At 50.9% G+C, this 115,343-nt stretch carries 82 protein-coding genes, 1 tRNA gene and 1 CRISPR repeat array; of the genes, 33 read left to right on the plus strand and 50 right to left on the minus strand.

Features of this window, described 5'->3' with window-relative positions; translation table 11 throughout:
- Window positions 1–156 precede the first annotated feature (156 nt).
- Window positions 157–1,906: a CRISPR direct-repeat array (repeat unit 36 nt; unit sequence GTTGTGGTTTGATTCAAAGATGGGATGACCGATATT).
- A 104-nt stretch (window positions 1,907–2,010) separates the two neighbouring features.
- From cas2 to cas9, 3 genes are all read right to left on the minus strand, one after another.
- Window positions 2,011–2,316 (minus strand): CRISPR-associated endonuclease Cas2, encoded by a 306-nt coding sequence (gene cas2 / locus NATSA_RS08665; protein ID WP_210511717.1) that lies wholly within the window; start codon window positions 2,314–2,316, stop codon window positions 2,011–2,013.
- 29 nt (window positions 2,317–2,345) lie between these two features.
- Complete coding sequence (gene cas1 / locus NATSA_RS08670; RefSeq protein ID WP_210511719.1) at window positions 2,346–3,233, minus strand: type II CRISPR-associated endonuclease Cas1; 888 nt, start codon at window positions 3,231–3,233, stop codon at window positions 2,346–2,348.
- An 85-nt stretch (window positions 3,234–3,318) separates the two neighbouring features.
- Complete coding sequence (gene cas9, locus NATSA_RS08675; RefSeq protein ID WP_210511721.1) at window positions 3,319–6,696, minus strand: type II CRISPR RNA-guided endonuclease Cas9; 3,378 nt, start codon at window positions 6,694–6,696, stop codon at window positions 3,319–3,321.
- Window positions 6,697–7,315: 619 nt separating this feature from the next.
- On the opposite strand from cas9, the gene NATSA_RS08680 reads away from it, so the two are divergent.
- Window positions 7,316–9,592, plus strand: a complete 2,277-nt coding sequence (locus NATSA_RS08680; protein WP_210511723.1) for a PAS domain-containing sensor histidine kinase — start codon at window positions 7,316–7,318, stop codon at window positions 9,590–9,592.
- Between the two features lie 59 nt (window positions 9,593–9,651).
- On the opposite strand, the gene NATSA_RS08685 is transcribed toward NATSA_RS08680, so the two are convergent.
- The 5 genes from NATSA_RS08685 to acpP form a co-directional block, all read right to left on the minus strand.
- Window positions 9,652–11,628, minus strand: coding sequence for a DUF4954 family protein (locus tag NATSA_RS08685; RefSeq protein WP_210511725.1), 1,977 nt, complete (start codon window positions 11,626–11,628; stop codon window positions 9,652–9,654).
- A gap of 5 nt (window positions 11,629–11,633) precedes the next feature.
- Window positions 11,634–12,443 carry a glucosamine-6-phosphate deaminase gene (gene nagB / locus NATSA_RS08690; protein ID WP_210511727.1) on the minus strand — a complete coding sequence of 270 codons (810 nt, stop codon included), beginning with the start codon at window positions 12,441–12,443 and terminating at the stop codon, window positions 11,634–11,636.
- 144 nt (window positions 12,444–12,587) lie between these two features.
- The gene (locus NATSA_RS08695; protein WP_210511729.1) at window positions 12,588–14,729 is read right to left on the minus strand and encodes an acetate--CoA ligase family protein; all 2,142 of its coding nucleotides are present in this window, start codon (window positions 14,727–14,729) and stop codon (window positions 12,588–12,590) included.
- Window positions 14,722–14,916 (minus strand): hypothetical protein, encoded by a 195-nt coding sequence (locus NATSA_RS08700; protein ID WP_210511731.1) that lies wholly within the window; start codon window positions 14,914–14,916, stop codon window positions 14,722–14,724. Before NATSA_RS08700 ends, NATSA_RS08695 begins: the two co-directional genes overlap by 8 nt.
- A 59-nt stretch (window positions 14,917–14,975) precedes the next feature.
- The gene (gene acpP / locus NATSA_RS08705; protein ID WP_210511733.1) at window positions 14,976–15,218 is read right to left on the minus strand and encodes an acyl carrier protein; all 243 of its coding nucleotides are present in this window, start codon (window positions 15,216–15,218) and stop codon (window positions 14,976–14,978) included.
- Window positions 15,219–15,580: 362 nt separating this feature from the next.
- Here acpP and NATSA_RS08710 point away from each other — a divergent pair, with 362 nt between their 5' ends.
- The 4 genes from NATSA_RS08710 (at window position 15,581) to NATSA_RS08725 (ending at window position 20,892) form a co-directional block, all read left to right on the plus strand.
- Entirely contained in the window at window positions 15,581–17,038 is a 1,458-nt protein-coding gene (locus tag NATSA_RS08710) for a thiolase family protein (protein ID WP_210511735.1), read from the plus strand.
- The gene (locus tag NATSA_RS08715) at window positions 17,035–19,170 is read left to right on the plus strand and encodes a 3-hydroxyacyl-CoA dehydrogenase NAD-binding domain-containing protein (protein WP_210511737.1); all 2,136 of its coding nucleotides are present in this window, start codon (window positions 17,035–17,037) and stop codon (window positions 19,168–19,170) included. The genes NATSA_RS08710 and NATSA_RS08715 overlap by 4 nt, the downstream gene beginning before the upstream one ends.
- Before the next feature lie 99 nt (window positions 19,171–19,269).
- Complete coding sequence (yajC, locus tag NATSA_RS08720) at window positions 19,270–19,578, plus strand: preprotein translocase subunit YajC (protein ID WP_210511739.1); 309 nt, start codon at window positions 19,270–19,272, stop codon at window positions 19,576–19,578.
- 51 nt (window positions 19,579–19,629) lie between these two features.
- A complete protein-coding gene (locus tag NATSA_RS08725; RefSeq protein ID WP_210511740.1) occupies window positions 19,630–20,892 on the plus strand; it encodes a bifunctional 3,4-dihydroxy-2-butanone-4-phosphate synthase/GTP cyclohydrolase II in 1,263 nt (420 codons plus the stop codon).
- A 108-nt stretch (window positions 20,893–21,000) separates the two neighbouring features.
- Here the strand turns inward: NATSA_RS08725 and NATSA_RS08730 are convergent, their stop codons facing one another.
- Genes NATSA_RS08730 through ileS form a run of 4 tightly spaced genes read right to left on the minus strand, consistent with a single transcriptional unit; the run spans window position 21,001 to window position 25,754 of the window.
- The gene (locus NATSA_RS08730) at window positions 21,001–21,450 is read right to left on the minus strand and encodes an iron-sulfur cluster assembly scaffold protein (protein ID WP_210511742.1); all 450 of its coding nucleotides are present in this window, start codon (window positions 21,448–21,450) and stop codon (window positions 21,001–21,003) included.
- A 15-nt stretch (window positions 21,451–21,465) separates the two neighbouring features.
- On the minus strand, window positions 21,466–22,161 hold the full coding sequence (locus NATSA_RS08735) for a signal peptidase II (RefSeq protein ID WP_210511744.1): 696 nt from the start codon (window positions 22,159–22,161) through the stop codon (window positions 21,466–21,468).
- Window positions 22,162–22,166: 5 nt separating this feature from the next.
- Complete coding sequence (locus tag NATSA_RS08740) at window positions 22,167–22,568, minus strand: TraR/DksA family transcriptional regulator (RefSeq protein WP_210511747.1); 402 nt, start codon at window positions 22,566–22,568, stop codon at window positions 22,167–22,169.
- 12 nt (window positions 22,569–22,580) lie between these two features.
- Window positions 22,581–25,754: an isoleucine--tRNA ligase gene (gene ileS, locus NATSA_RS08745; protein WP_210511749.1), complete on the minus strand. Its 3,174-nt coding sequence runs from the start codon at window positions 25,752–25,754 to the stop codon at window positions 22,581–22,583.
- Window positions 25,755–25,964: 210 nt separating this feature from the next.
- Between ileS and NATSA_RS08750 the strand changes: the two genes are divergently transcribed.
- From NATSA_RS08750 to NATSA_RS08795, 10 genes are all read left to right on the plus strand, one after another.
- Window positions 25,965–26,513, plus strand: coding sequence for a tetratricopeptide repeat protein (locus NATSA_RS08750; RefSeq protein ID WP_210511751.1), 549 nt, complete (start codon window positions 25,965–25,967; stop codon window positions 26,511–26,513).
- An 87-nt stretch (window positions 26,514–26,600) separates the two neighbouring features.
- On the plus strand, window positions 26,601–27,125 hold the full coding sequence (locus tag NATSA_RS08755) for a low molecular weight protein-tyrosine-phosphatase (RefSeq protein ID WP_210511753.1): 525 nt from the start codon (window positions 26,601–26,603) through the stop codon (window positions 27,123–27,125).
- A gap of 31 nt (window positions 27,126–27,156) precedes the next feature.
- On the plus strand, window positions 27,157–28,029 hold the full coding sequence (locus tag NATSA_RS08760; protein WP_210511755.1) for a fructosamine kinase family protein: 873 nt from the start codon (window positions 27,157–27,159) through the stop codon (window positions 28,027–28,029).
- Between the two features lie 126 nt (window positions 28,030–28,155).
- Complete coding sequence (locus tag NATSA_RS08765; protein ID WP_210511757.1) at window positions 28,156–29,919, plus strand: tetratricopeptide repeat protein; 1,764 nt, start codon at window positions 28,156–28,158, stop codon at window positions 29,917–29,919.
- Window positions 29,920–29,923: 4 nt separating this feature from the next.
- Window positions 29,924–30,700: a DUF4292 domain-containing protein gene (locus NATSA_RS08770; protein ID WP_210511759.1), complete on the plus strand. Its 777-nt coding sequence runs from the start codon at window positions 29,924–29,926 to the stop codon at window positions 30,698–30,700.
- Window positions 30,697–32,046, plus strand: coding sequence for a murein hydrolase activator EnvC family protein (locus NATSA_RS08775; protein ID WP_210511761.1), 1,350 nt, complete (start codon window positions 30,697–30,699; stop codon window positions 32,044–32,046). Before NATSA_RS08770 ends, NATSA_RS08775 begins: the two co-directional genes overlap by 4 nt.
- A 115-nt stretch (window positions 32,047–32,161) precedes the next feature.
- Window positions 32,162–32,605, plus strand: coding sequence for a hypothetical protein (locus NATSA_RS08780; RefSeq protein ID WP_210511763.1), 444 nt, complete (start codon window positions 32,162–32,164; stop codon window positions 32,603–32,605).
- Between the two features lie 174 nt (window positions 32,606–32,779).
- Window positions 32,780–34,039 carry a DUF819 family protein gene (locus tag NATSA_RS08785; RefSeq protein ID WP_210511765.1) on the plus strand — a complete coding sequence of 420 codons (1,260 nt, stop codon included), beginning with the start codon at window positions 32,780–32,782 and terminating at the stop codon, window positions 34,037–34,039.
- Window positions 34,040–34,359: 320 nt separating this feature from the next.
- Complete coding sequence (locus tag NATSA_RS08790; protein ID WP_210511767.1) at window positions 34,360–37,578, plus strand: SusC/RagA family TonB-linked outer membrane protein; 3,219 nt, start codon at window positions 34,360–34,362, stop codon at window positions 37,576–37,578.
- Between the two features lie 36 nt (window positions 37,579–37,614).
- Entirely contained in the window at window positions 37,615–39,018 is a 1,404-nt protein-coding gene (locus NATSA_RS08795; protein ID WP_210511769.1) for a SusD/RagB family nutrient-binding outer membrane lipoprotein, read from the plus strand.
- Window positions 39,019–39,133: 115 nt separating this feature from the next.
- On the opposite strand, the gene NATSA_RS08800 is transcribed toward NATSA_RS08795, so the two are convergent.
- The 3 genes from NATSA_RS08800 to NATSA_RS08810 form a co-directional block, all read right to left on the minus strand.
- Window positions 39,134–41,860: a M14 family zinc carboxypeptidase gene (locus tag NATSA_RS08800; RefSeq protein WP_210511771.1), complete on the minus strand. Its 2,727-nt coding sequence runs from the start codon at window positions 41,858–41,860 to the stop codon at window positions 39,134–39,136.
- 245 nt (window positions 41,861–42,105) lie between these two features.
- Window positions 42,106–45,888 carry a UvrD-helicase domain-containing protein gene (locus NATSA_RS08805; protein WP_210511773.1) on the minus strand — a complete coding sequence of 1,261 codons (3,783 nt, stop codon included), beginning with the start codon at window positions 45,886–45,888 and terminating at the stop codon, window positions 42,106–42,108.
- A gap of 16 nt (window positions 45,889–45,904) precedes the next feature.
- Window positions 45,905–49,279, minus strand: coding sequence for a PD-(D/E)XK nuclease family protein (locus NATSA_RS08810; protein ID WP_210511775.1), 3,375 nt, complete (start codon window positions 49,277–49,279; stop codon window positions 45,905–45,907).
- 144 nt (window positions 49,280–49,423) lie between these two features.
- Here NATSA_RS08810 and polX point away from each other — a divergent pair, with 144 nt between their 5' ends.
- Entirely contained in the window at window positions 49,424–51,199 is a 1,776-nt protein-coding gene (polX, locus tag NATSA_RS08815) for a DNA polymerase/3'-5' exonuclease PolX (RefSeq protein WP_210511777.1), read from the plus strand.
- A gap of 141 nt (window positions 51,200–51,340) precedes the next feature.
- Here polX and NATSA_RS08820 read toward each other — a convergent pair whose 3' ends face one another.
- Complete coding sequence (locus tag NATSA_RS08820; protein ID WP_210511780.1) at window positions 51,341–52,270, minus strand: DUF1684 domain-containing protein; 930 nt, start codon at window positions 52,268–52,270, stop codon at window positions 51,341–51,343.
- Between the two features lie 389 nt (window positions 52,271–52,659).
- On the opposite strand from NATSA_RS08820, the gene NATSA_RS08825 reads away from it, so the two are divergent.
- The 5 genes from NATSA_RS08825 (at window position 52,660) to NATSA_RS08845 (ending at window position 58,535) form a co-directional block, all read left to right on the plus strand.
- Window positions 52,660–53,064, plus strand: a complete 405-nt coding sequence (locus tag NATSA_RS08825) for a DoxX family protein (protein WP_210511782.1) — start codon at window positions 52,660–52,662, stop codon at window positions 53,062–53,064.
- Between the two features lie 128 nt (window positions 53,065–53,192).
- Complete coding sequence (locus tag NATSA_RS08830; protein ID WP_210511784.1) at window positions 53,193–54,197, plus strand: metal-dependent hydrolase; 1,005 nt, start codon at window positions 53,193–53,195, stop codon at window positions 54,195–54,197.
- Window positions 54,198–54,271: 74 nt separating this feature from the next.
- Window positions 54,272–56,056: an amidohydrolase family protein gene (locus NATSA_RS08835; RefSeq protein ID WP_210511786.1), complete on the plus strand. Its 1,785-nt coding sequence runs from the start codon at window positions 54,272–54,274 to the stop codon at window positions 56,054–56,056.
- Window positions 56,053–56,991, plus strand: coding sequence for a hypothetical protein (locus NATSA_RS08840; RefSeq protein ID WP_210511788.1), 939 nt, complete (start codon window positions 56,053–56,055; stop codon window positions 56,989–56,991). Before NATSA_RS08835 ends, NATSA_RS08840 begins: the two co-directional genes overlap by 4 nt.
- 11 nt (window positions 56,992–57,002) lie before the next feature.
- Window positions 57,003–58,535: a lipase family alpha/beta hydrolase gene (locus NATSA_RS08845; protein ID WP_210511790.1), complete on the plus strand. Its 1,533-nt coding sequence runs from the start codon at window positions 57,003–57,005 to the stop codon at window positions 58,533–58,535.
- Between the two features lie 101 nt (window positions 58,536–58,636).
- On the opposite strand, the gene NATSA_RS08850 is transcribed toward NATSA_RS08845, so the two are convergent.
- The 7 genes from NATSA_RS08850 to NATSA_RS08880 all read right to left on the minus strand — a co-directional run bounded on the left by NATSA_RS08850 (window position 58,637) and on the right by NATSA_RS08880 (window position 67,348).
- A complete protein-coding gene (locus NATSA_RS08850; RefSeq protein WP_210511792.1) occupies window positions 58,637–61,705 on the minus strand; it encodes an efflux RND transporter permease subunit in 3,069 nt (1,022 codons plus the stop codon).
- A gap of 60 nt (window positions 61,706–61,765) precedes the next feature.
- Window positions 61,766–62,836 carry an efflux RND transporter periplasmic adaptor subunit gene (locus NATSA_RS08855; RefSeq protein ID WP_210511794.1) on the minus strand — a complete coding sequence of 357 codons (1,071 nt, stop codon included), beginning with the start codon at window positions 62,834–62,836 and terminating at the stop codon, window positions 61,766–61,768.
- A gap of 42 nt (window positions 62,837–62,878) precedes the next feature.
- A complete protein-coding gene (locus tag NATSA_RS08860) occupies window positions 62,879–64,258 on the minus strand; it encodes a TolC family protein (protein ID WP_210511795.1) in 1,380 nt (459 codons plus the stop codon).
- Between the two features lie 13 nt (window positions 64,259–64,271).
- Window positions 64,272–64,937 (minus strand): TetR/AcrR family transcriptional regulator, encoded by a 666-nt coding sequence (locus tag NATSA_RS08865; protein WP_210511797.1) that lies wholly within the window; start codon window positions 64,935–64,937, stop codon window positions 64,272–64,274.
- A 261-nt stretch (window positions 64,938–65,198) separates the two neighbouring features.
- Window positions 65,199–65,738 (minus strand): DUF4168 domain-containing protein, encoded by a 540-nt coding sequence (locus tag NATSA_RS08870; RefSeq protein WP_210511799.1) that lies wholly within the window; start codon window positions 65,736–65,738, stop codon window positions 65,199–65,201.
- A 181-nt stretch (window positions 65,739–65,919) separates the two neighbouring features.
- Window positions 65,920–66,555: a TetR/AcrR family transcriptional regulator gene (locus NATSA_RS08875; protein WP_210511801.1), complete on the minus strand. Its 636-nt coding sequence runs from the start codon at window positions 66,553–66,555 to the stop codon at window positions 65,920–65,922.
- Between the two features lie 163 nt (window positions 66,556–66,718).
- Entirely contained in the window at window positions 66,719–67,348 is a 630-nt protein-coding gene (locus NATSA_RS08880) for a porin family protein (protein ID WP_210511803.1), read from the minus strand.
- A gap of 460 nt (window positions 67,349–67,808) precedes the next feature.
- On the opposite strand from NATSA_RS08880, the gene NATSA_RS08885 reads away from it, so the two are divergent.
- The 4 genes from NATSA_RS08885 (at window position 67,809) to NATSA_RS08900 (ending at window position 69,051) form a co-directional block, all read left to right on the plus strand.
- Window positions 67,809–68,003 (plus strand): hypothetical protein, encoded by a 195-nt coding sequence (locus tag NATSA_RS08885; RefSeq protein WP_210511805.1) that lies wholly within the window; start codon window positions 67,809–67,811, stop codon window positions 68,001–68,003.
- Between the two features lie 32 nt (window positions 68,004–68,035).
- Window positions 68,036–68,215 carry a bacteriocin gene (locus NATSA_RS08890; RefSeq protein ID WP_210511807.1) on the plus strand — a complete coding sequence of 60 codons (180 nt, stop codon included), beginning with the start codon at window positions 68,036–68,038 and terminating at the stop codon, window positions 68,213–68,215.
- A gap of 117 nt (window positions 68,216–68,332) precedes the next feature.
- Window positions 68,333–68,566, plus strand: coding sequence for a hypothetical protein (locus NATSA_RS08895; RefSeq protein WP_210511808.1), 234 nt, complete (start codon window positions 68,333–68,335; stop codon window positions 68,564–68,566).
- A gap of 197 nt (window positions 68,567–68,763) precedes the next feature.
- The gene (locus tag NATSA_RS08900) at window positions 68,764–69,051 is read left to right on the plus strand and encodes a GYD domain-containing protein (RefSeq protein WP_210511810.1); all 288 of its coding nucleotides are present in this window, start codon (window positions 68,764–68,766) and stop codon (window positions 69,049–69,051) included.
- 227 nt (window positions 69,052–69,278) lie between these two features.
- Here NATSA_RS08900 and NATSA_RS08905 read toward each other — a convergent pair whose 3' ends face one another.
- From NATSA_RS08905 to NATSA_RS08935, 7 genes are all read right to left on the minus strand, one after another.
- Window positions 69,279–70,076: a VOC family protein gene (locus tag NATSA_RS08905; RefSeq protein ID WP_246481764.1), complete on the minus strand. Its 798-nt coding sequence runs from the start codon at window positions 70,074–70,076 to the stop codon at window positions 69,279–69,281.
- A 640-nt stretch (window positions 70,077–70,716) separates the two neighbouring features.
- A complete protein-coding gene (locus tag NATSA_RS08910; protein ID WP_210511814.1) occupies window positions 70,717–71,094 on the minus strand; it encodes a VOC family protein in 378 nt (125 codons plus the stop codon).
- Window positions 71,095–71,615: 521 nt separating this feature from the next.
- Window positions 71,616–73,373 carry a S49 family peptidase gene (locus tag NATSA_RS08915; protein WP_210511816.1) on the minus strand — a complete coding sequence of 586 codons (1,758 nt, stop codon included), beginning with the start codon at window positions 73,371–73,373 and terminating at the stop codon, window positions 71,616–71,618.
- A 564-nt stretch (window positions 73,374–73,937) separates the two neighbouring features.
- Window positions 73,938–74,011 (minus strand) — tRNA-Pro (locus NATSA_RS08920).
- 136 nt (window positions 74,012–74,147) lie between these two features.
- Window positions 74,148–75,317, minus strand: coding sequence for a prephenate dehydratase (pheA, locus tag NATSA_RS08925; protein ID WP_210511818.1), 1,170 nt, complete (start codon window positions 75,315–75,317; stop codon window positions 74,148–74,150).
- 187 nt (window positions 75,318–75,504) lie between these two features.
- The gene (locus NATSA_RS08930; protein WP_210511820.1) at window positions 75,505–79,992 is read right to left on the minus strand and encodes a translocation/assembly module TamB domain-containing protein; all 4,488 of its coding nucleotides are present in this window, start codon (window positions 79,990–79,992) and stop codon (window positions 75,505–75,507) included.
- Between the two features lie 10 nt (window positions 79,993–80,002).
- Window positions 80,003–82,057 carry a BamA/OMP85 family outer membrane protein gene (locus NATSA_RS08935; RefSeq protein WP_210511821.1) on the minus strand — a complete coding sequence of 685 codons (2,055 nt, stop codon included), beginning with the start codon at window positions 82,055–82,057 and terminating at the stop codon, window positions 80,003–80,005.
- A gap of 235 nt (window positions 82,058–82,292) precedes the next feature.
- On the opposite strand from NATSA_RS08935, the gene NATSA_RS08940 reads away from it, so the two are divergent.
- Window positions 82,293–83,657 carry an NAD(P)/FAD-dependent oxidoreductase gene (locus NATSA_RS08940; protein ID WP_210511823.1) on the plus strand — a complete coding sequence of 455 codons (1,365 nt, stop codon included), beginning with the start codon at window positions 82,293–82,295 and terminating at the stop codon, window positions 83,655–83,657.
- 106 nt (window positions 83,658–83,763) lie between these two features.
- Here NATSA_RS08940 and NATSA_RS08945 read toward each other — a convergent pair whose 3' ends face one another.
- From NATSA_RS08945 to gltX, 4 genes are all read right to left on the minus strand, one after another.
- Entirely contained in the window at window positions 83,764–85,188 is a 1,425-nt protein-coding gene (locus tag NATSA_RS08945; protein WP_210511825.1) for a YfcC family protein, read from the minus strand.
- Window positions 85,189–85,257: 69 nt separating this feature from the next.
- Window positions 85,258–87,306: a Na+/H+ antiporter NhaC family protein gene (locus tag NATSA_RS08950; RefSeq protein ID WP_210511827.1), complete on the minus strand. Its 2,049-nt coding sequence runs from the start codon at window positions 87,304–87,306 to the stop codon at window positions 85,258–85,260.
- A gap of 38 nt (window positions 87,307–87,344) precedes the next feature.
- Window positions 87,345–88,496 carry a T9SS type A sorting domain-containing protein gene (locus tag NATSA_RS08955; RefSeq protein WP_210511829.1) on the minus strand — a complete coding sequence of 384 codons (1,152 nt, stop codon included), beginning with the start codon at window positions 88,494–88,496 and terminating at the stop codon, window positions 87,345–87,347.
- A 196-nt stretch (window positions 88,497–88,692) separates the two neighbouring features.
- A complete protein-coding gene (gltX, locus tag NATSA_RS08960; protein ID WP_210511831.1) occupies window positions 88,693–90,420 on the minus strand; it encodes a glutamate--tRNA ligase in 1,728 nt (575 codons plus the stop codon).
- Window positions 90,421–90,823: 403 nt separating this feature from the next.
- Between gltX and NATSA_RS08965 the strand changes: the two genes are divergently transcribed.
- Window positions 90,824–91,576, plus strand: a complete 753-nt coding sequence (locus NATSA_RS08965) for a WbqC family protein (protein WP_210511833.1) — start codon at window positions 90,824–90,826, stop codon at window positions 91,574–91,576.
- A 104-nt stretch (window positions 91,577–91,680) separates the two neighbouring features.
- Here NATSA_RS08965 and NATSA_RS08970 read toward each other — a convergent pair whose 3' ends face one another.
- On the minus strand, window positions 91,681–93,123 hold the full coding sequence (locus tag NATSA_RS08970; RefSeq protein WP_210511835.1) for a sugar MFS transporter: 1,443 nt from the start codon (window positions 93,121–93,123) through the stop codon (window positions 91,681–91,683).
- Window positions 93,124–93,196: 73 nt separating this feature from the next.
- Window positions 93,197–94,153, minus strand: a complete 957-nt coding sequence (locus NATSA_RS08975; protein ID WP_210511837.1) for an ROK family protein — start codon at window positions 94,151–94,153, stop codon at window positions 93,197–93,199.
- A gap of 554 nt (window positions 94,154–94,707) precedes the next feature.
- Between NATSA_RS08975 and NATSA_RS08980 the strand changes: the two genes are divergently transcribed.
- Window positions 94,708–97,626 carry an FAD-binding and (Fe-S)-binding domain-containing protein gene (locus tag NATSA_RS08980; protein ID WP_246481765.1) on the plus strand — a complete coding sequence of 973 codons (2,919 nt, stop codon included), beginning with the start codon at window positions 94,708–94,710 and terminating at the stop codon, window positions 97,624–97,626.
- Between the two features lie 93 nt (window positions 97,627–97,719).
- On the opposite strand, the gene NATSA_RS08985 is transcribed toward NATSA_RS08980, so the two are convergent.
- The 5 genes from NATSA_RS08985 to NATSA_RS09005 all read right to left on the minus strand — a co-directional run bounded on the left by NATSA_RS08985 (window position 97,720) and on the right by NATSA_RS09005 (window position 102,798).
- Window positions 97,720–98,994, minus strand: coding sequence for a PAS domain-containing protein (locus NATSA_RS08985; RefSeq protein ID WP_210511839.1), 1,275 nt, complete (start codon window positions 98,992–98,994; stop codon window positions 97,720–97,722).
- A gap of 262 nt (window positions 98,995–99,256) precedes the next feature.
- On the minus strand, window positions 99,257–100,078 hold the full coding sequence (cdaA, locus tag NATSA_RS08990) for a diadenylate cyclase CdaA (RefSeq protein WP_246481766.1): 822 nt from the start codon (window positions 100,076–100,078) through the stop codon (window positions 99,257–99,259).
- 88 nt (window positions 100,079–100,166) lie between these two features.
- Complete coding sequence (folP, locus tag NATSA_RS08995) at window positions 100,167–101,063, minus strand: dihydropteroate synthase (RefSeq protein ID WP_336244701.1); 897 nt, start codon at window positions 101,061–101,063, stop codon at window positions 100,167–100,169.
- Window positions 101,064–101,101: 38 nt separating this feature from the next.
- Window positions 101,102–101,434 (minus strand): ferredoxin FdxA, encoded by a 333-nt coding sequence (gene fdxA, locus NATSA_RS09000; protein ID WP_210511841.1) that lies wholly within the window; start codon window positions 101,432–101,434, stop codon window positions 101,102–101,104.
- 155 nt (window positions 101,435–101,589) lie between these two features.
- Window positions 101,590–102,798 carry an alkaline phosphatase family protein gene (locus tag NATSA_RS09005; RefSeq protein WP_210511843.1) on the minus strand — a complete coding sequence of 403 codons (1,209 nt, stop codon included), beginning with the start codon at window positions 102,796–102,798 and terminating at the stop codon, window positions 101,590–101,592.
- Window positions 102,799–103,044: 246 nt separating this feature from the next.
- Here NATSA_RS09005 and NATSA_RS09010 point away from each other — a divergent pair, with 246 nt between their 5' ends.
- A complete protein-coding gene (locus tag NATSA_RS09010) occupies window positions 103,045–103,509 on the plus strand; it encodes a BAPKO_0422 family outer member beta-barrel protein (RefSeq protein WP_210511845.1) in 465 nt (154 codons plus the stop codon).
- Window positions 103,510–103,568: 59 nt separating this feature from the next.
- Here NATSA_RS09010 and NATSA_RS09015 read toward each other — a convergent pair whose 3' ends face one another.
- The 9 genes from NATSA_RS09015 to NATSA_RS09055 all read right to left on the minus strand — a co-directional run bounded on the left by NATSA_RS09015 (window position 103,569) and on the right by NATSA_RS09055 (window position 112,441).
- A complete protein-coding gene (locus NATSA_RS09015) occupies window positions 103,569–104,816 on the minus strand; it encodes a response regulator (protein WP_210511847.1) in 1,248 nt (415 codons plus the stop codon).
- Window positions 104,817–104,929: 113 nt separating this feature from the next.
- A complete protein-coding gene (locus tag NATSA_RS09020) occupies window positions 104,930–107,089 on the minus strand; it encodes a DUF349 domain-containing protein (protein WP_210511849.1) in 2,160 nt (719 codons plus the stop codon).
- Window positions 107,090–107,308: 219 nt separating this feature from the next.
- The gene (locus NATSA_RS09025) at window positions 107,309–108,094 is read right to left on the minus strand and encodes an SDR family NAD(P)-dependent oxidoreductase (RefSeq protein WP_210511851.1); all 786 of its coding nucleotides are present in this window, start codon (window positions 108,092–108,094) and stop codon (window positions 107,309–107,311) included.
- 113 nt (window positions 108,095–108,207) lie between these two features.
- The gene (locus NATSA_RS09030) at window positions 108,208–109,047 is read right to left on the minus strand and encodes a mechanosensitive ion channel family protein (RefSeq protein ID WP_210511853.1); all 840 of its coding nucleotides are present in this window, start codon (window positions 109,045–109,047) and stop codon (window positions 108,208–108,210) included.
- Window positions 109,048–109,224: 177 nt separating this feature from the next.
- On the minus strand, window positions 109,225–109,719 hold the full coding sequence (locus tag NATSA_RS09035) for a Dps family protein (RefSeq protein ID WP_210511854.1): 495 nt from the start codon (window positions 109,717–109,719) through the stop codon (window positions 109,225–109,227).
- A gap of 71 nt (window positions 109,720–109,790) precedes the next feature.
- Window positions 109,791–110,507, minus strand: coding sequence for an RluA family pseudouridine synthase (locus NATSA_RS09040; RefSeq protein ID WP_210511855.1), 717 nt, complete (start codon window positions 110,505–110,507; stop codon window positions 109,791–109,793).
- A gap of 33 nt (window positions 110,508–110,540) precedes the next feature.
- Complete coding sequence (locus NATSA_RS09045; RefSeq protein ID WP_210511856.1) at window positions 110,541–111,089, minus strand: tetratricopeptide repeat protein; 549 nt, start codon at window positions 111,087–111,089, stop codon at window positions 110,541–110,543.
- Between the two features lie 35 nt (window positions 111,090–111,124).
- Window positions 111,125–111,481: a hypothetical protein gene (locus NATSA_RS09050; RefSeq protein ID WP_210511858.1), complete on the minus strand. Its 357-nt coding sequence runs from the start codon at window positions 111,479–111,481 to the stop codon at window positions 111,125–111,127.
- A gap of 111 nt (window positions 111,482–111,592) precedes the next feature.
- Entirely contained in the window at window positions 111,593–112,441 is an 849-nt protein-coding gene (locus NATSA_RS09055; protein ID WP_210511860.1) for a zinc-binding metallopeptidase family protein, read from the minus strand.
- A 214-nt stretch (window positions 112,442–112,655) separates the two neighbouring features.
- Between NATSA_RS09055 and NATSA_RS09060 the strand changes: the two genes are divergently transcribed.
- The 4 genes from NATSA_RS09060 (at window position 112,656) to coaD (ending at window position 115,213) form a co-directional block, all read left to right on the plus strand.
- Entirely contained in the window at window positions 112,656–113,120 is a 465-nt protein-coding gene (locus NATSA_RS09060) for a hypothetical protein (RefSeq protein WP_210511862.1), read from the plus strand.
- A gap of 10 nt (window positions 113,121–113,130) precedes the next feature.
- Window positions 113,131–113,988: a hypothetical protein gene (locus NATSA_RS09065; protein ID WP_210511864.1), complete on the plus strand. Its 858-nt coding sequence runs from the start codon at window positions 113,131–113,133 to the stop codon at window positions 113,986–113,988.
- Between the two features lie 88 nt (window positions 113,989–114,076).
- On the plus strand, window positions 114,077–114,634 hold the full coding sequence (rsmD, locus tag NATSA_RS09070; protein ID WP_210511866.1) for a 16S rRNA (guanine(966)-N(2))-methyltransferase RsmD: 558 nt from the start codon (window positions 114,077–114,079) through the stop codon (window positions 114,632–114,634).
- A gap of 87 nt (window positions 114,635–114,721) precedes the next feature.
- Window positions 114,722–115,213, plus strand: coding sequence for a pantetheine-phosphate adenylyltransferase (gene coaD, locus NATSA_RS09075; protein ID WP_210511867.1), 492 nt, complete (start codon window positions 114,722–114,724; stop codon window positions 115,211–115,213).
- The last annotated feature ends 130 nt before the right edge of the window (window positions 115,214–115,343 follow it).

Raw genomic sequence — 115,343 nt, forward strand, 5'->3', positions numbered from 1 at the left:
GCTCGGATTTATAAGCTTGTTTATGCTTTTTTCCAGCCCAATTGTCTGCGAAAAGAAATGAAAGAAGACGTTTGCCGGATTTTTCGGTTCCAAAAATTGAAAATGAGCACTAACTCACGGAATCAGGAGTAATATAAGCACGTATATACCCAATGTGTTGTGGTTTGATTCAAAGATGGGATGACCGATATTGCCCCCGAAATTCAGAAACTTAATCAAGAAGTTGTGGTTTGATTCAAAGATGGGATGACCGATATTCTTTTCAATGGCATTATCAATTATTGCTTCGTTGTGGTTTGATTCAAAGATGGGATGACCGATATTGCTTTGCAGTTGCGCTCCAGTGAACCTACGGTTGTGGTTTGATTCAAAGATGGGATGACCGATATTCTACAATTTAAAACGCTGCAATCAGCGGTAGTTGTGGTTTGATTCAAAGATGGGATGACCGATATTACATGCTGATATCGCCATTCTCAACGCGGAGTTGTGGTTTGATTCAAAGATGGGATGACCGATATTACGGGGGGGGAGGATGAAATTAGGAGCCGAGTTGTGGTTTGATTCAAAGATGGGATGACCGATATTAAAGGACAAACTAAGATTACACTTAATGGCGTTGTGGTTTGATTCAAAGATGGGATGACCGATATTTCACCAAACAAGTGGGGTCGTTACTGTATCGTTGTGGTTTGATTCAAAGATGGGATGACCGATATTGTCAACGGTTAGCCCATCGCCGGACTCCAAGTTGTGGTTTGATTCAAAGATGGGATGACCGATATTAGTACATGTGGTACGTCTTCATTTTCTTCTGTTGTGGTTTGATTCAAAGATGGGATGACCGATATTTTTGTTGTTTTCCTCTCTGATTCGTTTGTGTTGTGGTTTGATTCAAAGATGGGATGACCGATATTCTTTCTGCCTTCTTCTTTAACTCCCTGTCAGTTGTGGTTTGATTCAAAGATGGGATGACCGATATTTTACCCCTGTTCCCGACGGGTCTTCAAGCAGTTGTGGTTTGATTCAAAGATGGGATGACCGATATTTGTGATTTTATATTGGTGGTTGTGCCCGCTGTTGTGGTTTGATTCAAAGATGGGATGACCGATATTATAGTCATGTAGCTCGTCAATGTCCCGCAAGTTGTGGTTTGATTCAAAGATGGGATGACCGATATTAACTTCTGCTTACTCAATCAAAAAGAAGATGTTGTGGTTTGATTCAAAGATGGGATGACCGATATTGCCGCCAGTCAGTCACCCATAGCCAAAGAGTTGTGGTTTGATTCAAAGATGGGATGACCGATATTTTGGAAGGTATGGTATGAAGGCACCCCGGAGTTGTGGTTTGATTCAAAGATGGGATGACCGATATTTTTTATCCATCTTTCTGTAAAGGTTGCCGCGTTGTGGTTTGATTCAAAGATGGGATGACCGATATTTTTTATCCATCTTTCTGTAAAGGTTGCCGCGTTGTGGTTTGATTCAAAGATGGGATGACCGATATTACACTTGCTTCGCTGTTGGCACTACAGGCAGTTGTGGTTTGATTCAAAGATGGGATGACCGATATTAAATTAGACCTTAGCGAACCAGATGTAGCCGTTGTGGTTTGATTCAAAGATGGGATGACCGATATTTTCTTTTTATCGTACAAATCCCAAAATTCAGTTGTGGTTTGATTCAAAGATGGGATGACCGATATTCGAAGGCTTTCCAATAAGTTTCCCTACTTTGTTGTGGTTTGATTCAAAGATGGGATGACCGATATTCCGTTTTTCATCATTCCACAGGACACCATAGTTGTGGTTTGATTCAAAGATGGGATGACCGATATTTTTGTGTGTTGTCTGGCGCTATCTCAGCATGTTGTGGTTTGATTCAAAGATGGGATGACCGATATTAGTTGGTCTTGTAACCTTCTGATAGTCAGTCATATACTTGGATATCGGTTTAGAAAAAAATGCCGGTTTATGTCTGTCATACAGCATATTTCGGCATTTTTTTTCTAAAAAAGCTCAATTTGTGGCGGTGCATTGGCAACGGGTTGGCTCTTTTTTCCCCAGTAATTTCTGATTTTTCCATATTGTTTATCAGTTACTGATAGAATACTTACATGGCCATCAGACGGAATAAAACTCTTAACCCGTTTCATATGAACAGCCAGGCTTTCTTTACTTGCACAATGCCGGCTGTAAACAGAAAACTGCATCATGGTAAACCCGTCATCCAACAGTTTTTTCCGGAATTGTGTTGCACGGCGACGTTCTGTTTTTGTGGTAACCGGTAAATCAAAAAAGACAAATAGCCACATGACTCGATATGCGCTTAATCTTGAATGACTCATACTTCAGGATATTTCAAACCTTTTTGCTCTCCTTTCAGACATCGTACCAATGATGCGGTTGTTTCTGTCAAAGCAATCATCAGCGGACGTTTTTTTCCTTTCATCTTCACGTCCGTTGTCAAAATTTCCAGTAAATCAGTTTTATGCTCGGACTTTAGTTCATCAGACATCATTCCGCCATCGCAATATTCACACACTGCCATATCTACAAATGGTCTGTATGGTTCCATGATATCATCGGCCAAACAAAATGCGTTGTATTTATTCCGGTGGTGAATCCCAAGTGTTGGGTGTAGTCCTGATCCGGCTAACGCACGAGCCACAGCCGCACGAAGAACCGTATACCCGTAGTTCAAGTAGTTGTTCGGTGGTGGTCCATATCGCAACCTGACGAACTCTTGGCCAAATAAAAACGGCCAATAATAGCGTGCCGCTCTTGCCTCTTCATTACTCCCATCGCCACTTTTTACCTTACGTGCCATGTATCGCAGCGGCTCTCCGTCATAACCCAAAAAGTCCAGAACGGATGCCTGATTCCATATTTTCATTTTCACGGTTTGTTGCCATAGTTGCTTTTTTAAAGGCACTCCGGCTTCAATCTGGGCTCTGAAATGTTCCGACTGCACCTGATGTGCGTCAAGGTTTAGCAACATTGAGGAGGGATGGTGTCTTTGATCACAAAAAATCACCGCAGTATTGTTTTTATTCAATAGCTGGATCACTGATTGCGTAAACGTAATCTGTGGATGATCGAATAGTACGAATCCTAAATCTTCAATCGGCCGTTGGCTCACCTCTCCGGTCTTCTTTGTTGTAATCATCAGTTGCTGATGTCGGGTATTCAGGTGGCAAGCCGACTGGAAAAACAGTGTCTTCTTGATCATACCAGGCCTCCTCTCTCATTCTCATGATGAACAGTTGGGTTGGGAAACGGGTAAAGACAAAATTTAATACGTCATTACTTTAAAGCTAATAAACCTTCAAAAGACCTGATGGTGTTATTCTGACTTTAACAGGATTCAGTTCCTGCCATTTTTTTAAACTTTGTATTCGACACTCTTGATCAGGAAAATTCAATGTAGATGCCAAATGATGACGGAATACATAATAACCTTCCGAGACCTTTTGCACACGGTATAAATGCGCCCCAATTACATCGGTATCGAAACGCGAAACATCAGGGCTCTCTTCCGGCAATCCAATTACAAACATGTCGTTGATCTGCAACGTGGTTACAAATTCTTCCCCGTCATCCGGAAGCTTAACTACCGGCTCTCCCTGGGTTTTGCGTTCTACAGCTGTCCAGAAGGTGACCGTGTCTTCTTTTAAGTTTCCTTTATTGTCTCGATAGATCAATACGTGATGATTATTGCGGGGATTGACAAATTGATTGATATCCCGCAGCTGTTCAGCCCCACCCAGATTTTCCCGCAGCCGAACTTTTTTAACCGGAACCGGATCTCCATTTTTATTCGGCAAGTGAATCATCGGAATTTTACGCCCCTCTTCGTCCGCTCTGAAGAAAGTTTCGTTTGGAACATTTTTGCCTTTTTCGAATCCGCCCATCTTCTCAATACGCCTGTGAATTATTCCCCTTACAACCGGATCCACAATTTTCTCAACCTGTTTTTTTGTAGTGATACTTTCTAATGGCTTGCGTACATGATAGGCATGAGCACCTCCATTTGTTTTTCGCTTGCCAAACACCGTCTCCTTGTGCAACTGACCTCGCGCAGCAATGCCGGTATTGAAATAGGTTTTTCCGTTTTTTGTAGTTTTATGGGTACGCCTGGTTAACACCGTATTGGTTTTTCGATGCGAAATTAAAATGCGGTTCACGTGATAGTCCACCTGCTGGCGGAAATCTTCCCATGGCAAAGGGAACTCTTTGAGGTCGTATGAGCGGTGATACCTGTTCCAGCGGCTGAGCTCTTGCAGATAACCGACATTTGTGCAAGCCATAACCAGCGCATCAACAGCATGATGGCGGTGATCTTCTCTCGACTTTTCATCGTCAAGACTGAGTATGCTGTTCAACCCCCACTTACTTCTCAGATTTGATGTCATTTGACCCGGAGCTACTACAATATCCCGGCAAATTTTCGATAAATAGCTTTTCGCCTCCCGGCTGATGTATCGCGTATCATTAAGTTGCCGGCTTTTGAAATCACTGTCGTGTTTTTGCTTGATAAATTGCTTGAACTTCAGATATGCCTTGGGATAATTAGGCTTGTTTTTAAAACAACTCAATGCTTGTGCCTTGATTTGTTCCCATTTTTCTTTACCCTGCTCGTTGTGATAAAACTCGTATGGCGTCCGGTCGCCCTTGGCCCGGTTTTCATCAGCAAAGCAAAGAGTTTTATTCATGAAACTGTCGTTCAGTGATTTACTCCAGGGATGGATGTGCTCTATCTGAACGTCACCTGAAAATAGTTGATTAAACTCAATGGATCGGCCGGTGAACGGACATGTTTTGTTACATTCTTCCCACAGTTTGAATTTTAATATATTACTATGTGAAATGTCCTGGCCGGCATTGATCAACTCCTTTTTGACCCGGTCGTTCTCCCGTTCCAGCCTTTTCTGTTCCCGCCGAATGTCATTTCTTTTCGACTTGGAAATCTTCAGATCCCGGGCCAGCTCAATCTTGATTTGATCGAAAGACCCGAAACGGTCAATGAGTTCGTTTACTACCTTTCGTAATTCAAAAAGCGCAGCTATGACAACAGGGTTTTTTATGCTTTGGATTTCAATATCTGCATCACGGCCTACAGGCAGCTTTTCCAATAATTCCTGAACTCTAATGTTCGTACTGTGGTGGTACAGCTTTTTTAGCTGCTTATCCGTCATCCCGAATTCGTCGGACAGAAATTTTCGCAATGTATTTATATAACCGCCTTTGCTATTCTGAGGCATAATATCCCAGATGTTGTCGGAAATTAGCGTCTTGCTTTCCGGATCGAGACGCTCCCATTCCGCACCAAATGCATTTTTAATACCACCAAGTGTAACGGCCGTGTCGTATGTAAAACCCTGCTTTAAAAAAGGAAGTATATTCAAGATGGCTTTCCTGCTTAAATGCGAATACTGATCATTTCCATTGCCAAGCCGGAATTTGCAAAAGTCTGCCGCCTGCTCTTCCGAAAGTCCCCACTGATCTTCTCCCCGCTTTTTCAATTTTTCTTTGTCATCGTAGAAGTAAAGGTCATGCCATACAGCCTCTTGTTCATCAAGTGTAAAGTCATCCCAGCGATTACCGAAGATTTTTTTTGATGACAGTTTTGATATGGTCAAACTGCCTGCAATTTGGTCGTCATTTTTGTAATTGAACTGAAACTCACTTCCTTCCTTGTTGATCGCTTTTCTAAGCACACTGAATTTGACCTTGGCCTTCTTCTTTAATTGTTCAATTAGTTTTTCACGGTCATCAATATTCAGTTTCTTACCATTGCACTCTACGGTATTTACCCACTGATACATCCTGAAAAGTTCAAACACAATGGAACTTCGAAGGCATTTGGGCTTGCTCGGCTCAAATGTACATTTGCCAACCAGGTGTTTTTGAGAACGGAGAGGTCGCTGATGAAATAAAACACCGTCTTCTTTGTACCCGTCCTGTGTTCGTCCACCAATAGCCGCTTTCAGCTCATCAGTTAGTTCTTTATGATATGTGGCCTGGTTGGTCCAGATAGATTCAAATTCGTCGATATACATTTGACGGGTTGTATACCGATTCCTGATCCTGTCTTCCGGCTCTTTATACGACTCCCCATCTTCCGGATACAATTTATGGAGAAACTGTCCAAGTGTTTGATCTTTAATTTGGTCCCTTGTTTCCAGAATACCTTTCTTCCCCTCTTTCGGCTTTCCTTCATATATCGCACCATCTTCATCACCCGCACTACGACTGTTACTCTGATAACCCCTTCTCTGAATCAGATGATAAAAAATTCGTCCGAGTTCATGAAGTGAGACTTTTTGATCCAGGGCTCTATTTCTCAGTTCATACGGATTTAATGCCAGCCAATCCCGAACCTCATCCCTGGCAAATAAGCGATCGGTATTCCAGGTCTTAATCTCCTCTTTTTCAAAGGGGCACATATTATGTGAAGCCAGGATTTTTAAAAGGTAATTTTTCCGCACTCTGCGTCGAAAAAACTGACGCCTGCTGCTTCGTGCATCTCTCCTGGTGGCGTTTTTTGAAATTTCACCTTCGCCGTCTCCGAGATTTTCCACTCCTTCCGGGAATATTCGCGTCCCCATTCCAAAAATAGTTTCATCTTCATCGTTAACTACTGCCCACCCGATGGAACTTGTTCCCAGATCAAGACCTAATATTCTACTCATTTCTAATCTCCATGATGTATAAAAATGCGTCTCATTGCCGATAATTAAATAGCAATAATTTGTATATAAGAAAAAAAATTATTTAATTGGTAACAAGATTTTAAGAATCCCATCTTTGAATCTTGTCACAATAAGGCTATATGCCGCAGGTTTTTAACCTTTAGCCCCGCCTACCCGGTGGGGCTTTTTTTATGCTGTTTCGTCATTTCTGGTTTCACCTGGATGCTCCGTACTATCAAATAATCCCATTAGTATCTAAAATCGGAAAGGGTTTAGTGATGAATTCTTTGCATATTTGATGTTTTTCTGCAAATATTGGCCTATCAAAAATTCCTTGATGATATAAGCATTACTATCAAAGAGATGCTGTTGATATATAGGAATGAGACGCTCGTGAACAATTCGAATCATGAAGAAATTTAAGTTGTAAATATTTTACCCGCCCTCAGAATTATTTCGAAGCATAATTTTATTTTCGAAAAATACTTTTACTTTAACGTAAAATTCAGTTTCATAGAGAGACAAGGGGATTTCATCATGTATTATTTAACCATCAAACGTCCGGAAGTGCAGCACCTGATTTCCTGACCTCTTTTTGTCACCGCGATATTGACAGCCTATGAAGAGCGGATCGCATACTACTATTCTGCTTGTTGAAACGCAGGAGCAATCAGAGCGCAATTTTCACCGGGAACTTACAGAACATGGCTATGATGTCTTAACATGTGCTTCGGATACCGATGCGGAGCAGGCAGCCGGCGAGCTTCCTGATGATTCGCTTGTCCTTTTTTTGCTGCCATCCCGAATCACTGAGGCAGTGGATGCATTGTTCCGTACCGCTGCTGAGATCGGACAAACCCATGACCTGCCCGTCGTCTTTCTCACCGGCCGCACCGATCCGCAAACCCTGGAAAAAATCCAGGCAGCCAGCCCGTACTGTTTCATTAAACCGGATGAATCCATCCACGAAATTTCCGCCTGCCTTTCACTCACCATGCAGCACCACGGCAGGCACCGGCAGCTGCGCAGCGAACTGGAGCGCAACAAGAAACTGCAACGTGAAATTCAGGAAAGCAGCGAAAAGTATCACCGCCTGTTTCACACCATCACCCAGGGAGTGATCTATCAGAATCCCGACGGCACCATATCATCGGCAAACCCCGCAGCCGGAAAGATTCTGGGACTTTCAGCAGATCAGATGAAAGGCAAAACGTCGATGGATCCGCGCTGGAAAATGATCCGGGAGGATGGCTCAAAAGTCCCCGGTTCCGAACATCCCGCAATGATTGCCCTCCGCACCGGAAAAAAAACAGGTCCGGTCACCCGCGGCGTTTACATCCCCGAACAAAACAGATATACCTGGCTTAAAATAACCGCCATTCCCCTGTTCAAGCCCGGAGCTGACAAACCGTTCCAGGCCTATGCCACCTTCGAGGATATCACCACCCGCAAGCGATCCGACGAAAAACTGCGTAAACGGGAGCAGCGGCTCCGACACTCGCATGACCTGATGCAATACATTATCGAGCATAACCGCAGTGCGGTAGCCGTGCACGACAAGGATCTCAACTATGTTTATGTAAGCCAGCGGTATCTGGACGTCTTCAAGGTAAAGGACCGCGCCATCATTGGAAAACATCACTACGAGGTGTTTCCGGACCTGCCGGAAAAGTGGCGCAAGGTGCATCAAAAGGCCCTTCAGGGCCATACCTCAAGTGCCGAAAATGACCCGTTCTACCGTAGTGACGGCACCGTGGAATGGACCCGCTGGGAATGCCGGCCCTGGTATGAGATGGATGGCTCTATCGGTGGCATCATCATCTACACCGAGGTGATCACCGACCGCAAGAAAGAGGAGGAACGGTTCCGGCAGATCATCGAACTCAACCAGACGGTTATCTGGGAACTTGATACGAACGGACTGTTTACGTTTATCAGCCCGATGGCGGAAAAAATCTGGGGTCATAAGCCGGAGGAGGGTCGCGAGGCGTTCCGTGAGGAGACGCTCACCCGCATTCGCGCCGGAAACACATTCCAGGATCACCTCAATCCCGTCCAGAGGCCTGACGGCAGCATCGCCTGGGTACTCACCAATGCCATGCCCATATATGATGATCGCGGGAACCTGCTGGGTTACAGAGGCTCCGACCAGGATGTCACCGAACTGAAGATGGCTGAGGAGCAGGTCTGCCAGAGCCTGAAGGAGAAGGAGGTCCTGCTTTCGGAAATCCACCACCGCGTGAAGAACAATATGGCCGTGATTTCCAGCCTGCTCACCCTGCAGTCTGAATTTTCCAGTCAGAAGAAGAACCCTGACAAGCTCATTCAGAGCCTGCAAACAAGGGTGGCATCCATGGGGCTCGTTCATGAGCTGGTCTACGAAAGCAGCAATTTTGCCGAGATCGAAGCCGGTGAACTTCTCCGACGGTTGGTGGAGTACCTGGACACTATCTACGAGCCGGACGAGAAAAAAATCACCGTAAAGGTATGGTCCGATGATATCATGCTCACCATGAACGAGTCGGTGCCCATGACGCTGTTCATCAGCGAACTGGTCACCAATGCCTACAAACACGCTTTCCGCGGCTGCAAAGGCGGTAATATTGATGTAGTTTTCGAAAAGTTCAAGGAGGGCCGGCGGCTGGTGATCCGTGATAACGGAAAAGGGGTGCCGGATGTGGACACGCTGAACAATCCGGAGAGTTTTGGATACACCATCATCCACGGACTGATCCAACAACTGCGGGGAGAACTCATGTTTTCAACCCCGCCTGAGGGCGGACTCACAGTGGAGGCCCGGCTGCCGGATAAGAAATCCGGCAGCAATAAAAGAAGCAAAAGAAGCAAAGGAAGCAGCACCGGAAGCAGCAAAAAGAGCAGCGGAACGGCTTCTTGAAACCGCTGTTGTCGATGCGGCCGCAAGCAGCATCCGCAAGAAACGGCCGGAAACAGCGGTCATTTGACCAGTCCGGCTTTTTTCTTCAGTGCATCCGCCTCCTCCAGCACCTCCTCGTTCTCTTTTTTCAGTCCGGTCACAAATTTATTGCCTTCGAAATCGCCGCGAACCGCTGCAAAGTCGCCATCCGCATCGCCCGACAGGCCGTATCCGATCCTGCTCCAGATATCGAACTCCTTTTTGGCATCGTGCACGATCATATTGTTGCATTTGACCGTCTGTTCGGCACCCTCGTCTATGATCTGCGCCAGCAGGGCGGGACTCCAGCTGTCGGCCGGCACCCCATGCCACTCCTCGATGAGTGCGGCACAGTAGGCCCAGATGTATTCATCGGTTTCGGCAGCCAGCCCGGCAACAGCCGCTTCCAGTTCGGCCGTGTCGGCAAAAGCGCCCGAAGCGATGTTCTCCTGCAGTCTGGTGTAAAGCACTTCGGGCAGATACATGCCTGCCGCATCCACCCATCGATCGCACACCTTGTCCCGGTCAAACTGCAGTCCGCGCAGCAGCTTTTTCTGACTGACCGGAAGATCCAGGCTGTTCAGGCGCCGCATCAGCCCCTTGCCCATGAACATCCTGATTGCCATTTCGTAATAGCGCGCGCAGGTCTTGAGCAGCAACCGCTTGATGTAAAGCCCCTTGTAGTGGACCATGTCCTGCTCTTTCGACGCCTTCTCGCGCAGCTCTTTCATGCGGGCGAGTCCGGCTCGCACCTTGCTGATGATGTACGGATGGAAGAGATCGAAATGGACCTGATCGAGTTTGTCATCGCCCATGCGCCTATCGCGGTTCGGCCATTTTTCGGTGTCGCGCCGCGTGCCGACGGTAAACAGGTTCATCGCCGGCGTGAGCATCGAACGCCCGTTCATTTCGGTGATGTAGGAGAATGGAAATTCCGATCCGTCAAACGAATCGGGGTGCTTGCCGATCACCGCGGTGAAGGGCCCGATGTGCATCGGCCAGCCCATATAGCTGAACGATCCGGTTTTCACGCCGCGATCAAGCACGCCCTGGTGCAGCGGGCCGAGCTTGTACATGTGGTTGCTCTGGTTGGTGCCGCTGCCGATGTTGACGAAGGAAGTCACCGCGGCAATCAGCAGGGTTGATTTGTGATGTGTCACGCTGTACGGACCCGCAAACAGGCTCACCGCCTCACCGTGAAACGCCTCGCTGTTGGCGAAGAACACGGAGTTTTCAGCCGAAAACTGCTTGCCGATCTTCACGCCCTGTCCCACAAAGCAGTTTTTCAGAACCGCACCGGTCTCGACCACCGAGCCGGACTGGATGATCACATTTTCAGCGATTACACCGGCTCCCACGGTCACCGGCGCCTCTCTCGAGCTTACCAACGTAACCTCCTCCAAATGCCGGGCATTGCTGATTTTGGCGTATTCACCGACATCGAGATTGCGCAGCACCCCGCAGTCACGGATCTCGGTGCCGGTCCCGATGTGCCCCTGCTCCGAAACCTTGCTGTCCGCATACGCCCCGATCATCTTCTCCAGCTGTTTAACCAGCTTCTCGTTATGCCGGCAGGTCGCCATGATGAAGGCCACCTGTGCAGACAGCCGGTCGTACATCATCACCTCGCGTCCGCCTGCCTCATTCAGCACTTCGATCTCCGTGCCGTTGCCGAACGTGGTCTTGCCCGTGACGGCAATCGTGCCCACATTCCGGATTACCGATCCGGTGGCCACCCGGTAGCCGGACAAAAACTGCACCGAGGCAATAAATATATTATCCTCCAGTACCGTATTGTGCAGCGTGGTGTGATAAATGCCACACTGCACGGTTTCGCCCTCCTCGAGTTTTATCTTTCCGTCAAAAACCCCGAGTTTGTTTCGTCCCGAAAAATAGACGTTGCGTACCCGATCGGGACTAAATCCCTCCACGACCAGCACATGATCCCAGTCTTCGGCCAGACAGCCGTTGCTTTTCAGGATCGCCAGTTCATCGTTGTTCAGGTTTCTGTACGTCATGAGTTTCAGACCTCCGGCAGTTTACTCAGTGCTTCCCGTTCGATGTCTTTGAAATATTTTACCGTACCCACTTTCAGCTCCATGGTAGCCTCTTCGTCACAGAGAACCATTCCGTGAGGATGCAGCTGCAGCATCGATGAGGTCCACATATGGTTTACACCCTCCTCGATCATCATCCGCATGGCGCGCGCCTTTTTGATGCCTTTGACCAGAATAGCCACCTCTCCGGCATCCATCACCGTACCCACGCCGACCGTCAGCGCCGTCTTCGGCACCCTGTCCACATCACCGTCAAAAAAGCGTGCATTGGTTACACGTGTATCGTAGGTCAGAGTTTTCAGTCGTGTCCGTGAGGAAAGCGACGACCCCGGTTCATTGAATGCGATGTGCCCGTCCTCGCCGATGCCGCCGAGAAACAGGTCGATGCCGCCGGCCTCCTTGATTTTCTCCTCGTAGTTCCAGCACTCCTGCTGCAGGTCCGGTGCATTTCCGTCAGGAATATTGATCTGTTCCTGCGGGATGTCGATGTGCCGGAACAGGTTATCCCACATGAAATAGTGATAGCTTTGCGGATGGTCCTCCGGCAGGCCGACGTACTCGTCCATGTTGAACGTGATAACGTTCCGGAACGATACCTTGCCGTCGTTGTAGAGCTTCACCAGCTCTTTGTAGGTGCCGACCGGCGACGAACCGGTGGGCAGTCCGAGCACATAGGGGCGGTCTGACGTCGGGTTCGCCTTTTTGATCTTGTGAACGATGTAATGGGCCATCCACTTGCTCATCTTGTCATAATCGGGGAAAATCAGGTTTCTCATACAAACTCCTTTTTATCGTGTTTTTTTTGATGTGAAATTGAATTGATGTGATTCTGAAATAATGTTGTGATCTGCAATCATTTTATAAATCACTGTGTCCCTTCCGGCCCGGATGTTTCCTCACCGGATGTTTCCGCACCCGCATCACCCGCCGTCCTGCAGTACGATCCTGGCGTCGGCGGCAAAACTGCCCTGTCCCTCATCCAGAACGAGAAGCGGATTGATGTCCAGCTCGCGGATCTGCGGGCACTCTTCGGCCAGCTGCGAAAGCCGCTGGATGGCCTCCCGAACCGAGGCGGTGTCCCTGGGTTTTCTTCCACGCGCGCCTTTCAGCAGCGGCGCCGCCCTGAGTTCCGACATCATCCGGTCCACCGTCTTCGGATCAACCGGTGTAATGCCGAACGCGACATCCTTGAAAATTTCGACAAAAATCCCGCCGTAACCAAACATCACGACCGGTCCGAACGTACGGTCCCGCTTGATTCCCAAAATAGTCTCTTCTCCCTTCGGAATCATCTTGCGGATGAAGAATCCTTCGATGCCGGCTTCCGGCTGCTGCTTTTTGATCTTCTGCAGCATGTTTTCCGCCGCTTCGCGGACTTCTTCGCCCGAAGAGAGATTCAGAACGACACCATCCACATCCGATTTGTGCACAATGTCTTCCGAGATGATCTTCAGTACCACCGGGAAACCGATGCGTCCGGCGGCCTCTGCCGCCTCATCGGGCGTTTTGGCTACTTCGCTTTGATATTGCGGAAGTCCGTAAGCCTCAAGCACCTTTACGGCCTCATGCTCCGGAAGCATTCCGCGACCGCCGGCAGCCGCCTTATCGAGAATGCGGTGCGCCTTTTCGCGGTCGACGTCTTTGAACGCTGCGGGCGGTTCCTGCTTTGCATCCCCGGCCTTCCGGAAATTCCAGGCCGCGGCAAACGCTCCGCTCATCGACTCGGCGAGGATATAGTGCGGAATGTGGTTTCTCTGAAGGATATCGATCCCCTCTGCCACATCCGACTCGCCCATGAAGGAGGTGTAGATCGGCTTGCCGTATTTGTCCGCAACCACGCAGATCTCTTCGGCAATGCTTTCAATTTCGGTCATCGACTGCGGCGTCAGAATGACAAAAACGCCGTCGACGTTTTCATCCTCAAGTACGGCGGAAATGGCCACATTGTAGCGGTCGGCCCGCGCATCACCGATGACATCCACCGGGTTCTTCGTATTGGCCGTAGCCGGCAGCTTTTTCTTCAGCAGCGCGGCCGTTTTTTCGGTGAAGCCCGGCACATCGAGACCGTCGCTCACAGCCGCATCGGTCACCAGTACGCCGGGTCCGCCCGCGTTGGTGACGATGGCCACGCGGTTGCCTTCCGGAAGCGGCTGATAGGCGAACGCGATCGCCTTGTTGAACATCTCTTCGATGTCGTTGCACCGGATGATTCCTGCCTGCCGGAATGCCGCATCGCAGATCCCGTCGCTGCCGGCCAGCGATCCGGTGTGGGACAGCGCGGCCGACGCCCCGAGTTCGGTCCGGCCCGATTTTATGGCCAGCACCGGTTTTCTGGCGGCAATCACCTCGCGCGCCGCATCCATCAGTGCCGGCCCGTCGGTAATATCCTCCAGATAAAGCAGCACCACATCGGTTTTGGGATCATCCTTGAGGTAGTGCAGGAACTCGATCTCACTCATCTGTGCCTTGTTGCCGAGGCTGACGAATTTTGAGAACCCGATGTGCTTGGCGCGGGCATAGTCCAGCACCGCCGTACAGAGCGCTCCGCTTTGAGACAGAAAGGCGATACGTCCTTCATCGGGCATCTGACGGGCGAACGATGCGTTCATCATCACTTCGGGGTCGGTATTGATGATGCCCAGGCAGTTCGGTCCGATGAAGTTGATGTCGTACTTTTCGGCGATGTCGAGCAGCTGCTGCTCGCGCTCGCTGCCTTTGCCTCCGATCTCACGATAGCCGGCGGTAATGATGATCACATTTTTGATGCCTTTTTGTCCGCACTGCTCCAGCGCCATGTGCGCCACGGCGCTCGGGAACACGATCACGGCTACATCGACCGGGTCTTCGATATCGATAAGATACTTCCAGGACCGGACCGAGGCGATGTGCTTCTGGCCCGGGCTGACGGGATAAAGCATCCCCTGGAATTCGGTTTTAAGAAGGTTGCGGAAAATATCGCCGGGAACGGTACCGATCACGTTATTGGCACCGGCCACGGCTATGGACTGGGGATGGAACATGGTTTCCAGCCCTTTTGCTCTGTCGGCGTATGTTTTACTCATACGGACGCTCCGGGTTTTCGGGTTGGACCGGAACAGAGTATTTCAGCAGTGTTCCGGATAATGTGTTTGCAAAGGCGGGTGCATCGCCGGTGACCCGCTGCCGGACAGACTCCGGGTACCGGGATAGTGCTGTGATATTTATCAGGCGGGCGCTGACGGCAATTCCGTGAAATGTGCCACGGCGCATGGCTGTGTTGCGGCAGCAGCCGGCTGACACGCGGAATCGTACCGCATTGTCTGATGAAGCTATTTTTCCAGGTATCCGGAGATGAATTCTACAGCCTCCGATACCGTTTGCACGTCCAGCGCCTTCTCCTCATCCATTTCGATGTCGAACTCCTCTTCAAATGCGGCAACAAGCTCCATGCTCTGCATGGAGTCGGCACCGAGGTCAAAGATGAAATTGGCATCCTCGGTGATCTGATTTTCGGGTATTTCCAGTACTTTCGCGATCACTTTTTTGACTCTCTTCTGCACATCTTTTGTCATGGCCTGTCCCTTTATTGGTGCGAAAAAAAGTACTCTGGTGTGTATCTCTGCCTTGTCCTTGTAATCATGATTGCCGGCAGGTAAATGCGCGATTCTGTCCCGGACTCAGCTGTGAATAACGTTCAGATCATCGGACCAAGTCAATATTTTTCCGTTCCGGTTAGTGAATACTATAACGCAATTTCGGGACAAATGCAAGCTCATGAACCAGAAAAGCGGTTTTTCCACGTGCCCGGCTGATGACATACTCCGGACCAGTCCGCCCGAAATTCTTCTGCAATTTTATCACTCAGGTGATTATTATACAGAAAGCATTGCTGAGATTGCTTCAAATTTTCTTTCACTGCCAAATTCTGCTTTTTATGAGCACCTCCAGAAAACGAAGTAATATCGTCCTGATTGACGGCTGCCGGACACCATTTCAAATACCCGGAACCGGCTATCGCAGCTTCCGCTCCCGCGACCTCGCGCGTTTTGCCATCCGCGGCCTGCTTAACCGCACAAAAATCGCAGGCGATCAGATCGGCCATGTGATTATGGGCACCGCATTTCCGGATACCGAAACCGGAAACCTGGCCCGTGAAGCCGCCCTGGGCGCCGGTCTGCCGGCCTCCGTTCCCGCGCATACCGTCTCGATGTCATGCCTTTCATCCCAGCAGGCGATTGCCGGCGGTATCGGTCAGATCCTTTCCGGCGGGGCGGATGTGGTCATTGCCGGCGGTGCCGATTCGTTTTCATCCGTCAGGAGGCCCGAAGAGCTGCCTCTCCTGCGGGAAGTCAGCACCGGGGAGACGATGGGCAAATGGGCCGACCGGCTTGCGGACCGGCTTGGAGTTTCCCGGGAGGAGCAGGATGCGTACGCGGTCCGGTCCCATCAAAGTGCCGTAAAAGCAAACGAAAGCCGGTTGCTTGACGATGAACTGATTCCGGTTGCGAGCCAGCCCGGATTTGAAGCGGTCACCCGCGACAACGGGTTCCGTGCCGACTTCACTCCGGAAAGCCTGTCTATTCTGAAACCCGCCTTCACCAAAAAACATGGCACGGTTACCACCGGAAACGCATTCTTTCCTGCCGACGGCGCCTCGGCAGTGCTGATCATGACCGAGGAAAAGGCGGCTGAACTGGGCCTGACGCCCCGTGTCCGGATTGCATCCCGGAGCTGGACCGCGGCGCACCCTGCCGACGATATGCTCACCGGTGCCGCACACGCCATCCCAAAGCTGATTGAGCAGTCGGGTATCAATCCGGGTGATATCGATGTGTTCGAGGTGCACGAAGCTTTTGCCGTTCAGATCATTGCCCTGCTGAAGGCGCTTGCCTCATCCCCGGTTCCCCTGCCCCTGCGGTCGCTGAACCCGCTTGGCGGATCGCTTTCACTCGGACACCCGTTCGGTGCAACCGGCGGCCGGCTTCTGACGACCGCTGCGAACCGGCTCACGCGGGGCAATGGACGATATGCGGTTGTTGCCTCTCCCGGCGGCGGCGGTCACGGCCATGCCATGCTGCTTGAGGCCATGGATGCCGGATCCGGGAATAAAAGCGCACGCGGGGCATCATCCCGAAAAACCACCACTCAAAAAGCCGCTTCCCGGAAGAGCTCATCCTCAAAAGCGACCGGCACGCGGACATCTGCCAGCAAGGCGCCATCCGGAAAAACAGGAAAAACGGAAGGCACACAAAGGTCCGCAGGCAAAGCGTCATCCGGAAAAGCCGGGGAATCATCATCCGGAAAATCACAAACGAAAAAAACGGAATCCCAAAAATCAGGACCAAAGCAGTCAGGCACCCCATCATCCGATAATCAGAATACGGCATCATGAAGACGCTCAAACTGACGGTAGAAGATCATATTGCGACACTGACGGTGGATCAGCCCCAAAACCGGGTCAACACCATCACCAGTCAGCTGATAGCCGAATTTGATGAGGTGCTGGACAATCTCGAGCATGATGAACTGATCCGCGCACTCATCATAACCGGCGGAAAACAGGACCGCTTCATTTCCGGCGCCGATATCCGGCTTCTGCTTGGCTTCCGGAAAAAGGGTGACGCGCTTGCCTTCAGCCGGAAAGCCAATTCGCTGCTCACGCGGCTCTCGCAGCTGCCCGTCCCGGTCGTTGCAGCCATCCACGGACCTGCGCTGGGCGGCGGACTGGAAGTGGCGCTTGCATGCGACTACCGGATCGCCACCGATGACCCGACCACGCGTTTTTCACTGCCGGAGGTCAATCTGGGTTTGTGTCCGGCCGCCGGCGGATCCCAGCGGCTGCCCGCCCTGATCGGCACCTCTGAGGCGCTTTCGATGCTTCTGACCGGCCGGACCGTCTATCCCCGCGAGGCACTCGAAACCGGCCTGGTGGATGAGCTTATCCATGTCCCGGGCCTGATGAAGGCCGCCCGGAATACCGCCCGGATGCTGATGGACAGCAAGGATGAGATCCGGCAGAAGGGTGCGGTTTCCAAAGTCCTCGGGACGATGCGCGGCAATCCGGTAGCCCGGCGGATTTTGTTCAACAGAGCGGAAAGTGACATTCAGAAGCAGACTCGCGGTCGTTATCCGGCGCCGAAAGCCATTCTGGAATGTGTCCGTCACGGACTGAAGCACGGGCCGGAGGCCGGCCTTGCGTTTGAATCGGAGACGTTTGATGCGCTGGCGGTTACGCCCGAGAGCCGCCAGCTCGTGCTTGGCTATTTCAAGCGCCAGGCTGTACGGAAAAATCCGTCCAAAGCCCGGCCGCAAAAGGTGGATCACATCGGAGTGCTGGGAGCCGGGCTGATGGGGTCGGGAATCACGGCGGTAAGTGCCGCCAGGGGGTTTGCCGTAACATTGAAAGACCGGGACATTCCATCTGCCGTCCGTGGCAAGCAGGCCGCCTGGAATGAGCTGACCAAACGGGTGCAGGCGCGTGCCATAACGGAGTTTGAGCGGGACCGGCTGCTGGCAGGCATTCACTGCACAGACAGCTACAACGACCTGCGCGGACTTCCGTTCGTCATCGAGGCGGTATTCGAAGAGTTGTCGTTCAAGCGCCGCGTGCTGGCTGAATCGGAAGAGGTGCTGCCCGATGACGCTGTATTCGCATCCAACACATCGGCCATTCCGATCTCGGATATTGCCGCATCCGCCCGCCGCCCGGAGCGCGTCGTAGGCATGCATTATTTCTCTCCGGCCCGGAAAATGCCGCTGATCGAGATCATCCGGGGCCGTCAGACCGACGAGAAAGCCGTAGCCACGACATGCGACATTGCCCTGCGCCAGGGCAAATATGTGATCGTTGTGGATGATCAGCCGGGGTTCTATATCAGCCGGATCGTCCTGCCGATGATCAACGAGGCGATGCATCTCATCGAAGAAGGCGCCGACATACGCATCATTGATACGGCGATGAAAAATTTCGGTTTTCCGGTCGGCCCGGTCAATCTGACCGACGAGGTGGGTATTGATGTGGTTTCCCACGTTATGGAAACCATGGCTCCGGTGTTTAACAAGCGCGGCACTACGCTCAACCAAAGCATTCACAGACTGTACGAGTCGGGATTTGCCGGACGCAAAAACCGGCGCGGCTTCTATGACTATCGTGAAAAAAAGGGGATTCTGAACCGGCAGGATCATAAGCTGATCAATCAGGAAATCTATGCCTACTTCGGCGAATCCGGGCGGCGGGATTTCCAGCTTAAGGAGATCATGGACAGAATTACGCTTGTTATGATCAACGAGGCGGCATATTGTCTGCAGGACAAGGTTATAGCCAGGCCTTCCGACGGTGACATTGGCGCGGTGCTGGGCATGGGTTTCCCTGCTTACCGCGGCGGGCCGTTCCGGTATATGGATCAGGAAGGGATCCGTTCGGTCCGGGACCGTTTGCTGTACCGTCGGGATCTTCATGGCGCACGCTTCCATCCGGCTCCTCTGATTGAAGACCGTTTCAATGCCGGCAAGACCTTTCATTGATCTGTGCACCTGCTTTTGTAGTAGCTGGGTAAAAGCCGTATATTTCAGGCTATTCGCACATTTGTGTAACAATTGAAACAATGCACGTAATTATTGGTTATGGACACATTACTTTTTTTCTTTGCCGCTGATCCCGAAGGTGGCGGCGGCGGCTTCACCAGCCTCATCTTTCTTGCCGCTATTTTTCTGGTATTCTACCTGTTTATCATTCGCCCCCAGTCCAAAAAGCAGAAAGAGATTCAGAAAAAAGTTTCGGAAATGAAAAAGGGCGACAAAGTTGTTACATCAGGAGGCGTCGTTGGAATCGTATCTTCCATCGAAGACGACTCAATCATGATGGAGATCGACAAGGACGTCAAAATCAAGCTGCTCAAGAATGCCATTGTGGATGTGAATCCGCAAAAATAACAGCAGTATTCTCCGGGCAGCATTAACCCGGTTTCCCGTTTAAATATCCGTATGTCCAGCGAAAGCCCATTTGAATTCAACACCATTGAATCGGCCATAGAAGATATCCGCGCCGGTAAAATGGTAATTGTGGTTGACGACGAAGATCGCGAAAACGAAGGCGATTTTGTGATGGCGGCCGAGAAGGTGACGCCGGAATCCATCAATCAGATGGTAACCTACGGGCGCGGTCTGGTATGCGTTCCGCTCACCCGGCAGCGTGCCTATGAGCTGAACCTCGAACCCATGGTGGTCAACAACACCGATTCGATGGAAACCGCATTCACTGTTTCGGTGGATCACCGGCCTGACACCACTACCGGCATTTCGGCTTCCGACCGGGCCAAAACCATTCAGGCACTTGTGAATGCCGACGCCAGTCCGACCGATTTCCGGCGGCCCGGACACATATTTCCGCTTATCAGCCGCGAAGGCGGGGTGCTTCGCCGCGCCGGACATACCGAGGCGGCCATCGACCTCGCGAAACTGGCCGGATGCAAGCCTGCCGGCGTCATCTGTGAAATCATGAACGATGACGGCACAATGGCACGGCTGGATGATCTTATCGAGGTAGCCCGGCGATTCGATATGAAACTGATCACCATCAATGACCTGATCAGTTACCGGATGAAGCACGAAAGCCTGGTCCGGGAGGCGATCAATATTTCAATGCCCACCATTTACGGCGATTTCCGGCTGCATGCGTTTGAAGAAAAGCTGACCGGAGCCGTGCACCTTGCCCTTGCAAAGGGATCATGGGAAGAGGATGACCCCATTCTCGTGCGCGTTCACTCGCTTTGCATGACCGGCGATGTCTTCGGATCAAAACGCTGCGACTGCGGGGAACAGCTGCACACGGCACTGCGGATGGTCGAAGAAGAAGGCGCCGGCGTTGTGCTTTACATGAATCAGGAAGGCCGCGGCATCGGACTGATCAACAAACTGCACGCCTACAAGCTCCAGGAAGAAGGGATGGACACCATCGAGGCGAACGAAGCCCTCGGTTTCAAATCCGATCTGCGCGATTACGGAGTCGGCGCCCAGATGCTGCGCTCACTTGGTGTCAGCAAAATGCGGCTGATGACAAACAATCCCGCAAAACGGGTCGGACTGGTTGGATACGGACTTGAGATAGTGGAGCGGGTTCCCATCGAAACTGAAAGCTTCCCCGAAAACCTGAAATACCTGCGGACAAAGCGCGACAAAATGGGGCACGATCTTCAGAATATTGATCCGCATGACCAGCTGGACATGCTCAAAAGCATTCTTCACTGAGAGTGCGTTCAGCGGTCAGACTTCAAGACTTCAGCTTTTCCTTTTGCGGCAGTCACTCCTGCCTGCCGCAGTCGTTCACCGGAACGTCATTCACCGCTTGTGCTGACGTCAGCTGCCGGACCCGTCTTCCGTACCCGAGGCCAGCAATGTCTCCAGTCCCTTCCAGGCCAGATCGACACATCCGATGCGCATCGGATAGGCCTTGATTTCCCCGAGTGAGGTCAGTTCCGCTTCCAAAGAGTCCGGTGCCTGACGCTCGTCCCCGCCAAGCCAGGCCCTGATTTGTGCTGTTTTGCGGACAGCATCCGGCAGTTGCATCCCCGATAATTCACTGCAGGCAATCGATGCCGATGCGAGGCAGTAGAAACACCCCTCCCCTTCGAATTTCAACTCGTCAACCCTGTCATTTTTCAGTCTGGCAGAAAAGGACAGCCGGTCGCCGCACCTCCGGTTCACCACTTCATGCTGCAGATCAGGTGTGTCGACCGTACCGCGGCACCGCTGGTTGCGGAAATGATCAATAAGCAGGGACGTTTTTTCCGTGTCTTTCCGTGACATTGCAGATGCGGAGTATTAGCGATCCGGTGAGTTCTGCCGCTTTGGAGCTTCTGCTCCCTTTTGTGAGTCCCCGGCTTGTGGGCCGATCTCATCAGGAGAACCTGCCTGCTCATCCCCCCATCGTTCATCCTCTTTTTGCGGATTGCCCGGACTACCGCTTACAGGATTCTCTTTCGGGGAAGCCCCGGTCTGGTATTCGGGGATCAGTTTTTTATAGAAAACAATCAGCGTCACGATGGCGACAGTTATGGCGCTGTCCGCCACATTGAAGATGTAAGGAAAAACGGCAAAATTGCCGATTTCAAGCTTGAAATGTATGAAATCCACCACGTGTCCGTCCAGAACGCCGCCGTAGCCTCCCACGCGGGCCATGAAAATGCGGTCGGCGATATTCCCGAGCGCGCCGCCGATGATCATCCCCATGCAGACCATATAGCCGGTTCCGGCCGGCTTCATGGTTTTCCAGACGTAGACCAGAATCACAATGGTCGCCGCAATGGCGATGAGGCTGATGACCCAGGTATCGGCCCAGTCAATGCCCATTGCCATGCCGGGATTCTTGGTGAAATTGAACGCAAGCCACCCCTCGATCAGTGTGTACTGATGCAATTCGGGGCTGGTGCGGATCCAATACTTGGTAAGCTGATCCAGTATCAGGACAATCAGTGCTGCACCGCCGAATACCGAGAGCTTCTTCCCGACGGGGTTCAAAACAGTTATCGCCTTTTAAGTTTGGCTTCGATGCTGATCTGGGTATGGGGTACCGCTTCGAGGCGCCCTTTCGAAATTTTCTTGCCGGTCACCTTGCAGACACCATAGGTCTTGTTGTTGATGCGCTCGATGGCATCATCAAGATATTTGATGAACTTCCTGGTGCGGTTGTACAGCATGTAGGTCTTCTCTCTCTCCTGGGCATCCGTGCCGGCATCAGCCATATGAAACGAATAAGCCGACTCATCCGACGAATTCTCGGTGCTCTCCTTGAGTGCATCCATCAGAATGTTCAGATCCTGCTCGGCTTCCTTGCGTTTTTTCAAAATGATACCGCGAAAGTACTCCAGTTCCTCATCGCTGTATGGGGATACGCGCTCCCCGCTTTCGTTGGTTTCCTTGCTCATAGCTGCAGAGGATTAATAGTTGGTGTTACGTTGAATAGCAATGGTACAGTTTCTGCCGTCTATTTCCCACTGCTTGGTGAAATCAGATTCACCGGCAGGTCCATAACTGATCTCTTCTGCCAGTGTCTCGCTTTTTACATACTCTTTCATGGAATCAACCGAGGCCTGAACCTCATCATCACCATCCAGATATACTTCTATGCGATCGGTAAGTTCAAAATTGGCCTCCTTCCGCATGTTCTGGACACGGTTTACAATTTCCCTGGCAAGCCCTTCCCGCATGAGTTCTTCATCCAGCTCGGTGTCAAGCGCTACCGTAACTCCTGCTTCCGTCTCGACAGACCAGCCTTCCAGTCCGTGCCGGGTAATCGTGATGTCTTCCTTTTTCAGGGTTATGGGATCGCCATCTTCAAGGTCTACTACCCACTCACCCTTTTCTTCAAATTCCGATATGTCTTTTGTTGTCAGTTTCTGTACGGCTGCCGCCACCGGCTTCATCCGCTTTCCAAGCTTTTTGCCGAGAACCGGGAAGTTGGGCTTGGCACTTTTCTGTACGATGCCGGAATCGTCATTTACATATTCAATCTCCTTAACGTTCACTTCATCTAATATAATACCTTTTACGGAATCAATTGCCAAACGCTCTTCGGTATTATTGGCCGGAACGATCACGCGGCGCAGCGGCTGCCGGACATTGATCCGGATCTGGTTGCGAATCCGCAATACGATCGAAGTGATGGTGCGGGCCATGCTCATCCGGTACTCCAGGTCCCGGTCAATCGCAGTCTCCTCAACCGCCGGATAGAACGTCAGATGGACCGAATCCTCCTCAAACTCCGTGACGGTGTTGAGGTTGCGGTAGAGCCATTCTGTGATGAACGGTGCAACCGGACTGGCGATTTTTGCCAGATTTACCAGGCATTCGTACAGCGTCTGATAGGCGGCCGTCTTGTCCAGGCTCTTGCCTTCCCGCCAGAAACGGCGCCGGCTACGGCGGACATACCAGTTGCTCAGATCGTCAGCGAACCGCTCGATTTCACGCACGGCGCGGGTCGGTTCGTAGTCATCCATGAACGTATCCACCTTCTTGATGGTGGTAAACTGCCGGGAAATGATCCAGCGGTCGATCTCGCTGCGCTCGGAATAGGGAATCGGCACGCCGGAATAGGTCCACTTGTCGATGTTGGCATACATGGCCATGAAGGAGTAGGTGCTGACCAGCGTGTTGAAAAACTTGCGCTGGGTCTCCTGAAGCCCCTCCTCACTGAACTTCAGATTGTCCCACGGCGATGAATTGCTCATCATGTACCAGCGGGTCGTGTCGGCACCGTACTTGCTGATCGTGTCAAACGGGTCGACCGTATTCCCCTTCGACTTGCTCATTTTTTCGCCTTTGGCATCCAGTACAAGTCCGTTGGAAACCACGTTGTGATAAGCCGGCGAATCAAAAAGGATCGTTGCTATGGCGTGCAGGGTGTAAAACCATCCGCGGGTCTGATCCACGCCTTCGGCGATGAAGTCGGCCGGGAAATTCTCCTTGAACTCCGACTTGTTTTCAAAGGGATAGTGACGCTGCGCAAATGGCATCGCACCGGAATCAAACCACACATCCAGCAGGTCCGGAATACGCCGCATGGTACCGCCGTCTTTGGCCTTCCAGGTAATTTCATCGATATACGGGCGGTGAAGATCCAGTTCGGTATCCTCATCAATGCCGCCTTTTTCGCGAAGTTCCCCGATACTTCCGATAACTTCGACCTCTTCGGGGTTGTTTTCGTTTACCCAGATCGGCAGCGGGGTACCCCAGTATCGCTGGCGCGAAATCGCCCAGTCGACATTGTTCTCGAGCCAGACTCCGAAACGCCCGGTTCCGGTCCCCGGAGGTTTCCAGTTGATTTTCTTGTTAAGTTCCACCATCCGGTCGCGGATTTCCGTGGTTTTTATGAACCAGGATTCGACGGGATAGGACATCAGCGGCGTACCCTTGCGCCAGTCGTGCGGATAGTTGTGCACGTAGGTCTCGTGGCGGAACATCCGGCCCCGCTCCTTTATGTCCCGGGCAATGCCCTTGTCGGCATCCTTGAACCACTGGCCTGCAAAATCATCGATAATATCTTCAAAGCGCCCGTCCCGGCTGACCGGATTGAACATGGGAATGCCTTCTTTCTTGCACACTTCATAGTCATCGGCACCGAATGCCGGGGCGATGTGCACAATTCCGGTACCCTCTTCCAGTGTGACATAATCAGCAGGAACAATCCGCCAGGCCTGATTTCTTGAGATCTTCTTCAGCGCGTAACCGAACATCGGCTCGTAGGTGCGTCCCACCAGATCGGCGCCCTTAAGTTCCTCAACCACTTCGTAGCCGTCTCCAAGCACCTTGCCGGCCAGCTCTTTGGCAATATAGTAATATGCCTCCCGGCCGTCATGCTCGACCCGGGCTTTTACATAGTCAAATTCCGGATGAACGGCCAGCACCATGTTGGATATGAGTGTCCATGGCGTGGTTGTCCAGGCCATTACATGGGTGTTCTCCTCGCCGTCGACTGGAAATGTGACGTAGATGGACGGGTCCTGAACCTCTTCGTAGCCGAGACTCACTTCGTGGGAGCTGAGCACGGTTCCGCTGCCGGGGGAATACCACTGGATTTTATAGCCTTTGTAGATCAGGCCCTTGTCAAACATCTTCCTGAGCGCCCACCATACCGATTCGATGTAGTCATTGTCGAATGTGACATAGGGATTGTCCAGATCCACCCAGTAGCCCATGCGGTTGGTCAGGTGGTCCCAGTCGCCCTTGTAGCGGAGGACACTTTCTCGGCATTTGGCATTGTATTCGGCGATGCCGTACTCCTCAACCTGCTCCCGGCCCTGAAGCTTGAGCTCCTTCTCAACTTCAATTTCAACCGGCAGACCGTGGGTGTCCCAGCCGCCTTTGCGGTCGACCTTGCACCCTTTCAATGTCTTGTACCGGCAGAAAAGATCCTTGACCGTCCGGGACAGCACATGATGGATGCCCGGCTTGCCGTTGGCCGTAGGCGGACCCTCATAAAAGGTGAAGGGGATGCCATCCTTGCGGGTGGATACGCTGCGATTGAATACATCATTCGCCTTCCACCACTCCAGAACTTCGAGTTCTGCTTTGGGATATTGTAACTGTTTTACTTCCTTGAATTTCTTACTCATACTGTCGAGAAGGGATTCTCAGCTTCGGGATATTTACAAGAGCGTAAATATACGAAATAAAATTCTAACTGCTGAGTTTTGAAGATTAACCTGTACCACCCGGCATACGCTGCCGCAATTGTTTTTTCGTTATATTTATCCGGATTCTGAAATAATCAGATAAAGATAAGACTCTTTGGAACACACTTGAAACCGGTAAAATCAAATAAGATGCCAAACCGCGGATTAGCCCGATTATTACTTTTCAGCTTGTTTTTTCCGGCACTGACGGCAGTTTCCGGCTGTGAAGGCGAGTACAGCGAAGACCGCATGCAACAGGAAATCGAGCAAAAGCGGTCTGATTTCCAGGAAAAAACGGAAGATAAAAGGGGATCGGATGCATATCTGGATGCGGCCCGTGATATGGTGGATCGTTATCACGAATTTGCAGAGCACCATCCCGACAACCCCGAAAGTGCGGACTATGTCTACCGGGCTGCCATGATACAAACCGAGGCCCTGGGAGATTTTGACGGGGCGCTGGAATCGCTGCAGCAGCTTGTGGACACCTGGCCTGAGCATGAACGCGCTCCGTTTGCACTTTTCCTCATCGGCTACACTGCATCACAGTACATGCATGACTACGACAGGGCCGAAGAGGCTTACGAACAGTTTCTGGACAAATATCCGGATCACGAAATGGCCGAGTCCATTGCCTATGAAAAAGAGCACCTGGGCCGCAGTCCCTTTGAGTATGATTTTTGGGACAACATTGAATAAATTTGTAAACTTCAGAACTCCGGCACCGGAAACATTATTATATATTAAGTAAATTCAAACATTTAACCACAACATCCTTGTCTCTTTATGCAAACGGAAACCACATTGACGTTACGGGAAATAACCAGTGAAAACCCGCTGAAAATCTGCTTTGTCTGCCTCGGCAACATTTGCCGGAGTCCGACAGCAGAAGGGGTTTTTCAGTATCTTGTCAATCGCGAGGGGCTTCAGTCTTATGTCGAAATTGATTCGGCCGGTACCGGGGCCTACCATGTCGGCGAGCCGGCAAACAGCAAAAGCCGCATGATCGCGGAAAAAAACGGCGTCAAGCTCAACTCACGGGCCAGAAAGTTCGAATACTCCGATTTTGAGTATTTTGATCTTGTGATTGCCATGGACAAGGAAAACCTGCGGGACCTGAAGAACCTGGACCGCAAAAAGCAGTTCCATAACAACATTTACCTGATGCGCGATTTTGATCCGTTTCCGGAAGACGGCCAGGTGCCGGACCCTTATTACGGCGGCATCAATGGATTCGAACTGGTATTTGAGGTTGTAATGCGCAGCAGTGAACACCTGCTCGGGCAAATCAAACCATTCATTAAGGACTGAACGCACCACGGACTCTAACGCAGCACAAACTATGAAGATCGCACAGACAGTTGACCATTATTTCAATGAACAATTCGGAAGCGGCGTTTCCGGCGTGGCGGCTGTCGGCGGCGGCTGTATCAACGACACTTACCGGGTCACACTCGGAGACGGATCGGATTTCTTCGTCAAGGAGAATCGCATCAGTCTGCTTGATATGTTTGAAAAGGAGGCCCGCGGCCTCAGGCTGCTGTCTGAAGCTGCCAACGGCATTCAGATACCGGAAGTCCACGGCATTTTGAAAGACGAAGAATCCGGACAAGCCTGGCTCGTTCTCTCATTCATCAGGGAAGCATCCAAAAGCAGCATCTTTGATGACAATTTTGGCCGTGCACTGGCCGGAATGCACCAGAACTCATCCTCACAGTACGGACTCGACCACAATAATTACATTGGACGGCTTCCGCAAATAAATGACTGGCGCGATGACTGGGTTTCCTTTTTCATTGACTGCAGGATTGAACCGCAAGTAAAGATGGCACGTGAAAAAGGACATTTCTCAGGCCAGACCGGCAATTGCCTGGAGCGGCTTTACAAAATGCTGCCTGACATTATGCCAGAAGCGCCGCCATCACTCCTGCATGGCGATCTGTGGGGAGGAAACTATCTGTGCGATGACCAGGACCGTCCCGTGCTGATTGATCCTGCCGTGTATTACGGTCACCCCGAAGCTGAGCTTGCCTTCACAAGGCTTTTCGGAGGATTCGGCCCCGATTTCTACAAGAGCTACGAAGAAGTATCCCCCCTCTCTCCCGGTTTTTCAGAGCGTGTGGATATCTACAATCTGTATCCTCTTCTCGTCCATGTAAATCTGTTCGGCGGTTCCTACGTCTCACAGACCGAAGCAATTATCCGCCGGTTCTGATGCAGAAACAGTTACGGCTATTTCCCGAAAACCCGTACCATACGAGCTGACAAATCGTTACTTTTATCGGGATTGACCTTCAAAGGGATTACCGAGTTACAAAACGTTTATTCAGCTGAAAAGCCGATGTCCATTTTAATACGCTTTCTTCCTTATCATCTGCTCTCCGCATTCCTGATTGCCGTGTTAGTTGCGGGCTGTTCAAGCAGTGAGCCGGCGGCAAACGGTGCAGAAGAGACGCCACGGCCCTCCGCCGCTGGCGTACACAGTGATGTTTTAACGGAAGTGGAAGCAGCAGCAAGAAAAGATTTTATTCGCGGCATTACGGCCAAGGAACTTGAAGATTACGAGAAAGCCGAGGAGCATCTGACCAGGGCGCAATCGATCCTGTACCAGAGTCCGGGTGTGAATCATGCGCTGGCCGGACTTTATTACAAAATGGACGATTATGTCAACGGCCTTTATTACGCCCGGCGCGCGGTCGACCAGGAACCGGAAAACAAATGGTACCGGCTCAAACTGGTAGACGGTTACCGCTCGCAGGGAAACCACGAGGATGTCATACAGCAGCTCGACTCCATCCTGGTTTATCACCCATCCGACCTGGATGTGCTTTACATCAAAGCGCAGGTACAATCCGTAAAAGGGGATTACGAAGGCTCAAACAAAACCTATCAGCGCATTCTCGATCTTACCGGCCCGGACCGTTCCATTTACTATCAGCGCATCAGCAACTTCACCAGGCTGGAAGACACCGGGGGCATCATTGATGAACTCAACAAGGTGCTGGAAACAAACCAGGGCAACATGAATACACTCATGATGCTCAGCCAGCTCTACCTTGAAGAAGACAAGCTGGATGAGGCGCGTGTGACCCTCGAAAAAGCGCTGGACCGCAACCCAAGACATCCGGAAGCCCTTATCAACCTGGCTGACATATACATCAGGCAGGAAAAATGGGACAGGGCCGGCGAGCTTCTTGGCGGACTCATTCGTGATAATGACGTTGACACCTCCGACAAACTGGAAATTGTGCAGTATGTTATCAGCCGGTATGCCAGTGACCCTGAAAACGATGCTTTAAAAGATACAACAGAGGACCTGGTCGCTGCCCTGCTTGAGTCCGAATCTGAAAACGGCATGATTCATGCCATGGCCGCTGAGTTCTTTAACCTGGCTGATGAACCCGGGGAAGCCATACACCACCTCCGGGAAACTACACGTCTGCTGCCCGAGAATGATGCCGCCTGGCGGCAGCTGGTCCAGACATATTATATTGACGGCGATTACCAGGCAGCCATCTCAACCGGAAAGGAAGCTGATGAGTTTGTGCCCGATGATCCGTTCATCCTCTTTTTCGTCGGCGGATCCTACTTTCTGGAAGAAGAAAAAGAGGAGGCCGCAGACTGGCTGAAAAAAGCATCCGGGATGCCGGCCCGGTCCGAATTCCGGTCAATCATCCTGGGTACACTGGGCGATGTTTACGCATCGCTTGAAAACTGGGACCGCGCCGACGAGGCCTATGAGGAAGCCATATCGCTGGACTCTGACAACGATACAGCACTCAACAACTACGCTTACTATTTGTCGGAGCGCGGCAAGCGGCTGCAGCAGGCCAAAGAGATGGCCACCCGGGCACTCGAACTGAATCCCGACAATGCCGCCTTCCTCGACACCATGGGCTGGGTTTACTACAAGCTCGGTGACTATGAAAAAGCTCATGAATACATCAGGGCTTCCATCGATACCGGAGAGGCCAGTGCCGAAGTTCTGGAACATATGGGCGACGTATATGACAAGCTGGGCGAACCAGACCGTGCTCATTACTGGTGGCAAAAAGCGCTGGAGGAAGACGAATCGCGCGACTATCTCCACGAACGACTGCCTTGAATCAATGACAATATCCCGGTCCTCACTGCTGACAATCTGCTTTTCCGGTGCCGCGATACTGCTTCTGGCCATTTCCTGCGCACCCAGGGAAAGCCTTGAGCTTGAGAAAGGGACCTTCGAGCCGTCCGGACTGGAAAAAGAGGCTTTCTACGAAGAGTACACCGGCTTTGTTCAGGCACTCACCTCTTTAAGCGGCCGCGCCAACGTGCAGGTCAGCGAACCTGACGGAACCGAGCGGCTTACCATACGTTTCCGGTCGGACCGAAACGAAAGCCTGATCACCATCCGCAACAACCTGGGTATTGAAGGCGGACGGATATACAGTGACCCGGACTCGGTTATCATATACAACCGGATTGAGGAAGTTGCCCACAAAATGTCTCACACCGATGCCGCCCGTTTCTACCTTGACGGCATTACAGCCATGAATCTCATCCGCATCCTGCACCCCATTCCGGACGTTGATGTAATCAGCAGGATTCTCGAAAATGATGAGTTCTATCTGGTGGAGACCCGCTACGGAGAGCGGCACTATTTCAGGCGCACGGATATGGCCCTGCACCTCACCGAACGTGATACCGAACACCCCGAAGCGTACAAGAGTTTTTATTTTGAAAATCATGCGGAAATTGACGGACATGTTCTGCCCAGAAGACTTCGTATATTGAGTTCTGACGAAAAATCGAATATTTTTCTTGTTATCCGGGCGCTTGAAATAAATCCTGAAGACCTGGTATTCGACCCGGAGATTCCCGGTGACATTGATATTGTCCGGCTATGAACCGATCCGTCCTTTATTCCATTTTGTTTCTGATCATATTTGGTGCCGCTTCAGTTTCTGAACTGTACGGGCAGAATTATCAGAATATCCGGAAAGAGCTTGAGGCGCAGCAGAAAAAAGCCCGGTCGGACATTGAATCCCTGCGGGATCAGATCACCTCTTTTGAGGAGCAGGTGAGCGAGGCGGCGGACGAATACACCCGCAATTACGAGGAATTCCGGAACCTTGAGCGTGAGATCGCCCTGAGAAATGCGGTAATTTCATCGATGGAAGAAGAGCGCGCATCCATCCTGGAGGAGCTTGATGTCACTCAAAATGAGATAGACGATCTGAAGGCCGATCTTGAGACCATCATTGAAAATTACAAGAGTGCGCTCACCCATCTCTACAAGCACGGCAGGCTGCCGGACGAGGTGATGCTGCTCAGTTCTTCCTCTCTGAACCAGATGCTGGTGAGATCCTATTATCTGGACCGCTTCGAAACGTACCGGCAGAACCAGGCCCGGCAGATTGAGGAAATGCAGGCGGAACTGGAAACCCGTGAATCCGAGCTGGAGGATGCCCGGCGCAGGAACCAGCAGAATATTGCGGAAACAAACCGGGAGCGTGAAGTTCTGGAAGACCGCAAAGCCAGCCAGGAACAGAAAGTCGCCCAGCTTCGCCGGGACAGGGAGCGTCTGGAACAGCGTCTGAACGCGACACGCAGCGAGGCGGCAACACTTGAATCCACACTAACCGAACTGATTGATGAAGAGCAGCGTATCCGCGAGGCCGAACAGGAACGGCTTGAGCGTCTGGAGCAGGAGCGGCGCCGACGCCTGGCCTCTGCCGAAAACATCAGGAACCGGCGTGAGCGGGAAGCACAGGTGGCCCGCTTTTCGCGGCCCGTCGAATCCTCGGAACTCCCTTCCGACAGCCGTTTGAGTGATCTGGAGACTTCTTTTGAAAATCTGAAAGGCGATTTGCCGTGGCCGGTCAACTCCGGTGTCATCTCGGCAAAATTCGGCAACCGCATCAATCCGGTTTACGGAACCCGCATTGACAACCCCGGAATTGAGATAGTGACCGAACCCCGCAGTGAGGTGCATGCGGTTCATGAGGGATATGTGTTTGCTGTTCAGCCGATCCCCGGATTCGGCAACTGCGTATTTGTCAAGCATGGCCGCTACATCACCGTATACGGCAACATGAGTGATATTTCGGTCAGCCGAAACAGTTTTGTGGACAAAGGCGAAGTTATCGGACGCTCCGGAGACGAAAATTCGCTGAACGGAAACTCTCTGTTTTTTATGATACGCGAGCAGAACACCAACCTCGATCCCGAAGTCTGGATTTCAAGCCGCTGAGGTTCCGGTCTGAGATATTATCATCCGGTAAATTGCCGGATCATTATAATGCCGGATCATTGCCGCTGCAACCGACCATACAATATTTAAAAAATAACCGGAACCCTAATCTCCTATGACCCATCAGAAACAACAAATTGCCCGTGCATTTGCCTACTCCGGCGCTACGCTCATGATTGGTGTGGTCATCTTCTTCTTTACACAAGGGCTGATCCCTTTTATTGAGCTTCCTGATATCGCCGGGTCTGTATTTCTGCTGGGATTCATACTCATCTTCCTGAACCTCAGTTTTGCCATGGCGCGCCGGTTCTGCAGCAAAACATTCGAAATGGAACGTTTCCCCTATATCATTGCCATTCTGCTGATCCTGCCCACGCTAATCCTTTCAGCTGCAACCGACCGGTTTTCCGGTATCACGGCAATGCTGCTCTTTTATCTGATCATCACCTTGTCAAGTCTGACCGGAGCCTATCTGGGCATCCGGAGCGGACGACGCAAGCGCGACCGGCTGATACAAGAAGCGCTCGAAACCGGACAGTCGGGAAAAACCGGCATCTGAATCAATTATGATTTCACTGCAAATCCTCTATTTTGTATCTTTTTCCGCCAAAGGTCCGCAATAAGCAAGACACCATCCGGCACGGGGCAGAATATTTCCATCCGGAATTAGTCACAAACGGGGTTCCATGCGGCCTGATAAGACAGATGTCCAGCTGAAACCAACATTACCGATATGAGCGAAGCAAGCGAAAGTACTGCACTTTTTACCAATGATGCCATTGTATTTGGTATTCTGGCAAGTATTCTGGCCGTCATTTTTGTCTCCCAGCGAAGCGAACATCCTTTTCTCAAAAAATTCTACACCTACGTCCCCTCGCTGCTGCTGTGCTACTTCATCCCGTCCATATTCAATACCCTCGGAATCATCGACGGACAGGAATCGGACCTGTATTATGTGGCCTCCCGGTACCTGCTTCCCACCAGCCTTGTCCTTCTTACTCTGAGCATCGATTTGAAGGGTGTTGTGCAGCTCGGACCGAAAGCCATTATCATGTTTCTTGCCGGAACGACCGGTATTGTGATCGGCGGACCTCTTGCTATTCTGATCGTATCCAGCTTTGCACCTGAACTGGTCGGCGGCGCCGGTCCCGATGCCGTATGGCGTGGTCTGGCTACCGTTGCCGGAAGCTGGATCGGCGGGGGTGCCAATCAGGCAGGGATGCTGGAAATTTTCGGCGCCAGCCCGGATCTGTTTGCCGCAATGGTCACCGTGGATGTCATCATCGCCAATATCTGGCTTGCTTTTCTGCTGTTCGGAGCCGGCATTGCACCCCGCATTGACCGGATTTTCAAAGGAGATACCAGTGCTATTGAGCATCTGCGCAAAAAAGTTGAAAACTATCGCCTGAGCATTGCCAAAATGCCGGCACTGCCCGATACCATGGCCATTATCGGAATCGGCTTCGGAATGACGGCGATCGCCCATCTGGGTGCCGATAACATCACCCCCTGGATTACCGAAAACTTCCCGAACCTGGACCGCCTGAGTCTGACGTCTCCGTTTTTCTGGCTGATCAGCATCGCAACGGCCCTTGGCCTGACACTCTCCTTTACCCGTGCCCGTAAACTCGAGGGCGTTGGAGCATCCCGGATCGGCAGTCTGCTTCTTTACGTACTGGTCGCAACCATCGGCATGCGCATGGATATCATGGCCATATTCCAGAACCCCGGCTATTTCCTGATCGGATTCATCTGGATGCTGTGCCATGTCATCATTCTTCTGACGGTTGCCAAAATCATCAAAGCACCTTTCTTTTTTGTTGCCGTGGGCAGTCAGGCCAATGTCGGCGGAGCCGCATCCGCCCCGATTGTTGCCTCTGCCTTCCATCCGGCACTGGCTCCGGTCGGAGTGCTGCTGGCCGTGGTCGGCTATGCACTTGGTACGTATGCCGCCTGGTTCTGTGGCATTCTGATGAGCGTAGTGGCGCCCTGATCTTCAGCAAGGCAACGTTTAACAACTTCGTCAGGTTGAAAAAAAGAAACTGTCCGGCCCTCACCGGATAATGTAAAAATCGCATGTTCTGTCCAACTCCGGCAAATTCTGCGTCCCGAAAGACCGTGACTTGCAACTATGTTGCGCAAAATATTCAACTTGTCGCTAATTAATATTTGATATTCATCATAATTATTAAGTTATTTTTTCCTTGATTTGCGAATAAGTAAAGATACTGCCTCTGCGGCTTTATCTTTATTTGTTTACGTAAATCGAATTAATAATAATCCTGTCGAATTCAAACCTAAGAACGGGGTAACATGAAACAAAAATACACAATGTTCTTTATGACCTTGTTCCTGCTGGCTTTTAGCTATCAGGCACAGGGACAAACAATAAGCGGAACCGTTACCGATGCTGAAGACGGTGAAAGACTTTCAGGGGTAAACGTACTTGCCGAAGGTACCACAACCGGAGCGGTAACGGACCTGGATGGTGAATACACCATAGATGTTCCGGATGATGCCACGCATCTGGTTTTCAGTTATCTGGGATACAGCACCCAGAGAGTAGCCATTGACGGACGTACAACCATAGACCTTGAAATGAGTCCGGACCTGGTCGAACTTGACGACCTGGTAGTAACCGCTCTCGGACTCGAGGCCGACCGCCGCTCTCTGGGATACGCTATTCAGTCGGTACAGGCCGAAGATATTGCCGCCACCCGGCAAATCAGCGTCAGCGATGCTCTCAGCAGCCAGTATTCCGGCGTTGAAGTTCGCAGCCAGGCCGGTGTTCCCGGAGCCGCAAGCTCGGTAAACATCCGTGGACGCGCCTCACTGCTGGGCAGCAACGAACCGCTTTATGTGGTTGATGGTATCCCCGTAAGCAATGCATTCAATACCACGGTAACCTTCAGTTCCGTGGATGCTTCAAACCGTGCCGTTGACATCAACCCGGATGATATCCAGTCAATGACTGTACTGAAAGGTCCTGCAGCGGCCGCTCTGTATGGCATTGACGCCGCCAACGGTGCCATCATTATTGAAACGAAGCGTGGACCTGACGGCGACCAGCCAAGTACTCAAATAGACGTTTCAAGCCGGGTTGGTTTCACCCAGGTGAGTCAGCTCTATGAAGTTCAGAGTCAGTACGGGCCGGGTACCGATGGCAATCTTGCCCTCACCTCACCAGCCCACTGGGGTCCGCATGTCAGTGAATTGAGTTACGACGGAGACGAGAGCAGCAACTATCATGTCAGAGGAAACCCGGTACTGGCCGACGATCCCAGTGCAACCGGAGAACCTGTCGAGACCTATGACAACATGGATGCTTTTTTCGATACCGGTATGAGTATCGCAAACCAGGTGAGCATTTCAACCGGAACCCGGGACAGGAATCTGTTTTTCTCGTTTGGAAGAAGCGATGAAGACGGATTTATTCCGAAGACCTATTTCAAGCGAAATTCGGTGCGCTTGAATGGTGATGCCTATCTGACCGAACGCCTGCGCATTTCCGGGCGTGCCAATTACGTCAACTCGCAGGGCCGGCGTGCTGGCAGGGGATCCAATTTCACGAGCATGATGATCCCGCTCACCCGGACCAATCCCGTCATGGATCTCACTTATGGCACCAGCGATCCGGCAAATGATGTATTTGCCTACGAAAATCCCGACGGATCGGCCCGTACTCACCAGGGCCGCAGTGCAACCGAAGCCGGTGGTTTTAATCTGTCCCGCGGACCGGACAGTCCCTTCTGGACAATCAACAACAACGTCTACCGGGACGAGGTCAACCGTTTCATCGGTAATGCCATGGTTTCCTATGATGTCACATCCTGGCTTAATGCTTCCTACCGCCTGGGTATCGACACCTATTCCGACCGAAGACGGCATAATTTTGATCTCGGATCCAGTGGCGGGGACGGCCGTGAAGGCCGTCTGTTTGAGGAGACCTACACGGTTCGCAACCTCAACTCCGACTTCCTGCTGACCTACCAGGAGTCATTTGACAATGACTTTGAGCTTCAGATCATAGCCGGTCACAACTACCGGACAGACAACTCCAACCGGCTTTACTTCTCCGGACGCGGATTTGAGCAGCGCGGCTTGTTCCACATCAGCAATGTAAGCCAGGAACCGGATGTCCAGCACAGTACAAACCCGCGTGAGCTGGTTTCGGTCTTTGGTAACGCGAATATCAACTACCGGGATCTGATCTATCTGGATATTACCGGCCGGAATGACTGGTCTTCCACGCTCGACGGACGCTCGTTCTTCTATCCGGCAGCCAGTCTTGCTTTTGTGTTCTCCGAAGCACTTGGTATAGACGAGGGATTCATGACCTTTGGTCAGCTTCGTCTTTCCTATGCCAACGTGGGTAATGATGCGCCGCTGTTTGCTACGAACTCCTACTTTGTCACCTCGAGTACGGGTATGAGCTACGGTAACAGCTTCTCTTTCCCCTATCAGGGTGTTGTAGGTACAACGGCCAGCCAGAACATCGGCAATCCTGATATCGAGCCGGAATCCAATACGACCTATGAGATTGGCGCCGACTTGCGCTTCTGGGACAACAGGCTCCGGATGGATATCACTTATTACTATTCCCGCAACCGGGATCAGATATTCAACGTGCCCATTCCCGCCTCTTCCGGTTACAACAGCTACCTGCTGAATGCCGGTGAGCTTGAAAACCAGGGGATCGAAGTTCAGCTGAACATCACCCCGGTTACCACACGTGATCTGAGATGGGATGCTACTTTCAACTTCTCCAGAAACCGCAACGAAGTAGTTGAGCTTACCGATGGTGTAGATCAGATTGATCTTGGCGGCGTTGGCGGCAACATCGTACCGCGGCTCCTGCCCGGCGAAGCCTACGGTACCTTCTACGGAATCGGCTGGCAGCGTGATGATGCCGGAAACAAGATCATAAATGATGATCCCGAGAGCAGCCTTTACGGCTTTCCGATGGCAACTTCGGAACAGATCAAACTGGGTGATCCCAATCCTGATTTCACAGTTGGTGTGCGTAATACCGTTTCCTACCGGAATATCCGGCTTACCGCACTCGTTGACTTCCGCTACGGCGGTGATGTCTGGAACGGCACGGAAGCCGTGATGCGTCACAACGGCCAGTCTGCCGTTACTGAGAACCGTGGAGAAACCAAGGTTTTTGAGGGAGTTAAAGCTTCTGACGGCTCTCCGAATGATATTGAAGCCACCATTACCCAGGCGTACTATCAGAACCTGGAGGGGTACTTCAATGTGAATGAGCCTTTTGTAGAGGACGGTTCCTGGATTCGGTTAAGAGATGTCACACTCTCCTACTCGCTCTCTCCAAGCCTTACAGATGCCATTGGCCTGGGTTCAGCTACCCTCTCCCTCTGGGGAAGAAACCTGCTGCTGATCACAGATTACAGCGGTATTGATCCGGACACCAACCTGTACGGTATGGGAGACGGAGCTTCCATGGGTCTTGATTACTACAACAACCCTGGCGGACGCAGTTTTGGCGTTGAAGTCCAGTTCTCATTGTAAGCCGGATAAAACATTTTAACTCATACGATTTTGATTATGATCAAAAAAATCTATCTCACAAGCATGGTAGGACTGCTGATGTTTGCATTAAGTGCATGCGAAATCAGTTCCACCAATGAAAACCCGAATCAGGCGACAGAGACCGGGATAAACAATCTTTTGCCGCATGCCCAGGTAAATCTTGCCTACGGGCTGGGTGGTGACATATCACAGTACAATGCCGTGATGATGCAGCAAATGGCGGGTACCAACCGCGAGCACACCAACATCGCCCGTTATAACTTCAGCAGTGCCAGGTCCGAAACCGCATGGAACTCCAATCTCTACGGAGGATCCATGAATGATCTTCATCTGGTGAAAAACCGGGCGGAAGAAGGCGAGTACTGGCACCATCTTGGGGTGGCCCAGATACTGATGGCCAATGCACTCGGCAACGTGGTCGCGCTCTGGAACGATGCGCCCTATTCCGAGGCTTTCCAGGGTGTGGACAACCGCCGGCCTGTTTATGATGATGCCGAGGAGCTTTATGGTGTTGTTCAGGACCTTCTTTCCGATGGTGTTGAAAACATGCAGCGTGATGTAACGCCGCTGACCGAACTTGGCGGTGCCGATCTGATTTACGGCGGCAATACCGAGCTGTGGATCATGGCTGCTCATGCACTGAGTGCACGGTTCCACAATCACCGAAGCAAGGTCGACCCGGAAGGATCCGCCCAGGACGTGCTCGACGCCATCGCAAACGGCACATTTGCCAGTTCCGATGACAACATGGATATGGCGTTCGGCACTGAAAACCAGCAGGCCAACCCGTGGAGGAACCACAAGCTCAGTACGTTTGAGGATAACACCCGCATGGGTGAGCATTTTGTTGACCTGCTGATATCGATTGATGACCCGAGACTGCCTCACTACGCTGCCGAGAACAGTGACGGTGAGTTCCGGGGTCAGACAGCCGGAGTTTCGGGCGACGAAGACGGGCTGATCTCGGATCTTGGTCCCTATTACAACAGGCCGGAAGCACCCTTCCACTTTATCACCTATACCGAAGTGAAGTTTCTCGAAGCGGAGGCTCACTACCGGCTTGGTGAATATGGTCCGGCTGCGGATGCCATGAATGAAGCCATTATCTCATCACTTGAGCTTGTAACCGGTGAAGCAGATGAAGACTATGTCGCTGAACAGGCATCCGAAACGGCTGCATCGCTTGAGGATGGCGAGGGCCTGGCCCGGCTGATGACTCACAAGCATGTTGCCCTTTTCCTTCAGCCTGAAATTTTTACTGACTGGAGACGTACGGGAATTCCGGAACTTGAAATAGCAGAAAACTCAGTTATCAACGAAATACCAAGACGCTGGCCATACGCACAGGCTGAGTTGAACACGAATCCAAATGCTCCTGAAGGTGTGAGCCTCACCGACCGTGTCTGGTGGGATCAGTAACCACATAACCCCGGGATTTCCCCATAAGACAGTGGTATAAAATCCACTGCCCTCATAAAAGGGAGCTTCGCGCATAAAGCGGAGCTCCTTTTTTTATGTCTGGAAAATCCGGACATCACCGTGCAATCCACGCCTGGAATACCGCATTGGAAAACAGCAACTGTCCGTTTCGCCAGAAACCCCGGAAAAGCGGATTGTCGGCCAGAATCACCAACTGTCCCTGCCCCATGCTGACGGTTCCCGCCATGAGCGAGCCGTTCACAACCGCACCGGTTTGGGATCCGGCCCAGCCGCCAAGCAAAGCATTATCTTCCGGAAGCACACCTACATTCCAGCCGTCCTCAAGCAGTTCCGGCACGGACAGTCCGCGCTTCAGCGTAGCATAGCTCTCACCCAGACCATACGCCAGCGGGTGGCTGTCATCCAGTTCAACCCGGTAGACCACACCGCTGATCTGTCTGCTGAGGGCATCCCTGCGCCGGTCTTCAAACCGCCTTCGAAGCTCCGGCTGAGCATCATCCTGCCCGGAAACTTCCGACCGCCCCTCCGGCTCCGTCTCTCGAACAGTTATCCGGCTGTCTTCCTTTTCTGATAGTATACGTGCAACACCTGAATAAGCTATAAGCCGGCCTCCCTCACGAACCCACGACATAACGCGGTCCCAGTCCGCCTCATCCCATCCCTCATACGAACCGTCCGGTAGGATAAGCAGATTGTAGTCATCCAGAGGAAAGGATGCCAGGCGATGGGAGTCAAAAACAGCCAGCGGATAATCCAGGAGGTAATCAAAATAATGTCGGATTTCGCCCAGCTGACCGGCATTGATATCCCGTCCTGCAGGAACAGCCGCAGTCGGTTTGTTCATAGGATGTATCCTTGGTGAGCCGAGGTCCGCACCGCTGTCGGTCCTGCCGGTATGCAGCTCTGCCACGCGCCGGTTGTGTTTTGCGGCCATATCATCCAGAATTCCCGAAATCCGGTCTTCAATATGACGATTTGACCTGCGGGTAATCACCATCGAGCCGGGCGGATAGACCCGCCCGTCCGCAGTAAACGAACTTTCCGTGACACGCATCCGCACATCCCGCTGAAGCAGGTCCGCGGCAAATGCGGCATCCCGGACATCCCCCCACTCAAACACCCATGCATAAGCCGTATCGCTCTCCAGGGGGATATAGCCTGATGCATGCTCAGATCGTACAGCGTCATCGCTGCTGCCTTCCGGGGTCGTCCCGCCAGCACTCCCGCCGCTGTAATCGCGCGATATGCGAACCCTGTCCTCTACTGCCCACGCTTCCAGGCCATACGCATAGGGCAGCGCCCATGCGGTGATGTCGTACGTATTGGAATCCGCCAGCACTTCTGAGGGATCCGGATCAAACAGAACATGAGCAAGCACCGATTTGGGCTGCTGCATCGGAATGACGATGTCCCCTTCCATCGTCCGCCGCTGCTGCTGTTCGCCGGACAAGTAGTGCCGGCCCTGCATCCGCCGGTCAGGCTCTGCCGGAAAATAGCGGATCTCCTGGCGGTCCAGATATCCCAAAAGTGCTGTCAGCCTGTCGCGGTTGTTTTCCCCGCTGATCACAAAAGAAGCGTAACGACCATCCGGTTCGTCTTCGGACGCACGAAAGTACTCATGAAACTCCCGGATCAGCCGCTCGCTGTTTTGCGCGGTCACTTCGACGGTGGAAAGCCCGGCTTCGTGATGATTCCGGATGCGGTCGGAAAGTGTAAGCGTATCGCCATGCTCATCAATCATTTTGGTTCCGGCCCGGCTGTGCCCCATCTGTTCATACGTCATGCCGATGGCGCCGTTGAAAGTAGGCCAGGTGTCACCGAATCCGGGGTAAAACAGATCAAAAATCTCCCCTGTGAAATAGCGTTCGGACCGTTCATCAAAACGCTGCGCATGATTCTGGCCGATTTTTTCCTGAAACTCCCTTTGCCAGGGGGTGATGGTCGAATGATACGGCTCGGCGGCCGGAGGGAAATAGTAGTCGTTGGTAAACATCTCGTGGAAATCGGCATGGACGTGCGGCATCCAGAGGTGGTAAAAAGCTGCTCGCTGACTGCTCTCCTGCTGAGTCTGCCAGGCCCAGTCACGGTTGAGGTCAAAATAGTAATGGTTGGAGCGGGAGCCCGGCCAGGGCTCGTTGTGCTCCCGTGTTTCCAGGCGGGGATCAGGCCGGCGGCCCTGCGTCTGCTCAAACCAGCTTACGTACCGCTCCCTGCCGTCGGGATTCAGCACCGGATCGATGATGACCACCGTTTCTTCAAGCCAGCCTGCAATGTCGTCATCTCCGTTTTCATTGTCACCGGCATTTGCCGCCCCTTTCGCAAGGGCAAAAAGTGTCTGCATCGCTGCTTCGGGACTGGACGATTCATTTCCGTGAATGCCATAGCTCAGCCATGCGATCGCCGCCGTCCGGCCTTCCACATCACCGCTTTTCAGTCCGGCCATCCGCCTGTTATTGACCCAAATTGAATCCAGCCCCTCAATATTTTCACGGGAGCTGACGATTACGGCAAAAAGCGGGCGGCCGAGATAGCTTTCACCATAATCCCTCCATTCAACATACGGACTGTTCTCAGCGACATGCCGGAAATAGGCGCTGATTTCGTGATGACGGGAAAACCGTTCGCCCGGTTCAAAACCAAGATATGAAGCGGGTGACAAAATGGTCTCCGTGGCAACTGCCGTTTCATCGGAGTTTTCAACCGAAGAGGCAGAAGCCCTTTCATCAGCGGATGCAGTCTCACCGGCAGATTCGGCTGTAGCAGCTGATGTATTCTCACCGTCGGATGCCGCTGAGGCTGTGAATGCGGGAGAAGCAGCCACTGCTGCGGATATGATTACTGTGGTGCACAGAAGTATTGCGATCGAACGAAAGTACATGGGAAAAGGCTGGATTCGTAAATTATTTCTGATTGGGAGTCACCTCAGTGGGTGTCACCCCTGCCGCAGCCACTGGTTTTCAGTGTCTGCGGGATGTGACGGGCAACAGCCGGACATGCCCGGCTGTTTGACAAGGGGAAAAGATACGAAAAAATTGGATTCTGCCCGTTTTATCGCTGCAGAGCAGATCACATATCGGCAAGTGAGACGGCTTGGCCGCCCTCAGGATCGGTAAACAGGAGCCAGACACGACCCGGATCCATTTTTTCCTGCCGGATTTCTTCAAAGGCCCGCTTGTAGACAGCGATTTGGCGATCATAACCGTAATCTCGGTTGTTATCTGTATACGGACCGGTTTTGAAGTCCACGATATGCTCCCTGCCGTCGGAGTCCCGGATGATCATATCAATGTAGCCCCGGTACGCTGCCGGAGAGACTTCATCCACATGAGAGGCTTCATTCACCTGAGAGGCTTCATCTTCCTGAGAAGTGTCATCTGCCGGTGAGGCTTCATCTGCCAGAGAAGTGTCATCTGCCGGTGAGGCTGCATCAGCACGGGTGCCGGCTGACTCCGGGCCCGTACGGTCTTCATCCCGGAGAAGTACCTCGAAGGCCACTTCATAACGGCGGGGAGCCTGGTCTCCGAACATGCTGCGGATACAGTGAGACGCATTGCGGCAATGCCTTATCAGCTCATCCCGGTGTTCTTCTATGACCTTCTCCGGATGCTCATACTGCATTCCGGAAAGCTCCCTGATCCAGAACTGAACAGCTTGATCCGTCTCTTTATCCGCAGGAGTTGTATCCGTGTCCCCGTGTTCAAAAAATCCGAACTCCAGGGCACGATGTATCAGCGTACCCTTGTCGTTGGGGGCAAGGCCGGTTCCTGCATCCCCGGACTCGTCTTCCTTTTCTCTTTTGTAATCTGATCCTGTATCTGGATCAGCATCCTCCACCTGCGGCCGGTCTTTGCCGGAAATTCCCGATGCAGACTGAAGATCTGCCGCAACCCCTTGATCCGCTCTGCGGAAGACCGCGGCCGAGCGGTCTGCTGCGGTGAATCTTGCCTTATCCGGATCCGCATCTTCCTCATCATCCGGATCAGGATCCGGAACATAACCTGACAACTCTTCGAGATCATCGACCGTAAAATCCTGGATGACAATATCATCCGTCAGTGAAACCCCTGCCTGGTCTTCATCGTCGGAGAACATCGGTTTCAGCATTTCAGCAAACGATCCCGTTTTGTTGCTTCCGCTGTAATCGGTCATGCTGACCAGCAAGTGCGTTTCGGCGCGGGTTACGGCGACATAGAACAGGCGTTTTGCCTCAGCGAGCCGGCGTTTCTTTCGTTCAGCTTTGAGGAAATGGTGCAGAAAGGAGGTGTTGCTGTCATCAGTGCCTTCCTTGTCGGGCGGCTTGTAGGACACGGCCGGCCAGGCAGCGCTGTCGTCATCATCATCGGCTATAAACAGCTGCATCCCGCCGTCATGATCTCCGGCAAGCATATCGGGCACGGCCACCATCGGGAACTGAAGGCCTTTCGACCCGTGGACAGTCATCAGCTGAATAGGTGCCGGCTCGGGCTGTTCGGCTTCGGTATCACCCGCCTCCTCGGTTATACGGTTCGACAAAAATCCGGTGACTTCAAAAAGGGTTCCCCGTCCGGTGCGCTCCAGATTGCGGATGACATCCAGCAGCTTGATCAGGTTTTCACGTACCTGAGCATCGTCTGCGTGAGCACCGAGGTAGGGCCCGTCCGTAAAAAACGCCCGTTCCACGATCTCCGAAACACGCTTCACCGGCACCATTTCCCGTAAATCTTCGAGCAGCCGGATACCTGCGGCAAGCGCCTTCCGGTCCGCATCCGAAAGCAGTTCATCCCAGTGCTTTGCATTTGAAAGCGCGTTCCAGAAATGGGGGTAATCGTGCCCGGGCTTGTCCATCGCCACCCTCGCGGCAAGCAAACCGGAGTCCGAAAATGAAATCATCGGCGAGCGAAGCAGTCCGACCAGAGCAACATCGTCAAAGGCATCCAGCAAAAACGAAAGCAGAAGCCATGCATCCTTGATTTCGCGGCGCTGATAATAGCGTGTGCCTTTGGCCACGGAATAATCGAGTCCGGCCTCCGCGAGTGCCTGCTCGAGGGCGTGCATGTGCTTGCGGCGCCGGTAAAGAACGCCCACAGCCCGTTCACCCCTGATCATTTTCTGTCTGACAGCCTCGTATTGCGAATGCCGGCCGTCGCGCATTTCGCGCAGGAACCGGGCGATCCGGCGGGATTCGAGCTGGACATAATCGGAAGCGAGCGCTTCGGCCTCCACACTGACGGAAGTCCGGGAGGAAGTGCTTTTCCCCTCGTTTATCTGCTTGATCTCTTTCTTGAGTTGTGCGGTATCGGCACGTAATAAGCGCACCTCGCCGGGGGCATCGGCGTTTTTTGAAATTTCAGATGATGGCCTTTTCAGAGACTGATGGTGGGCCTCATACGATGCGGGTGTGGTTCCGGCGCCAAACACCTGGCGAAAAACGCGATTGGAGAAATCCACAATGGTTTTGTTGGACCGGAATGAGTAGGGCAGCGGCAGGATGCGGAGCGGAAGCGCACTTTTGCGATCTGCCCTCTTCTTCAGGTCGGCATGAACCCGGCGCATCATCGACACATCCCCTCCCCGGAAGGAATAGATGGCCTGCTTGATGTCACCGACGATCATGACTTCCTTGTCGTTACCATCATCTGCAAAGCCGAGTTTTCTGATAATCTCCCACTGGCGCCGGTCGGTGTCCTGAAATTCATCAACGAGGATCTGATCAAAGCGGTTTCGCATCTGAGCGGTGACGCCGGGATTTTCCGTCAGCAGCTTGTGGGTCAGCCAGATCATGTCGTCATAGTTGAAATAGCCGGCCTCAAACCGCTGATAGCGCATGAGTGTCTTCCAGCGCAACGCGAGCTCCGACAGGTCACGCATATTCCAGTAGGCCTCATGATCCGGGTTGAACTCCGCCTCATCTGAATAGGCCGCAAGCTGCTCCGCAACTTCGTCCGCAGCGAGATACGCCTCGGCCTGCCGGACCGCTTCATAAAGCGGGAAAAATGCTTTTGCAATCTCGTTCAGCTCAGCATGAATTTCCCGGTCCACATTTTTTTTCACCAGCTCATTCAGACTGATGCCATTACTTTGGGTTTTCAGCTCAAGCAGGTCCTCAAATGTTTCCGGCGGACCGGTTTCGGGTTTAAACCAGTCCGGATGCTCTGCCAGACCGGAAAGCAGCTGATTCCCCTGCGGATCGATTTCCTTCCGCCAAATATCTGTCAGCTCCCGAAGTTTGCCGAGATACTGTTCGCAGTCAAGCGCTGCCATCTGGTGCAGGGCCTGATCATCAAGTCCACCCAGCTTGTGCATGAACGACTCGAAATCGGAGACCGAAATGCGCGAAAGCTGCCGCTGCAATCCCTTGTGATCTTTGTAGATACGGTAGAACCGCTTGCGCCACTCCATCATCCACAGCACTTCATCGTAATCACCCAGCAGCTCGAACGCACCATCGATATTTCGTTGGCTCCGGAGTCCTTCCGGGTCAAGTGAATCCGGACGATCAGATACCGATATTTCGGTCAGTTCATCCGGAAAATAGTGCAGAATGCGATTACAGAAGGAATGAAACGTCGAAATATAGTTGCGCGAAAACCGGCGCCGGGTATCCAAAAGATGCTCTGAGGCACCGTTTTTACCGATACTTTTGTTGATGGCATCGTAGATTCGTGACCGCATTTCAGCGGCGGCAAAGTCGGTGAATGTCAGCGTAAGCATGCGTTCCAGCGGGACATTCCTGTCTGCCAGCTGATGGATGACGCGTTCTGTGAGATTATGCGTTTTCCCGGTTCCGGCACCAGCCTCCAGAATCATGAACCCCTGATGACGGCAGATCTCATCTGTGATATCATCGGGTGACTGCTGCTGAGGGGGCATTATGTGATTTTTTGAATCAAAGCTCATTATCGTCTTCCCAAAAAGGTTCTGCGATGTACCAGGTGTCCAGCTTTGCCGGCGGCTCGCCGTCAGCCATCCGGCTCTTTTTTTTCAGCCGCTCCAGCTCTGTGTTCCTCCTTTGTTTCTGAATCCGCTCATCAAAACGGGTAATATGCCGGAAGTCGGACCAGGGCAGATCGTTGTCAAGGCTGATGTGGAACCTGCCTTTGCTGATGGCATCCGCAATCCAGCTGATGCGGTGTTGTTCGATGGCCTTCATGAATTCCGCCATCTCTTCAGCTGGTTTGAATTTTTCCTTATGCCTCTTTCTTTTGGTCCGGGCTTTATTTTTCCAGGCTGCCTCAGAGATCATTTCAGTCGATCCGAGTGAAAACTCCGGCCCCATCTCTTTGAATTTCCCGCTGATCGGCAGCTGGTAATAGCCGGCAAGAAACCGGGGGATGCCGCAGCTTTGCAGATACATGCCATAAACCGGCAGCTGATAGCTCTGCCCGTTCAGTATGTGCGTGTATTTTTTCACACCGGACTTGCCTGATTTGTAATCGAAGATCAGTGCCTGTTTTCCGTCGGATGTCAGATCGATGCGGTCAATTTTCCCGTTAAATCGCAGGTCGATCCCGTTCATTTTCCTGGAAAACGTCCACTTTTGCTCCATCTCAAATCCAAACTCCGGATAGAAAACAGCCGGACGCGCATCGTCGATATCCTCCATCCATATTTCCCTGCCAAGAGCCTCAAGATCGATAAACCATCCGGTCACCCGTTCAAGATTTCTCTCGAGCATGGCTGGGAATGGAGTGTCAGGATTGCCGAGCTGATGCCGGAACAGCTCCACCAGCCGGCGCCGGATGCTGTTCATGCGGGTGCGGGCTTTACCGGGATTGTCAGCCGGCCAGACAGGCGGACCCTCCTGCTCCGTCTCGGAGTAGAATTCCTCCAGAATCTGATGCAGCAGACTGCCTTTGATGCTGGACTCGGCGTCGTCTTTGTATTCACTCAACGGCTCCAGCCGCAGCACATACCGGAAAAAATATTCCTGAGGCGACGATGCAAAGGTATCCAGACGGCTGATGCTCATGGGCAGATGGCCGTCCTGCAGCTGGAGCGGCCACCACCGCTCAACAATCCGGGCATCCACGATGCCGTCATACTCTCCCATGTCTGATGTGTCACGCCGCGCATGTTCGACATCGGCAGCCTGCCGGAAAGGTTCGGCCAGTCGCTCAATTTTCCTGCTGTCTCCGGCAATGCGATTGCCGGCAGCGGCCACTTTCCCGATGTCATGACCGGAAAATAGCAGACGGGATGATCTGACCGGCCAGTCAGGCTTATCCGGTGACATCGCTTCCGGTGAAGTTGATCCCGGTGAGCCCGTATCCGGCGAAGTGCCTGAATCGCCGGCATCACGGGCGATTTGACGGCCGGCAATCTCCTCCTCAAGATCCAGCCACAACGGAGACGGCATCACCGGCTTCTGATCAACCAGTACCGGACGGCTGAGATAGCGCGGGCTGCGGGCAGCAAGCAACCGGCGAAGCTGTATCCTCGCCTGCTCAAACGATTCCGTCCCTTTCCGGCCGGTTAGCTGCTCAAGGGCTTTCTCGTACCGGAAATGCAGAAAATCGGGCCGGTCGCCCCTGGGGAAGCCGTCCTCATGAAGCCCGAGCACAAAAACGGTCTTGTCATGCACCTCCGGAAGCTGATGAATTTCCGTCAGCAGTACGCCGCCCGGACGCTCTTCCGGACGCTCACGTGTTTCCTTAAGCCGCAATTCAAGCAGCCTGAAAAAATCCGACCGGGGAAGTTTCCGTACAAGTCCCAGGCGGGCTTCCGAATCCCGCAGTTTTCCGAGAATGATATCGAGCAGCTGCTTGGCCTGGTTGGCCTCCCGGCTCATCAGGTCCTTCTGCAGCCCGAGAATGTCCTCCGTCCATCCGACCCAGTCCCGCAGCAGCATCTTTCCTTCGGTGTTGTAGGATGTTCTCAGCTTTTTCAGATTCCGGATGACATCTCCGTAAAATTTCCGGTCACGGCGCAATCCGTCGCGGCGTTTTTGCTCCTTTTCTTCATCATCCTCGTACCGGATGTATTCAAGCAGACTGTCGAAAACCCGCGATATGCCATCTTCGGTTTCATCGAGCGTCCGGAAATTGTACTCTCTGCAAAACTGTGAAAAATGACGGATATTCGGGGTTTTCTGCTCGTCATGATCCTCAAGGTTGGGCAATATCAGCCGGTTGTCAGCAAAAACCCGGGCGACATCATCGATCTGGAATCCGTTTTCCTCCAGTTTCAGATAGGTAAGCAGCCTGCGGATGAAAGGATGGCTGATCAGTGACGGCCCCCGGCTGGTGTAGAGCGGCACACCGAATCGCTCGCGCATTGCCGGAACCATGGGCTCGTACAGCGACAGGTCTCCGGCGAGAATGACGAAATCCCGGTACTCCGGCTGTGCTCCGGCGGTACCATTACCCTCCGAAATAAGCATCAGAATCTGGCGCATGGCCTGTTCAAGCTCTTCCCTGGGATGATGGAACGAGCTCATGTACCGAAACCCGCTGGTACCGTGAAAGCCGGCCCCCGCCTGGTCTGCATTACCCGCATAGATCCGGACAAGCTCCGTGCGATCCCCGACTGACCGGGCAATCCGCTCCAGCGCATGATGCTGCACCGGATCGATCACATCAGCCAGATAAATAACCAGTTTGGAATACCGGATAATGTGCGGACGGCAGTGTTCCATTTTCCCCGGCAGGAACTCGCGGTCAAGCCAGTTTTTTTCCGACATCTCCTGCTCATAGGCCTGAAGCAGATCGGCCAGAACCTTTCGCTGAGCGGATCCGGACAGAGTGTTACCCGGTTCCCTGCCTTGCTGTTTACCTCCTTGCTGCTTTATTCCCCGCACACCGGCATCAGGATCGATTTGCTCAAGCTGCTCACGCAACGCGCCCGGCCGCTGATTTTCCCGGTACAGATCCCCGATAATGTTGGATATGGCCGTGACCGATTTCATGCCGGAAAACCGCCGGAAGTCACGGTCGGGATGGGTGGACAGCCACTGCTCCAGCCACATGGTGCGCTCTTCGGCTGCTGGAACAAGCGCCGGCTGGTCCGCTTCATCAATACTGTGGCGCGCCACCTCATCGAGAAACGATGCGAGGGTCCGGATGTCAGGGGCGAAATCACCGGTGTGCTGCTGCCACTTTTTCCGCACCTCCCGCTCCATCAGCAGGTTGCTCACGAGAATCAGGGTGCCGGATCCGCCGGCCTCTTGCCGCAGATGATGCCACGACTCGCTTGCTCCATCACAAAATATTTCCCGCATCGTCAGTACCCGGATTTCTGATTGTTCGAAGGTGAAGGTTACCAAAATCAGTGCTGATTTGAAACGTCAATTTCGGTCGGACCGGGTTAGTCCGGCAACGTTTTAATTATTAGATTTAGAAGATTTTCCCATTTGTGATTTCGCAGCCAGCCAGCTCCGGAGAAACGTGCACAACTTATACAAAAACTGATGCCACAACCTGTCCAGAAAGACGATATCGTTGCCAGACTTGAAGAAATCGGCACACTGATGCGGCTTGCCGGTGAAAATGACTTCCGCGCGATGGCCTTCGACCGCGCCGCGCGCACCATCGAAAGTTTGGATGACGACATCAACCAGCACATTGAAAATCAGACACTTACCAACCTGAAGGGAATCGGCAAGTCGATCGCGCAGGACGTGTACACATATGCGGAAAGCGGAACGATTCCGGTGCTGGATAAACTGAAAGAGCAGGTGCCGGACGGCCTGATCGCATGGCTGGGCATTTCGGGTATGGGTCCGAAAAAGATCTACAAGATTCACAAGGAGCTTGGCATCACTGAGTTATCGGAGCTCCGTGAAAAGTGCCGTGATGGTTCGGTTGCGGAACTGCCGGGTATGGGCAAAAAGACAGCGGAAAAAATACTTGCATCCATTGAATGGATGGAGCAGTTCACCGACCGGTGCCGGGTCGACGAAGCCACGGTCATTGCGGAATTGTTTCTGGATCGCATGAACGATGCTGATGGCGTGCAGGAAATCTCCGTCGCCGGATCACTGCGGCGCGCCAAAGAGACCATCGGCGATATTGACCTGCTGATAGCCGCTGACCGGAACGATGCAGAATCGCTCATGACCCGGTTTGTTGAGACCGGCAGCGTCACGGAAATCCTGGGTCAGGGTGAAACCAAAAGCTCGGTCCGCACAAAAGAGGGAAGGCAGGTGGATCTACGGATCGTAAGCCGGGAGCATTATCCGGCCGCACTCATGTATTTCACCGGAAGCAAAGAGCACAATGTGGCGATGCGCCAGCGGGCCAGAGCCAGAAAACTGCAGCTCAACGAGTACGGCCTTTTCCATCAGAATGCAGAGAATCAGGCCGATTTTGACCGCCCGTTGCCTGCAAAAAGCGAAGAGGACATCTACAGGCACCTTGACCTCGGGTATATTCCTGCGGAACTGCGCGAAGATCACGGTGAGTTTGACCTCGCGCAGAACGGCAGCACTCCTGAACTTTTGGAACAGCACCAGCTGCGGGGCATCATTCACGCCCACTCCAAATGGAGCGACGGAAAAAACTCCATCCGCGAAATGGCCGAAGCGTGCATTTCCAGGGGGTATGAATATCTCGTGCTGACCGATCACTCCCGAAGTGCCGCATATGCTGGCGGACTCTCCATCGAGAAGGTTCATCAGCAGTGGGAAGAGATTGATGCACTGAACAAAGAGTTCGCAGAAAGCGCCGGCGGAAACGGATTTGTCATTCTTAAAGGGATCGAATCCGACATCCTGTCTGACGGACGCCTTGATTATCCTGATGAGGTGCTGGCCGGCTTCGACATGGTCATCGGAAGTGTGCATTCAGTTCTCGATCAGCCTCCTGATGCCATGCTCGGGCGCCTGATGCAGGCCGCAGAACATCCGCACATCCATATGATCGGACATCCCACCGGCCGTCTGCTTTTGCGTCGTGACGGAAATAAAGCCGACCTCAACCGGCTGATCACCCATGCCGCCGCACACAATACCGCCATTGAAATCAATGCCAATCCCTGGCGCCTGGAACTTGACTGGCGCTACGGCAGAAAGGCCCGGGATGCGGGACTTATGAGTGCCGTCTGTCCGGATGCGCACAGTACCGACGGACTGGATCATGTGCGCTATGGTGTCGGAACGGCTCGAAAAGCCGGATTTTCTGCCGGGCAAATCCTAAACACACTGTCGGTGAAAGAACTATTCGCCTGGCTGAAAAAATCAGGCTGAGCAGCCCGATGCTAAATCCTGCGATACGATTCCCGCAATCACGCGTATGTGCACTGCGGTGAAGCAAGCGATTCCGTCGTTAAACTCTTCGCACAGGTGCCTGATGCAAGTCTTTATCAAAGATTTCTGAAGTCAAAACCGTCAGGATTCCGGCTCGTACTTGTCATACCTTTTCTCACCGGCGCGTATCGGAAAGTTCTTGCGGTTTTCAGCAGGCGGCAGCGGACACGTGGTGTACGGATTTATAGCGCAGGGCGGATTGTAAGACACATTGAAATCGATAATGGCTTTCTCGCCGGGCTCAGGGCGATCAATATAGACATAGCGTCCCGCTTCGTAAGTTTCCTCACCTGCCGTGGCATCGGAAAACGGAATAAAAAGCCGGCTGCCGGTTCCCAGAGCAATCATGGAAACTTCCTCATCCTCAACCGTGAAATAAAGATCACCGGCAACGGCGTAATCAACCATTTGTCCGAGCACATTCTCAATTTTCATGGTGTCTCCCTCTTCCCTCGGTTCGAATTCAGCCTCGACGCGCCAGTCCGGGTCAATATCAAACCGGTCGATACCGTCGAAATGCTGCAGGTGCGGACTGTCATCATCATAAAGGCGAATACCAAGTTTGTCATCACGGCGCATCACAAACCAGGTCAGACCACGGTAGTGCAGCTCCCGGGTCAGGTCCGGTGTGTAAATGGTGTCCTCGGCCATGCGACGTCCGCGCTCATCCCGGATATCCACATTTCCCGCAACTCTCATGACAACGGTGTCTGCCTCCAGCTTGAATGTTCCGGCGAGGTCCGGGATTGATCCCTCAGGGAACCGGATGCGGGACCGCTCACCGCCGCCAAAAGACTGTTCCCCTTCGCTCAGCCAGTACAGACCGGTGAGACGCAGCCAGCCCTGCTCTTCCTTGAGCCTTTCAACCCGATCCTCATGCCACTCTTCAACAAATGCGCGGTATTCCTCGTCAATGTCGTCGCGGTCATTATCGATGTCAGCACTGACGGCCGCACCGCCGGATACCGCCATGTATGCTATGGCAAACAGAAAAATTGTGATTGTTTTCAAAATGATCAGACCTGTGTGTTGTAACATTATTCCTGAGTTGCGGACCAGCCGGACGCGTCGCTGCATCTGTTACCGTTATCCTCTGGTTGAAACAACCGGCTTCTGTCAAACGGAAAATGTACGCAATTATGCGAAAATAATCAGGATCGGACGAGGTTCAACGTCCGATCCGGTTCAGGTCTGTCAGCATTCATCCATCCGCCGAACGGACGGACAAGATGCTATCATTAGCTTAGAGAACAAAACATGAACATCCTTACAACATTTTTCCATTTTTCTGTTGAATGATTGCCGGAACCGCGTTGTTACAAAATGTACACTTTTCAGCACATGACAAACCGTACATCGTGTATGGTATGAACTGGATATCAAACAGATAGAGGAGACTTATGGTAAATGCATCAAACGATCAGAATAAAGACATTGCGCTGCTTCTGCTCCGACTTGGTGTCGGAATTATTTTCATCGTGGCCGGATGGGGAAAAATTACCGGAATTGAGGGAACACAAGGTTTTTTTGGTGAAATCGGGATACCGCTTCCCGGGCTGATGGCATGGATTGTTGCCATTGTTGAATTCGTTGGCGGTATACTGGTACTTGTCGGAGCCTACATCCGTATTCCTGCTATTCTGCTGGCCATAATCATGGTCGTTGCCCTTCTCACTACCAAAGTCATACCCGGGGAATCTTTTTCAGCATACCGGCTTGACCTGATGCTTCTTCTTGCCAGTGCCGCACTCGCACTGATGGGAAGCGGAAAGTTTTCCCTGGACGACAAACTGGGCAGCAAATAATCCGAAATGCATGCCGGTTACATCGTCCGGACGATCATTCAAAGGGGCTGCGGTCATTTCACCGCTCCCCTTTTTATTTTCCTTCCCGATTGCCATTCCCTGTTGTTTGCATACCTGACTGACCCCGTATGGATCCACTGACGCATGCATTGACCGGTGCCGCTGCCGCCCAGTCGGTCGCCCCCGAAGAAAAGCACCGTCCCGCCGCCTTTACCGCCGCCATTGCCGGACTCCTTCCCGACGTTGAGACGTTCATGCACATGCCGTCGGATCCCCTTTTCAACATCGAAATTCACCGGCAGTTTACTCACGCGTTTCTTTTCATACCCGTCGGTGCACTCCTCACCGCAGGCCTGCTGTGGTATGTCATGCGCAGGCACCTCTCTTTCCGCGAACTCTTTTTTTACAGTTTTCTCGGTTTCGCAACCCACGGACTTCTGGATGCCGCCACCAGCTACGGAACCGAGTTGCTCTGGCCTTTCGCTGACACGCGTTTTGCCTGGAACCTGCTGCCTATCATTGACCCGCTGCTCACCGGGGTCATGGCGGTGCTCACCACCGCAGCGTTTTATTACAGAAAACGGATGTTCGGATGGATATTCTTCGGCTGGCTGCTTCTGTATCTGACCTTCGGCTTTGTTCAGCGTGAGCGCGGCATCTCGGCCGCCGGCGAACTGGCCGAAGACCGGGGCCACCGGATCGAGCGCCTGGTCGTCAAACCGACCATCGGCAACCTTCTGCTGTGGCGCAGCACCTACATCGCCGGTGATACCGTCCATGTGGACGCCATTCGCTCTGGCATTTTCTCTCCGCAGATTATCTATGAAGGCGATGCCGCCCCGATCATCCGTCCCGAAACGGATTTTGCCGAATGGAAAGGCACCACGCTCTACAATGACCTGCTCCGCTTCCGTCGCTTTTCCGACGGATACCTGATCCGCCATCCGGAAAAAGACGATATCATCGGCGACGCCCGCTACTCGATGATACCCAACGACCTGAATCCACTCTGGGGAATCCGGGCGGATACCACCCGTCCCGACCGCCACGTCCCTTTTCTCAATTTCAGAGATGCCGGGCAGGAGGTCAGACAGACATTTATCGACCAGCTTACAGGCCGGGAAAACCGATAAATTCAGGTTTGAAAAATTACTAATTATTCAGAATTTACGGCAAGCGTCATCACCCTCCATTCAAGACGGCCGCCATGAAAATCAATGTTCACGCCCATGTGTTCAATTTTCAGTCCATTCTGACCAAAGAAACCATCCTGCTGCTGTCGCATCGCCTGTCCGGAAAAAACCTGCCCGAACCGCTTCGTGACGCCATACTTTCATATCTTCGTACCCGGCGGAAAAGCAGAAGCAAAGACATCTCCCTTGACGATTTCCACCGCACCATCCGCAAGACCCGCTTTTTCAACCGGCTGATGCCCGGAAAAATGCGTGATTTTTTCGACCGGCACCTGGAACTGCCCCCGTCATCCGAAACCGCTTCCCTGCTGACCAGCCTGCTCGAAGCATCTGTCATCGACCGGAACCAGGCAAGCTCATCGACCGTAATCAACACCTTTGAATGGCTGCGCATCGGATTCGCAGCCGCCATATCCGATGTCGCTGATGACCTGATCGTGCAGATGGATGAGGACGATCTGGCCGTGCTGCTGCCGATGGATATTATTGATCCCAAAGCGGGCAGCCGTGAAAAAAAACTTTTCCCGAAGCAGCTCGCCGATACCACCCGGCAGGCACTCAGATTTCCCGGACGCCTGCTTCCCTTCGGAATGGTAAATCCAGCCAGAAAAGAGAGTTTTGAGCTCTTCAGGGAAGCCATCAACAGCGGCTCGTGTGTCGGACTCAAGCTCTATCCCGCCCTCGGGTACAGCATCCGGGGTGAGATGATGGATGAGGTTCTCGCATTCTGCGACAGCGAGTCGGTCCCGGTGCTGCTGCACTGCAACGACACCGGCTTCCGGAAGAGTCCCGATGCCGCACAATACGGGCATCCCGGACACTGGATTCCGGTTCTTGAAAAACACTCCAGCCTGAAGGTCTGTTTCGGACATTTTGGCGGCGAGAAGCAGGATGATGAAGATGTCTGGATCGCACCCGGGCTTCCGCGCGACAGCTGGGCGCACCACATTCTGGACCTGATGGATCGCTTCCCCGGCCGGGTATTTGCCGATGTCTCCTATCACAACGAGCAGTACGACGACCCGGATGCCGGAGACAATTATCGGAAAAACCTCGCCGCTGTGCTTGAAAATCCGAAATACCGCAGCCAGGTGCTCTGGGGAACCGACTATCACCTGCTTCGCATCGACTGCACCGATCCCGATTACACCGATGCGTTCTGCAGCATGATCGGCGAAGACAATTTTGAACTGATGGCGCGGAAAAATCCGGCCGCATTCCTCGGCCTTCCCGTCGATGACGCCGAAGAAAAACCGAACATAGCAAGACACGTCCGCTGGCTGCTCGAAAACAACGCCCGGGCGGTCCACGGAAAACCCGCTCCCTGGCTGCGCAATCACCCGGAAGGCAATGTCATTGAAGGCAGCGGCACCGATCCGGCCGGAGATGCACCCTGGGATGTCAACAACCGCATCCACACATCCCTTTTCAACTTCATCTGGAATTACAAGGAGCCCGATTTCCTGAGTGAAGGCATGCGCAAACGCATCAACAGGGAATCGGACGATATCAAGGCAAAATTTGAACACCTTGGACGCACCCCGATCGGCGAGCTCACATTCCACAGCGGCGCGCTGTCCGACAGCACCGACCGAAACCAGTCCATCCGCAGCTTCTGCAACCGCCTCGACACCTGGTTTGGCCGCGTCAATGAAATCGGACGCATCCGCGATATCAACAGTGCCTTTTACCGCAAAATGAACACCGTCTGCTCCGATCCGGGCAAAACCATCCCGAAAATCGCACCCGTACTTGAGCAGTTTTACCGGGTCTCATCCGACCTGACCGATGAATCATGAACCGAATACTACCATTTGTCCTGCCACTGATATTGCCATTTGTGCTGCTGCCCGGCACCTCCGCCGCCGATTCCCCGGACCGGCTGGATGTGTCCGTCGATGTTCCGGTAATTGAATTTACTGACGATCTGTCGCAAGTGACCGGCGGGGCCGGATGGGATCTCGCCTGGAACATGCCCGTCAGCCGGTTTGGCAAACGGGAGCTGCGTGGAGGCGACCTCACCGCAGACGGATCCGCACATTTCCGGACCGACGGCATCTGGCTGCTTGATCCTGACCTCGGGCGCCGGCCTGCCACCGCCGACCTGCACTGGGATTTCGGTTTCGAACTGGCTCCCCGCCCCGTCGATGACATCCCGGGAGACCTCTTTGAAGAGGATATCACCTACACCGACATCGGCTTTTTCAACTGGATCTACAACTACCGGTTTGCCATTACCCTTGAAGCCGGACTTGAAGCCGATCCCGCGTTTGAGAAAGGTTTTCTGGCATTCGGAACCGGCCTGCGGATGATCAACATGGCACGGTCTGGCCGGAGCGGACTGCTTCCCACCTTTCATATCTACTACGAGGGCGTTGCCGGCCTGCAGGATGAAGCCGTCGGCGGGGTGGAATCGAACCGGCAGTACCGGCGTCTCCGGCTTCTGCAGCGCCATCAGCTAAGCCTTGGACTCATCGGCCTGCCGGATGCCGCCCTTGCCGCAGGTTATCAGTACACCCGCGATTTCGGTCAGACTGCCGCATACAGAGAGGACGGTTTCGACAGCCGGTTCGGATGGGTCGTCGACCTCTCCTGTGCCATCCGCTGGTCCGGACGGGATGAGCGGCTCAACCGCATCGACCTGTTTTCCCGCTACTCCGGGGGCCGGATCGCACCGGTCACCGTCTCCGATAACGCATTCACCTTCGGCCTCCGGATCCCCTACTCACGTTAAATCCGCCGACCATGAAAAAAATCAAGCCACCCTTCTATCCGATCATTTACATTCGCGGTTTTGCTATGACCCAGTCCGCCGTCGAGGAGACCGTCGCCACCCCATACATGGGTTTCAACCTCGGATCGACCAAAATCCGGCAGGAATGGGACGGCGAGGTCAAGCGCCACATTTTCGAATCCCCCCTCATCCGCCTGATGAAAGATTTTGGCTATGTCGACAATTATTCCGACGGGCTGGAGACGGAGGGCGATATACCGGCAAAAAGCATCATCATCCACCGCTACTACGAGCAGGCCGACAGTGACATCGGCTCCGGTGACGGTGTCCCGTCGATTGAAGAAGCCGCCGGATCCCTCAGCGAACTGATTCTAAAAACGCGTGACCAGGTCTGCGGCGATGATTCCGATGCCAAAAGTGCCTTCCGTGTGTACCTTGTGGCGCACTCAATGGGCGGATTGATTGCACGCTGCCTGCTGCAGAATGACAAAATCGGCAGCAAAGAGGCCAAATCACTGGTGGACAAGGTTTTCACATACGGAACACCCCACAACGGAATCGAAATCCGCGGTGTGAATGTCCCGCGCTTTCTGGGCGGATGGGATATCAACAATTTCAACCGCCGGCGCATTGCAGAATACCTTCAGTTGTCCGGCAGCCTGGGAAGCAGCAACGGAGATACGGCACGGCCGTGGCGGGTTCCGGGTGATGAAAGCAACAGGGTGGATACTCTTGACGGCAAATTTCCGGAATCACGGTTTTTCTGCCATGTCGGAACCAATCATGAAGACTACAATCTGTCGAGGTATGCGGTAGGGCCGATGAGTGACGGACTGGTGCTGATCAAAAATGCGAGCATTCAGGGTGCGCCCCGGACCTACACCCATCACAGTCACAGCGGCCATTATGGTCTGGTCAATTCCGAGGAGGGGTATCAGAACCTGACGCGCTTTCTGTTCGGTGACGTCCGTGTCACAGGCCGGATGCTGGTCCGGGACCTGCCGCTTCCGCCGTCGGTGCGCAAGGCACACGAAGACGGAAGAGAAATACGCGCCTCCTATCTTTTTGAATGCACTGTCATGACGCGGGGCGCGCGATTCCGGCTGAGCGACCGCCGGATCGACAACAACTCTGCCGTTTTCCGGAAGTTTGAAGAGATGTTTCCCGATAACGGGGCATCGGGCAGCAAAAAGCTCCGCATGCCGGTGCTGTTTTCGGTTTTTCTGGACCGCAAAAAAATCGAGTCAGGTAAAACACTTGTTTTCACCATTGACCTGGCCGTCAAAACCACGGACTACCGCATCAGCGGCAACCTGTTCACCCGCCAGCGCATCCCTGAGGAGAATCTGTTCCGGGAAAAAGTAACCCTCAAGGCAGTTCAGGATAAAGGCCAGTGGCGGCTGCGGTACATTTTGACTGATGAACAGTGGGGAGAAAACAAGGGCCGGAGTGTGACATTTGAGGACGGGCGCTTCCTGATTCCGCTGAGTTCCAGGAAAGGGTTCAAGTCCGACCTGGAGGTTACTGTTGATATGGCAACGTAATCCCTTCAAAGCGTCACTGCCGCCACGATAATGGCGTGCAGTGCCTGCCGCTGTCCTGCCCTGGTTGTGATGGTCCCGGGTCTCTGTTCCGGAAATACCGTTTATTCGGCCGCTATGCGTTTTCTGTGGAATATGGCATACATTACCGGAATCAGCCCGAGTGTGATCAGAGTAGAGAAAGAGAGTCCGCCAATTACGGAAATCGCCATGGGCTGCCACATTTCGGCGCCTTCACCCAGGGCCAGAGCCAGCGGAAACATGGCAAGCACCGTTGTGAGTGTAGTCATCAGAACCGGACGCAGACGCATTTTCCCAGCCTCAATGATCGAATCGAACACTTTCATGCCCTGACCTTGCAGCAACCGGATATAGTCGATAAGCACGATGGCATTCTTGACCACAATTCCCACCAGAATCACCGCTCCAAGCATACCGATGACACTCAGTGACGTTCCGGTGATGAGCAGGGCCAGAAATACACCTGTAAAGGAAAAGGGAATAGAAAACATAATCACCAGCGGATCCCGGAAAGATTCGAACTGTCCGGCCATCACTATATAGACAAGCACCAGGCTCAATACCAGTACCAGCAGCAGACCCGAAAAACCCTCCTCCTGTCCCTCTATGTCCCCGCCATATTCGATCTCCACATCATCCGGTATATCCATCTGACTTATCTGATCCCGGATATCATCAACCGCATCACTCAACGGCCGGTCATGCAGTCCAGCAGTCACTGATACAAACCGTTCACGATTGAAGCGTTCAATATTAGGCGGGGTCATCACCTCGTTGATATGACCCAGGTCCGATACCCGTACCTGTCTGCCATCGGGAGTCATGACACTGACCTGTTCCAGTGATGTCAGACTATGCCGGTCCTCATCACGATATCTCACCAGCACATCATATTCATGGCCGTCACGCCGGAATTGTGTGGCAACAAGGCCGTCCATAGTTCCCCTTACAATATTTGAAACTGAAGCGGAATTAAGACCTGATCCGGCAAGCTTTTCACGGTCCAGATTCAACTCAAATTCCGGACGGTCATCACCACGGCTTCTTCTCGGATCGCGGACACCCTCGATTGTCCGCATGCTGTCAATCAGATTATTGGCAATGACGCCGGTCTGCTCAAAGTCGCGGCCAATGATGTTAACTTCGATTGGTCTTGGACTTCCCGCACCTCCGCCACCGGCTTCAATTTGCAGGTGGTTGATTTCAGGCACTTTTTCCACGCGCTCTCTCAGAACCTCCGCAATTTCAAACACAGAACGATCCCTTTCGTCCAGTGTCACCAGCTGCAGGTTGCCATTGATCTGATAAACGGGATTTGCACCGCCCATACCTGTCCCGCCGGCGCGAATGCTCATATTCCTCAGTTCCGGCACTTCTTCTGTAATGATCTCCTCAAGCTCGTAAATCACCTGTTCGGTAAACTCAAGCGATCTGCCCGTCGCCAGTTCTGCTTCCAGCTGCACCTGGTTATTATCCGATACCGGCATAAACTCGGTTCCGATCACAGGTATCATGGCCAGGGTAAAGGCGAATATTCCCAATGCACCGGCGATAACCGTTTTGCGGCGTCTTATCGACCAGCGTACTGCCCTTCCGTAGGCATTTTCCAGTGCACCAAAACCCTTAGAAAATGAAGAAACAAAAAATTGCACTGCCCGGCTCCTCTTTTTCTGATCATCTTTGTGGTTCATCAGGACAGATGCCAGCATGGGGGTCAGCATGAGTGCCGACAGCGTTGATGTGACTACGGTCACCACAACAATAAAGCCGAGCTCACGGAACCAGAACCCCATCATACCGGAAACAAAAGTTAGTGGCAGAAACACGGCTACAACGGTAAGCGTGGACGCCACCACAGCTGTGAATACTTCCCGGGCGCCCCTTACGGCCGCACCGGACGGGTCGTCACCGGCTTCCAGCCGTTTCATGACATTTTCAAGCACCACGATTGCATCATCCACCACCATTCCCAGGGCAATGGCCAGTGAGGAGAGCGAAATAATGTTCAGTGTGCTTCCCGTGAGAGCAAGATAAATAAAGCCCATAACCAGGGAGACGGGAATTGTGACCGCAATAATGATGGTCGCACGCCACCGGTGCAGGAACACAAATACCACCAGTATCACAAACATGATGGCGTAGAGGATCACTGATGAGAGGTTATTGATAGCTCCGGAAATAAACTCGGATGTATCCAGCAGTACGCTGACCTCTACATCATCCGGAAGACGGTCCTGAATTTCCGGCAGCCTTTCATGCAGGTCATTGGCTACAGTTACCGTATTGGCATCCGACTGTTTGTTTATCGTCACTGCAACCCCGCGGCCCCTGTTTACGCGACTCAGGGATGTCTCGTCCTCGTACTCTGTACGGATGGAAGCCACTTCATGCAAATAGACCGCCCGGCCCTCATCATAGGCAACCACGACATCCCCGATCTCCCTTTCATCAGCAAATTCGGTATTGGTGCGCAAATTGTAGGAACTGACGCCAATATCCAGCCTTCCGGCCGGCACCGATACATTTTCAGCTCCGATTATATCAGAAACCCGGTCAATATCCAGGTTGTAAGCTTCAAACTGCACGGGATCTATCTGAACCTGGATTTCCTGTACCGGAGTGCCGAAAAGATTTACGGCACCGACACCGGGTACCCTGTTTAAAGAGGCCACCAAATCATCATCCAGAATAGTTTCCAGCTCATGGTAACTCTCTTCTGCCGTTACGGCAAAAATCATGATGGGGATGGCTCCGGCATCAAACTTCTGGATTATCGGCTCATCTATATCGTCCGGCAGCTGCTGCCGGGCCCTGCTCACCGCATCCCGCACATCATCCGAGGCCTCAAGCATATCTATTCCCCAGTCCAGCTCAAGAGTAATAATTGAGGAGTTGTCCAGAGATTCGGACCTGATCTCCTCAAGGTTCGGTATGGTACTGAGAACATCCTCAAGCTCCTCGGTTACATTCCGCTCAATTTCCTGCGCTGCCACTCCCGGATAGGTCGTGATCACGGTGATCACAGGCGCCTCTATCTCCGGAAACAAATCCACGGGCAGACGTGTAAATGAAAAAACTCCAAATACAATTATGGCCAGAAAAACCATCCCTATGGCAACGGGTCTTCTGACGGCCAGTTGATACATACTCATAGCTTAATTCCTGTTTCAATATCTGATCTGTAATGTGCTGGTCCCGCTGACCGGAATCCCTTATTCTACAATGCGCACTTCGCTTCCGCTTTCTACACGGCCGGCCCCCTCCTGTATCACCTGGTCACCTTCATTCAGGCCGTCCCTTATCTGAAGCATCTCTTCCATTCGGTCACCTGTCTGTACATCTGCTCTTTCTGCTGTGCCGTCGTTTACGCGGTATACATAACGTGTCTGATTGCCCGGCTCCCTGTGGACCGCCGCCGCAGGCAAAAACAGATCCTCCCGTTCATCCATATCCATCCGTACCCTGGCAAACATGCCCGGACTCAGACGGTGATCCGGATTATCAATGCGGATTTCCACACGAAATGTCCGGCTGACCGGATCCACTGTCGGACCAATGAAATCAACTTCTCCCTCAAATGTCTCTCCGGGATAAGTGTCAGGCATCACATCCACTTCCATTCCATAATAAATCAGAGGGAAATACCGCTCTGAAATATTGATTGTCACCTTGACCGGATCCACGGTCATCAGTGTCATCAGTGAAGGCCGCTCTCCGCCGGGTGAAAACTGTTCTCCTTCGACAAAGTATTTATCTGTTATCACGCCGTCGATGGGCGCCCGCAGGTCCGTGTCTTCCCTGAGCTGTTCGTAGGAACTTTTGGCATTGTCATACTGCGCCTGTGCCTGCTCAAGCTGCTGTCCTGAGACTGCTCCTGCTTCCGCCAGGTTTTCCAGTCTTCTTACTTCATTGCAGGCAGTATTCATCTGCACTTCCGCCTGGTTCAGATTGCTGCGATCCATCTCGGCCAGAAGATCGCCCTTTTGCACCTTGTCGCCCTCCCTGGCATGAATGGATAAAATCCGCGTACCCGCTGCACCTGAGATAAATGCGTATTCCCACTGTTCGATGTTTCCGGGATACGTGCGTGTGAGGTGCCAGCTTTCACGATTAACACGGACCGTGCGGACAGGAACTGCTTCATCTTCTTCGGTCTCGTATAATACGGTGGATTCATTTTCCTGATTGTTATTCTGATAAAAAATGAATCCGGCCGCTATAAGTACAGCTGTAATAATCAGTGCTGCTCCAATTTCTTTCTTTTTATTTGTTCTTTTTTCCATGACGCTTTGCTATGTAGAAATAATAGTAGTTCTTGTTAATTTTCAGTCTGTAGCATGCACACCCAGGATGCGTTCCAGTTCCAGGGTGGCGTTCATATAGTCAAACAGTGACTGCAGATAGTTCAGACGGGCTTCGGTGGTGGCGAGCTCGGCGTCATTGACCTCGATAAGCGTATGTGAACCGCTTTCGTAACCAACTCTTGCTATTTCGTAACCACGCTCGGCCATCTCCACATTGGCTTCCTGTGCTTCAATTGCAGCCCCTGCCTGTCTCATTTCGTCGAGGGCGTTCTGATAATCCACTTGCACAGATTCCTCTAAAAACTCCCTTTGTGACTCCTGCTGCTCAAGCTGCAGCTGCGACTGCTGTCTCTGTAAACGCCGTTCAAAACCGGAAAATAGAGGTATACTGAGGTTTACCCCTACAAAAGTGGTCGAAACCCAATCGTAGTCAAACGGTTCAAATGTGTTTCCCTGCGCCTGCTGGGTGTGTGACCCGATGAGAGACAGTGACGGTACATATGCCGCACGGTCCAGACTCAGTTGCGCTTCGGCAACCTCCAGCCGCGCATCTTGCTGCATAAGATCCGGGTTCGATGAAAAGTCCTGCGTCAGCAATTGATCCTGTCCGGATGCGCCCTTTTCAGAATAGAGCTTTTCCAGTGTCCCTTCCAGGGAAATATCCTGGTCAACCGGAATGGCAGTCAGCAGCTTCAGATAGTTCACTGCACCGGTGAACGCATTCTCAGCCTGCCGCACTTCGGGTTTCAGATTTTCAAGCTGAACACGTGTCCTGATTTCATCATATTCCGGTGCCACTTGTTCTTCTACCATCGATTTCACCAGCTCAAGATCCGTCTGACGCCTCTCTTTGCTGATTCTGAGCGCTTTCAGTGATTCTTCCGCCAGTTTTACATTCAGCCAGGCCTGTTGTACCTCCTCCTTCATTTCCTGGCGAGTTGCTTCCATCATCACCTCCGACATTGCCTCATTTGCTTTGGCCAGCGACACTCCCCTGATCACACTCTGGTTGTATATGGGCATGGACAACTGCGCACTGACATCAAAGTTGTGATCTGTACCTGTTTCGAGGCGGTCACCAAGCGGGCTGTCCGGAGGCAGAAAGATAACCGGCAGATCTACGTAATTCTGATAGCTTCCCTCAATAGTAACACGCGGCAGGTATCCGGTTTGCGCTTCCCTGCGGGCTGCTTCGGAAATCTGGCTTTCAAACCGGGCATCACGTATTTGCTGACTGTTTTCAAGTGCTTTTCTAATGGCGTCATCCAGTGTAAGTGAAATGGTTTCTTTATCGTCCTGACTATTACCTGAAGATTCTGGCCCTTCAGGCTGGGTTGCAAACACCCTGGCAGGATCCGCCAGAACAGCCACTGATATGAATATTAATATGAGTCGGTACATGAATGGTATGATTTTATTGTGTTGCGGTTGTGACAGGACCGGAGCCGTCCCGGAAGGTTTGATAATGATCAACAAGCTGGTCTATTCGGCGACGGCCCTTTGCCGTAGTGATACCCCGCATAAAGTGCAGGAATATGTGGCGAAACAGCTCAGGCCGGGGGTACTCAGTTACAGGAAACAGCTCATAGTTGACCAGCTGTCGCATTTGCTCACCGAACAGCCGGGCAACGATATCGGAATTCACTTCCTCCAGAAACCAGCCTTCGTGTTTACCTTTTTCCAGCAGTGCGGTGATATCGTTATATATTCTGGAGGACGTCTCTTTCTGAATGGTTTCGTAAAGCCTGGGATAATTGCGCCGCATCTGTTCAAACAGGACCGGATTGATTTTCTCCAGCTGCCTGACGCCAAACTGCATCAGTGCCACCATTCCGTCGATGACCTGTTTGTGTTCATTCAGTATTTTTTTTCTGTGACGATCTCTTACGGCCGACTGATGCTTCATACTGTGGAAAATCAGATCCTCTTTATTCCGGTAGTGTGAGTACAGTGTGTTCTTGGACATGCCCAGTTCAGCAGCAACATCTGTCATGCTGACACACGTCAATCCCTGTTTGCGAAACAGTTCATAAGCTGCCTTTTCAATCTGTTCCCTGATCGGGTGATGTTTATTGAGCATATTTTCATTGAACATATTGTTCGTTGGACATATCGGCTTGAGTTTTCTTGGTGTGAATGAGATCCGTGAGACAACGGAAACTTATAATACGAATAAAGTTTCCATATGTTGCATTTTTTTTTGAAAAAAAAAGCCCATCCCCCGAAAGAGGATGGGCTTCTGATTGAGCTCATATGAGCACATTCATTTTGCAGTCACTTTTCAAGCCGTATTGCAGGACGCACCTGCTATATTCCGGCTTGCAAGTACAACAGTTAACTATTAGTAACCTTCTGGCTGTGGTTGCTGCTGAGGCTGCTGCTGTCCCTGCTGCATTTGAGCTTCCTGGATCATTTGCTGCACGCGCTGCTGCAGTTCAGGATCCTGTTGAACAGCCATGTTGATTTCCTGGAATCGGTCCATATCCATACCTTCATCTTCAATGGCTTCGGTCAGGTCGGCTTCCATTTCCTGCTCAATCTCCTCGATTTTTTCAAAGGCACTTTCAAACTTTTCCATGTCTTCTGCGGACACGTCCAGTTCGTCAGTAGATTGTCCCATTTGCTGGGCCTGCATGATTTCGTTGTACGTCTGTACGTCGATACCCTCTTCATCCACAATCGCCACCATCTCTTGCTGGGATTGTGCCTGTACCGTTTGTGCATTCATGGAAGCATCAACAAATACCTGCAGTTCTTCATCGGAAACTTCGATCTGCGGAGCTTCGTCCTGAGGAGGCTGCTGGAATTGTGCTTCCGCCGGCATGGCAAACATAGCGAACACGGCGGCGATGATTCCGGTGAAAATGGATTGTGATTTCATAGATACCTCTTTTCGGTTGTTTTGTTTCATTAATTGAAATAGTAACCCGATAAACTATGCATTACTCCGGATATTGCCGTTTTTATATTATTTAACAACATGTTAAGAGAAATAACAGAAATTAAAGCCCGGCAAGAAAATAATCATGCGCAGAGTCAGCGCGGCAAGTCTGTTATATCGCCTATTTTCTGAAAAAATCCCCTTCATATTTCCGGTATGCCTGATCCAGGAGAGATTTTCCTTTTTCAGTAATAATACTTCTCAGAAAATTCAGGAAAACATACTCGAAAAGCTTCGCCCGCGGATACTCGGTCACCGGAAACAAATCGTAATCATGGATATGTTTAGTCTGCGCCATAAACAGCTTGGCCACAATATCGCTGTCCACTTCTTCCATTATGACCCCCTGCTGCTTACCCTTCTCAAGCATCTTGAGAATTTCATCATAACTTTGCTCGTACTGCTCTTTGCGAATGACATCGGAAACCGCGCGGTACCTTCTGCGAAGCTCTTCGAGCAGAACGGGATTCATTTTTTCATAATCCTTCATGGTATCGACCATAACCATCACAAGGCCTTCAATAATATTGGGCGCGTTAACAAGAACTTCCCTGTGCTTGCGGAACCGGTCCTCAATTCCCTTTTTGAAAACATGGTATAACAGATCTTCCTTGTTTCTGTAATATTTATATAATGTTTTCTTGGAGATCCCCATCTCCCTGGAAATATCATCCATGGTAACATAGGTAATACCATGCTTCCGGAATAAGTTTCCGGCAACCTCCAGCAGTTCATCTGACATTCCACTTCTACCCATATACTTCCTTTTGGTGCATAAACCCTGAAAAAAACATATACTGACAACGCTGTAAAGGTAGTGTTTTTCACATAAAAAATGGCCATGTTTGTCACGACATGGCCATTGCGGTTTTGGGGGGTTGTTGGAGGCAGTTATTAGCTGCACTCTCTCCTGTTGTATATCAGAATCCGTACCCCAGTGTTACCTGGAATGCACCGTTTTTCACTTCCGGATCACCCGGAGCATCAAATACATCCACAAGTCCCAGCGTATACCTGAGATCAAGATGCAATGCCCTGTTGATGTCAATTCCGCCGCCGAATGCCAGTCCGAAATCGACACTGTTGTGTGTGCTTCTGAGGTCATCGCTGTCAGCCTCTCCATAAAGTTTGAAAGACAGTGCCGGACCGGCGTACAGGTTTGGTGTGATCATGCTCTGGGTAGGCAAATGTGCCTTGAAAAGTACCGGTATTTCAAGATATCCCAGATCGTAATCTGTTTTTTGAGCTTCTCCGAGGACACCAGCATCTGCCTGACTGTATTTCATGGTGAAATTCATCTCCGGCTGGATGGAAAACGTTGGGTGGACGCGGTAGTTCAAAAAAGCACCTCCGGTAAATCCGGCCCGGACCGTGGTACCTCCGACATCATCTCCCCAGAGATCGGAAACCGTGAGACCCGCGTTGAGTCCCCAGGTAACCGGAGAATATTCCATTTGTGACTGTGCATGGGCATTCTGCCCGGATCCGAGTGTCATGACAGTAAGTACTGCTGCAGCCAGTAAAGACGAATAAATTTTTTGCTTTTTCATAGTGGTGTAATGTTTTGGGTAATAGGTTGTTACTTCTCTCAATAATTGTTCCATGTTCACAAGGTCATCAGACTTGTTTCATCATGGAAACTAAGTATACTAATAAAGTTTCTTATAGGCAATACGTTTCCGTGAGGATATGACATTTTTTTTTAGTTGCCCGTTATTTCGCTTCGCTATACACACCAGGTAATATCTCCGAAGAGAGTTCTGATGTACACCTTTGCACTTAATTCATTAGCGACGGCGAGGACATTACTGACTGGGGAGGAGCTCCGGCCCTATGCAAACGAAAAACTTCGATGAACCAGAAGGATTTGCTGAGAACAGCACAAAATAGATAACACAAGTGGCCTCCACTGTATTCATTTATTCAGTATACAGACTGATATTACCATTGCATACATGATCATGCTTTGCATTTAAATACAAACACCAGAACTAAAAAAGGAGGACTATCATGGGTGATAGAAGATCTGCTCTGCTGCAAAACCTGTCCCCTGAAGAGAGGACCGGCATCCACGGCGGAGGCGTTATCACTACTGCCATTGTATCGTTTTTAAGCGCTACGGCTTTCCACACTTTAAAAGAGGCCTACAATGACTGGGAGGCACATGTAGAAGCCTTCAACGAAGGAAGGGAAAGTATGCAGTAATCACTGAAACTATAACAAAAGAGATGAGATAAATGGATACCTTGAACACTAATGTCAAAGAACTCACTAAAAGTGAACTGACCAGCATCAACGGTGGAGACGACTTGTCGGAGAGCATCTTCCGTTTTTTTGGCAAGATTGTCGGAGCTATTGAAAACTTTGAGTTTGACAGTGATGTCGCAAGCTCAGGAGTTGGGCGCGTTACCCGATAACAGCAACTGATTTTATCTGTCGCATCACACAGAGAATCAGTTGCATTAACAGACAAGCTGCATGAGCAAGAGGGGCAGTTGTTTCTGGCTGCTCCTCTTGCGTAAAATTCTGAGACTATGATAAAAAAGTTAAGAGCCTTCTACCGGTCATACTGGCGCAAAATCATGCTCTACTCACTCATACCCGCGGTTGCCGCTCTTATTTTTATCGAAGGGTATAATTTTCTTTCAGGCTATGATGACTTCAGCATACAACGGGAACTGAGTATGTTCGTCCAGTTTTATATCATTGCGTTCATTGTGTATTCGGTATCATATTACCGGAAAAAAAGGAAAAGCAATCAGCATTAGAGGGCATTTGGACAACCACAAAATGAACCTTTCTTGAAAACAAATGAATTCCGAAAATTTTCACTGAAATCTTTATGACAGATACATTAGCGCAAAATCTGCAGCAAAACGATTGATTCGGCCACAGTGTTTTGATATGTAGCGGATGTTCAGAAGTTTTTTTTCGATCGGAACAGGAACCCAAAACACCAGAGATCATGCATACATACATTATATTGAGCAAGATTTCTCCTGATGCGATGAAGGAACCGGACGATTTCAAAAAAATGGCCGAAACGGTCAAGCAGAAAATCAGAAAAGAATGCCCGGATGTAACCTGGAAGGACAGTTATGCTGTTAAAGGCGCTTATGATGTGGTGGATATCCTGGAGTCCACAGACCCGGGCCAGGTTGACAAAGCATCGATGATCATCAGATCCCTTGGACGGTCCGACACAGAAACAATGCAGGCAACTCCGTGGAAAGAGTTTCTGAATCTGTTATAGTTGTCCTTGTTCAGCGTTTCTTCGCAGGTTAAGAAAAATACTTTATGCGGAGTTTTCGTCCAGCCTTTTAGGAGCAGCAACTTATGTTGTCAAAGAATCAATAGAGTGAAGTAACAAGGAACAACAATAACTGGATTTTCCAGAACCCCCTAAACTCAGCTGGGTGGAATTGTTTGAAATGAAACGGTCTATCACTGGAACCAAATAGTCGACCGTTTGTCGGGAACCTAAGCGGGACATAACGCCAGACAGGCCCCCACCGGATCCTCAATAACCGCATATTCAATCTCTTCATCATCCCTTTTCATGATCTTGAGGACTTTGCCATCTTCATCCGCTACGCGACGGAGGCTTTCTTCGAGGTCGCCCACGGGGAGGTAAATCAACCATACGGGAGGCAGGCCCACATTTACTCCTCGTGCATGACAAACGCCCGCCACCGGTCTTCCATGCTCATCGAGCATGTTGTAGTCGGCATAGTGCTCACCGCCATGTTCCATACCGACCTCATGAACCGACCACCCGATGACCTGACGATAAAAATTCCGGGTGTTAATGGCATATGAGACCGTCAGGTCAACCCAGTAGATGCGGCCAACTGTCACCGCATCAATACTTGAAGCCTCAACACTTGCGGGAATCGCCTCCGAAGGAATGACCGGGATAATGCCGAATGCCGCTCCATTCGGATCACGCAGCACCGCCCACTGGCTTTTTCCTTGGTCATCACGGTGTTGCATCAGCTCGCTTCCACCCAGATCAAGCGTGCGCTGCACACTGGCCGATACATCGGCGACCTGAATGTGCGGCATCCAATGTAGTGGAAGGTTCATATATTCCTCACTGCGCATGCCCAGACCAATGATGGACACTCCCAGGTTGTTCATAAGATCATCCTCACGCCAGAGCGGTTTCTCACCTGTGCTGAGTACACGTGAATAGAAGCGCACCTCTCGTTCGTGTTTCGGAACGGCAATGTCCGCGCTGAGTACACCACCAACGCGTGGGGCAAAGTGGTTATTCATAGCTCTATCCTGCAGTAATTATATAATTAATAGTTGAATGGAATTACGTTTTTTCTATCAGCGCGGTACTTTTAAAAATCCTGATCCCAATTATCGTGCTGAAACATAAAGTGCACACGAAATACCCATGACAGAGCATAAGCACTGACACACAGGCGTATTATTAAAAACTGTCATGGTATTTCACATCGTGACCTTAGGTTCACCTTTCATTATAAATCGAAAATTTTAAACAGATGAAATGAACATGACCGGGTCGGCGCCCGGACACACAGGCGCATGATTACATACGGTCATGACATTGCATGTGACGACATAAACCCAAACATTTAAACAGATGAAATGCCCATGGCGGCTTACCGTCACACAGGAGCATGATTATAGCCAACATGGGTACTACATGTGACGTCAGAATCACAAATTATAAACACATGAAATGATCATGACCGGCTGAAATCCGGACACACATGAGCATGATTAAAACGTCATGGACATTCTATGTGACCGCTTGAATCAAAAAATTTTAAACACATGAAACGAAACTTGCCCGTGGACTGCGTTGTCCCTAGAATGACTTGCTTAAAACCGGGTTTCCTGGTGAAAAACGCAGATTATGACACCGGTACATTTTCGGTTGAAATTAACTATTGGAATCGAAACACAACAGCATCACCACACCGGCCGGATCTGATATCCAGTGACCATCGAGTTTTTCAGGCAACTTCTCCAATTCATCACGAAATGAGACTCCACTACCCCGAAGAAGTTCCCTGGCATGATTCATATCATCGGATTTCAGCTCAAGCCAGATATCTGTCTGACTATAAGTATCAACCCGGTCGAACCAAATTCGCAAATTCCCGGAGTCACAATACCACGACTCAGCCAGGGAATCATCCTCTGCTTTGATCAATTTCATCCCCAGAGTATCCCGATAAAATCTTAATGTATCATCATAACGATCTTTCGGAATCTTGATGGCAATGTTCGTTCCAAATTGAAATTCAGGTTTACTCATGTTGTGGTTGTTTTGATTTCAGTTCACAATTGACCATCCATTTTACTCCATATTTATCCCGTACCATCCCCGAATAGTGCACCCCAAAACATCTCTTCCAGATTCATTATTACTTCACCGTTACGGGAAAGCTTCTCAAACATGACACATGCTGTCTCCTGATCCTCAATCAGGTTTATCACCAATGCAACTTTCCCGTGAGGTGCAGATTCATTGGAGGGCCTCCTCACACACTCCGTTGAAATTCAGATAGGGGATGAGTTTCATCATGCTCAGTATTTTTGTGATGGATGTGATTCTAAATTAAGGTAAATACGGAAATCACCAATGGACAGGGTTTATTTACTGAAGCAACTTGCATTGAATGAAAACCGCGAACAACTCAGAACTCCGGTTGAGCCTCGGGTCCCTTCTTTATCTGAAGCTACTCAATCCCCCGAAATCCAAGATATCCAAATACCCGGATCCCGGGATGATCTCAACTTGCTGTTCTATGTTTTTTTACATCACAAAAAGGTTCCTTATCGCGGCATCTCATACAAATGATATGGCTCCAAAATACCGGCAACCCTGGCAACTTGAATAACAGGAACCAGTTGCTGATGAACACCTCGCCAGGTTTCAGCTATTAACAGTTTTTCACTGCGGTCCGGTCCTTCGCCGGTAATAAAATCCCAAAAGCCGGGAGGGGGAGGATAGTTCTTCAGTTCTATATCGGTATCAGGGTCGATCCCGGCTTCCTCCCGGACAAGATTAAGGGCAGTGTGATAACCTCCCAACGCATCAATTAACCCCAGATCCCGTGCATCCGAACCAGTCCAAATGCGGCCTTTGCCAACTTCATGAACTTCGTCAAAGCTCATGCCCCTGTCATCGGCCACTCTTTCCACAAATTGTTCGTAGTTGTAGTCCAGCCAATCACTTTGTCGCTCGCGCTGATGTTCGTTATAGGGTTCAGAAGCGGCAAAGTAATCGGAACTTGGTGAGGTGCTGACATGATCGGGATTAATACCGAAATCTTTCAGCAGTTCGCTGGTCACAAATTTTCCATGGACCACTCCGATTGATGCCGTGATTGTTGAAGGTTGCGCTACAATTTTATTGGCTCCCATAGCCAGATAGTATCCTCCGGAACCGGCAACGTTTCCCATGGTGGCAATGACCGGAATGCCCTGTTCTCTTGCCTGATGAATTTCCCGTCGTACGGCTTCTGATGCCCATGGAGCACCTCCGGGACTCTCAATCCGGAAAATAATTGCATCCACCTCATCTTCCACCGCAGAACGAAATGCTCGTGCCAGTGTTTCGGAACCCATTACCGGTTGCATCATTATCGGATCATACCGGCTTTCACCACCAACTATAGCACCTTCTCCCTGGATTAATGCTACTTTGGCTCCGTTATCCCAATAACTGCCGGCCTCGCCATAGTAGTTTTCAAGGTATAAGAACTCGGCATCATCACCAAGTTCGTCCCGCATCAATGCAAAAATCTCATCCCTGTAGATCAGGCTGTCCACAAGTCCGTGGTCAAGAGTAAGGTGACCGTACCATGGGCCCTCATCAACCACCTTCCGGGCCTGATCCGTGTCAATCTTCCGTCCCTCAGCTATAGCTTCAGTTAGATGTGCATATTGCGAATTTATTATTGCTTCGTTCGCTTCCCGGAAAGGCTCCGTAAATTCCGATTCTGTAAGCATATCTTTGGCACTTTTGTACTCATAACGGTGATCATAATCCACCTCAATGCCATGTTTCCTGAAAAAATCACCAAGAAAAAACTGCTCACTTCGCAATCCCACCAGATTGACATCTCCTCCCGGCTGCATGAATATTCGGTCAAATGCCGTTGCAAGATAGTAGGAGTAAGTAGCATTTTCCACTTGACCGAAAGTTTCAGAGTAAAGATAAGCCGGCTTGCCTGATTCGCGGAAAGATGTCACCGCTTCCCTGATTTCCTCAGCTTGTCCGATATTCATGGTATTTCCGCTAACCCGTACCAGGAGACCGGAAACCCGGTCATCATGTTTTGCCTGTTCCAAACCATCCACAATGGTTTTGATGTCGATTCCCTCTCCGGTTAATGCCCGGCCTACCGGGTCACCCGGTACAGTTTCCATAACGGACTGATCCAGATTCAGTTCGACAATGGTGTTAGAGGGAACATCTTCAGAAAGCGCCTGGAACAACCAGACTAATAAACTGATGAAAATTACAGCAATGACGGCCATCCCAATCCAGGCCATAATTCGGTATATCAGTGTTGGTTTAGATCTCATAATTACATCCGGTTAGAAGTTTTTAGAGTTACCTTCTGAATTCATTATAACTTTTACCGAATTTCAGGGAAAGAGGTTTCAGGATCCGACTAACACTTTGTATCAGGTTCAATTACGTTCGAGAATTGCAAAAAGGCTAGAGTTTAGAATCCTTCACAATGTTAGCATTAAATATTTCCGGAGTCACCTGATGGCAGATACGGATTGAATACCAGCTCTCATATCCACTTCTTCTTCATTACGCAGATTGTGAGCAAATAACTCATTCAGTAAGTTATCCGGACAAAGGGGATTGGCAGAATGATTGCCACCAAAGGTGAGTTGTTTCGTGAGCAATAAGGCAGTAAAGTTCTCTCACTGTTTCGTAATCATCCGCAACAGAAACGAACCTGTCACTGGTATAATTCTACTAGAAGATGCAATTAAGATCGGTGGCGTGTACAGATTGACATCCCAATGCAATACTTACTTACATTGGATGCCGCACACAATCTCAGATGTAAATGACCAGACCACTATTAGAAAAAAAAGGCCTCCACATTTATCATATGAAGACCTTTTTCGTCGGGGCGACAGGATTTGAACCTGCGACCCCTTGCACCCCATGCAAGTGCGCTACCGGACTGCGCCACGCCCCGAACTTTAATCGCCGGTGAATAACACCGGCTCAGATAACCACTTCTTCTGCAACCAAATCTAAAGGTTGTTTTCTGAAGAATTATAAAGATAATAATTTGTGCACTGCTACACAATTCCCGGCATCGCCGGGCACTGCTATTCTTCAACCTGACTGGGATAACAGCCAAGGATTTTGAAATGCGCAGCCTTGTTTTCTATTTCCTTCAGGGCTTTTTTCATACCGGACTCCTCCTTGTTACCCTCGAGATCTACATAAAACAGATACTGCCAGGGTTTGCCGATACGCGGACGTGACTCAAGCTTGGTCATGTTGATTCCGTACCGGTCCAGTACTTTCAGACACTGAAGCAGTGCTCCTTTTTCATGCACCGTGGCAAGCAACAGGGACGTTTTGGTCGGAATCTGCGGATCGCACACCACCGGATCCCGCGAAACAATCACAAAACGGGTATAATTACCAGGCTGGTTGGCCAGGTCCTTTGCAATGATATCCAGGTCATACAGCTCGGCTGCGTAAGTACTTGCTATGGCTGCCTGGGTCGGATCACCGTCTTCCATGACCTTTTGAGCCGCCATTGCCGTATCGGTGTACGGTTCAATACGGCAGTGTGTCATTTCAGCCAGAAAACGGCTGCACTGGGATATGGCCTGGGGATGGGAAAGAATTCGACGGACCGATGAAAGCGGCGCCGGCTCACAAGTCATCAGGCAGTGGTTCACCCTGAGGATCTCTTCTCCGATTATGTGAAGTTCTTTCTCTGCCAGGAGGTCATACGTGTCGTTGATAGAACCTGCCGTGGTATTTTCAATCGGCAGAATTGCAACATCGGTCTCGCCCTCTTCCACGGCAATCGCAGCCTGCTCAAACGTCTTGAAACCCACGCAGCGGACATCGTCATACCGCTCCGAGAAGTGCCGCATTGCTGCCTGGTGACTGTAAGCTCCGCGGGTTCCCTGATAGGACACCGAAATGGTGCGTACATCCAGCTTGTTGTTCTGGTGATCAAGCAGGGAATGGCTTTGGAACCGGACCGACTGATAAATGATCTCCCGGAATAGCTGCTCGGTGAAGTAAGGGTCAATACCCTCCTCAAGCGCCATTTCACGCACTTTCTTCAGCAAAGCATCCTCACGATGTACATCGCGGATGGTGTCATCGTCTTCAATCTTGTTGGCAAACACCTCCCGGACCACACTGTGCCGCTCGGCCAAAGTCCGGATCAGCTGCTTGTCCAGCTGGTCAATTTGTTTGCGATAATCGGAGATATTCTCCTTTTCTTCCGGGTATTTTTTCTTTTCTGACATTCCTACCTGAATTCTGCCACTTTCATGATCTGATATCAACCTTACTGTGTAACCGCCTGCTTCTTTTTCTGCATCCCTGTCTGATATTTTGCAGACACTGTTTGAAACAGCTATGAAAAATACGGAATTATGCCGTCCCAATCATTTCCATTTGATTATGAAAAATGTAACGGAAACCGCACTTTTCTCAATAGTCATAGCGCCACATCATATCCACGCCGCTGCGGTAATCATCCCCGGCCGTAATCACCAGCTCCAGATTTCTGGTGATCAGGTATTCAATGAGCACCTGCCGGCCGGCATCTGTCCCTCCAAGCTCCTGCAAAAATGCAATAAATATGCGATCGGATATAAATTTCCCCGCCTTGATTGTGGTCCCGCCACCGCCACGCCGGCTATTCTCTATTTCTATAACATCGATTCCGAGCCGATCCGCAGCAAGGGTCTCAATGCGATCCAGCAAGACATCGACGGCAATATTTGTCGCCAGGCTGCCATCCGACCGGCCCGATACCGTCTGTTCCCATCCAGCCAGGGCATGAAACGGCCTGCCGAACAGCGTATAACTGATGATATCCTGAAGCTCCATTTCAGGCTCGCTTTCGTATTCGAACTCCGGGTCAGACAGCGTCCCGGTGATTACATAATAAATGTTGATTTCCTCATACTGCTGTCGCGGCTGATAAAGAGTGCGGATATCAAGCGCCGGATTGGCCGGATCCCCGCTGAATGTGACATCCCCGCGTTCCAGTCGAAACCGTTTGTTGAAAGTGGTTACATGGCCCGAACTGATCCCCATGTCCCCAAAAAGCTGAACCTCGTCAAACGGTGCTTTGACAAGATCCACTTCACCACGCAATGCAAGATTCAGTTCCGGATCCCGGCGCGTCCGGACAAAGGCATTGCGATCTACACTAAAGTTGACCTCCATGGCCAGTCGTTCAAAAAAATCCGGTCCCTCGGGAATATCACGATCTTCTTCATCGAGTATTACCTCCTCGATCTCCCGCTCGCCGAAATCATCCAGGTAAAGGGTTCCGCGCTCCCAGCGCACATCACCGGCAAGACGGGGCTCTTGAAGGGATCCGTCAAGGCGCAGATCGAGTCCTGTAAATATCTCAATATCCCGCGTATTGAATACGCGGAAATTTGTGGCGTTGAAACGCAGATCCAGATCCTGCGGGACCAATCCGTCCATGTCAATATGCCCACGGCCATTGAACGAACCGCTGCTCTGAACAGCCAGACGTTCCAGATTAATCCGGCCCTGCTCAAACAGGGCATCAAGCCGGATTCGTCGAAAGGTAACTTCATTCGGAACCACACGGATCTGTCCCGCAGAAAGATTCAGGCTGCCATCCATTTCAGGTGCGTCAAAAACGCCGGCAATTCTGATGTCCGCATCAAGCCGGCCCTCAAGATTCCGCAGTTGATCCCGCTCCAGAAAATCGTTGAATGCCGCCAGATTAAATTCACTGGTGTAAATGGATATATCGAGCGGGTCATCGCTTTTTGGACCGTCAAATTCGAGAGTTCTGAAGTCCAGGTGAAGGGGGACGCGGCCGCTGATATCGGCGGCTTTTTGTCCGAGAGAGTGTACCCGGGATATCAGTTCGAGGTTCTGATGGGCGTGATCATAATCCCAGGACAAAAGCAAGGTGTCCACAGCCACACCGGACAGCGCTCCTTCACTGAGTTGCAGTTCGCCATACATTTCGGGGCTTCCTGCTGATCCGGACAGTGTGGTCTGCAGTGAGAAATCGCCTCTCATGCCATCAAGGCCAAGACCAGAGAGCATTTCCTCAAACTGCATCAAATCGAGAGGATCGACCCGCAGGTATCCGCTGATTTCTTCCTCAAAAAATGCATCGCCAAGCTGATCGGGATCGCGGGGTTCGAATGGCAGGTTAAATTCAGACCGCATCAGATTCTGCCCCGCGTGCCATACCGATGCATCCGTAGCCAGTCGCTGATTGGCAATGTTCAGGGCAAATCTCATTGAATCAAGTTCGATGTGATCCCGCTTGAATGAGGTCACATCGGCATAGGCATCGGCTTCAAGCTGATCTTCGCCGAAAAGAAACTCAATGCGCCCGGTGAACAGGGCTTCAAACAGCGGATCGTTAAGGAAGACATACTGAATCTGTCCGAGATCCACACTGTCGGCGGCAAAAAAGCCACTCCAGGGCTCATCAGGCTTCTTGTCGAGTGCCATAGATAGTTCAGATTCCCGATCAGACACCAGGCTGATAGTCTCAACCTGAACCCGTTCATCGGCGAACACCACATTGAAAGGCTGTTGAAGCCGGTAAATTCCTGCAGGATCAACAAACTGCATTTCGCGCGTATGTATCAAGACCGAATCTGCCACCAGGTAATCCGCCCGTTTGCTGAATCCGCTTTCATTTTCAACATTGAATTCGAAATTATAGGATCCTGAAACGGCCTGTTCGCCGACATTACCCTCAGTGACAACCGAAATATCGCGTATCGACCGATCGCCAATGGAAGGAGAACGAATCACAAGATCGGCATTGTAGGAAGTTTCTCTGGCAATATCTGCTTTGGCATCACCCTCCATGCGCTCCACCCGGATGGTATCATATTGCAGGCTGTGCAGATCCAGCTTCGACGAAAGCTCCAGATTGCCAAGCGTATCGGCTTGAATATTGCCGCTCATGTTACCCATAGCCTGCAGACTGTCAACTCCTGCGAGCCCGGCAAATCCCCGAAGATCAAGGAGTTCAAGGTCAAAATCGAGCCGGTTTTCCACATCTCTGAAATTAAAGAGATTTTGCCGCATTGTCAGTTCTGCTACGGCAGGGGCACTTTTTAAAAACGCATGGTTGACATATGCAATGCCATTTTCAAGCAGCATATCGACCTTTATGGAATCAATGGACTGCCGGTTAATTTCGGATTCACGAAGCAGAACATCGGCATTGAGCACCATGGTTTCGGGATCGAAACCTTCTCCATTCGCAGAAACCACCCCGTTCAGATGCGTCGGCAGCATTTCGAGCCCCGGAAAAGCGCTGGCATCGAGATTCCGGAAACCGGCTTCCGCTGAATATTGCGGGATATCGCGCTGCCACAGCAAGTTGGCAGACAGGTCGATTTCTGCACCGGCCGTTTTTGTGAGCGCAATCACATCGAGGGTGTCGGCTGTTACCTCCGCAGTGATTTCGGTCGTCAGTTCGGGCATGTCAAGCAATTCCAGCTGGCTGATGGTCAACCCGGCCATCCATGGCTCCTCTCCCGGCTGCAATCCGTTTCCGGACGCCCACCCCTCCAGCGAGATCACGCCGGCAAGCCGGTCCATTCCCGACCAGTGAGCCGGATCGAGTGCCTCTCCCCGCCACGAGACCTTCCAGGAAATCTCCTCATCCCACCACCGGTTTGCCTGAAGATTCGCTGCAAACGACTCCCCGCTTTTATACAAGGCCAGATCCGTCTCCAATACTCCTTCACCCGCATTAAATCCCATTTCCAGCCCGCTCAAACCATGACCGTCAAAGGCAATATCCTGCACATTCAGATTTCCGGTAACACTCACACGATCCCACTCAGGGACCGGAACAGATCCTTCAAGATGCAACGACATCCCGCCAATGGCGGCATCCAGCGTATCATCCCCCGTCAGCGTCGCAGCATCAACCCGTCCCGAACTCATCGAAACTCCCGTAAGGACAGGTTCCTGCAAAACCGACCATCTGGTATCAATCTGCAGGTCCTCAAGTCCGGGCGCATGAATCGTAATCCCGGCCTGCAGATCCTGCCGGGAACCACCGAGACGGACCCGTATATCCAGATCCTGCCGGATCGGATATGCATCGAAGTAGGACTCCGCCTCCTGCCATGAAAGCGGATCCAACAGCGTTTCCAGATCCACAGATGAGGTGATGGTGTCGTAGGTTCCGGATGTCTCCAGCAATGTGTAGGCACTGGTGACAAGCAGGCGGTCGAGCGTGATACGCCGGCCGTCCCAGGATGCTTTCGAACGAAGCTTTACCGGCTCCTCCATGCGCGATTCATGCAGTGACAAGTCCAGTTTTCCGATATCGACAAAAAAACCGCGTTCATCCCGGCCGAGGCTGGACACAAGCTGCAGATCGCGGATGCTCACCGGCTCGTCCGGCAGAACCGCGCGAGCATCGATTGCAATTTCAGATGCCGTGAGGCGGACATCACTCAAAATAAATTCAAACGCATCATCATCAGGTTCATCCGGTGCAGCTTCATCAGCTTCGGGCAAAAGGGCAAGGATATTCCAGTTGCCATACTCATCCTGCCGCAGATCGGCCTGAACCCCGTGAATATGCACTTTTCTGACTTCCAGCGGCCGGCGGAATATCACATCCGCCAATGACCACGAAATATGAATCGAATCAATGGCCGCAACGCCGGACTCAGGGCCTCCTTCTCCGGGCTCGTGAAGCGAAACCTGCAGGATATTCAGATGCGACCAGAGGTCGCCTTCCAGCCGGCCGATCCGCAGTTCGGCATCGAGCGTTTCAGAAGCTCTTTCCTCGATCTCGTTTCGCAGATAATCCAGCAGCAGGTCCGACCGCAGCGCAAGTCGCAACCCGCCCAGCAGGATCAAAACCACCAAAAGCGTGATCCATGGCCATTTACGGCGTTTTTTCGCACTATGAGTTTCCTTTGATTCCGTCATGAGTATGTTATTAAAACGCCTGTCCGATACTGAAATGTATCCCCCACCGGTCAAAAGACCGGCCAAAATCTTCACCGTTGTATATATTGAGATCCTCGTCGGTCGGATTCAGCTTTCTTGCCAGGTCAATACGGATCGGTCCGATCGGAGAGTTGTACCTGAAACCACCGCCCAAACCGAACTGAAGATCACCGGCATTAATATCTTCAGAATCCTCCCAGACCGCACCGCCGTCCAGGAAGACCGCCATTCCGAACCGCCGTATGATCATTCCCAAATCCTGTCTGAGCTCCAGGTTAATATTGTACATCGCCTTTCCGCCGGCAGGAACATATTCTTTGAAATTGCCTTCGTCATCCAGAACTGCCCGTTTGGGGCCAAGTTCCCTCCGCTGCCAGCCCCGAACCGAGCTGGTGCCGCCGGTATAAAACCGGACATTCGATGGCAGGTCATCCACACTGGCATTGGTGATCAGTCCGCCTTCATTCCGGATGGCGAACTGGGTACCTTCGCCGATATCGAGATATCGTCTTATATCCAGCTTGTAGCGGTTATAGCGCAAGGAGCCCGTACCCAGAAAACCTGAAAACTCGGCATGCGGACGAACCACCCAGCCCTGGTACCGTTCAATCTCAAGCTGGTTGTGGTAGCCGGAAAGCTTGAGAGCAGATATGTTATAACGCTGTTCGTCTTCCGGCAGATCAACATCCGGATTGTAAATCTGTTCCCGGTTGCGTGTAAACTCGTAGGAAACGGTTCCGGCTGTTTCTCTGCTGACTTGATATATAAAGCTGTTATTGAGACCTCCCCTGAGCAGCAGATAACCTCGTTCGTCAAGTCTTTGACCGAAAGGGGAAATATTGATCCTGCTTTTCGGATTGAACACATACGGAATGAAGTAGTCCATGCTTACTCGCTGTTCAAGAAAAGAAGCCCGGGTGGTCACGCTGAAGTTGTGGGCGTTGCCAAGCGGGTTGCGATGCTGCCAGGAAACACCGATCCTGGCAATCTCCTCAATGCCGATGCCTCCCTGAACTCTGAGGCTTCGCAGTGCGTGCTCTCTGACCCTGACATTGATGTCAACTATGGAGTCCCGGGATTGAGCCGGCATGTTCACGGTCGCAAAACGGAAAAGCGGATGTCCGAATATCTCCTGCTGAGCGTTTCTCAGTTTTCGGGAGCTGTACTGCTCGCCGGTCTTGAGACCGGATTGACGCCGTACAAGATCGGCGGATACGGTTTCATTGCCATCGATGTTAACGTCACCGAAATAGGATATCGGACCCGGGGTGATAGTGACAAGCACATCGGCATGCAGGCCGGTGGTATCTACATTGGCTGTGACAAACGTATTGGCATGGGCAAATCCCATGTTTCTCAGCACCGACTGGAAATGCCCTTCGACATCACTGTGTTGGATCAGCTGATACCGTCGTCCCTCCTGCATGTCATTGCGTTTCATCGCGCGTTCAAAAACCCGGTGATTCTGCAAATATTCCACCGTTTCGGCATCAGCGTCGATTTCGTACCGCACTGTGTCGATGATTGTCGGTTTACCTTCATCAATTTCAAAAATCACGGTTCGTGACCAGTCCCTCCGGCCCTGTTCCACTCGGGAGTCAACATCTACCTTAGGAAACCCCCGCCGCTGATAGTACCGCTGGATGCGGATCACATCGCGGCGCAGCTCGGTTTCATCGAAATCAAAACCGGATCGGTTCCAGAACCTGAGTTTCCGGAAAAATGATGGAGCTTCGAGGCCGATAATTCTCCTGATTGTCATTCCGGAGTACGTTTCATTCCCCTCGAAATCAATGTTCCACACACGCCCGGGCTGGTCACCGTTGGCCTGCATCGACACGGGAAACCTGCCTCCTGAAAACCGGGCAACGCTTTGTTTTTCAGATGCATCCTGATCGGACTGGTACAAATGATACCTGTTTCCGCTAGCCAGGTCGTCCCAACCGGCGGAATATGAGGGACAGGCATCAACAAAACCCAACAATAAGAACAGCAGCACGCTCAGATAACGCATCAAGCCTTCATTTCTGACGATTACGTTCAATTTACAAGAAATGCAATTCCGGTAAATAATAACAGAAAATAATCTAACTGTTTAGCACAAGAAATAGTATAACAAAATCGGGCTCTACATGAATGCTGCAGCCCGTGGTTTTGTTTTGAGGGCATAATATGCGACCTGCGAATTGTCACCGATTTTCATCCCCGACTGATAGCAACTCCGATTTCCGTCACCTACCTGTCATCTTCTCCAGGTAAACCCTCCAGATATACCCACCATGCATACCCAGGATAAAGAAAAAAGAAAAAGAATTATCGTCGTTGGCGCCGGTTTCGGCGGTCTCAAAGCGGTCCAAAAGCTTAAAAAAAAGCAGGTTGACATCACCCTGATCGACAAGACCAACCACCATTTGTTTCAGCCGCTTCTTTACCAGGTTGCCACGGCAGCTCTGGCTCCCGGTGATATTGCCATTCCGGCACGCACCATATTCAAAAATGACCGAAATGTGAACGTACTGATGGGCGAGGTAACCCGGGTTGACAAAGAGCGCAAAGTTGTCCGGATGGACAAAGACCAGGAGCTTTCTTTCGACTACCTCGTACTGGCCCCGGGCGCCCGGCATTCCTATTTCGGAAATGATCACTGGGAAGAAAAGGCGCCCGGACTCAAAACGCTTTCTGATGCCCTTGATATTCGTGAAAATATTCTGCTCTCCTTCGAGAAGGCCGAGCGGGAACACAACGAACAGAGGAGAAAAAAATACGAAACCTTTGTTGTGGTTGGCGGCGGTCCGACCGGAGTAGAGGTTGCCGGCGCAATTGCCGAAATTGCCTCCAGGGCTGTAAGGGAAGATTACCGGAATGCCGATCCCGGCCTGCTGGAAATTCATCTCGTCGAGGGACAGTCACGGATTCTCGGCATGTATGACGAAACACTTGGCGAACGCGCAGTCCGTGACCTTGAGCGCATGGGAGTCACCGTCTGGCTTAACAGCATGGTTACCGGAATTGATGATGATGGTGTGGCTGTCAGGGTAGCCGGTGAAGATAAACTCCGTAACATTGCAACCGACAATGTCATCTGGGCGGCCGGAAATGCGGCATCACCACTGCTGCGTACCCTTGATGTTCCGCTTGAGAAGGACGGACGCCTGCATGTGGATCAGGATTTGTCGGTACCCGGCCACCCGTCCGTTTTTGTGATCGGTGATGCTGCCATGCATATTGACAGCGAAGGGCGCGAGACTCCGGGCATTGCTCCGGGTGCTATACAGCAGGGAGAGCATGCCGCCCGCAACATCATATCGGATCTGAAAGGCGGTTCTCGTGAACCCTTCTCTTACTTTGACAAAGGGAGCATGGCAACCATCGGACGGGCAAAGGCTGTTGCCGAAATCGGCGGACAAAAATTCAGCGGCTTTTTCGCGTGGATACTCTGGTCGCTGGTGCATGTGTTCTTTCTGATCGGCTTCCGGAACCGTTTCCGTGTAATGGGCGAATGGGTCTGGTATTACATCACTTTCCGGGGCGGCTCACAGCTGATCACACGAAAGAAAATAGGTGAGTCGGAACTTCGCGGCAGCAGCAAGGCACAAAGCAGCAGCAGAGAGGAAAAACAAGCCGAAGAACTGCATCTCAACTGATAACAGTGTTCCTGCGGCATATTCCGGAGTACTGCATGTTTCGGAGTGCGGCACGACCCTGTGTACTGCACATTCCGGAGTGATGTACGTTCCAGCGACAGGGGGATCACGAGTAGCCCGTAAACACGGCAATTGCAATGGCAATCACGGCTACCAGATAGAACCAGAGCAGCCGCGGTGCCAGCCATGCCGCCCATGTGCTCCACGGTACTTTTGCCATCCCGAGAACCGCCATGGTGACCCCGGATGTCGGTATGATCATATTTGTGATTCCGTCACCCATCTGAAACACAAGAACGACCGTCTGACGTGTCACGCCAACCAGATCCCCGAGAGGAGCCATTATCGGAATGGTCAGCGCCGCCTGACCGCTGCCGCTGGGGACCACAAAATTGATCACCGACTGCACGATCAGCATAATTTCAGCGGATACCACCGGATGCCAGCCTGCAATGGCATTGGACATGCCATACAAAATAGTGTCAATAATTTGTGCATCTGTAATGAGCAATAAAATTGAACGGGAAAGCGCGATAACGACTACCGCTCCAAGTACATCCTTCATGCCCTCAATGAATGCATTTGCCGCTTCATTGCCGGAGAGGCCGCCAAGTACGGCAGATATCACCCCGAGCGCAAAGAACAGTGCCGCCATTTCGGCAATGTACCAGTCCAGACTTGTAGCACCGTATATCAGCAGCACGATGCCGGCCGCAAACACAATCAAAATGGACAGCTGATTCCAGGTAAACGGTTCGTTGTCCTCCTCATTGGCCGTCAGCTCTTCGTCACGGCTTTTGTCCAGTTCATATACCGGGGATTTCGCAGGGTCACGATGAATGCGCCATCCGTAAGAGCTGACAATCCAGATAGCAACAGCGGTAGTTGCAAGCCACAGCAGAATACGAAATTCCCATCCCGACAATAACGGAATCTCAGCCAAACCCTGCGCCACACCCACCGTAAAGGGATTGACCACAGCACCGGCAAATCCCGCACTGGCCCCGATGAACGGCACCGAAACGCCCACAATCGAGTCATATCCCAGTGCCAGTGCAAGCGGTACAAAAAGCGGAATAAATATGATCACTTCCTCCGACATCCCGAATACACTTCCCATGACCGAAAAAATGATAATGAACACGGGTATGAAGAACGGCCGCAGGAAATCGTTGCGGTTGAACAGAATGGCTGCCTTTTGAATTCCGCGGGCGAAGGCGCCTGTTTTCTGGATGATGGAAAAGGCTCCGGCAACAATGAAAATGAAGGTGATAATGAGGATGGCGAAGGAGTCGGTAAACCCGTTGATCGGCGCCATCAGCAGTTCAATGATACCGGCGGGCTCGGACTCCACCCGCTCAAATGAGCCCGGATCCACGACCTCTCGTCCCTCTTTCTCCACGCGCTCATAGGCCCCTCCCGGTATAACCCAGGTCAGTGCAGCAAAAAAGCACAACAAGCCAAGTATAAGAATGATGGTATTCGGAGCCCGGAACCGGGTCAGCCAGCCGGCAGCACTTCCTTTACTCATAACTTCGCATGGTTAATTTCGATGGAATCATCAAGTATACGTCACCCGTATAATTTTAAAAAGTATCAATTACCCCTCCCCGAACCGCACGGGCTTTCCAAAACGGTATACTATACCAACCATAACTGCCATCGCCAGAGGATAGATCATCCAGACCGGCAATCCGATTACCGCGGATGCGATCATCGCCAGAACGCTGAGTCCGCCGACAACCAGCGCATACGGAAGCTGCGTGTTGACATGTGTCACGTGATCGCAGTGACAGGCAAGGGAACTGAGGATGGTCGTATCGGAAATCGGAGAACAGTGGTCGCCCCAGACTGCACCGGCGAGTACGGCGCTGACGCTGCTGTAAATGAGCGTCTGTGTTGCTGCAGAATCAAGTCCGGCCGTATCGCCAAGCGACCAGGTCAGCGGAAGCACCAGTGGCATCAGAATACCCATCGTACCCCAGCTTGACCCTGTTGCAAAACTCGTAACACCTGCAAGGATGAAAATGATAACGGGTACCCAGTACGGACTCAGAATTCCTTCCAGGAGCGATACCAGAAACCCTGCCGTATCCAGCTGCTGGGTGACCATGCCCAGCGACCAGGCAAGCACAAGAATAATCAACCCTTCGAACATCAGGTGCATGCCCCTGAACATGCCTTTGAACATCTGTTCGATGGTCAGCAGCCGCTGGCTGACCGTCAGTACCGATGCAAGAAACAGGGAGAAAACGGATCCCCAGACCAAGGCGGCATAGGAGTCGGATGTTCCAGCAATCTCCTGCAGCGTATCACCCTCACCGGTCACCCAGAGTCCGGCCATGGTTGCGATGATGAGTCCGAGTATCGGGATTGCTGCGTTCATCCAGTGGGAGACCCGGCCGGAGGCGCCGTTATCTGCTGCATCAGCAGGTTTCTCATCCTCCTGGTCTTTAACCTGTGATGAGTCCCTGCCGTCGGCGGCCTCCTGCTCCACTCTGCGCATCGGACCGAAATCACGTCCGCTGTATGCGATGACGGCAACAAAAATGATGGCCAGGAACGCGTAAAAATTGTAGGGCAGCGAGTTCAGGAAAATGAGATAGGCGGCTTCCGTAAAACCCGGGATTGCAGATTCCGCTTCCCGGATGTAGCCGACCACGGCTCCGATCCAGGTGGATATCACGGCAATGATGGCAACCGGAGCCGCGGTAGAGTCAACCAGATAGGCAAGTTTCGCGCGTGATATGCGCAGCTGGTCGGTCAGCGGACGCATGGTGCTTCCGACGACCATCGTATTGGCATAATCGTCAAAGAAAACGGCGTAGCCCAGTCCGGTTGTCGACAGCTGTGCCCTGCGGCGCGTAGTTATCAGCCTGGTGATGGCATGGACGATGCCGCGGGTCCCGCCGTTGGCCCCGATGATGCCGACCATGCCGCCGATCAGCAGGCTGAAAACCAGAATGCTGACGTGATCGGCATCGGCAACGGAGGGAATAATATATTCGCTTACTGATGTGAAGAATGTCGTGAATACGGCAGGCAGGGATGCTCCGGAAACGAGCCAGGCGCCCATCCAGACGCCGAGAAACAACGCCAGCAGCACCTGCCGGAGCGTCAGCGCTATGACGATCGCAATCACGGGCGGCAGGATGCTTATCCAGCCAGCACTTTCATCCGCTTTTCCAGTTATCCCCTTATCTGCATCTTCCTGGCGATCTGTTTCATCTTCAATAGCGGACCGGTCGAATTCGCGGTCTTCAACAGAAACATCCAGTTCCAGATCGTCGGGACTTACAAAGTCAGCCGTATCCTGATCCTGACCGGTTTCCGTTAATGCCTCTTGTTCTGTGTCTGAGCCTGGCACGAATCCCTGCTCTGAATCTGATCCTGACTCAGACCCCGGCTCTGATTCAAACTCTGATTCAGATTCCGGCTCTGCTTCTGCTTCTGCTTCTTCTTCCGGCTCACTGCAATCCGGAACACTCTCAACTTCCTCTATATTGTCAAAAGTAAAATCCTCGCAATCCTCTTCCGGTGTATCTGCCTGCAGCGGTATAAAGGACAGGAGCAGCACAGATACCGCCAGAAAAGACGCAAAGGTCCGGTTTGACCGCCGGGAGGGCGGCCCTGCTGGGCATTCAGCCATTCGATGCTCAGTGACAGGCCGGGTTTGGATGGTCAGAATTATTTAATCAGCATGAATTGCCCGCCCGGGGAGACGGTCCGGGATTCCCTTTCGGCGGTGAATTGAATGCGGTAAATATACGCACCACTGGAGAGATTGTCAGCCTGATAACGGATGGCATGTTTGCCTGCGCTCATGGAGCGGCCGGAAACTGGTATATCGACCAGCCTTCCCTGCTGGTCATAAATCCGGACATCCACCGATCCGGGCTCAAAAAGTTCAAAAGAAAGCGTTGTGGCTGCGTTGAACGGATTCGGAAAATTGGCATTCAGCGTGATCATACCCGGCTTTTCAGCCTCCGCCTCCTGATTGTCCGCTCCGGCCGATGTATCTCTGCTGTCATCAAATGATTTCAGCACAATCTCACGGCCTTCGATTTGTGCGAATTCCATCTCAATTTCCAGATCGTTGTCCCGGAATTCGATGATTTCCGGCTCTGATTTTTCCCTGACGAGGCCATAACCCGTTGCAAACTGGAACGTAATCCCGTAATCATCCAGCAAGTCAAATGTAAAGGGCGTTTTCTGACCAAAAAACTCGACATAAACAGTTACATCTATGGATAAAGACGGACGAAATGTCACCACTTCCAGATCTCCGTAAGGCAGTTCCAGCAGCTCGTCATCTTGCCGCTGGTTGGATACCCTCAGCGTCACATCCATCGAATCAGACACCGCCGGCACTTCATCTTTGATCTCTTCCGGAACCGGTATTGTTACTTCCTGCTCGGTCATGAGCCACCCCTGTCCGATTCCCGCTGACAACCGCATGACATCCAGCCGGGCATCCAGGTCAATATCAAGGCCAAACTCATCAAAAAAACTCAGGTCGACAAGCCCCTCCAGCGTGGTGTACAGAGTATCGCCATGGGCATTGAAGTTATAGGGGAACGGATCGGCTCCTTCTTCGCGCCGGTCGAGATCATAGCGTATGTGGTCCGGTGACTGCTCATCCAGAGATAGCAGACGAATGATTACATCGAGGCCGTCATCCTGAGACTGATCATCAGGATCGGTTATGGTTTGATCAAACCGGCTCTCGGCCGGATATGCCCCAGGCATGTAATCAGCCGCATTCTGGGACAGGGATGCCACCGGAAGTGTCGTCATCAGAAAAATGAGCAACGTTCCGGCAGCGTTTGAGATAGTCATCTTTTTCCGGGGCAGAAACATAATCTCAGGGGTAGTTTTGGTGGATGTTGCAGTGAAGCTTCGTTTGTGAAACCTCATAAATCAACCGTGCCGCAAGTATAAATGGTCTTATTCATTCGTGCAAGCTACTAATAATTCATCAGTAACGCATCCGGCAAAATTCCGGAAGGCGAATAACCGCAGCTGCAGCACGAATTCATCCAAGCTTGTCAATGGCGGTATCGAGTCTGCGGACCACCTCCTCCTGCCCCAGCAGCTCCAGCGCCCCGAAAAGATCGGGCCCGGACCCCGAGCCTGTAACGGCAATGCGAAGCGGCATCATCAGCTTGCCGAAGCCGACACCTTCTTCCTCAATGACTTCAGACAGAATCGATTTCAGCTCCGCGGCCTTGAATGAAGCCGAGTCCAGTGCGGAAATCCGGTCGCGATATCTGGCGACCCGGTCTGCCGTACCCTCTTTCCATCCTTTTTTGACCGCTTTTTCATCATATTCGGCAGGCGGCTCAAAAAAGAAACGTCCGGCATCCAGGAATTCAGGGAGCCGCGAAACCCGCTCCTTAAGCAGGCTCACCATTCCGGTCAGAAAATCCTTGTCTTCGATGAGTGCCTGCTGCTGCGGGGACAACTTCTTCACATCACTCTCCGCACCGGGCAGCCCCCGCTCCTGAATGATCATTTCCAGTTCCCCGGCCAGTTCTTCATCACTGCGTCGGCGCATATAGTGCTCATTGAACCAGAGCAGTTTTTTAAAATCGAATATGGCGCCGCTTTTGCCCACCCTGTCCAGGGAAAACTCCGAAGTCATTTCCTCCAGTGTCATTTCCTCACGATCCTCACCGGGACTCCATCCCAGCAAAGCCAGGAAGTTGACCACGGCATCGCGCTCATACCGCTCACGCCGGTAATCACGGACATTTACGGGGATACCCTCTTCTTCGGCTTTGCGCTTGGACAATTTGCCGCCGCTTGGTGACATGATGAGCGGCAGGTGAGCCATGGAAGGCGGTTCCCAGCCAAGATACCGGTACAACAGGATGTGCTTTGGAGCCGAGCTGAGCCACTCTTCACCGCGAATAACATGTGAGACAGCCATTTCGTGATCATCGACCACATTTGCGAGGTGATAGGTCGGCAGACCATCGGCCTTCAGCAGTACCTGATCGTCAAGTCCATCGGACTCAAATGAAACCGGTCCGCGCACAAGGTCATCAAACCGGATGGTTTCTCCTGCCGGTATTTTCAGCCGCACCACATACTCAGCTCCTTCCTCAATCATCTCCTGCATCTGCCGGGCATCCATGGTCAAACTGTTGCGCATCTCCATACGTGTTTGTGCATCATATTTCGGCACCGGATTGTCAGCGGTTCTCAGGCGCTCGCGCATTTTTTCAATCTGCCCGACGGTGTCGAATGCATAGTAGGCATGACCGGCATCCACAAGCTGCCTGGCAATTTCGGCATAGCGTTCGCGGCGCTTGCTTTGATGGTAAGGCCCGAATGTTCCTTTATACTCAGTCTGCGCATTAGCCTTGCGGGTTCCGTTTTCCGTGCTTTCTGTCGTTTTCCCGGATTGCTGATCTCCGTCAACCGCACTTCCTTCACTGCCGGCTTCGCCTGCATCATATTCAATTTTTGAAATTTTCCTCGGTTTTCCCCCGGCAGCATCGGCGTCTGAGGACTTTTCATCTTCACTTATTACAACCGGTCCTTCGTCCGGATGCAAACCCGCCCAGGCAAGACTTTCCAGAATATCCTGTTCCGCTTCCTCAACATATCGAGCCTGATCGGTGTCTTCGATGCGCAGTATGAACGTTCCGCCATGCCGGCGGGCGAAAAGGTAGTTGTACAGTGCGGTTCGCAGACCTCCAATATGGAGCAGTCCTGTTGGTGATGGTGCAAATCGGACACGGATATCGGAATTCATATGTCTTTCCTGGTTGGTTTTTCTTTTAATTTCGGTTCAGTCTGATCTGTTTGTGCCCGCTTCTCCCCGGCAGAGCCGCGTTTCTCCCGGTGACACAATCGGGTACATATCATTTCTGAACTTCATCTTTATTTACCCAAAGGTACAAGTATTGTACCTGCTTTTCATCCGTGAGAATAAACACCGGCAAATTTTGCTTTTTTTATGAAACCGGGTCACTCCCCTCTGCTCTTGCATGAAACTCAACTTTTTTCTTAATGCGTACTGCGATATTTTCGGTTTGCGATTCAATATATCGGAATGTTCATTTTGCCGGCAATGATGGGGCAACAGGCTTTTTGCCCCTCGCTTGTTGCGTATAAACATACAGGCCGGACAGGCTGATAACGTCAAACTGGAAAAAATGCCATCCATGACACCCGATTCCGGAAGCGGCAGCTCCAGACCGGCAGCGGTGGCGCTTTTGCTGCCGGGATATTCTCCGGATCTGGAGTGGCTGGCCCGCGCCCTGCTGGCCGGTCATATAATTCTGGATGATGAACATCCGTTTTCAAGAAAAAGCCGGGTTCACCGAACGAAAATCCGCACCCCTGACGGACACCAGTGGCTCACCATACCGGTTGCAACCGAAGATCGCCGAAAGCCCGTCAATCAGGTAAGAATCGACCATGGCCGCCCATGGCTGAAGCATCACTGGCAGGCCCTTGAATTCAATTATCGCAACAGCCTCTATTTTGATTACTACGAGCCGGAAATCCGCGCGGATCTGGAGGCAGCATCGGAGTGTGAGATGCTGCTGGATGCGGTCCGGCACATGATGGAGCGGCAGTTCACCTACCTGGAATGTTCTATTTCCTTTGACTGGATGAGTGAGCTGAAAAGCAACTGTCCGGAGTCAGCTGAAACGGATTCCCCGGCAGAAACACCTGGCCGGATGCTTTCCGGACACACTGACTTGCAGGATCCCGTCGTTTGGCAGGAGCCCCGGAGCCGCAACTACCAGAAGCCGCACCCCGATGCGGCCGGTACGGAGTTTTGGATCCCGGAATACCGCCAGCACTTCCCCGGTTTTGTACCCGGATGCGGCCTGCTTGATGTATTGTTTGAATACGGACCTGACGCCTGGCAGGTCCTGGACAGCATTTCGATCAAATAAAGCAAAGGCCGCCTCCCTTCCGGATCAAAGGGAAACGGCCTTTGGCATTGTCTGATTCATGATGATGAACCAATCCGGTTCACCTCATGCCTGATCATTGCTCATTACTCTTTATGAGATGGATCAGCACCCATTGTTGGTGACGGAGCTGCGGCAGCACCCTCCTTGGGTTTGATCTTGCTTCCGACCAATGCGAAGAACAGGATATAAGCGTAGCAGATAACAGGTACGATGAATGCCACTTCAATATTGTAAAGATCCGCAACGGCTCCTGTTACAACCGGGACTATCGCGCCACCTACAATCATGGTATTGATGATACCCGATGCCAGACTGACTTCGCTCCTGTCCAGTCCTTTAACTGCAAGAGAAAAGATATTCGGGAACATGATTGAGTTGAACAGACCAATGGTCACAATCGTCCACAGCGCCAAACGTCCTGTAGACAGCATGGAAGTTATTGCCAGAACCATTGCTACAATGGCAAAGATAGCAAGGATCCGGTTGGCATTGCCAACACCAAGTTGCATCAGTCCATAATTAAGGACGGCAAATCCAAGAAATACCATCGCCATCTGCAGGTTCCAGTCAAGCGTATAGAAACTTACAATGAATGCCCAGACCAGGACACCGAGAACCATCAGCATCTTGGTTTGCTTGTTCTTTATATCGGACATCGAAATGGCCCCGAACAGACGGCCGATCATGGCACCTGCCCAGTAGAGTCCTACGAACTGAATTGCAAGAGACCGGCTGATGCCTCCGCCAAGGTCCGGCTGCACTATATAGGATGATATGGCGGTTCCGATACTCACTTCGGCTCCCACATAACAGAAGATCCCGAAAGCGCCAAAGAGCATGTGTCTGTACTTGAAGGTACTGGAGAAATTGCCTTCACCTTCCTGGCTGAGATTCGGCAGCCGGATCCATGCTACGGCAATACCGATAACCAGGGTTACCCCTCCGATAATCAGAAAAGGAAGCAGCAAATCACCCGGCTGAACCGCAGCTTCTGCAATGACTTCCTCGACCGCACCGTCAATAGCTTCGGCAGGTATGATAAGCGCTACAATGAAAAGCGGCGCCAGCCAGGTTGCAATTGAGTTCAGTGACTGGGTGAGATTCAGTCGGCCGGAAGCTGTTTCCGACGGACCAAGCTCTGTCACATACGGGTTGGCAGCAGTCTGAAGCAGAACTGTTCCCAGTGAAAGAATGAAAATGGCACCCAGGAAGAAAGGGTAGGATTCCAGTCCGATTGCAGGATAAAACAGGAATCCGGCCACCGCATAAATGAGCAGTCCTGCAACAATGGAGTTTTTGTATCCAATCGTCTTGACTACCCAGCCTGCTGGTATTGAAAAAACGGCATATGAAATAAAAAAAGCTGAGTTAACCAGAAATGCCTCGGTATAACTCAGGTCAAATGCTTCCATTACGGGGTCACTCAGCGTAATAATAAACGTAGTGACAAACCCGAAAATGAAGAAGACCATGGAAATGAATACCATTCCCACTTTCATGGTTTTACTGTCCAGATTGTTTGACATGATTTATGATTTGATTAATAATTGACCTTATTGATGATAATCCCCTTCTGCTGACTGAGCTGCATACTTTCTGCTACTTGACATCTTTCCAGATAAGTGAACTTGATCCCAGCACGGCGACATTCCGGTCCATAAGCTGAGATGGCTTGACATCAACCTTACCCTTAAACGGACCCATTACAAATTCTTCGAGATATTTCTTCGTGGGCTTCAGAATGTAGTCACCGGATTTGGCAAGACCCCCAAACAGGAAGATTGCCTTCGGACTGGTATGGGCAACGGAATCGGCAAGTTTTCTGCCAAGAATTTTCCCTGTGATCTCAAAGGCTTTGAGAGCGACCGGGTCATCTTTTTTTGCTTCATTGTATATCAGCTCCGAATCCATCTCATCGAATGAATACTTTACCAGATTGGATCCCCTGCTGTCATGAGCAAGGAGCTCAAACACTGTTCGCTTGATGCCGGGCGCCGAGACATAGGTTTCCAGGCATCCTTTGTTTCCGCAGCCACACTGCCGGCCATCCACTTCAACATTGGTATGTCCAAGCTCACCTGCAAACCCGTCATGTCCGTAGACCAGATCACCATTGACAATAATTCCGCTTCCCAAGCCGGTTCCCAGAGTGATCATGATAAAATTGTCGATGCCTTGTGCACCACCGTAAACTTTTTCCCCGAGTGCCGCTGCGTTGGCATCATTGGTAAGACGCACAGGAACGTCGTAGTATTTGTTAACCATCTCAGCCAGCGGAATGATGCCCTTCCAGTTCAGGTTCGGAGCATTCTCAATGGTTCCGCGGTAAAAGTTTCCGTTAGGAGCTCCGATTCCGACACCAATAACCTTGCAGGGGGCCTCCAGGTTTTTTTCACGCTCCTTGATATCCTTGAACAGATTTGCCAGGTAATCCTCGATTTTGTCAAATTTGTCACTTGGCGAGGAGCCCTCTTCAAATATTTTTCCATCTCTGTCTACAAAGCCAAATTTGGTGAACGTACCGCCAATATCTATCCCTACGACGTATTCTTTCATGGTATTTATCCTGTGTTAGTGATATTCAATAATTAAATGCGACTCAAATGTATTTGCCGGCTGTAAGTATTTGCAACAAAGATGTGAAAAATAACTTAATAAATGCAACCGCTTTTCTAAATAAAAAAGTCAGTTATTGTTGAATCTGACAGTATCATGTCGTTCTGTTTTTAATCATAAAAACGAACAAATCCTTGCAAAAAACCTCAAAATGCAAAAATTTTGCCCTTGTTTTCACATCCGGAACATGCATGCCGGATGATTGCACGGCATTTCTTTTACCATATCTGAACCCATTTTGCAATCATTTCCGGATCGTTACTGTAATTCAATTCTGTATTGATAGCAACCGCCACCTGTCAGACATACGTTTCTTACCTGTTGAATTACTGCCTGAATTTGTATCTTTCCACAGTTTTACCAATATATGCACCTGTATATCTGACCCCTGCTCACAACTGCAGGAATATCAACACCCTGTCAATTATTACGGGACAGAAAATTATTTCAGAATTTGCAATTGATTACGATCGCCTGAAAAACATCATTTTTTTATGTCTACCTCTGCTTCGAAAACGGCTCACTCGCCTTCTCCCCTGACATTTTATACCGATACTCTTACACGCCAGCTTTACTCGAGTGACGCTTCCCTGTATCAGGAGCTGCCTTCAGCAGTTACGTTTCCAAAATCGCCTGAAGACCTGATACAGCTTCTGGATCAGGCACGAAGTAAGAATCTATCTGTCACCATGCGTGCTGCCGGTACCAGCCTGGCAGGTCAGACTACCGGTGATGGAATTGTTGCCGATATTTCCCGTCACATGCACCACATACTGGATATTGATGCGGACAACCGCACCGCCAGGGTTCAGCCGGGAGTCATCCGGGATCAGCTGAACCGGGAAGCCGGCAAACACGGACTGCTCTTTGGTCCGGACACTTCCACGACCGACCGGTGTATGCTTGGCGGCATGATCGCCAATAACTCCTGCGGCTCCTACTCCATCAAATACGGAACGACAAGAGAGCATGTCATTGAACTTGATGTCATTTTAAGCGACGGAAGCCGCGCCACTTTCAAACCGCTTGACGAAGATAAGTTGCATCAAAAAATGGAGTCGGACACTTTCGAGGGTAAAATTTACCGTGAGATGATTTCCCTGCTGAAAGATAACAGGGATCTCATCCTCGAAAAGTATCCCCACCCGGAGGTAAAACGCCGCAATACCGGATATGCGCTGGATAAATTGTGCGAAATGCATCCGATTACACCCGGCGGACGTCCGTTCAATATGTGTGAAATGCTGTGCGGGAGCGAGGGTACACTTGCGTTGTTTAACGAAGCGGTCGTGCGCCTCGAAAAGCTGGAGAAGCACAAACTGCTGCTCATTCCTCAGTTTGAATCACTTCACGAGGCCCTGCGCAGCACCGTCGAAGCCGTTGCATTCGATCCCGCTGCAGTGGAACTGGTCGATCAGTTCATCCTGGATGCTACGAAAGGCAATGTCGAACAGAACCGAAACCGCTTCTTCCTGGAAGGCGATCCCAAGGCGCTGTTGATTATAGAGTTTCAGGGTGATGACATGGATGAGCTTCGCGATCGGGCAAACAGTCTCAAAGACCGGCTGAAGGAAAAGAAGCATGGCTATGCACACAGTATCATGGAGCAGCCGGATGAACAGGCTCGCGTGTGGAATTTGAGAAAAGCCGGACTTGGTCTGCTCATGGGCTATCTTTCCGACTCAAAATCACCCGAATTTGTTGATGACACTGCGGTAAGGGTGGAAGATCTTCCTGACTACATCGCCGACTTTCAGAAAATTCTGAAAAAGCATGACACCGAAAGCGTCTACTACGCCCACGCTTCCGTAGGTGAACTGCATCTGCGACCCATTCTCAATGTCAAGACACAGGAAGGCATCGATAAAATGAAGGCGATTGCGGAAGAAGTTGCCGATCTGGTCGCCAAATACCGCGGCTCTCTTTCCGGTGAACACGGTGACGGCCGGCTTCGGTCACATCTTATCGAACACATGGTGGGACCGGAAATCATGCAGCTGCTGCGCAGAGTCAAAACACTTTGGGATCCGGACAACCTGCTGAACCGGGGCAAAATTATAGATCCTGAGCCGATGGACACAGACCTCCGCTATTCTCCGGAATATCCGGAAATTAAGGTGGATACCGTATTCAAGTGGCGCGCTGAAAACGGATTCGGAGAGGCACTGGAGTTGTGCAATGGTGCCGGTGTATGCCGGAAAAAAGCAGAAAGCGGCGGTACCATGTGCCCTTCCTACATGGCCACGCTTGAGGAAAAGGACAGTACCCGCGGCCGCGCCAATGTATTTCGCCAGATTTTCTCAAACCGCCAGCAGGATGGATTTACAGCTCAGGAAATCAAGGATGCCCTCGATTTGTGCCTGAGCTGCAAAGCGTGCAAAACAGAGTGCCCGGCAAATGTGGACATGGCCAAAATGAAAGCCGAGTTTACCCACGGCTGGCATCAAAAAAACGGCACCTCGCTCAGCTCGCAATTTTTTGGGAATGCCGCCCTGCTTTATCCTCTTGCCGGCACATTTGCTCCGCTTGTCAATTACATCAACAGCCTTGCGCCCGTAAAAGGCATCTATCAGTATCTGCTGAATGTCCATCCGGAACGCAAGCTGCCGGATTTTGCCTCTCAGACCTTCATGAGCTGGTACAAGAAATTCCGGCGGTCTAATAAAATGCGCCCTGCAGATGAAAACACAAAAAAAGTAGTACTGGTTGTGGACTGGTTTACCGATTATCACGAGCCATCTGTAGCAAAAGCGGCTTTGCTTGTGCTTGAGCGACTGGGGTGCCATGTCCATGTGGTTGGTCCGCTTGAAAGCGGCCGGACACACCTGTCGCGTGGCATATTAGACAAGGCAAAAACGATCGCCCAAACAAATATTAAAAAAATGAAGCCGTACGTTGATTCGGATTTCCGGCTTGTCGGACTTGAACCCAGCGAAATCCTTACTTTCCGGGACGAGTTCCTTGATCTGTGTGACGATGATCAGCTTGAGGATGCCAGAAATGTAGCCGCCGCATCTTTCATGTTTGAGGAGTTTCTGACTGACGAAATTGATGAAGACCGGTTTTCTGATTGCTTTAATGGTGTCGGTCAGCAAGTACATGTTCACGGACATTGTCATTCCAAGGCCCTGGTCGGAAACAGTCCGGTTCTGGAGGCGCTGAAACGAGCCAATTATCTTCCTGTCGAAATGAAAACCGGCTGCTGCGGAATGGCCGGCAGTTTTGGCTATGAGGAAAAAAACTACAAAGTGTCCATGGATATCGGTGAGCTGACACTCTTTCCTCAGATCAGGAAAATCAATGATAATGGTATCATCTGCTCTCACGGCTTTTCCTGCCGGCATCAGATATCCGACGGTACCGGCAGAGAAAGCCGGCACACATCGGAAATAGTCTGGGACAGCAGAAAATAAGCCTCAAGCCTGTTGCAGCACGCAGCTTCCGGTTGCAGATTTTAATCAGGCATGCGGAAAGCAGGCAGGCAGACGGGTTCCTGAATACGTTAATCAGGAACGACCATTCCCGGCACTCTCTTCCTGTCCCTTTTTCACAAGAGCTACGGCCCCTTTGATATCAAAAGTATTGATCTCAACAGGTTTGGCATAGTCCATTACAGGAATTTCTGCTCCGTTCTTACTGACCAGCCGGTATTCGGTACACATTGACCGCCCGTCAATCACTTTCTTCAAATGCTCAACCGCTTTGGCCTGATCATCTGGATGAACCAGCTTCTTCCATCCTTCGTGCCCTTCGCACTCTGACGGATCATAACCGGTGATATTCTCCAGATCTTCTGACAACCAGCGGAACTCCGGCGCCCCAGCTTCGCTGAAACTGAGACCGTATTTGAAATCGCTTTTGGTGTTGAAAATGCGGCTGAAGTCCTGATTCCGCTGGTACAATGTCTTCAAAACCTTTTTGCGAAGAGAAATATTACTGACTTCCATCCGCATTACTTTTTCTGTTTTGAGCTCCAGCGGCTTGATGGTAGCTTCCACCTGAATCGGCAATCCGCTTTTGTGCTCAAAAATAAACCGGTAGTCAGACTGTGTTTCAAAATTGGCATCCCAAAGCTCCTGAAAGCGTTCCTTGAGAATAGCCCCGTGTTTTTCGGGCATTATCTCCCAGACTTTCATTTTCTGGAGCTCTTCCTTCTCATAACCGATCAGCTCCTGCAAAGATTTATTGGCAAACCTGATGGTACCGTCGCCGGCAATATCCAGAATAGTTCGTTTGGACGTCTCATAGAAATCATCCATTTCCACTTTGCTGTCCACGAGGGTCTGCTCAACACGTTTTCTTTCGGTGATATCATGCTGATAAGAAACCCAGTGGGTGATTTTTCCGCCTTCATCAACAAGAGGATGGATATCCCATTGATTGATGAACTCAGATCCGTCTTTGCGGTAGTTCACGGTTTGTCCGAAGAACGCCTTGCCTTCAATCAGGTTATCTTTCAGACGATCCAGCGTTTCACGATCAGTCTTGGGACCCTGTAAAATTCTCGGCGTCTGCCCGATGACCTCCTCTTTTTTGTATCCGGTCATTTTTTCAAACCCTTGGTTAACGTACACAATTCTGGGTCCGGGGCTTTCCAGGTCAAGTTCTGTTATTACGATGGATTCATAATCATTTCTGATGGCGGCTTCAAGAAGTGAAAGCTCTTTCTTTGCCTGATCTCTTTCTTCAATAATTTCTTCAAACAGATCCTTTAATGCCTCAACAGACTTCTCGTCTTTGGCATGAGCGCGAATTATTTTTATAACTTCAAGGATATCCATATTCAAATTGCAGTATTAGTATAGGTTTATGTGCACAGGATTGCAATGCAATAATATATGCGGAACATACTGTAACAATTAGAGCAATTTACCATTCATATACATGGCATAAATCCACTCTATCAAAACAATAATTCCCGGACTCCCCGAATCGTTCCAATATTTTTATTTTTTTCCATCCGCAGCATTTGATTGCATTGCGAAGCGAAGTCCGTTCTGCCGGATCAAAAATTGAACCCTGCTATTCCTCAAGCTGACTGAGTCAGGAGCTTTCCAGTTCCGACTGACGGAAGCTGGACATCTCCGGATCTTCATCAGACTTCTCTCCCAGGTGTTTTTGCATTTCATAACGCAGTTTCTGAATGGTCATGCCACTGGTCAGGGCTCCGTTCTGGGCAATCGACACCCGCCCTGTTTCCTCTGATACCACAATAACCAGTACATCGTTCACTTCACTGATTCCCAGCGCTGCTCTGTGCCGCGTGCCAAAAACAGATGAAATATTGGGGTTCTGACTTATCGGGAGATAGGCGCTTGCCGCTACAATCTTGTTATCCCGTATTATTACAGCACCATCGTGCAGAGGTGTTCCACGGTTGAAAATGGTAAGCAGCAGCTCGCTGCTTACAGATGCATCCAGTTCCACACCTTTGTCTACCAGATCATTCAGTGTCGCACCCTTCGCAAAAACGATCAGTGCTCCGGTTTTAGAACGTGAAAGAGATTTCACCGCCTCTATTACCTCGTCAATCACCGAATAGGATCCGCCACGGTCGAAAAATTTGTAGAGACTGGTATTCTGACCAATGTTGTACAGCAGTTTTCGGATCTCAGGCTGAAAAATAATAATTACTGCAAGAATACCGACATCCAGCAGACGTCGCAGAATAAAATTAATTGTGGTAAGTCCGAACAGACTCACAGCAGCATTGATGGCAAAAACGATGACAAGTCCTATCACAACAGGAACGGCGAATGACCCGCGAATCCATCGGTAAAGCAAAACGATGACCATCGCTATTATCAGCGTCTCAATGAAGTCTTTCAGGCCGAATTCCAGAAATCCGAATGGTAAGATTTCCAACGTGGTATCTGTTGTGAGAGGTTGCGGGTAACAGGAAACAAGATATCAGAAGGTTTTGAAAGTGCCCCGGAAGTGCCGCAACAGCCGGTTATCTGATGTTTCTTACCGATCTGTATATGTTGATGCCGTCAACGGCTTCGCGGACATCGTGCACACGCAGTATATCAGCACCCTGCATAAGTGCATGATAATGAAGCGCCAGTGTCCCGGCAAGCCGCTGGTCGACCGGGCGTTCACCGCTGTCATCAGCCAGAACCTTCCCGATCACCGACTTCCTGGAAGCTCCGATCAAAACCGGATACCTCAATGCTTTAAAGGTATTGAATTGTGCAATGATTTGCAGATTGTGATTTACAGTTTTTCCAAAGCCAATTCCCGGATCAATTACCACCTGCTCAACTCCCCTCTTTCCGGCCATTTCCGCCTGTTTTTTCAGAAATCCCGCAATTTCTCCAATGACATCACCGTACTGCGGACTATGCTGCATAACTTTCGGAGTTCCGCGGCTGTGCATGATAACCAGTATCGCTTCGTACTCAGCAGCAAGGTCTGCAAGCCGGGGCTCTTTCTGAAGGCCGCTGACGTCGTTGATCATCTGCACGCCATAATCGAGAGCACGCCGGGCCACCTCATATTTTGTCGTATCGATGGAAAACATCGTTGACGGAAAAGTGCGGACGACCTTGCCTATCACCGGTATCACGCGATCCAGCTCCTCTTGTCCGGATACCGGTTCCGATCCCGGGCGGGTAGACTCGCCCCCGATATCCACAATAGCCGCGCCCTCCCTGATCATGCGCTCTGTGCGCCTGGCTGCTTCATCTGCTCTGCTGTAAATGCCTCCGTCAGAAAAAGAATCGGGGGTCACATTCAGGATACCCATGGCTGCAGGGGTATCAACCTCGACAAGCCCGGAAGCAGCAAGCGCCTTGCCCTTGAGGACAAAGCGCTTGTCAGAAATATCACCGGATTCTGTATTGGGCACAGTTTATCCTGATATATGCAACATGATTGTGACCGGTGCTACTGTCCCTCAATCATATCGACAGTTTTCTCTTTCTCAGCCCACTCGTCGGCATCAGGAAGAGGATCCTTCTGCTCGTTGATCACCTTGTCATCCCAGAGTTCGGCCAGACGCTCGTTCAGCTCGATGTAGTGCTCCCATTTTTCAGGAACTTCATCGTCCGGGAAGATGGCCTCTACCGGACACTCAGGCACACAGGCGTCGCAATCGATGCAGTCATCAGGGTGAATGGTGAGGAAGTTCGGACCTTCCCTGAATGCATCAACAGGGCAAACTGTGACACAATCGGTATATTTGCAATTAATGCACGGTTCTGCTACTACGTAAGTCATGCGATATGTCCTTGGCTTGGTTCTTAATTTCGTTTTGAGCTGATGACCTCAGCCAAATACTGCTTTATTATTACTCTTGCGGCAATTGCAGGGCAAATTATCTGAAATATAAGTCAGATTCAATCCAAATAACCTTTTGAAGCTTCTCAAAGCTGTCATTCGAGCAAAAAGTGACGGACCTCTTCCAGTGATCCGTCGTTATTCGCGGGCTCCAGATCCAGGATATGACATACCAACTCGTAGATGTGAATCAGTTCAAAAGGTTCAACGTGCAGCGCTTCATGGAAATCCGGTCCTTTCGCCAGAAAGAAGGTCTGCATTTCCGGCTCACGGTGATCCCATCCATGATTCCCCGCCAGTACCCCCCTGCGCTCAAAAAAGGACGTACTGGTGATCGCCCAGGGCAAATCCGCAACCATAATGATCTCCGGGGTCCTGCGATGATTTCCGATACGGAACTCATCCGGCAGCTCATCACGGTAATATACCCGGTAATTTTCTTCGTTTTCCTTCAACTGATTGTAAACGGTTTCCCTCTTGCCTTCATCCGGACGAATCATCGAGACGGGTCCCCATCCGACTACATGCACATCATCAAGATCTATGATTTCATCCAGAAAAATCACCTTGTCTTCGGACTGGGCAGCCATGCCATGGTCAGACACAATGATTATATTGGTTGATTCTTCAAGTCCTGTACGCTGAAGCTCGGACATCAGATACCCCATGTCTTGGTCCATGCCGGCTATGGCGCGGGTAACCTCTTCACTGTCCGGACCATGACTGTGTCCCTCGGAGTCCGGACGGCTGAAATAAAGTGTGACAAAATCCGGACGGGTTTCATCATCAAGCGTAAGCCAGGTGATAACCGAATCAATACGCTGTTCATGAGGCAGGGATCCGTCATAATCATTCCAGCGAGTCGGCCGCACACCTTGAATTTCGGCTTCACTGCCGACCCAGAACATGGAGGCGGTACGCACACCCTGGTTTTCGGCTGTAACCCATAGCGGCTCGCCCTCATACCACCGGCCCTTGACCAGTTCTTCACGGTTTCCCAGGCTGAAGGTGGCATCCCATTCCGGGTCATACATTGTATTTGACAAAATCCCGTGATTTTCCGGATAGAGTCCGGTGACGATGGAGTAGTGATTGGTGAATGTCAACGTTGGAAACACGGGAATCATGTGTTCCGCTTTTACACCCCGCTCAACCATACGATCAAAATTGGGTGTTTCGGTGCGATCCAGATACTCGGGCATGAAACCGTCGATTGAAATAAGTATGACGGCATTTCGGTCTTCTGCCGGTGCGGCACAAGATATGGCAACTACAAATAACAGAGTGTAGAGTATTCGTTTCATTGGCTGATTCAATTTGAATTTTTGGGGCATTTTATATTAAAACGGCATTCAGGCGGATATGTTCCTGCCGTGCCATGGGATATCTAATAATACTAATTTAAATTCAACTACCCATCCGGAACAGGGTTTCTGTTTTACAGTACCCGCAGAAATCACTTTCGGTTCTGCACTTTTTTTGGATATCTTGGTCACAGGCGACATACCGAAAGGTGATCCTTGCCAAAAATGACAAAAATGAGAGTTCCTATGAAGTCTGTCTTATCAATTGCCGCAATTATCATTTTCCTGACTGCTTTCAGTATGCCTGCCAGCAGCCAGGATTATCAGAGGAGCAGGGGTATCGGTGTAATACTCGGTGATCCGACAGGCATCAGTGTAGCTTACAGGGTCTCACAGTCAAATGCTTTTTCGGGTGCTGCCGCATGGCACCTGAGAGACAATCCGAAGCTTCATCTTCACCTGGATTATCTTTTTTACAGATTCAACATCCTGGAAGTGGATCGGGGAGAACTGCCTTTATACTTCGGTGCAGGGGGAAGACTTCGGTTTGACAGTGACAACAAGCTGGGCGTACGGTTTCCTCTGGGCATTGCATATCATTTTGACAATGATCCCTTTGAGCTGTTTCTGGAAATTGTGCCTATACTGGAGCTGGTTCCGGAAACATCATTTACCGGGAACAGTGGTATCGGAATCCGGTATTATTTTTAGGATACCCGTACCCGGTGATTCATCTGATTCGACCTGGCCTGGCATGCTGATGAAGGCAATCAGGCAGGAAAACGAAATACCTTGCCCTCCCGGGCCAGTTCTACGTGCGTATCAGTGCCCCTGGCCATTTCCTGGGCTTCTTCCTCAATCCGAAACAGATCATCGTCAACCAAATCCGGACCAAAATGGGTCAGGATCAAATGCTTGACTCCATTCTTTATGGATCGTTCGACCACGATTTCCCATGCAGAATGACCCCATCTTTGTTTATGCTGATACTCCTCGTAATCGAACTGGGAATCGTGAATAAGAACATCCACCCCTGAAACAAAGGAGTCAAATTGCTTCAGGTAGGCATAGCTTTTCCCTTTGGAACTGCTTTCATCTTTGGTACTCAGCTCATTATCCGGTGCAAACACGAAACTGCGCTTACCAATCTCAAACTTGTAAATTGCCGTTTCAACGGGATGATTAGCCGTTATATGCTCCACACTATACCCGTCATAGCGCTGCAAACCCCGGGTCTGGGTCAGATACTCCAGATCAGCCTTGAACATGTGAGAGGTTATGGGGGAATATGTGTACGACATCTGGTCAACCAGCACTTCCTTGGTTGAACCGGATATCTGCTGCGGCATGTGAACCTGAAACTTGTTTCCTTCTTTATAAAGCGGCTTGAAAAACGGAAAACCCTGAATATGGTCCCAGTGTGCATGGGTCAGGAAAATCCGGCCCTCACAGTTTTCAACGCTTTTATCAACTTCATCACCAAGCACCCGCAGGCCGGTCCCGGCATCAATGATGAGCATTTTTTTCTGACCGGGAATCTTTACCTGAAGGCATGTACTGTTGCCGCCGAATTCCGCATATTTTGCGCCCGGACATGGAACTGATCCTCTCACACCCCAGAACGTGAGTTTTATGGACTCACCGAGTATTTCATCGATTTTTTCAGTGAGTTTACTGTACACCATCGGTTTGTGGAAGAAATCCGTCACTCCGGACTTCATGGCCACTTCTTTTTCGACAGGGTAATCGCGTCCGGTAAGTACCAGAATGGGAATTTTGTTATAGTCTTTGTCATCCTTCAGGGTCTTGCACAGGTGAAGACCGTTGCCGTCCGGAAAATGCAAATCCATGATGATCAGATCGGGCCTGACCTGCTTTACGCGATCTATCGCTCCCTCGAATGTATTGTGCTGATAAAAAACATACCCCTTTTTTTCAAGGAATGATCCGACAAGATCACAAAGTGTCAGATCATCTTCGATCATCAGTATCTTGACCTCTTTTTTTACTTTAGCCATCGCCTGATTTTTATCTGCCTAGATCATAGGGATTTAGGCGCAATTTATATTTTTTTTACTTTTATTTGAAATTTGTTTTATCAACAGGAACAGTGCCAAGGTTGCGTAAAATCTTACTCCTCCTGATCCCTTCTCAACTGTTCCAGCTTTTCCTGTTTTTTTTCAAGTTTTTCCTCTGTTTTGTCAATTTTTTGCTGAATTTCATCAATCAGGACATTGCCTTTGCCTCCCGGATTTATGAACGTCATGGTATCTTTATATTTCATGATCTCCTCATGAAGTTCATCGCACTCTTTTTTCAAACGAAACAACTCGGATCGCCGTGATTTATCTGCAGAGGAAGCACGTTCAGCATTTGCTCCCTTTCCTTTTTCCCGCAATCGCTGATAGAAGGTGTCGCATACCTCCTTATAATCTTTATCAATTTTACTTTTCTTTCTTAACGGCACGAAACCGACTTTCTTAAATTTTTCCTGCAACTCTTTGAACTGATCAACTGCTTTATCCGGCTCTTCCGACCCGGCCAGTCTGGAAAGTTCATCAATAACCTTGCGCTTCTCTTCAAGATTGGCCTTTTGTTCTTCGCGAACAGACTTGTAAAATTCATTCCTGTTTTCATAAAATGTGTCCATCGCTTTTTTAAAACGATTCCACACTTTCTGGGCCTTTCTTCTGGGTACGGGTCCGGTCTCCCTCCAGGTCTCCATCAGTTTCTGCATGTCAGATGCAGCTTCGGTCCAATCCGTCCGGTCCCTGATCTCCTCTGCTTTTTCACATAAGGCTGCTTTCTTTTCGTAATTCTCTCGCTCCTGTTCACGAATAGTATCAAGATTCCGGCTTTTTCTTTCGTTGAACTTGCGCGTAGCCTCATTGAAGCGTTCCCACAGCTCGTCATTTTTCTCTTTGGGAACAGGGCCGATCTGCTTCCACTTCTTATGGAGATTGTTCATTTCTCTGACTGCCACCGCCAGATCATCATCCTCAAGCAGTTTTTCTGCGGTTTCACAAAGCGCAGTTTTCTTCCGTATATTTTTCTGCGTTTTCTTACGGAAGGCCTTGTTGTACTTCATCTTTTTTGCGAAGTACTCATCTCTGACGGTTTTAAACTTCTCCCAGACCTGGTCTGCCTGCTCTGCGGGAACCCTTCCAATTTTTTTCCATTGCCGTGACAGCTCCTCCATCTCTTTATCCGTCTGCTCCCAGTTCTCTGAATCCTCTCCGAGAGATGAAACTATCTGCTCCATTTTTTCGAGAACGGTGAGTTTTCCGACAAGATTTTCTTCCTCCTTTTGAGCTCTTTTGACAAGAATCTCCACTTTCTTGTCATTGAACTCTTTCATCAAATCTCTGAACTTTTTCTCCTGTTCCTCACTTTCACTGTCGTTGGGAACATCCTTGATGTCTTCCCATTGATTATTGAGCTTATTAACCTCCCTGAAAGCCTGCCACCGTTTTTTATCGATAACATCCTGAAGCTTGTCCAATATTTTTGCACGTCTGTCAAGATTCTGACGCTTCCGCTCGCGGCGCTGCTTCTGCCAGTCTTCCTTTCTTTTGGCAAATTCTTTTTCCGCAGCCAATCTGCGTTCCAGCAACTCGGGGTAGCTGTCTTCCGATGAAAGAGTTTCATCCGCCTGCAGAATTTCTTCCCATTTGAAGCGAATGTTATCCAGTTCATGCTGCACAAACTGCCAGTCACTTTGCCCGGACAATGACTCGGCTTTTTCTGTCAGTTCAGCCAGTTCAGACACCGGCTCCGGGTAATCAGCAGCCGGCTTAAGCTGTTTTTCTTCGTCTTTCTTTTCACTTTCAGGTTTTTCAGTTTCGGCTTTTTCAGTATCAGGCACTTTTTTATCAGCATCCCTGTCATCCCCGCTTTCTCCGGTTTCGGGGGTCTCTTGTACTTGCTCAGCACGTCCGGCATCGGCCGGTTCTTTATCAGAAACTGACTGTTCCGGGGGCCGGGACTCTCCGGATGCTTCATCAATTTTCCCCATCAATGCATCAAAGTCGCCGATAGCTTTGGCATTTTTCACTTCTTCCCGAAGAATTTGCAGTTTGCTGTTTCGCTGTTCCGGATCTTCCATATTAGTTACAGTCCGCAGGCATGCATCTACATATTTTTCAAGACCGGAAAACATTCTGGTGAAGTATTGAACGGCATCATCCTGGTGCTCCGGGTCAGCTTTTGATAACTCCTTGCCCTCAAAGTATTTATTGTCTATCTGAATGATCCGGCCGTCACTGGTAATCTTTGAATATTCTTTTTCCATTGATCAGGAACAACTACAATTAATAACTAATAGTTAAATCTCTAAAACTACAATCGGCATGTACTTGTGAGACAGTACCGGCTAAATTACTCAATCCGTACTGGTTACAGTTTTTTATCAGCTTTGGAAAAGTGATTAATAACAGCATATCAGAATAACAAAAAAAGCCGGAATAGTAAATATCGCGGATGTTCTTCAAAAGTGGACTTTGTTTTTAAATTATTTTTTCATCGCAACTTCCCCGATTACAAGGCCCAGACGCACAGGAAGCCACTTGCTTAGCAGATAGGGTATGCGCAAAAAGGACCGTGATAATTGCAGGGATCTGTTGCGGACAAGCCCCCGCAGGCCTTTCAATGCAACCTCCTCCGGATTCTGCGGTAATCTGAATGCGGTTTTTCGCCTGTCAACCCCGGCCCGGGACATAAACTCCGTCCTGACCGGACCTGGACATAAAACGCTGACATGAACGCCGGTACTCCTGAGCTCCCTTCGCAGGCTCCTGGAGAAGTTGATAACAAATTGCTTGGTAGCGGAGTAAACGGAGAAATAGGGAATCGGAAGAAATCCCGCCATGGAAGACACATTCAGCACCCCGCCTTCCCCTCTGCGGATCATATCAGGCAGCAACAGGCGGGTAAGGCTTACAAGTGTATTCATATTCAGCTGCATCATCTGCTCATACATCTCCACACTGCCATCCATGAACAAGCCGTTAAAACCGAAACCGGCATTATTGACAAGGATATCAATTTGCAAACCCTTTTTACCGATATCCTCAACCAGCTTCGCCGCACTCTCCGGTTCAGACAAATCACATGCTATGATGGTTACATCTGATTTGAATTCCCTGCTTATTTCGTCAGCCAGTTTTTCAAGGCGATCTTTCCTTCTTGCGGTTATAACCAGATCTGCCCCGTAAGATGCCAGCAGGCGGCTGAAGGATATGCCTATCCCCGAAGACGCACCGGTGACCAGCACCGTCTTGTTTTTATAATACTCCATTGGGATGTATTTATGTATATTTGCGAACAATGTGCCGGATGATCACCTGCACATTCCTTCATGTTCATGCAGCTTGTCGTGCCCGGACCGGCACCGCGGTTAACGGAAAGCGGCTATTTCCCGCCATTTTTCTGAAACAGATGCACATCTCTTTGAGGGAACGGAATGGTAATCCCACCCTTGTCAAATCTCTGTTTGATGTCCTTGGTAAGTGCAAGCCTGGTAGCCCACCAGTCCGGTCCCTTTGTCCATGGCCTGACCAGCAGATCAACAGAACTGTTGCCAAGTTCGCCAACCGCAAGCAGGGGCTCGGGATCTTTCAAAACACGCTCATCTGCATCAAGTGCCTCCTGGATAATTTCAAAAGCCTTGTCGATATCATCGGAATAGCTGATACCAAACACCATATCGACCCTTCGAAGCTCATTCCTTGAGAAGTTTTTGATGTTTGCCCCCCAAATATTCGAATTCGGAACCAGGAGATACACATTGTCGAGCGTATGCATTTTTGTCGTAAACAGGCCGATCTCATCCACAATACCCATCGTCCCTCCGGCATCTATAAAATCACCTACATTAAACGGGCGGAAGGTAAGCAGCATCACACCGGAGGCCACATTGCTCAGGGTTCCCTGCAAAGCCAGGCCAATTGCAAGTCCCGCCACACCAAGCAGGGCAACAAGGCTTGCCGTTTCAATGCCAAACTGCCCGAGAACGGCAATCAGTGTAGCAAACAGAATAATAATTTTCGCTGCTTTGGCAATAAGCGGAGAAAGTGTGTTGTCTATGCGCTCCGATTTGTCGCATGCTCTGAACACCCGTTTGCTGACCCAGCTGGCCACAAGCCAACCAACAATAAGGATGACAATAGCACCTAATACGTTTAGTCCGTAGGGAACGATTTCCTCTACGATCATCTCTGCAACTTCCCCCATTTCACTGTTTATGCCCATGATTTCTCCTGTGTTACGTAATTAATGGATACGAATCTCTTTTCCGCAAGCCCTATGGACAAGGTAACTTTGTCTGTTTTCAGAATTTACGTTATTTCCGCCGTTAAAAAAAAAGGGCAAACCGTGAAAAAAAACGGCCTGCCCTGAAACTGCAATGCTTACGGTCTGTGCAGATATTTACTGAAGATGGCTGCGCAGCATCCATGCCACTTTCGAGTGATTTCTCAGTCGCTCGGTCACCAGGTCAAGAGACGCCTCATCACCTGCTTCTTCGCACGGACCCAGTGCTTCTCTTGCTGTGCGGATGAGAGTTTCATTTGATTCCTGAAGTCTTTTTACCATGACCTCTGCACTTGGCACATCCTCTTCTTCTTCGATGCTTGTTATCTTGGAATACGCTTTGAATGAACCCGGAGCAAAATGTCCCAGTGTCCGGATCTGCTCGGCAATGGCATCAATGGCTTCCGCGAGCTCGGTATACTGCTCCTCAAACAACTCATGCAGCGGCTGGAAATTCATACCCGTCACATTCCAGTGATAATTGTGCGTTTTCAGATACAGCATATATGAGTCGGCAAGCAGACGATTCAAAGCCGCTGCAATCTTCTCACGATGTTCATCAGTTAGTCCAATATTTATGCTCTTATCCGTCTTTTCCAGTACAGTGCTCATAATTATCTCCTTGTTTTTAACTTCGGTTGGCTGTTACACACTCCAACGATAGCGAAAAACTTATCGTTCTGTCAACTCTTCCTGTAATAGACTATCAGCCGCTGAAAGTCTTTAGGCCACGGTGCGGTAATTACTACTGTTTCTTTTGTGCCGGGATGTACAAATTCAAGACGCGAAGCATGCAGCGCCTGACGGTCAATAAGTTTCTCTTCCTGCTCGTCTGATGCATAGTGCCGGTCGCCTACAGTAGGGTGTCCCACTTCAGCAAACTGAACGCGGATCTGGTTTTTAAGTCCGGTCACGAGTGCGACTTCCACCAAACTGGTATTTTTGAACCGCTCTGTAACCCGGTACTTCAGCCGTGCCTCGCTTGCTTTCGGATCAGACTTTGGAACAATAACATTGCGGAACCCCTCTTTGATCCGTTTCATGTGATGGACCAGCTCGCCTTCCGGCGGATCCGGCACACCGCGGATCAATGCCAGATATATCCTGCCCGGCTCGTGGTTGCGAAACTGCCGGATCAGATCCTTCCTGGCCCGCGGGTTTTTTGCAAACAGAACGATCCCGCTGGTAAATCTGTCAATGCGGTGCACCGTCCAGGCCTGCTTCTTCTGTTTCCGAAGGTAATCATCCAGCCGCTCCTGCAGATTGGCCGACTTCATCCCGGGAATCGGAACTGTCAGAATCCCTGCCGGCTTGTTTACGGCAATGACATCCTTATCCTCATAGAGAATCTCGGCACGTATACGCGGGGTGAGTCTTACATGCTTTTTTTTTGATTTCATGCTACTTTGTATCCGTAATGCATTATTGCCTTTTTATCTGCCGCCCGACTCCAGTTTTTTCAGAAACACCCTGCTTTCTTCGTCATCGGGAAATTTCGCAATACAGTTCAGCATGACAATTTTTGCCTCATTTAATTTTTTCTGATGAACCAGCACAGCGGCAAGATTGCGCATTATCAGCGGCGTTTCCCCGCCATGGTCAATGCTTCTGCGGATTACTGATTCTGCTTCCCCATACTTTCTCTGTGCAGCCAGTGCATCAAACAGTTCATTTAGCAAGCCTACATGTTCAGGCCAGTATTGCAGGGCTTTGCGGTAGGATGACTCAGCCTGACTCCAGAATCCAAGCAGGCTGCATACCGATCCCATCATGAAGCGGCAGAACGCCTGATCGTCACCGGTTGTCTGCTCCTGGTAATCAACAAGCTGGTCGCCTATCGCCCGCAGTTCATTCACAGCCTGATGCAGCTTTTTTTCGTCACCCTCCGCATCGGCCGCATCCATCTTCTCAGACAAATCAACGATCTCTTCCGATAACGCAAGAAGTGATTCTTTTAGCGATGATGAGTTCCCACTGGCCATGTAACCGGAGTTATGAGCAAATCAAACCGTCCGGATCAGATGCTGATATCGACATCGTGTACGTCCCGAAGGATCTGAACGGCATTCTTGTCTTTGTCCTGCATAACGCGATGTTCCAGATTGGTAACCAATCCCGGCCGTGCTTCTTCAAATGCCTCGGTTTTTGCCTGATCCGGGGTTGTAGTGCGCAACAGCACGTAGATTTTGTCTGCCCTGATAACACTGTACAGTCCGTCCTCATTAAATGCATGTGACCTGAGCTCTTCGTACTTCTTGAAGAGATCAGAAAACGCATGTGAGTCGCCTGCTTTGTCAATAATTTCAACATCGTCCGGACCTTCGGCACTGAGTGGAATATGGCAAAGGTAAAAAAACTTGTCCTGGTAAAGCATGTTTGTCTACAGTATGACTTTAGAGTTTCGGAATTGGTTAAAAATGCGTTGCGGTTGTTTTGGAACCGGCAGACATGCCCCGTAACATACGAAATTATGCGCGAAAATCCGTCACTCAGTTCGTTCAAGCCAGCGTTCCAGGATGCGGATGACCCGCGCAATGTCCTCCAGATGCACCGCTTCGTTTATGGTATGGTAGGGATAAATGGCCGGTTCGATTGCCAGCGAGGGAATTCCGGCGCTCTTGTCCCGGTTCAGCTCTGCCCCGTAGTGAAGATAGTCGTTGGTATTATTGGATACGAACAGATCCGGATCGATTTCGGTCAGCTGGTTTCTTACGACATCAGTACGTTTTTTCTCCGGGTCCCCGGGTTCGCACCCGGTAAAATTCCAGTGTTCGCTGTACAGGGCCACTCCTTTCTTCTCTTTGAACAACGGAGTGGTGTCCACAGTGATCACCGCTTGCGGCAGCATGTTTTCTGATATCAGGAACCGGGATATGCGCTCAGCGCCGATCCCGTGGTGCAGGCCTTTGCCATCGTTTTTAAGCAAATGCGGATGGTGTTTGAGTCCGTAACTCTCCTCCATTTCGGAAAAGAGCAGATAAAGCGGAGGGAATGAACGCTTTTCAGCAAGTATAGCCAGCCAAATGCAGATGGCCAGCCCTGCAGTGTTATCCATCTGCCCCGTCACCCTGGTACCATCATCATGAAAAGGCAAACGGTCAGGAGGGGATTCACCAAAATGGTTGATCTTGTCGAGATGGGCAGTCAGTGCCACCGGTTTCACATCACGGTTTCCCGGCACGGCCGCAACCAGGTTGTTATCCGGAACATGATATAATTCAGACCCCGGCACCTTCTCAAGCAACTCATTCATTAACGGATGAAGGCGATCCTCGTACGATGAAAAAGAGGGAACTGCGGCAATTTTCTCAATAATTTTAATAATATCATCCATTTTGAACATGCTGGCTTCTGCGTTTACGGGTTCAACTCTGTGACCGGCAGTGGATAATAATACCGGTGTGGCTATTTTGTCAAAAATAGAGTAACGTTCTGCATCGTTTAAATTAGTTAACAATGTTAAGTTGCATATCTTCACGGCCGGGCGTATTTTCGTGATCGACCGTGTTCCGTGAACATTTTCAATTTTAATTTCAGCACGTAACAACATGGATATAGATACCCGAAACAGGATCATCAGCGGAGTACTGGCCGTCATTATTATTATTTTGGCCTGGGTGCTGTATGACTCAATTACTACTCCTTTCGAAGAAGTCGAACAACGCCGGGAGGTAACCGAACAGGTTCGCCATCGCATGATGACCGTGCGCGATGCACTGGTGGAACATGAACGAAACAAGGATGAATTCCCACAGACGCTCGATGATCTGGTAGAGTGGCTTAAAACAGATGAAGATATGGTTGCGAAAGGAGACTCACTGTTTGAGTTCCGGCCTCCGCATGAATATAATCCGGACTCGCTGATTTACTCTCCCCGTACCGGAAATCGTTTTGAATACGCCCTGAATGACACCATCAGACCAAATATTTATTTGCTCGAAGATCCGGACTCGGATGATGCCATAGGTTCTCTGGATCGAACTACCCTGCGAAACGCCGCAAACTGGAACTAATGTCGCTATCATGTCGGAAACGGATGTGCATCTTGGCCTGAGACTTGATGCAAATAAACTTTATTATGCTGTTTCCCGCCAGGACAACCCCGGCTTTATTGATCATATCGGGCAAATTGATTTCTCTTTTGATATTCCGGCATCAATCCTGAAACGCGACAGTGATACCTTTCCGACTCTTGCAGATGTCATTAATAAGCTTGTCAGGCAGCATAAGGTTACAAATACCAACCTGCTGATGCCTCCTTCTTCCGAGTGCTGGACAATCGTGCCAAAGGCTGTGCAGGAAGAAGAGGATGAACGCTATGACCATCTCAATATCCTGACCCAGGGAATAGGTGTACAGGAGACCGAGCCGGAATGGTTTCCTCTTAGCAACAGGGATTTCAAGCTGCTTGCAATCCGTCAAAAGGAACATCTTACGTCGTTTGCGCTGATGCTCCGCGAGGAGGTTGACGGTCAGCTTCACTCCGATTTCGAAATTGGTCTGAAGTGGCTTGGTTTAGACGGCCACAGAGGCTCTTTTATGTGCGTTTCTGCTTATCAGGGAGTGCTCAGCGTATCCTCATACCTGTTGGGAAAACTGCGCGCGGCAACCTACATCAGATATGACAACCTCGATGACCTGCCCTTTCTGTGGCTGCAGTATGCTTCTCACCTGTCATGGATTCAGGGAATACATGAAAAGGTATTGGTATTCGGAAACCGCTCCGATAAAGTCAGTGACGTTCTGGGAAGTTACTGGGATGAGTCCTCTGAAATCATTGTAATGGACTCTCTTAATAAAATGAATGTTACATCAGATGAAACTACATTCAGCTTTCCGCTGGAAGAGGCTTTTCCGGCAATTGTACTTGCCGCATCCTGAACCGGGCCGGATACTTATCAGGCATCTACAGAAACATCAGTACTGTTAAAAAATTATTTCGCCGGCTATAAGCTGAGCGGTTACACCTATGCGAATTATTACCGGCACCCTTAAGGGAAGAAAATTATCCGTCCCCCGGAATGTCCGGATGCGTCCGACATCCGACCGGACAAAAGAGAGCATTTTTGCCATCATTGATGTCCGAAAGCACATCTCGGATTCCCGGGTTCTCGATCTTTTTGCAGGGTCCGGCAGTCTCGGATTTGAAGCATTGTCCCGCGGGGCCTCCGGAGTGACTTTCATAGAGTCATCCCGAAACGCCGTTGACCACATACGGAAAACTGCTGAAACTTTTGGGGTTGATGACAAGACACAGGCTGTCTGCACTTCCGTAGAGCACTTTCTGAACGGCCCCTCACAGCCTTTTGATCTGGTTTTTGCAGATCCGCCATACGAATTTGAAACCCTGCCCGGCCTCCCGGATATCATTCTTGATGGCGGGTGGCTGACCCATGACGGATGGTTCATCCTTGAACACGACAAGCGCCACTCATTTGCAGATCATCCTAATTGTGCTTTCTCAAAACCGTACGGAAGAACAATTGTAACAATTTTCACACAACAGATACCGGAGGACGAAACCTGATCAGGTTGCTCTGTCCGGGGTGCATGTTTCCGGTTATTTTGTGATGTTACGTGAAGAAAACCTAATCCTGAACCAAATCTCAGCACAGTGAACGTTATTTATCCGGGTTCGTTTGATCCTATCACTTATGGCCATATTGATATTCTTGAACGGGCCACTCATTTGTTTGACAAGGTGATGATTACCATTGCCGTCAATACGCGAAAAAACTCCATATTCACTCCGGATGAACGCACCGGGCTCATAGCCGACAGTATTGCTGAAAAGTCATGGGCCGGTAAAGTAGAAATTCACCAGTTCACCGGACTGCTTGTCGACTTTGCCAGGAAGAATAATGTCCGAACCCTTATACGGGGTGTGCGTCAGTTTTCCGATTACGAATACGAATTCCGCATGGCGCTGATGAACAGAAAGCTGAACAAGGACATAGACACCATTTTCCTGATGCCAAGAGAGGAACTGACGTTTGTATCAGGGTCGCTTGTCCGCGAAATTGCTTACTGGGGTGGTGATTTAAGTCATTTTGTGCCGGGCAATGTCGCTCTGGCACTTAATAAAAAGTACGACGGACAATCGTAGAAATAAATCCCCGTATTTTGTATCTTCACGCTGTGCCGGATGCATACATGATTACGTGTTTTATTCCTGACTGTCCGGCACGCAGCTCATCCGCAAACATTCAATACGGTTGGTACAAAAAAGGTAAATC

The sequence above is a fragment of the Natronogracilivirga saccharolytica genome (genome assembly GCF_017921895.1).
Classification (GTDB): Bacteria; Bacteroidota; Rhodothermia; order Balneolales; family Natronogracilivirgulaceae; genus Natronogracilivirga; species Natronogracilivirga saccharolytica.

Coding starts and splice junctions, on each gene's coding strand:
- cas2 (WP_210511717.1), bottom strand. CDS start 2,316: ATGTGGCTATTTGTCTTTTTTGATTTACCGGTTACCACAAAAACAGAA.
- cas1 (WP_210511719.1), bottom strand. CDS start 3,233: ATGATCAAGAAGACACTGTTTTTCCAGTCGGCTTGCCACCTGAATACC.
- cas9 (WP_210511721.1), bottom strand. CDS start 6,696: ATGAGTAGAATATTAGGTCTTGATCTGGGAACAAGTTCCATCGGGTGG.
- NATSA_RS08680 (WP_210511723.1), top strand. CDS start 7,316: ATGAAGAGCGGATCGCATACTACTATTCTGCTTGTTGAAACGCAGGAG.
- NATSA_RS08685 (WP_210511725.1), bottom strand. CDS start 11,628: ATGACGTACAGAAACCTGAACAACGATGAACTGGCGATCCTGAAAAGC.
- nagB (WP_210511727.1), bottom strand. CDS start 12,443: ATGAGAAACCTGATTTTCCCCGATTATGACAAGATGAGCAAGTGGATG.
- NATSA_RS08695 (WP_210511729.1), bottom strand. CDS start 14,729: ATGAGTAAAACATACGCCGACAGAGCAAAAGGGCTGGAAACCATGTTC.
- NATSA_RS08700 (WP_210511731.1), bottom strand. CDS start 14,916: ATGCGCCGTGGCACATTTCACGGAATTGCCGTCAGCGCCCGCCTGATA.
- acpP (WP_210511733.1), bottom strand. CDS start 15,218: ATGACAAAAGATGTGCAGAAGAGAGTCAAAAAAGTGATCGCGAAAGTA.
- NATSA_RS08710 (WP_210511735.1), top strand. CDS start 15,581: ATGAGCACCTCCAGAAAACGAAGTAATATCGTCCTGATTGACGGCTGC.
- NATSA_RS08715 (WP_210511737.1), top strand. CDS start 17,035: ATGAAGACGCTCAAACTGACGGTAGAAGATCATATTGCGACACTGACG.
- yajC (WP_210511739.1), top strand. CDS start 19,270: ATGGACACATTACTTTTTTTCTTTGCCGCTGATCCCGAAGGTGGCGGC.
- NATSA_RS08725 (WP_210511740.1), top strand. CDS start 19,630: ATGTCCAGCGAAAGCCCATTTGAATTCAACACCATTGAATCGGCCATA.
- NATSA_RS08730 (WP_210511742.1), bottom strand. CDS start 21,450: ATGTCACGGAAAGACACGGAAAAAACGTCCCTGCTTATTGATCATTTC.
- NATSA_RS08740 (WP_210511747.1), bottom strand. CDS start 22,568: ATGAGCAAGGAAACCAACGAAAGCGGGGAGCGCGTATCCCCATACAGC.
- ileS (WP_210511749.1), bottom strand. CDS start 25,754: ATGAGTAAGAAATTCAAGGAAGTAAAACAGTTACAATATCCCAAAGCA.
- NATSA_RS08750 (WP_210511751.1), top strand. CDS start 25,965: ATGCCAAACCGCGGATTAGCCCGATTATTACTTTTCAGCTTGTTTTTT.
- NATSA_RS08755 (WP_210511753.1), top strand. CDS start 26,601: ATGCAAACGGAAACCACATTGACGTTACGGGAAATAACCAGTGAAAAC.
- NATSA_RS08760 (WP_210511755.1), top strand. CDS start 27,157: ATGAAGATCGCACAGACAGTTGACCATTATTTCAATGAACAATTCGGA.
- NATSA_RS08765 (WP_210511757.1), top strand. CDS start 28,156: ATGTCCATTTTAATACGCTTTCTTCCTTATCATCTGCTCTCCGCATTC.
- NATSA_RS08770 (WP_210511759.1), top strand. CDS start 29,924: ATGACAATATCCCGGTCCTCACTGCTGACAATCTGCTTTTCCGGTGCC.
- NATSA_RS08775 (WP_210511761.1), top strand. CDS start 30,697: ATGAACCGATCCGTCCTTTATTCCATTTTGTTTCTGATCATATTTGGT.
- NATSA_RS08780 (WP_210511763.1), top strand. CDS start 32,162: ATGACCCATCAGAAACAACAAATTGCCCGTGCATTTGCCTACTCCGGC.
- NATSA_RS08785 (WP_210511765.1), top strand. CDS start 32,780: ATGAGCGAAGCAAGCGAAAGTACTGCACTTTTTACCAATGATGCCATT.
- NATSA_RS08790 (WP_210511767.1), top strand. CDS start 34,360: ATGAAACAAAAATACACAATGTTCTTTATGACCTTGTTCCTGCTGGCT.
- NATSA_RS08795 (WP_210511769.1), top strand. CDS start 37,615: ATGATCAAAAAAATCTATCTCACAAGCATGGTAGGACTGCTGATGTTT.
- NATSA_RS08805 (WP_210511773.1), bottom strand. CDS start 45,888: ATGCCCCCTCAGCAGCAGTCACCCGATGATATCACAGATGAGATCTGC.
- polX (WP_210511777.1), top strand. CDS start 49,424: ATGCCACAACCTGTCCAGAAAGACGATATCGTTGCCAGACTTGAAGAA.
- NATSA_RS08825 (WP_210511782.1), top strand. CDS start 52,660: ATGGTAAATGCATCAAACGATCAGAATAAAGACATTGCGCTGCTTCTG.
- NATSA_RS08830 (WP_210511784.1), top strand. CDS start 53,193: ATGGATCCACTGACGCATGCATTGACCGGTGCCGCTGCCGCCCAGTCG.
- NATSA_RS08835 (WP_210511786.1), top strand. CDS start 54,272: ATGAAAATCAATGTTCACGCCCATGTGTTCAATTTTCAGTCCATTCTG.
- NATSA_RS08840 (WP_210511788.1), top strand. CDS start 56,053: ATGAACCGAATACTACCATTTGTCCTGCCACTGATATTGCCATTTGTG.
- NATSA_RS08845 (WP_210511790.1), top strand. CDS start 57,003: ATGAAAAAAATCAAGCCACCCTTCTATCCGATCATTTACATTCGCGGT.
- NATSA_RS08850 (WP_210511792.1), bottom strand. CDS start 61,705: ATGAGTATGTATCAACTGGCCGTCAGAAGACCCGTTGCCATAGGGATG.
- NATSA_RS08855 (WP_210511794.1), bottom strand. CDS start 62,836: ATGGAAAAAAGAACAAATAAAAAGAAAGAAATTGGAGCAGCACTGATT.
- NATSA_RS08860 (WP_210511795.1), bottom strand. CDS start 64,258: ATGTACCGACTCATATTAATATTCATATCAGTGGCTGTTCTGGCGGAT.
- NATSA_RS08865 (WP_210511797.1), bottom strand. CDS start 64,937: ATGCTCAATAAACATCACCCGATCAGGGAACAGATTGAAAAGGCAGCT.
- NATSA_RS08870 (WP_210511799.1), bottom strand. CDS start 65,738: ATGAAATCACAATCCATTTTCACCGGAATCATCGCCGCCGTGTTCGCT.
- NATSA_RS08875 (WP_210511801.1), bottom strand. CDS start 66,555: ATGGGTAGAAGTGGAATGTCAGATGAACTGCTGGAGGTTGCCGGAAAC.
- NATSA_RS08880 (WP_210511803.1), bottom strand. CDS start 67,348: ATGAAAAAGCAAAAAATTTATTCGTCTTTACTGGCTGCAGCAGTACTT.
- NATSA_RS08885 (WP_210511805.1), top strand. CDS start 67,809: ATGGGTGATAGAAGATCTGCTCTGCTGCAAAACCTGTCCCCTGAAGAG.
- NATSA_RS08890 (WP_210511807.1), top strand. CDS start 68,036: ATGGATACCTTGAACACTAATGTCAAAGAACTCACTAAAAGTGAACTG.
- NATSA_RS08895 (WP_210511808.1), top strand. CDS start 68,333: ATGATAAAAAAGTTAAGAGCCTTCTACCGGTCATACTGGCGCAAAATC.
- NATSA_RS08900 (WP_210511810.1), top strand. CDS start 68,764: ATGCATACATACATTATATTGAGCAAGATTTCTCCTGATGCGATGAAG.
- NATSA_RS08905 (WP_246481764.1), bottom strand. CDS start 70,076: ATGAATAACCACTTTGCCCCACGCGTTGGTGGTGTACTCAGCGCGGAC.
- NATSA_RS08910 (WP_210511814.1), bottom strand. CDS start 71,094: ATGAGTAAACCTGAATTTCAATTTGGAACGAACATTGCCATCAAGATT.
- NATSA_RS08915 (WP_210511816.1), bottom strand. CDS start 73,373: ATGAGATCTAAACCAACACTGATATACCGAATTATGGCCTGGATTGGG.
- pheA (WP_210511818.1), bottom strand. CDS start 75,317: ATGTCAGAAAAGAAAAAATACCCGGAAGAAAAGGAGAATATCTCCGAT.
- NATSA_RS08930 (WP_210511820.1), bottom strand. CDS start 79,992: ATGACGGAATCAAAGGAAACTCATAGTGCGAAAAAACGCCGTAAATGG.
- NATSA_RS08940 (WP_210511823.1), top strand. CDS start 82,293: ATGCATACCCAGGATAAAGAAAAAAGAAAAAGAATTATCGTCGTTGGC.
- NATSA_RS08945 (WP_210511825.1), bottom strand. CDS start 85,188: ATGAGTAAAGGAAGTGCTGCCGGCTGGCTGACCCGGTTCCGGGCTCCG.
- NATSA_RS08950 (WP_210511827.1), bottom strand. CDS start 87,306: ATGGCTGAATGCCCAGCAGGGCCGCCCTCCCGGCGGTCAAACCGGACC.
- NATSA_RS08955 (WP_210511829.1), bottom strand. CDS start 88,496: ATGACTATCTCAAACGCTGCCGGAACGTTGCTCATTTTTCTGATGACG.
- gltX (WP_210511831.1), bottom strand. CDS start 90,420: ATGAATTCCGATATCCGTGTCCGATTTGCACCATCACCAACAGGACTG.
- NATSA_RS08965 (WP_210511833.1), top strand. CDS start 90,824: ATGCCATCCATGACACCCGATTCCGGAAGCGGCAGCTCCAGACCGGCA.
- NATSA_RS08970 (WP_210511835.1), bottom strand. CDS start 93,123: ATGTCAAACAATCTGGACAGTAAAACCATGAAAGTGGGAATGGTATTC.
- NATSA_RS08975 (WP_210511837.1), bottom strand. CDS start 94,153: ATGAAAGAATACGTCGTAGGGATAGATATTGGCGGTACGTTCACCAAA.
- NATSA_RS08980 (WP_246481765.1), top strand. CDS start 94,708: ATGTCTACCTCTGCTTCGAAAACGGCTCACTCGCCTTCTCCCCTGACA.
- NATSA_RS08985 (WP_210511839.1), bottom strand. CDS start 98,994: ATGGATATCCTTGAAGTTATAAAAATAATTCGCGCTCATGCCAAAGAC.
- fdxA (WP_210511841.1), bottom strand. CDS start 101,434: ATGACTTACGTAGTAGCAGAACCGTGCATTAATTGCAAATATACCGAT.
- NATSA_RS09005 (WP_210511843.1), bottom strand. CDS start 102,798: ATGAAACGAATACTCTACACTCTGTTATTTGTAGTTGCCATATCTTGT.
- NATSA_RS09010 (WP_210511845.1), top strand. CDS start 103,045: ATGAAGTCTGTCTTATCAATTGCCGCAATTATCATTTTCCTGACTGCT.
- NATSA_RS09015 (WP_210511847.1), bottom strand. CDS start 104,816: ATGGCTAAAGTAAAAAAAGAGGTCAAGATACTGATGATCGAAGATGAT.
- NATSA_RS09020 (WP_210511849.1), bottom strand. CDS start 107,089: ATGGAAAAAGAATATTCAAAGATTACCAGTGACGGCCGGATCATTCAG.
- NATSA_RS09025 (WP_210511851.1), bottom strand. CDS start 108,094: ATGGAGTATTATAAAAACAAGACGGTGCTGGTCACCGGTGCGTCTTCG.
- NATSA_RS09030 (WP_210511853.1), bottom strand. CDS start 109,047: ATGGGCATAAACAGTGAAATGGGGGAAGTTGCAGAGATGATCGTAGAG.
- NATSA_RS09035 (WP_210511854.1), bottom strand. CDS start 109,719: ATGAGCACTGTACTGGAAAAGACGGATAAGAGCATAAATATTGGACTA.
- NATSA_RS09040 (WP_210511855.1), bottom strand. CDS start 110,507: ATGAAATCAAAAAAAAAGCATGTAAGACTCACCCCGCGTATACGTGCC.
- NATSA_RS09045 (WP_210511856.1), bottom strand. CDS start 111,089: ATGGCCAGTGGGAACTCATCATCGCTAAAAGAATCACTTCTTGCGTTA.
- NATSA_RS09050 (WP_210511858.1), bottom strand. CDS start 111,481: ATGCTTTACCAGGACAAGTTTTTTTACCTTTGCCATATTCCACTCAGT.
- NATSA_RS09055 (WP_210511860.1), bottom strand. CDS start 112,441: ATGGATGATATTATTAAAATTATTGAGAAAATTGCCGCAGTTCCCTCT.
- NATSA_RS09060 (WP_210511862.1), top strand. CDS start 112,656: ATGGATATAGATACCCGAAACAGGATCATCAGCGGAGTACTGGCCGTC.
- NATSA_RS09065 (WP_210511864.1), top strand. CDS start 113,131: ATGTCGGAAACGGATGTGCATCTTGGCCTGAGACTTGATGCAAATAAA.
- rsmD (WP_210511866.1), top strand. CDS start 114,077: ATGCGAATTATTACCGGCACCCTTAAGGGAAGAAAATTATCCGTCCCC.